Below are 115343 nucleotides of genomic sequence, written 5' to 3'. Positions count from 1 at the left end.
TGGCGGCCAATGCAGGTAGGATAATTATGGCACCGAGCATATTTACCACAAACATGAATGTTAACAATATTCCCATGTCCATTTGGAATTTAAGCGCCGAGAAGAACCAAGTACTGACACCAATCGCTAAAGTCAGGCCCGTAAAGATCACCGCACTGCCCCGTTCGACCAACGCCTCATAGTAAGCCTGTTGCACTGGCATACCGTTCGAGAGCTTAGACGACATGGTCGAAAGGATATAAATACCGTAATCCACACCGATACCGACACCCAGCGCAATAACAGGTAAGGTACTGACTGCTAAGCCAATATCGAGCTGAGTCATCAAAGCTTGCGCCAATGTTGACACCACATATAGCGGGATAATGACCGCCACAGTCGCTTTCAAGGATTTAAAGCTGATTAAGCACAGTACAAACACGGCACCATAGACATATATCATCATAGGTAATTGCGCTTCGGCTACCGCTTCGTTAGTCGCTGCCATTACACCCACAGGACCCGACGCCAGTTTAAACTGCAACTTCTCGTTGTCCATTTTCGCGGCGACGGCTTTGACCTTAGCGACCACAGTTTCTATGGTTTCGGCCTTGTGATCTTTCATAAACAGATACACAGGCATGACAGAACAATCGCCATTTAATAAACCTGAAGTCGTGGGAATTTGGCCAATGGCCTGTACTAAGCTCGCCGTTGTACGCGGTAACACTTCCCATCTTGGATTACCTTCGTTGAAGCCAGCATTCACTTTTTTAGCGACCGACGCCAGACTCACAGTCGACTCCACCCCTGGGGTATTGCGTACTAACCACTCAAACTGATCAATTTGAGTGAGCACATCGTGGTAAGTACAGGCTTCAGGTGCTGCCTCAACAATCACAGTCATCACATCTGTGGTGATAGAGAAATGATCTGTGATGAAGAAGGTATCGAGGTTATAACGCGAATCTTGATGTAACGCTGGCGCGCCGCCCTGTAGATCACCAATCTTCATCTGATTGGCTTGTTGCAGACCCACAAAATACAACACCACAGTGGCAATAATGACTACCACAGCATATTTAGGCGTCGCAAAACGCGCCATGAAGCGCCAAATAGCCTCAGTTCGCACTTCTTCAGCGGTCGGTTCTGCGTGTTTATTGACTTTGATTTCAGTAAAAGAAATCACCAAAGGCAACAGGATAAGGTTAGTGAAAATGATCACGCCAACACCGAGCGAGGCAGAAATCGCCAGCTCGCGAATAATCCCAATATCGATAAATAACAGGGTAATAAAACCAACAGTATCGGACAGTAATGCCACACCACCCGGCACTAATAAACTACGAAATGCCGACGCCGAAGCCGCTTTTGTCGTTTGCCCGTCGAGCACTCGACGCCGTACAGCATTGATGATCTGCACCCCGTGGCTCACACCGATGGCGAAGACTAAAAACGGTACCAGAATCGACATAGGATCGAGACCGAAACCTATCACAGTCAATAAACCAAGCTGCCAGACCACAGCCGTTAAACTGCAGACCAGTGGCAGCATGGTCAAGATGATGGATTTAGAAAAGAGGTAAACCATGATGGCGGTGACCAAAATCGCGATCACGAAGAACAGCAATACACCCTTAGCACCATCAGCCACATCCCCCGCCATTTTGGCGAAACCTATGATGTGAATTTTAACCTTATCGGTTTCGAACTTGCCCCTAAGCTCTTTTTCTAATTGTGCAGCAAAAGCAATGGTATCAAGCGGTTTACCCGTCTGTGGATCAAAATCCATTAATTGAGCCGACACCATAGCAGCACTGTAATCGTTGGCAATTAATCGGCCGACAATCCCTGCTTTTTCAATATTATCGCGAACCGTTTCTAACCCAGACACTGAAGTTGAAAAATCCGCTGGAATAACTGGCCCGCCAGCAAAACCATCCTCAACGACTTCAGTAAAACGAGTGGAAGGCGAAAAAATTGATTTCACCTGCGCACGATCAACCCCTGGAATAAAAAACAGCTGATCATGCACGTTTTTTAAGGTATCAAAATAGTTAGCATTAAAAATATTACCGCTGGTATCCTCAACCGCCACCATGATGCTGTTGGCACCACCAAAATCTTTTTGGTGTTTCAGGTAGGTCTGCATATAACTGTGCTGCAGTGGAATATTTTTGATAAAAGCCGCATCCATTTTGAGTTGACTGGCCTGATAGCCAAAAAACAACGTCAAAAACACAAAAATGCCGACGACCCATGCGCGATTGCGAAACAAAAATGACTCAAATCCGTTGACCAGTTTTTCTAACATCTTCTCGGCCCTGTTATTTATTGTAGTTTTAAAATTTTATGGCTTAAGAATAAACAGCCCTTGGCTGCCGGATAACCACATATTCCCTTGATTATCCTTCGCAATAGACACTAAGTTTTCCCCTTGGCGACGAGTCACGATACTGCTAGTGTCGTCCTCATTTAGCTTGATCACTATCCCCGCATTACCCACTAAATATAGCGCGTCGTCAGAAACAACCATGGCACCGTTGATTGAGGATTGCACAGGCAGTTCTATTTGATTCCATTGGCTTAAACTCACATCAGCTTTGAATATATGACCGCGAAGGCCCATCACATACACAGCATTTTTCGTTTCTACGGCGTTAAACATAGAACCATCGTAATCAAAATTGGTACGCGTAAATGTTTTACCTTGATCGCCAGAAACAGCGACTAAGCCCAGCTCGCCAACCAATAATAAACGTCCATCGGTTAAGGTTAAAATACGATTAAAGTGCGGCAATAATGAAGCGCGCGCACTCAAATAGGCCGATTGATCGCTGCCTTTTAACTCCGCCAAATAAGCCACATCTTCTTCAGCTAAAAGCTCCTCATGGAACTCCTCGCGCCACTGGGCACCGCCATCATTAGTACGATAAAACAAACCGTAAGCGCCAATGGCAATACCATTGTTTTCGTCTAAAAACACCACATCGAGGAATGGCTTTTCAATCTCGGGCGAATGCATCTGCTGCTGCCAAGTTTGACCGCCATCCTGAGTATGTAAAATAGTTGCATCATGACCTACAGCCCAACCGCGTTTTTCATTGAGAAAAAAGACTTTGGTCAGCTGTGAACTCACGGGCGTTGCCACTTGATGCCAACTGCCGTCATACACCAGAGCATGGCCACGTTCACCCACAGCCACTAAACCTGCGCCTACGTTGGCAATATCTAAAATCAAAGATGAAGCAGCAAGAGGTTGAACTTGAGAAAAAATCGGATCAGAGGGCGTTGCAGATAACGTAGAAGGAAAAAAAGCGCCACCGAAACTTAATACAGCGACACACTGAAGGATGCGAAACGACATACAAACTTCCTTAACTAATGAGGGGCGCTAAGCGCCCCTTTGTACGTGGCCTATTAACGGATACCTTCACGACGCAATGCATCGGGGGTAAAGTTAGCTTCAGTCAGTTTGGCATCGAAGTTATACATGCCACTTTGGTTGTCTAAGCCCATGGCGAGATAACGACGGGATTGCAAATCATGGAAGACTTCTAAAGTATCCCACTGTGCAGGTACTTCGTAATAATTCAAGCCATGTGCAACGGCCACACGATACAACTGATCACGGTTGTCGTAGAGATCGGCGATTGACACTTGCCATGAATCTTCATCAAGGTACATATCGCGCACTTTATAAATGTGGCGCATACCGTCTTTCAGCGTCGCCCTCACTTGCCATACGCGGTGTTTTTCCCAACGAACGTACTCAGGATTCACATGACCAGGTTTCAATATTTGGTCATATTTAAGCTTATCTGAATGCAGTTTGTAATCGTTGTACGGGATATAAATTTCTTTTTTGCCAACCAGTTCCCAGTTGTAACGCACTGGAGAGCCGTTAAACATATCGAAATCATCTGTCGTACGCAGACCATCAGACACTGTACCCGGTGTATCAAAAGCCACGTTCGGCGCTTTACGTACTCGACGTTGACCTGTGTTATAGGTCCAAGCTTGGCGGGGAAGCGCCTCTTGATCCATGGTTTCTTTAACCAATAAGGCTGTACCAGCTAAACGTGCAGGCTGAGTCACCACTTGCTTAAAGTAGAACAGCGTATTGCTGGCTTTAAGCTGATCTAAGGTAATTTCTGGACGAGAATATTCGAAGCGAATTTCCTCAGCCGTTTCGACTAAGCTATAGCTACCATCGGCTGTCGGTGCAGCTTGGCTACGGGAAGTTTCGATATCGATACCACGAAAACGCAAAATGTGGTTCCAAATTGCTTCTAAACCATTTGCAGGGATCGGGAATGGAATACCAATAGCCGCGCCAGAAATACCATTGCCCTGTGCAATCAGTTCAGCACGAGTCGCGTTAACTTTAGTCGCATCGTAAACGAACTGTGGTACAGAGGCGCTACGGCGAGTCTTGTACACATTCATCTTGTAGGTATCAGGATAAAGTTCGAACAACTTCATCTGACCCGGCGTTAAAAAATCTTTATATTGCGCTTTGTTAGCATTGGTAATAGTAAATTCAATCTTATCCTCAGGGAAAGGATCTGGGTGATGCATCCCTTTGGTATAACCCGCCACAGGCTGAGTGATACCACCATCCCACGCAGGAATAGAACCATCAGCATTACCTGCTTTTTCAGCACCTAAAGGGGTAAGTTCATTGCCAAGTTTTGCCGCATCAGCTTCTGATATCTTAGCCATAGCGACTGGCGCTGCGAACGCCAGCATGACTGCACTCGCCAATATCGTCAGTTTCTTCATTGTTTGAGTCCTTTTAGATCGAATACTTGATATTGAATGAAACATAATCACGATCTGCCATCGCATTCGTCGTACCGACACCGCCAAAGAAATTGTTATAGGAGATATCTGCACCCCAACGGTTTTGATAGTCGAAGTTAACGCCTAGCGCGACAGACTTACGTCCTTCCGTGAACAGGAACATAGGATCAGGTGTAATACCATCAACGTCATGGGAGAAAATCACCCGTGGAGACATATTGACCCCAGCAAACACGTTGTTGAAATCCGCCTTTCCAACTAAACGGTATCCCCAAGCAAAGTCGGTTGGGAACGGGTTAGTTTCAGGACCATTGTGCAAGGCTTGAATGATGCCGGGCATATCTGGGTTGCCGCCAGAACGTGACGTACCTGGGCCATTGAGACGTAGCTCATCAAAACCTGGCATATCATGGATCCACACGCCACCCACTTCGGCCAACATAGTCAAGTTATCTAAACCTAACGTTGGACCAAATAAATGGGTGAAAGTCATCTGCGCCTGAGTGGTATCAAGACGGATAAAGCCATCCACGGTTTCACCCGGTTTAACATCTTTAATCTGCGAAATACCATCGAGATCTGGACGAAGACCAGCGTTAGCTAACTGCTGTGGCATACCGGCAAACAATAATTCTACGTCATCGATTTGCAGTGGTTCATCCTGACGATGGGCAATTTCAGCCGCGACAGAGGTATCACCAACCAAGGTATTGAAACTGAAACCGTAAAGCTTGATATCCTCTGGATAAACGATTTGCGCCTTGGAGAAACTCTTCAAATTGAGCAGCAATTCACGATCAATGTTGCCCGAATTTTGACCTATGGTCGCCAGATCAGACAAAAGTGCACCCGTGCTAAAATCGGCGGCAGTACCACTGATAAGAGGACGACGGCTATGGTAATTCATGAAATAAAAACCAAATTCGGTTTCACCCAGTGAAGGCGCGTAATAACCCAGCTTAATACCATATTGGCCATCATTGCTTGGCTCTGCCTCATCCTGCACTAGCGTCACTTTTGTTGGGTAGGCTAAGGCCATAGAAACCAATTGCTGTGTCGGAATAGATTGGCCGCTGGCAATCATGCCCGCTAAACGCTCGTATTCTTGCATCACAAAGTCTAAATTGATGTCAGGGTTAGCATTAAACCCAAGCTGAGCGTTTTGAGCGTAACCACCGAAACCCGCAAAATCGTTAGTCGCAAAAATAGAACCCGGCGTTGGTACCCAAATAGGTTGCCAATCATATTGATAGAATGCTTCTACCGTTAATGAATCCGTCAAACCAAGGGAAGCCCACACCATACCTTGAGGTCTGAACGCTTCTTTGAGTTCAGCACCTGGCGCATTAAGTATGTTCAAGTCAACGGCGTTGATTTCACTGATCCCATGGGCAATCAGTGTACTTTCACCCCATGACACCACTTGATTACCTACACGAATAGATAATGGATTAGCGCCATCGTTAAGATCAAAGTTGCCATACACAAACGCATCGAGTAAGCGAATATCTTTACATTGAACTTCTGAAGCACGGTTATCTTCGCAAGGGTCAAACTCTTTGCCCGTTATCGGATCATTAAAATCATAATTACCGTCATTGAGTTTGCGATCATAGAAATACATACCACGAGCGAATAAACCGTAGTTTTTGTATTTCAATGACAATTCATGCAAACCTTTAACGATTTCGGATGTGGTATCGCCTTGAGAATAAAGTAAATTACTTAAGTCATTGTTACTGGAATACGATCCGGGCTGGGCCCAAATCTCAGCAGAAGTATATTTAGTATTGCCAAATGCGCTGTAATTAGACCAATCGAATTGGGGTTGATTAACCTTACCAATTTGACCTTCCCAATCGCGCTCCCCTACACGCCAGCTCGCACCAGCAGTCCAAGTTGAGTCAAATGTGCCCTCAACCTCTCCCCAATTAAAAGATACTGCATTAACGCTTGGGATCATTAACAAACTCAATGCCGACGCCACCCCCAAAGCAAGCGCCGATTTGTTAAAACTATTTTTAACAATTTTCATTTTAGCTCTCCGTACCCTGCTGGATTCTTTGTTTTAGGAATTACAACCAACATCTTGTTAGCTCACAGGTAACATCATTGTTACAGCAATTAATCCCCTTGAGCAAGGCGCAGTTAGAGAAAATTTTCTAAAGAATTAAGCATGTAGGTACATTTGTACCGTTAACTAAAAAGGAGAGATTTAAATTAGCGAAAAGCGGAATAGGAATGAAACATAAAAACACATTAAAAAATCATATAATTCATTAACATATTTAAAAATAAAATATCACAAAGCGAGCTTAGTAATCAGCCGACCGTTTAAAGTAATTGCTCTAAGTAAAGATAAACAAATTAAGACTAAACTCGATTTAATGAAACAAATTGTCCCTTGTCATCTAAAACCAATTTGAAATAGCCTTGAATGCCATTTTCGGTTAAAAAACGCCTAAAATGACGGCCATTAATCCACAAAATCCGCCCTTGAGTTTCACGAACCTCGACTTTATCGGCAAGCCCTTGATAATAAGGTAAGAAATCTCGATAGCTGATCGATAGTTTGAAATACAGTTCCATAATATCAGGGCAGCACAGACTGCTGCCCTCCTCCTACAAACTGCTATTTTGCCAATGCTTTAGAGACTTTTTCGTACATATCCTTAGATAAGTCAGGCAAAGCCAAAAGTTGCCCTAAACAGGCTTTTATCAAGGTTTGGCGGCCTAAGTCGAATTTATGATACTGGATCAATGGCGTCACCATACGGGCCGCAACCTGCGGATTGAGCTTATTAAGGGTCATTAAGCATTCGGTTAAGAAAGCATAACCCTTACCGTCTCTACGGTGGAATTGATAAATATTACCGGCAGCAAAACTGCCCACTAAAGCACGCACTCGGTTTGGATTGCTCATACTAAAGCACTTGTGTTGCTGCAACTGACGCAAACACTCAATCACATCATCTGCATCACGGGTCGCTTGCAACATAAACCATTTATCCATCACTAATGGCGTATCCTGCCAACGTAGCTCAAATGTCGTCATCAGTTCATCACGACAAGGTAAATTCCCAACATTGGCTGCCGTCAACGCACCAAGAGAATCCGTCATATTACTGGCGTTATCGAACTGAGAAATCACTAACCCCTCGGCCTCATCCGACACCCGAGCTAACCAAGTTAAACACTGATTTTTAAGGGCTCTTGCCTGCGTACTCTCTACTGCGACTAAAGAACGATATAGCGCAATCAATTCATCTTCACTATGTGAAGCGAGCTCTATTAGTACAAATTCGCGTGCTAAAGCTAACGCATCTAGATCAACATTCTCTGTTTGCTCAATCAAAGCCGAAGCCGTAGGTATGGCTAAGATTTCGGCGATCAATGCCGGATCAAGCTCAGTGTCTAACAACACACCTTTAAAACTATCGCGCACACGGGGATCGAGAGCCATAGCTTGTTGCTGTTGTAAACTCGCCACATTTTGCCAAATAGCTTGGCTCACTAAGGTCACAGAAGCTTCCCAACGCGCCACTTCGCTGCTAGCAAAACGCATCAAGTGAACGAGTTGATCCACATTGAATCGATATTGTAATTTGACGGGAGCGGAAAAGTTTTGCAGTAACGAAGCGACGGGTTTATGAGTGAGTCCATCAAAGCTAAATACTTGTTCAGTTTGAGTAAAATCGAGAATCTCATTCACTAAAGAATGGCCCTTCGCATCTAAGAGCTCTAAGCTAAACGGAATATGCAGCGGTGATGCACAGTTCGCTAGACTTTGTTTAAGGGTCAATTGATAAACGCCCGTTTGCGCATCAAAGCTGTCAATCGCAGTCACAATCGGCGTACCAGCTTGGCTATACCATAAACGGAACTGGGTTAAATCCACTCCGCTGGCATCTTCCATTGCCGCCACAAAATCATCACAGGTGACAGCTTGGCCGTCGTGGCGTTTAAAATACAGTTTCATTCCCGCCTGAAACTTTTCTTCGCCGAGCAAAGTGTGCATCATGCGGATGACTTCAGCGCCCTTGTTATACACAGTCACAGTGTAGAAATTATTCATCTCAATGACAGATTCTGGACGAATAGGATGGGACATAGGGCCAGAATCTTCTGCAAATTGCTGATTCTTGATCACTTTAATTGCATGAATTCGATTCACAGCACGAGAGCCTAAATCTGAGCTAAATTCTTGATCGCGAAAAACCGTTAAGCCTTCTTTTAAACTTAATTGGAACCAATCGCGGCACGTTACGCGGTTTCCTGTCCAATTATGAAAATACTCATGGCCTACAACCGATTCAATGCCGTGATAATCCTCGTCGGTGGCCGTTAAGGTATCTGCAAGCACATATTTAGTGTTAAAGATATTTAAGCCTTTGTTTTCCATCGCCCCCATATTGAAAAAGTCGACGGCCACTATCATGTAAATATCTAAATCATACTCAAGATCAAAACGGCTCTCATCCCATGCCATGGATTTCTTAAGTGATGCCATCGCATGGTGTGCTTTATGTAAATTACCTTTATCAACGAACACTTGCAGGATCACTTTACGGCGACTGCGAGTAATGAACTCATCTTGCAATAGATCAAAATCGCCAGCGACTAAGGCAAATAAATACGCTGGTTTTGGAAATGGATCTTGCCAGCAAACATAATGGCGTCCGCCATCTAACTCACCTTGATCAATCAAATTACCGTTACTCAGTAAAAACGGGAATGCGGCTCTATCGGCTTCGATACGAACAGTGTATTTAGCTAATACATCAGGGCGATCAAGGAAATAAGTGATACGTCGAAAGCCCTCTGCCTCGCATTGCGTGCAGTAGGCACCATCGGACATATAGAGCCCTTCAAGACTCGAATTAGCTTCAGGATCGAGCTTAGTGATAATGTTCAGCTCAAACTCATCAAGCTCAGTTTCTAGAACTAATTGACCTGCACTAACATGGTAAGGCACAGCATCACCATTAACAGTCAGCGAAACAACGGTCAAATCTTCGCCATCCAACACTAAGGCTTGTGCATGTTTTGAAGTGCGTTTTATACGACTGATCGCCTGCACTTGGGTTTCATTGCCAGCCAAATTAAACGCTAAATCGATAGTCTCTATCGTAAAAAGTGGCGCTTGATAATCTTTTAAGTATTTTGCTTGAGCTTGTGTCATTTCGATCCCTTTAACGCTGATCTAAATAAGAAAAAACGCGCCATAAGCGCGTTTTGATATCGGATAAATCGACTCGACTAGCGCCTACTTAGCACTAGTTTTAGCCATTTTTTGCACATCAGCCATATCTAAGGTGATATAAGCGGTTTCGTCTAAAAATGCATCTGGCAATTCAGCGTCGTCTTTAATGTCTTCCATTGATTTAACCGGTGCTAAACCATTGGCGACTCGACGCTCGTTTGTTCTGTCGAGGACTTTTTTCTCATCGGCTTCGCGGGAAGCAATACGCTCACTTTCAACCAGAGACACAGTTTTCTCTTTGTGATGCTTTTTAAAGTCGGCAATATCTTGATTGATATAGGCAAACTCTACGCTGTTTTTTATACGGTTAAGGTGCTTAGATTCAAGGCCAGTCACTAACTCAGGCGTAACATCATTAAGCGTGCCATATTGCGCCATAGGCACTTTATCCCAAGGTAAAGCATTTTTCTCTTCAGCTTCACCGTACTCGCCCGGCTCCAACGCACTTGGGTAAGCAATGTTGGGGGTCACACCTTTAATCTGTGTACTACCACCATTAATACGGTAGAACTTTTGAATCGTATACTGCACATGGCCAATTGGCTTCTCATACATGTCGTAGATACGGCCTAGGCTCTTATGCTGCTGTACTGTGCCTTTCCCAAAACTCGACTCACCGACGATCAGTGCACGGTCATAATCTTGCAATGCGGCAGCAAAAATTTCAGAGGCTGAAGCACTGTAACGGTCAACCATCACAGTCAATGGTCCTGCATAACTGGTTTTACCGTCGTTATCACGATGCGCAGACACTCGTCCATCGGCATCACGAATTTGCACTACAGGGCCCATATCGATAAAGAGTCCCGTCAGTAGCACGGCTTCCGTTAATGCACCTCCACCGTTACCTCTAAGGTCGATGACTATGCCTTCTACTTTGGCGTCGTTTAACTTCACGAGCTCTTTTTCAACGTCCTGCGACAAATTCATATAAAAACCAGGAATTTGGATCACGCCGACTTTGCGATTAGCATACTCACCGTCTTTAGGTTCAATCACCTTAGAGGTTGCAGCTCTGTCTTCAAGACGAATTTTGTCGCGAACTAAGGTAACGTCGAATGGCTTCGCATTCGAACCGCCTTTCTTCGGTAAAATTTGCAGAACAACTTTACTGCCCTTAGGCCCTTTGATCAGGTCGACCACGTCGTCTAAACGCCAGCCGATTACATCAACAATTTCACCGCCTTCTTGACCGACGCCGACAATCTTGTCTTCCGGCGACAGTTTTTCACTGCCCGCAGCAGGGCCGCCAGTAATTAAACTTTTAATGACAGTGTAATCGTCTTCAAGTTGCAGTTGAGCACCAATGCCTTCAAGGCTCAAGTTCATTTCCATTTGGAAACGTTCAGCATTGCGTGGTGAAAGGTAACTTGTATGTGGCTCAATGCTACGAGAGAAGGCATTCATCACGCCTTGGAACACGTCTTCACTGTTAGTTTGAATCAACCGTTTAATAGCGTTGTTGTAACGCTTTTGGAGGATATCAACAATCTCAGGCCATTGCTTACCTGTGAGTTTAAGATTTAGTGCATCGTATTTAACACGTTGACGCCATAACTCATTAATTTCTGTCTGGTCTTTTGGCCATGCGGCCTCATCGCGGTCGTACTCATAGGCATCACCGGGCGCAGAAAAATCCATCTCTTTATCTAATAGAGATAAAGCATAGACAAAGCCTTCATAGCGGCGCTTTTGGACGATATCAAACATTTTATAGGCAGGCTCAAGTTCACCAGAACTAAGCATGTCATCGAATTGGGTAGCATAAGGTTTAAAACTATCGACATCCGCTTGGGTTAACACATTGCGGCGATAATCCAACTGCTGCAGATAACGATCAAAAATTTGCGCAGAAAAGGCGTCATCGAGATTGAATCTATGATAGTGCGAACGAGTGTATAAGTCCGTTACCCTTTTGCTCGCAACCTTATGTTGCGCTTCCTGCTTGAGAGTGGGTAACTCGCTGATTTGAATCGTGGGTGGTACGGCCCAAGCCGAGAATCCGACAAAAACAGTGGCGATCGAGGTAGCCAAAGTGAGTTTTCGCATCAACAAGTTACTCCGTTTTAATAAATGATTACAGCAGGATATGTTCTGCTCTAACTTTAATCGTTAGGCCACTATCAAGCTGAACATGAATATCTTCCTTGTTAATGTCAGTAATCACACCGGCTACGGGTGTCATACCTAATTTAACATTGACGCGTTGTTTTTTCGTTAAATCAGTCAATTGTGCTTGAACATAATTGACGACTGGCGCTGCAGCTTTTGGCGCAGGCTTAGCAGGACGCTCAGTTTTAGCACGCTGAGGAACGGCCACCTTTTTAGGTGTTTTCTTCGCCGCAGGCTTAGGTGCAAGTGCTGCACGTTTCGCTTTGGCCTTATCCTGACTCTCTTTCAACATGGCTTGAGCATGATCAATGTGCTCTTGCTCTAACTCGCCGCAAGGTTCGCCATCCAGGTTTACGCGTTGTGCGCCTGCTTTAACGCACTTTAAATAGCGCCAGCTGCTGGTGTAACGTCTCAAGGCAACTCTGAGCTGAGTTTTACTGACTTTAGAATCATCAGCCAACCTTTCAGCCAAATCTTGAAACAATCCGATTTTTAATGGCTTAGTTTCACCTTCAGCAATAAAGCACAAAGGAAATGTTTCATACAAATACGCCAAAATTGCATTGGTGTCGGTCAACTTTTCTGTTGATTCCATCATTACTTCCACAGTCAAAAAGGGACATCGATTCGAGGTGATATATATCAGCTTCTTACATGTCGTTTATCTTCGTTAAACTCAATATTGAGTCAACGTACAAATTAGCATCCTAGCCGCGTTTACTAAAGTTAAAAAATATACCTTAACAAATTTTGTCAGCTCAAAACACTAAGCTTATTCATTGCATGCCAATCAAACCAGCTTAATGCGTGCAGGCGCATATTATAAGGCGCACGCCACCGATTGCGACTATGAATTATGCGTTATTGTACGCAAATTAATCAAATAGGCAGTTTTCAAAACTTTTAACCAGTAATTCCAGCCCCTTTTGGTCTTCTTCATCGAAACGATCGAAGATAGGACTGTCAATATCGAGCACGGCAACCACGTTACCTTGCGCACGAACTGGCACAACGATTTCAGAATTACTGGCAGAATCACAGGCAATATGACCATCAAATTGATGGACATCGGCCACTCGCTGAGTTTGATTAGTGAATGCTGCAGTACCACACACACCTTTTCCTAACGGAATGCGTGTACAAGCCACTTTACCTTGAAACGGGCCTAATACTAGTTGTTCGCCACGCATGACGTAGAATCCCACCCAGTTCAGCTCAGTTAAATTATCATTGAGCAAGGCTGAAAAATTCGCCATCGCCGCAACAAGGTCATCTTCCCCTTCCAACAAGGCCAAGGCTTGACGGTTAAGTGACTCATAAAATTTCGATTTCATTACATTTCCTAACAATTTTATTCTGCTGCTTCGGTCTTTTTAGCCGCTTTTTTCGCTGCAGGCGGATTCGTTGGCGTACTATTAACCTGAACTGCGCCTTTAAGCAAGTTCGTCAGCTCATCTTTATTGTTAGCAAAATAGAATGCGAGCTTTTCGCCCACACTTTCATCTATACCCAAATCAGCTTTTTGAATGAAGGGGATAAGGTTATCGGCGATATCGAGCATCTTATCGTAGGCATCAGCCTCCTTCTTAGATGTGAATGTCATCTTTTCAACCCCTTCTCTGACCACGACAAACTGTGTTATTACTGCCATGACTGCCCTCGCACTGTTTTTATATACAGTAACTAGAGTGACATAGATTGAACTTGTGATGCAAGTGTTCTGATTAATCTGATATTATTAGCGTACTTTCGTTGCCAAGATTATAAAAGCGCTAGACGTGGCTGAACAGCTAACTAGCACGACACTTTGCACCGATCTCGCTGTTATTACTCCTATTAGGCTAATATATATTTTTATATGCATGAAAACGCAGCAGAAAATTCAGTAACCCTATGCCGCTCCTGCGATTTAGCAGTCCGCAAACGTGCCTTGCCTAGCGGCGTTAGAGCAATCTGTCCTCGTTGCAGCACTGCACTTTATGACACGCCATACTGCTCTGTGAATGGTATGTTAGCCCTATGTATTTCGGCATTAGTGTTTTATTTCCCTGCTAATTTTTTACCCGTACTCGAGATCCACTTTTTCGGCAGTATTCGTACTACCACGGTTTTCCAAGGGGCATTTGCAGTATTTGACCAAGGCTATTGGGTTGTAGGTGTCGCCGTACTTGCCGCAGCTGTGATAGGTCCAGGCTTATTACTGTTATCGATATTGACACAGATTTTAATTGTAAAATGGGGGTTGAGTAGCCTTTTTTGGCGTAACTCATTGAAGCAGTTATTAAAATTTCATGGTATCTTATCGCAGCTCACTATGCTGGAAATTTATGTGATCAGCTTCTTAGTTTCATCATTTCAGCTATCTGATTTTTCGGACATTTATTTTGGTATGGGCACATTTTGCTTCACTATGCTGTTTCTCGTGACCTTGTTTCTACAAAGAGAATACGATTTAGAACATATGTGGACGTTATTGGAAGGTCATAGCTGATATGAAACAACAAGGTAAAGATATCGGCCTATGTCTCTGTAAAGTGTGTCGCCAACTCAACAGCAGTGAACTCACGCACTGTCAGCGCTGTGAAACTGAGTTGCACGTCAGAGACTATTCCAGCCTACAAAAAAGTTGGGCTTTGTTGATTACCGCTGCCATCTTGCTGGTGCCTGCCAACATTTACCCTATCACTATGCTGACCAATCAAGGGCAAGTGCGGCACGACACGATTTTTTCGGGCATTTTGCATCTAGTGCATTCAGATATGTTGCCCATTGCCGTGATAGTTTTTACTGCCAGTATTTTAGTGCCATGGATTAAAATCATCGGCTTATCCATTTATCTGTGTGCGATCAGCTTTGATATTCCGATTTCAAAAAAGAAATTGATGGTGGGTTTTCACATCATCGAATGGATTGGTCGTTGGTCAATGCTCGATTTATTTGTCATCTCAATCACAGTGGCATTAGTGAATATGGGACAACTACTCGATGCTAAACCCGCGCCTGCAGCGACTGCATTTGCCTTGGTTATTCTGTTAACTCAGTTAGCCGCAAAAGTGTTAGACACTCGTTTACTCTGGGATCGATTGGAACCTCAAGATGACACAAATTGAATCGCCGAAAGTTGTAAAGAAAAAACTCTTTTCGCCCATTTGGCTACTGCCTATTGTCGCGTTGGCATTGGGTGCGTGGCTGGGCATTAAGAGCATTAAAGAATCGGGGGTTGAAATTCAAATTCACTTTCCGAGCGCCACTGGGATTGACGTAGGTAAAACTTTAGTCAAATACCAAGGCTTGACTGTCGGTAAAGTAAAAGACATTGGCATCGATGAAGATCTCAAGGGCGTAAACGTTAAGGTCATGATGGACTACCGTGCTAAGCCTTTCTTAAATAAAGAGACCCTCTTCTGGCTTGTCACCCCTAAGGCCAGCATCACAGGTGTTGAAGGCTTAGATGCACTGTTTTCGGGTAACTACATTGCGATTCAACCGGGTAAAGGTAATGCGTCAACATTTTTTGAAGCAGAACGCCAACCACCGCCGATGCAAATCGGCTCAGAAGGTGTGATGGTCGAATTGACCTCCGATAAACTCGGTTCGCTCGATGTTGGCTCGCCAATATTTTTCCGCCAAATCCCAGTGGGTAGCGTGGTCAGCTATCGTTTAGATGGCAATCAAAGAGTCATTATCAGCGCTTTCATTCAAGAGCAATATGCGCGGTTAGTGAAGAAAAATTCTCACTTTTGGAATGTTTCTGGCGTCAAAATTGATGCTTCACTAACTGGGGTTAAAGTCAGTTCAGAGAGTTTGGCGTCCATTCTGGCTGGCGGCGTGAGTTTCAGCTCTGACGATAAAGCAGACATAGCTAAAAACGGTGACGTTTTTTCGCTTTATGATTCAGAAACCACTGCCCTTGGCGGCATAGAAATAAACCTAACCATGGCTGACGCTAACGGTATCGACAAAGGTACCCGCATCGTTTATCGCGGCATGAACATTGGCAGTATTTTAAGTAAACAACTCACGTCCAATGGTGTTACAGCCGTGGCTAAGTTTGAACCTCAATACGGTTCACTGTTAACTAACGACGGCGTGTTTTGGCTTGAAGGTGCTGATATTTCCCTCTCAGGCATTAAGAATCCAGAACGCTTACTGACAGGTAGCGTGATCAACTTCCTGCCAGGCATCAACACCAAAAGCGCGGTACCAAGCAGCTTTGCCTTACAAGCCAAAGCGCCTGATTTACTGCAATCGAAGAAGCGTTTCTTGACCTTAACCTCAGCCGAAAACATGGGTATTTCAGCGGGCGCTCAAGTTCGCTTCAAGCAAATCCCCATTGGTTCAGTGCTTGCGGTTAAGTTAACCAAAGATTTATCGGCAGTGGAATACCAACTCGAGCTACAACCTGAGTTTGCCAGTCTAATACGCAGCGACAGCTATTTTGTGCCTGAGTCGGCATTAACGGTAAACGCATCGTTAGACGGTGTCTCAGTCAAAGCAAGGGATTTTACAACGCTCACTCAAGGTGCAGTTAGCTTGATCCAAGGTCACAGCGACACACCTTTAGCTGCTAACAGCGCTCTGACCCTCTTTAGCTCTGTGGATGCCGCGACAGCTTTTTATGATCGTCAGCAGCAAGTGCATTTAACGTTAATCAGTCAAGATGGCGCCGATGTCAGCCAAGGCTCACCGATTTACTATAAAAAAATGCAAATTGGCACAGTTGACTCAGTGAACTGGCAAAGCAAAACCGAAGACTTCGCTATCAAGCTCGCCATAGACAAACAGTTTCAACCCTTGCTGAAAAAGCCAAAAGTATTCTGGCGTAACAGCGCCGTGGATATCAGTGCCAGTCTTGCGGGCATTGATGTTGCGGTCGCGCCGCTTCAAGGAGCATTAAAGGGCAGCATCAGTCTGGGACTGCTTGATAGCAATGACAAAGTGAGCAATACAACCCCGTTAAAACTCTATGAGAGCAAGCAGTTGGCATTAACTCAGGCGCAGGCAATTCGCCTCACATTACCCGCCTCCAGCAAACTGACGGCCAAGGCCGCGATTCGCTATCAAGGTCATCAAGTGGGTGAAGTGTCGCAGGTGAAGCTCAATGCGGATCTTAATACACTCACAGCTAGCGCATATCTCTACGGGGAATATGCCGAACATTTCAGCCGCAGTGACTGTGAATATCATTTAGTGGATGCACAAATTTCTCTGGCGGGGATCAAAGCGCCAGAAACGCTGATCACAGGTCCTTACATAGGAGTCTTACCGGGTAAGAGTAGTCAAAAAGCGACCCAGTTTGTTGCCAACCTCGCTGCCAGCAGCTATGCCAATGTTGCCGAAGATGCGCTGAAATTCATTCTAGAAGATACTAGCCTAGGCTCAATGAAAGTCGGCACACCTATCTTCTTCCGAGGGATTAAAGTCGGTCAAATCGACGGTTATAGCCTATCGACACAGGGGAATAGTGTATTGATGCAGGCCCATATCGAGGCACAGTACAGTCACTTAGTGAATCAAAGCAGTCAGTTCTGGGATGCCTCAGGGATTAAAGTCGATGTAGGCCTCTTCTCTGGTGCCCAAATCGAAGCGGGCTCGCTGGAAACCTTACTCGCTGGCGGCATCAATGTGGCGACTAAGGACACGACTCAAGAGGGTAATCATTTAGCGACTGGCACAGTATTAAGATTACAACACAAAGCCGAAAACGAATGGCAGCAATGGGCACCAGCCCAGTAATTTTTTTCATCAAAATACTTACACCAACGCACTAATATTAAAGCTCTTATAAATAAATCAGGCGCATAATGCGCCTGATTTATTTTTAGCTTCTCTCGCAATGTTATTGAGACATTCTAGATCGCTCAATACTCTAGCCCCCTTATCCATAAAACCAATAACAAACAGCAATCGCGGCGCTGATCCCTGCAAAGTCCGCAGTTAAACCGCAAGCCAAGGCGTGGCGTCCATGGCGAATACCCACAGAACCAAAATACACAGCGAGAACATAGAAAGTGGTTTCAGTACTACCCTGAAAAATCGCCGCTAATCGACCCGCAAAGGAATCTACTCCGTGGTGATCCATTGTCTCAAGCATCATGGCTCTGGCGCCTGAGCCACTAAAAGGTTTCATCAGCGCGGTCGGCATAGCATCGACAAAACGCGTATCAAAACCTAATATCCGCACACCAGTGGCAATCAAGTGCAACAGATAATCCAAGGCGCCGGATGCACGCAGTAAACCAATCGCTAATAGCATGGCGAGCAAATAAGGGATCAATTGGATGGATTGGGCAAAACCCGCCTTCGCCCCATCAATAAACTCATCATAAACCGCCACCTTACGGATGCCCGCAACAATCACGAAGGTAAATACCAATAACAGCAAAATACCATTGCCCATTGCCGTCGACACTGTGCCAATGGCCTCAGCACTTAAAGTCATCAGATAAAAACCACTCGCCACTAATCCTGAGAGCATCAAGGCGCCATAACCGAGCACCACTGAGTTTAATAATGAAATTCGCTGCACTAACGCCACAACCAGCAAGCCCGCCAATGTCGATGCCGAAGTAGCCAGTAAAATCGGCAAGAAAATATCCGCAGGCGCAGCGGCACCTTGCTGGGCACGATAAAGGAATACCGTCACAGGCACTAAGGTCACAGAGGAAGTATTGAGTACTAAAAATAAGATTTGCGCATTGGTCGCCACGGTTTTTAGCGGATTTAAACTCTGTAAATCATGCATAGCCTTTAAACCAAGTGGCGTGGCGGCATTATCTAACCCAAAGATATTCGCTGTTAAATTCATCGTGATACTGCCAAAGGCGGGATGCCCCTTGGGCACTTCAGGCATCAAACGGCGCAGTAATGGCTCAAACACAAAGGCAATAGCGCCGACAACGCCAGCCTTTTCTCCTACCTGCATCAATCCCATCCACAGAGAAAGCACGCCAATCAGCCCAAGGGAAATTTCAGCAGCAAGCTTAGCACTCGCAAATAATGCGGCGACCGAAGCCGATAGGACTTCTATGTGCCCATTGAACAGTTGCACCGCTATTGCAAGCAATGCTGTGATAAAAAAAGCCAACCACACGCGATTCAGCACGCTAATCCCCTTATTTTTATTTGTTTTTATTCTATTAGCTCATGGCTACTGAGTGCTAGCTTTATGGCGACTCATTCCAATATCGCTCAAATCGTCAGAGCATAAACATTAAATAACAATAGCAGCCTTGGCTGCTCGGGAGAAAATCTCAGACCCAATAAGGGATTATGATATACTCGCGCCAGTTGATACACAGTCTATTTTCCTATGGTTCAATGAAATCAATGGTCCAATTAAATCAAAATTTTATCGATACAATCACCCAAGAACTCCCCGCCCATTTATCCATGGACGAGTTTATTGCCGCCTGCGACAGGCCGCTTAGACGTTCAATTCGGGTCAATACCTTAAAAATCAGCAGTGACAACTTTAAGACCTTGATGCAACCTAAGGGCTGGACGTTCGATCCTATTCCTTGGTGTGAAGACGGATTTTGGATCAGTTACGACGAAGAAGAACAACTCGGCAATGCCTTAGAGCACATCCAAGGCTTATTCTACATTCAAGAAGCCAGCTCTATGTTGCCGCCGACCGCACTTTTTACACCGAATGCACATTGGCAGTGCGTACTCGATCTCGCCTCCGCACCGGGTTCAAAAACCACGCAAATGGCCGCATTAATGCAAAACCAAGGCTTATTGGTGGCGAATGAGTATTCGGCGAGCCGCGTAAAAGTATTGCACGCCAATGTGCTGCGCATGGGCGCGAGCCACTGCGCCCTCACCCATTTCGATGGCCGTGTATTTGGCGAATACCTGTACGAAAGTTTTGATGCCGTGCTTATCGATGCGCCCTGTGGCGGTGAAGGCACAGTGCGTAAAGACGCCGATGCGCTAAAACACTGGAACCTAGACGATGTGCTGGCGATTAGCGAAACCCAAAAAGCCTTAATCAAATCGGCGTTTCTCGCCCTGAAACCCGGTGGCAGTTTGGTCTACTCAACCTGCACCTTAAACCGCCTCGAAAACCAAGGCGTGTGCGAGTATTTAAAGCAAGTCTACGGCGATGCGGTGCAATTTGAATCCTTAAGCGATTTATTTGATGGTGCAAATCGAGCTACAACGCCCGAAGGCTTCTTACATGTCTGGCCACAGATTTACGACAGTGAAGGTTTCTTTGTCGCTAAATTAACAAAAACGGCCTCAGTGCCGCGTTTACAACCAGAGCCTAAACTACAGAAAAACTTTCCCTTCACGCCCGCATCAGCGAAACAAGCCCAAGGGATCAAAGACTATTTTCAGCAGGATTTAGGCATCAGCTTACCGGACGAACTCATCATGGTTCGCGATGATGAATTCTGGCTATTTCCGCATGAATTCAACGCTTTTGTCGGCCGTATGCGCTTTCAGCGCATTGGTATTAAACTCGCCGATAACAGTAAACACGGCTTTAAAGTCCGCCATGAAGCGATTATTGCATTAGCAGGAAAACAGCTCAGCCCAACCGCAAAAACGGTCGATGTGAGCGATGTTGAAGCGAAAGAATATTTGATGGGGCGAGATATTGCCCTAAACACCGCAGTGAAAGCTCAAGGTGAAGTGATCGTCTGTTATGGCGGAGCACCATTAGGCATGGCGAAACATTTAGGCAATAAGTTAAAAAACAATCTACCCAGAGACTTAGTGAAAGATAAAGTGTTACTGCTACCAGAACAGACAAAATCGTTATAATTTCGCTGTTTTTTAGCGATAAATAACCTAAAAAAGAAGAAAGTGAGCGCGACTATAAGACAAAAGCTCGACTACACTGAGTCTATTGTAAAGCGCACTGCATGGCGCTTTCACCTGTAGCGCACGGCTCTTCAATGAGCCATTCCCCTAGGCCCAAACAGCTTTAATCGTTTTGGGCCTTTTTTTATGCCAATATCTTTGAGCCAGTGCCTTTATGCCTGAGTCTTTTGGCCACAGTATTGACAATCACGCAATAGCATACTCAGGGTCAAAACACTTGCAGCTAACGGCCAACTAAACGCGCTGCATCTTTGAATAAATTAAAAAAGTTATTGCTGGTGTACTCCGCAAGATCTTCGTAGCGCTCACCTCTAAGCTCTGCCACAAACTCAGCCACATCGCGCACATAGGCAGGCTGATTCTCTTGTCCACGGTGTGGGATCGGCGCCAAATAAGGCGAATCAGTTTCAACTAGCAGACGATCCTGAGGCACTTTGCGAATAACGGTTCGCAGATCACCCGCATTTTTAAAAGTGACTATGCCAGAAACCGAAATATAAAAGCCGAGGTCAATCGCCGCTTTCGCCATCTCCCAGTTTTCGGTAAAGCAATGCAGCACGCCGCCAACGTTATCCGCGTTGCCCTGCTTAAGCATATTGATCGTATCTTCACGTGCATCACGGGTATGGACAATTAAAGGTTTATTCACTTCTACCGCAAGGGCAATCTGCTGCTCAAAACATTGCTGTTGCAACAGCTTAGTGTCGTCTGCATAAAAATAATCTAACCCCGTTTCACCAATCGCGACCACTTTAGGATCGGTGGCAAAGCGGCGGATTTGCTCAACATCGAGGCCTTCTTTAACGTCTAATGGATGCACACCCGATGACAAAAATACCTGTTCGAAGGCTGCAACTTTATCTCGCATCGATTCAAATCCTTGCTGGCGTACATTCACGCACAACATATAGTCCACGCCACGGGCTTTAGCATTAGCAAGAATCTGTTCTAAGGTTTGTTGATCAGGCGCCGCTTTGAGGCGATCGAGATGGCAGTGTGAATCAATAAGCACAAGGATTTCCAAGCAGAGTAACAAAGGACGACAAGGATACCCAGCCAAGAGATCGAGGTCAAATTCAACAGAAGTAAATAGCCAGTTTAGGCAGTGAACAAACGTTTAAACCAGATCAATAATGCAGGCTAAGCTACATAGTGCAGGTTAGATCGCCGGAGGCGAGTTCGCGGGACAGTAACTTTTCGATATGGTGTTTATGGCTATCTGGCTCAGAAATAATTTTAATGCCAATCCCCACAGGGCGGCCACCCGACGCTCCTAAGGGATTAATCCACACCACAACACCACGAAATTCATTAGTGAGGGTTGCGCCGGGTAAACGATACGCAATCGTCAGCGGTTGGCCAAGATAATGACTTTCACTGGTCGCAATAAATAATCCTGCCGGCTTAATAAAAGGCATATAGGCACGATATAACTGATGTAAGGTATCAAAATTAACGACGAGATCTACCATGGCATATTACTTATTTGTTATCTCTCTATATTCTAAGACATAACTTTGACACAGGGCCAGATAATTGACGCTCGGCATTGTGCTTAAGCTATGACACATTCCCATGATCTTAGCCGCCAAATTCCCGAGCTGCGCATGAACAAACGCATCTTGATGGCTATTTTTCAGTAAAACCTGTCGTATAAGTAGGTACAAAACCTTAAGAACATCAATTATTTGTTGTTCACTTATTATTAACAAACTAGCACACAGATGACCAGACGACAAACTTTGTGCCCAATCTTTGCGAAATTGTAGCAAGGATTGATACCGACTCTGTTGACTACTCTCAGACAGCAAGCTCTCAGCCAACTTTAACGGCCCACCCACGACACTCAAACACCAAGTTACATCCTCTTGAATACCACATCGCTGGGCAAGCCAGTTTTTGATGACCTCTCGACTCGGAACGACAAAAGGAATGCGTTGACAACGACTGCTAACCGTCGCCATCAAACGTGCAGGCGTATCCGACTGCAAAATCAGTAAGGTGTCTTTACCAGGCTCCTCAAGGGTTTTAAGGAGTGCGTTCGCAGCAGCGGAGTTAAGACGCTCGCTGTGGTGGATAATCGCTACACGCCTGCCACTTTGCTGTGCGGTGGCTGTCAGACGCGTACACAGCTCACGAATTTGATCGACTTTAATTTGATTGCCATCGGCGGCGATATGATAAAAATCAGGATGATTGCCCGCATCATAGAGCTGACAAGACTTACAAAAACCGCACGCTCCCACAGGCGTTGGCTGCACACACATAGCCGCGCGCGCCATAAACACACTCAGCAACTCACCGCCATAGGCTGAATCAATGCCAACGAGTTGTGCGTGAGGTATTTTTTGACGCGCTAATTGAGCTAAAAATGCCTGTCTTGGCCCTTCGAGCCAAGGTAATTGCTCAGCCGTAAATCCGGACTCGGCTACCATACCATCGCCTGAAGCACGGCTAAGATATCTTTGTGCACTTCGGCCATAGTTTGGCTCGCGTCTATAACCACGATACTGTCATCTTCGCTGGCAAGTTTGAGATATGTAGCGCGTGCGCGCTCAAAGAAATCAATCGCTTGTTGCTCAATTCTATCAAGCTCACCACGTTTAGCTGCGCGGGTAAGTCCAAGCTTAGGATCTAAATCTAAGTACAAAGTAAGATCGGGTTTAAATCCCTTTAGTGTTGCAGTGCTCACCGCTTCCACTAACGGCATTAACCCTCTGCCACCACCTTGATAAGCTAATGACGATAGATTATGTCTATCACCCAATACCCATTGCCCTTGCGCAAGCGCGGGCTTTATGACATTAGCAACCAACTGAGCTCTGGCAGCATAAATGAGTAAACACTCGGCCTCATCACACAGGGGATCGTTCGCATCGGCAATCTTAACTAAATCACGGATACGTTCAGCCAATGGTGTACCGCCCGGTTCGCGGGTGCAAATCGGTGCTTTACCCGTATGCTTTTCAATAAAGTCGCGAATAAGGTTAATCGCACTCGACTTACCTGCGCCTTCTAAGCCTTCAATAACGATAAATTTTGCAAAAACTGACATTGGATTTTCTTTCTCTGCATTTTTACTTTGGTGATTTTTCTGGCGTCGCTGGTTTTGTCTTACGCTGATAGACGTCTACAGCATGATTGTGTTCTTCAAGCGTGGTTGAAAACACATGGGTGCCATCGTTGCGCGATACAAAATAAAGGTAACTCACACTGGCGGGCTTAGACACGGCCATCAATGAGGCTTTACTCGGTGCAGCTATCGGCGTTGGCGGCAATCCAAAGATACGATAAGTATTAAAAGGCGTCTCTTCGACTAAATCTTTGCGGGTGATATTACCCTTATAGCGATCACCCATGCCGTAAATAACGGTCGGATCGGTTTGCAGACGCATACCTAGGTTAAGACGATTAACAAATACACCGGCGATTTGCTCACGCTCATGGGCTTGGCCGGTTTCCTTTTCAACTATCGATGCCAAAATCAGCATTTCATAGGGCGATTTTAACGGCAAATTTGGCGCCCGTTCTGCCCACGCTTTGGCAAGCTCCTGCTCCATCATTTTATAGCTTTGAGTCAGCATGACTTTAGCATCCGCCTCGGCGGTATAATGATAAGTGTCGGGGAAGAATTTTCCTTCAGGCAAACCAGAATCATCGCCTTGTGCCATCAATACCGCTGCAAATGCTTCTGGTGACATTTGTAAATGCGGAGCACTGGTAAGCTGTTGTTCCCATTCCACAATAGTTTTACCTTCAACTAAGGTCAAACTGAAGGTTTTTACTTTCCCAGCGATCAAATCATTGAGTAAATCAGTAATCGTTTGTGAAGGTGATATTTCATAAAGTCCCGTGCGAATTTTGGCAAGCTCAGGACGAAACTTAAGTAGCCACTTGAGTTTCCACGTATCTTGAATAACGCCGTCATCGGCAAGTTGCTGCGCCAGTTGATTTACACTGGTGCCGCGTTCAACCTTCAACTCTTTAGGCTCGCTGAGACTCAGCGGCGTTTGACTGTATTCGACAACCGTTTGATAGCCCCAAAAGGCACCCAAACAGACTAAGGTTAGCAAGGTCAACAGGGTTGAACTGGCGATAATAATGATTTTTTTCATAGAGTGAGTGAAAGTGTCTGTCTAAGTTGCGCGGTAATCGGAGCACGGGTGAACTTGAGCGAGTCTATCGCCAGTACATCCACAATCCCTAAAACGCTGTTAGTGATAAACGCTGAGTCAAATTCGATTAAACGCTCGGCGCCAACGGGCAAACATTCGATATTCATGTTCTGTTCAAGCAAGGCCAATATGATCTGTTCGCGCATCACACCCGCCACGCCACACAGGGCTAATGAAGGCGTGATAATGCGATTATCTTTGATAAAAAACACATTCGCCATCGAAGATTCAATCACATTCTCCTCGATATCTTTGACTAACCAGTCATCAAATCCCTGCGGTAAAGAGTGTGATTTAATCAAAACTTGTTCGAGTCGATTTAAATGCTTCATCCCTGCCAACAGAGGCTGCAAACCCAATCGTACCGACGAAGTTTTAAGGCTAATACCCTGTTGCTGCCACTGAGCATAATGGCCGGGGATAGTATGAACTGAGACGATTTCGGTAGGATTAACCGTTTCTGGCGGTGTATAGCCACGGCCACCAGCACCACGGGAAACGATTAACTTAATGCAATGATGAGGATATTCAATGGCTAAGGTATTCAGTTGCTGTTGCAATGCTTCACTCATTTGCCATTGAAATCCAAGCCTTGCGGCGCCTGCGGTTAAACGGGCTTGATGGGCTTCAAAAAACATAATCCCCTCAGCGTCCGTTCGCATCGTTGCAAACAGACCATCACCGTAGGCAAGCCCTCGATCAGAAGGGTCGACACTTGCCTGCGATGCGCCATTCACCCAGAACACGCGTATTAGTCCTGACTGATACGGCTAGCCACCGCTTCTTGCTGATCTTTGTACTTGGCACTCTTACGAGTGTTATAAGGACGTGCAACCGCATGATTTAAGCGTTCAAAGTTAAGCGCACCTATAGTCATGCGTGGACGCAAAGCTAAAGGCAACTTGCCGCTGTTATAAAACTCGAGCACAATTTTACCTTGCCAACCCGGATCGATACGGTGCGCCGTTACGTGTACCATCAGGCCTAAACGCGCTAGAGACGAACGGCCATCAAGCCAACCGACGATATCAGCAGGTAAAGTTACGCTCTCGTAAGTCACAGCCAAAGCCAATTCGCCAGGATGCAAGAAAAATGCTTCGCCATCGGGGATTTCGATAATCTCACTCATCACCCGATCGAGCGCCGCTTGCATCTCAGCACTTGGACCACTCAAGTCGATAAAAGGCGCGGTATGATCTTTAAAGACGCGAAACTGTCCACCTAAGCGCACATCAACACTGACGCCTGAAATAGCTTCTATGCCTGGGCGAGGTTCTATTACGATAGTGCCGTTATCAAGGGCCTGTTCAATTTCGATATCGGTTAAGCGCATCTTGCCTATTACTCCTTGAGTTTTTATGTCGTTATTTTGCCAGTAAATGTTGGATACGAGTCTTTAAAATATCGGTCGCAATACGATTTTTGCCGCCACGGGGAACGATAATATCGGCGTATTGTTTCGAGGGTTCGATAAACTGTAAGAACATAGGACGCACGGTTTTCTTGTACTGTGAAATCACAGACTCCATAGTACGGCCCCGCTCGGCCACATCACGAGTTAAGCGACGTAGGAAACAAATGTCCAGCGGCGTGTCCATAAACACACTCGCGTCCATCAGGGCACGTAACTTAGGATCGGTCAGCAATAAGATACCTTCTAAAATGATCACCTTTTTCGGTGTCATCTTTAAAGTTTCTGCAGTGCGTGTATGTTCTGTATAGCTATAACAAGGGATATCAACAGCTTCGCCAGACTTGAGCAACTGTAAATGCGTGCACAACAATTGATGGTCCAGCGCTTTTGGATGATCGTAATTCGTTAATACCCGTTCATCCATGGATAAATGACTCTGATCGCGATAGTACGCGTCTTCATTAATTACCCCAATTTGATCTGTGCCTAAATCGCGGCGCAATTCGTCAAAAATCGTTTTGGCAATTAAACTTTTGCCCGATGCTGACGCGCCAGCAATTGCAATAATGACACACTGCTGAGAATTCATACCCTTAAACCTTACTCGTCATCTGAAACACTAATAGAAACTGTTTTCTGGCTTTGCTTTAAAGCCAATTCTGCGCCCACTTTACGGGCAATTTCCCGATAAAGAGCTGCGACTTCACTGTCAGGATCGGCAACGACGGTCGGCGCACCATTATCCATGGCTTCACGGATATTGATGTGCAGCGGCAAAGCGCCTAACAGTGGAACTTGATAGCGTTCAGCAATTTTACTGCCGCCGTGTGTTCCAAATGGATGTTCTTTATGACCACACTCAGGACATAAATGGAAACTCATGTTCTCGACAATACCCAGCACAGGAATGTTCACTTTCTGGAACATATTGATGCCCTTCTTGGCATCGGCCAGCGCGATATCCTGCGGTGTAGTCACGATAACAGCGCCGCTCACAGGGACTTTTTGCGATAACGTGAGCTGAATATCCCCTGTGCCTGGTGGCATATCAACGACTAAATAATCCAGTTCTGGCCATTGGGTTTCATTCAGTAACTGGGCCAACGCGCCCGCGGCCATTGGGCCACGCCACACGGCAGCTTCATCACCACTGAGCATAAAACCAATCGACTGCGCGGCAATACCATGGGCACTGGCGGCTGTCATATGTTTGCCATCGGGGGAAAGCGGTCTGAAATTAGGAATACCTAACATCATAGGCACTGACGGGCCGTAAATATCCGCATCGAGAATACCCACCTGCGCACCTTCGGCCGCTAATGCCAAAGCTAAGTTCACCGCTGTGGTTGACTTACCCACGCCGCCCTTACCTGAGGCTACGGCAATCACTTGCTTCACATTGGCAATCGGCGCAATAGAAGATAACGCTGAGTAGGCTTTAGGTTGAAAATCGATTTCACACTCGACTTCATCAATAGCATCGAGCACCGCTAACTTATTCGTCAGCGCCATAACAGTGTCGCGATACTGAGTCATACAAGGGTATGGATAGACTAAGCCAAGCTGCAAACGCTTACCTTCCAATGCCAGCTTATTTACGCATCCTGCGCTCACTAACCCTTTCGCGAGATACGGGTCAACAAATGAATCGAGAATAGCCAGAACTGGCCCGAGAAGATCGTCATTCAGACGATAATCAGTTTGAGTTGAAGACAAAAGAATTACCCCCACCAATAAATTTGCCCAAGTGTACCAGATAATGCAGAAAACATTAGCGCAGATTTAGCTCAATTGGCTCAGGTTTTGATGAAAATCATCCTGTAATCGGTTAGTATCTCTACCAATATTTTTGGCCCACCACGATATTTGAGACAAGATGGCAACTTCACAACGTAAAATTCTCGTGACCAGCGCACTTCCCTATGCAAACGGACCGATACATTTAGGTCACATGCTGGAATACATACAGACAGATATCTGGTCGCGTTATCAAAAGCTTCGTGGACATGAGTGCCACTATATTTGTGCCGATGACGCCCATGGCACGCCAATCATGCTTAAAGCACAGCAATTAGGCATAGCGCCAGAAGACATGATTGCCCAAGTGAACAAAGAACATCAGCATGATTTTGCCGATTTCAATATCGCCTTCGATAACTATCACAGCACCCACAGCGATGAAAACCGCGTACTGGCGAGTGATATTTATCTCAAGCTACGTGCGAATGGCTATATCAAGAGCAAGAGTATTTCTCAGCTGTTCGATCCTGAGAAATCCATGTTCCTGCCAGACCGATTCGTAAAAGGCACTTGTCCTAAGTGTAAGTCACCGGACCAATACGGCGATAACTGTGATGCCTGCGGCGCGACTTACAGCCCAACTGAGCTCATCAATCCAAAATCAGCGGTATCGGGTGCGACACCAGTGATGAAAGACACTGAGCACTTTTTCTTCGACCTGCCCGCCTTCGAAGGCATGCTAAAAGAGTGGACTCGCTCTGGCGCACTGCAAGTCGAGATGGCCAATAAACTCGACGAGTGGTTCGAGCAAGGTCTGCAGCAATGGGATATCACCCGTGATGCACCGTATTTTGGTTTCGAAATTCCCGATGCGCCAGGTAAGTATTTCTACGTTTGGCTCGATGCGCCTATCGGTTATATGGGTTCGTTCAAAAACCTCTGTGACAAACGCCCTGAGCTGAGCTTTGAGGAATTCTGGGGCAAAGATTCAACCGCCGAGGTTTATCACTTCATCGGTAAAGACATAGTCTACTTCCACAGTCTGTTTTGGCCAGCCATGTTACACGGCTCAGGTTACCGCCAGCCAAACAGCGTCTATGCCCACGGCTATGTGACGGTCAACGGCGCTAAGATGTCAAAATCCAAAGGCACTTTCATCAAGGCGCGAACTTATTTAGATCATTTAGATCCTGAATATTTACGTTACTACTACGCCGCCAAACTCAGCAGCCGTATCGACGATTTAGATTTAAATCTCGAAGATTTCGCCCAGCGCGTGAATTCAGACTTAGTCGGTAAGCTAGTGAACTTAGCCTCGCGCACCGCAGGTTTTATCACTAAACGTTTCGATGGCAAGCTAGCGAAAATTCACGACACCACCCTGACTGAAGCGTTTCTAGCCAAGCAAGATGTGATTGCCGAATTTTACGAAGGCCGCGAATACGGCAAAGCAATGCGCGAAATCATGGCACTGGCGGATATTGCTAACGGTTTTGTAGCCGATGCAGCACCTTGGCAAATGGTGAAACACGATGATCAACAGGAAGCGGCCCATCAAGTGTGTTCAAATGCCTTGAATCTGTTCCGTATTCTAGTGACGTATCTCAAACCTGTATTGCCACGTTTAGCCCAAGATGTGGAAGCCTTTTTCCAACTACCGCTCACTTGGAGTGCATTGAACCAAGATTTAGCGGGTCATGAAATCGCGCCATTCAAAGCCATGATGCAACGTGTTGAGCTGGATAAAGTCAATGCTATGGTTGCCGACTCTAAGGATAACCTGCAAGTCACGGCCGATGCACCAAAGACGGCTGCGCCTGAAAAAACGGTTGAATCATCTAATGTCAGCAGTGAGCCTCTGGTTAACGATCCTATCAGTGAAACCATCAACTTTGATGATTTTGCGAAAATCGACCTGCGTATCGCTCGTATCGTGAAAGCCGAGCATGTTGCTGACGCAGACAAGTTACTGAAGTTGCAGCTCGACATCGGTGGCGAAACACGCCAAGTGTTTGCAGGGATCAAATCGGCCTATTCGCCAGAAGATCTCGAAGGCAAACTAACTGTGATGGTCGCCAACTTAGCGCCACGTAAGATGCGTTTTGGTATGTCAGAAGGCATGGTTTTGGCCGCTGGCCCTGGTGGCAGCGACCTGTGGATTTTAGAACCCCATGAAGGCGCACAGCCTGGCATGCGGGTTAAGTAATCTGCGCTAGATAACGCTCGAAAAATCAATAAGGCCGCATTTTATGTGGCCTTATTTGTTGATATCGATTGTTTGAGCCGATTCGTGGTCGCAAGTGTCACTCAGTCTTTTAAAAGACTGAGTTTAAGCCATTTAATTTTAACTGAGTGGTTTAAGAGACCGAGTTAAAACTCGTATTTCTATCGACAAGAGATTCACGGCAATATGACATTCATATCAGTGACAAGTCTAAAATCGACACAGTGCTAAATGAATAATTCGAGGAGTAGTTATGGGAAATATCGTTGAGCAGTTGCTGTTTTCTGCCTCGATTACGGGCCCAATCTGTTTGATGTTAGCGCTCGGTGTGATCCTAAAACGCATCCAAGTCATCAATGAAAACTTTATTGATGTTGCATCAAGATTAGTCTTTAACGTGACGCTGCCTGCCTTGCTGTTCCTTAGCATCATTAGTTCCAATCATGATCTCGCCTCCAGTGCGCCCTTGATTGGCTATGGTTTAGCGGCCAATTTCCTGTTTTTTATACTTTCCACCTATGCAACTGGGCGGCTATTTCCCAAGCACAAAGACCAAGGTGTGATCATTCAAGGGGGTTTTAGGGCCAATACCGCCATTATCGGCTTAGCTTACGTTTCCAACGCCTATGGGAGTTCTGGTGTTGCCTTAGCAGCGGTCTATGTTGCCTCGATGACGCTGCTGTATAACATTCAAGCGGTTATTTGCCTAAGCCCTAAAGGCGAAGAATCCAGCCAACGTGCATTTGGCGTGATCATCAAGACCATCACCAAAAACCCGTTGATCATTGCCATTATGGCAGGCATGTTGTTCTATTTGCTTGCTATTCCAGTACCGAAAATGGTGCTCGATGCGGGACAATACTTTGCCAATATGACCCTGCCATTAGCGCTACTGTGTACCGGCGGCTCGCTCGATATTGGTTCACTCAAACATGAAAAGCATACAACTTGGTTCTCGACCGCATTGAAACTGATCTTTGCCCCGCTTTTTATCACTATTGGGGCCTTGCTGTTGGGTTATCGAGGGATTGAGTTAGCACTGGTTTTTTTAATGAGTTCTGCACCCACCGCAGCCGCAAGCTATGTGATGGCGCGCGCCATGGGTGGCAATGCGCCCCTTGCGGCCAATATTATTGCGCTAACCACAGTCTGCTCGCTGATCACGTGCACCTTAGGCATCTTTATATTGTCCACTTTGGAGCTAATCTAGCAGCAGCTAAGAGCTGATTGCACAAACGCTAGAGGAACGGATTTGAGTGACGATAAGTAACAATAAAACCACAATAAAAAAGGCGAACCATGCTCGCCTTTCGTTTAGGAATAAAACAGTTAGATGGTCATCACGAGCCGCTTTATGAATGGATTAGACCGGATTGGTGATATCCACAAAATGGTGCACGAGATCAAACTCGCGGGCGAGGTGACGGCCTAAGGCTTGAATGCCAAAACGTTCTGTCGCATGGTGCCCCGCCGCAAAATAATGTATGCCCTGCTCTACCGCACTATGGAACGTTCGCTCGGACACTTCGCCACTGATAAACGCATCCACACCTAAATTCGCCGCAACATCGATATAATCCTGTGCGCCACCAGTACACCAAGCTAAATGTTGGATCTTTGCATCGCCATCACCAATATGCAGTGGGGCTCTGCCTAACGCATTCTCAAGGGTGTGAGAAAATTCGCTAGCACTGACTGCAAGATCAAGTTTTCCACGCCACAGTAGCCCCTGAGCCACCTCTTCGATGGCTTCTGCGTCGACGATCCCAAGCTGTCTCCCCAAAGTCGCGTTATTACCGAGCATTGGGTGGGCATCTAAGGGTAAATGATACCCAAACAAGCTAATATCATGCTTGAGCAACGCCTTAATTCGGCGTTGTTTCATGCCTGTGATCACTTCAGGTTCATTCTTCCAAAAAAAGCCGTGATGAACCAATATCGCATCGGCGTTTAATCGAATCGCTTCATCGATCAAGGCCTGACACGCTGTCACGCCCGTTACTAAGGTGTGGATCTCATCCTTGCCTTCTACCTGCAGCCCATTGGGTGCGTAATCCTTAAAGGCCGACACATGTAAAAAATCGGCTAAATATTGGCTTAGTTCTGTCCGTGTCATTGCATTACCGTCCGTTACTCAAGATGACCATTTACTGAAGATGAGCACTTATTCAAGATGAGACAATCGCTTACATCGCGATATCAACACGCACGCCACCTTGCAGGTACACCACTCGAACTCTGTCACCCGCGTTAAACGTCATGCCAGCATCGTAATCTTGGATCACCATGACCTGAGTACCATCTTCTTGATTGATCATCAGTTCCACTAGCTTAAACGATTGCACGCTAGTACCGCTGCCATAACGGTTACCGATACCCCCACCAATCAAGGCACCTAAAATCGTCGCCACATCTCGACCCGAACCGCCACCAAACTGATTACCAATCACCCCACCCGCTAAGGCGCCGCCGAAGGTTTTCCAACCTTGATTACGGTCTTCAATTAACTGGGTTTCGGTGATATTACGTACCGAAGTGATATCGCCATAGAGTACTTTCTCAACTGGCACGGCTTGATTGCGATCATAGCCAGCATTAGCGGGACTGATGATAAAAGCAAAAATAAACATAAAGCTTGCTAGAGTAGGTTTCCACATATCTGAATTTCCGCTAACTTAATAATAAGGTCTATAACTAAATCATACTCAATTGTGAAGTCACTGTCTTTCCTGAATCACGAATTTGACGCTTTTCCTTCGCCCGAGCTCGCCTTAACCGATCCTAATGGTTTATTGGCTATCGGCGGCGACTTACGTCCTGAACGTTTACTCTCTGCTTACTACAACGGTATTTTTCCTTGGTTTAATTCTGACGATCCCATCCTGTGGTGGTCGCCGGATCCCCGCGCCGTGTTTATTCCAGGTGAAATTCACATCAGCACCAGCCTGCGTAAGTACTTAAAAAAGCAACCTTGGCGGATCACTATCAATCACGCTTTCACCGATGTGATGGCGGGATGCGCGCAGCCAAGAGAAAAACAGAGCGGCACTTGGATCACCCAAGAAATTCAAATGGCCTATCGCGAATTGCATCACACAGGTCATGCCCACTCCATTGAAGTGTGGGAAGGTGAACGTTTAATCGGTGGGCTTTACGGCTTAGCGATCGGCCAAGTATTTTGTGGCGAATCCATGTTTCACCGTAAAACCAATGCGTCCAAGGCCGCCGTTGCAGCACTGCAACAACATTTACTCAAGATGGGATTCAAACTCATCGACGCACAAGTGATGAATCCCCACCTAGAAAGTTTGGGAGCTAAAGCTATTAAACGCATTGATTTTATAACGTTACTGAGCGAACTGAGAAACAATCCCGTGGACCCAAATACTTGGGCCACTAAAGAGGTCATCCTTGAACTCGAGTAAAGCATCGATCGCTATCGGTATCAGTCAAATATTTCCCTGCAGCTACCTTGATGGCCAGCAGGAGCAGCTACTCGTCATCCAAGAAGATACGCTCGATCCCATTTTATTTGAGCGTTTGCTCGCAGTGGGTTTTCGCCGCAGTGGCAGCTCTATCTACAAACCACGTTGCCCTAGATGCAGTGCATGCCAACCAATCCGTGTACCAACGCATGAATTTGTCCCATCGAAACGCCAAAAACGCACTTTAGCAAAAAACCAAGATCTGACTTGGCGTATAACATCGGAGCAAACCGCCGAGCAATATACGCTATATGAACATTACATTCGTGGACGACATTTTGACGGCCCCATGTTTCCCCCAAGTGAAGATCAATATAATCACTTTCTTTTTTGCCATTGGTTACCGCCAACGTTTATCGAAGTCTATGATGGAAATAAATTATTGGCAGTTGCGGTCACTGATAGTTTGCCCAATAGTCTTTCGGCAATTTACAGCTATTTTGACCCCGACGAAGAACATCGCTCCCTCGGCGCACTGTTAATTTTAATTCAGTGTCGACTGGCGAAACTCATGAATAAAGAATTTGTTTATCTCGGATATCAAATAGATGAAAACCGTAAGATGTCTTACAAGCGTTTGTATCGCCCATATCAAATTCTCACACCGACGGGCTGGGAGTATTCCCAAGTTTGCTAAGTACTTCCCCTTTACAGCGGGGGGAATTTGGGGCATGATACGCCCGTTTTTTATATTCGAAGGCTAATGGGATAATTAATTAATGGCGAAAGAAGACAACATTGAAATGCAAGGCACTATCCTTGAAACCTTGCCAAACACAATGTTTCGTGTAGAGCTTGAAAATGGTCATGTGGTGATAGCCCACATTTCAGGCAAAATGCGTAAAAACTACATCCGGATCCTCACTGGCGATAAAGTTACCGTCCAGCTGACTCCTTATGATCTGACCAAAGGTCGCATTGTCTTCCGCGCACGCTGATATAGCCTCTTAGATTTAAAAACCCGGCAAGGCCGGGTTTTTTTGTTTGCGAAAGATGAAAAAAATGGCTGCAATTGCAGCCATTTTTATGTCTAAAACTAATGGATAATCAAGCGTTAAGCTTTTGTTGTCGCTTTTTCGTGACGTTCGGTACGAATGACAATCTCGCCCTCCTTCACATCCACATGCGCCACTCCGCCGGACTCTAAGACACCAAATAAGATCTCGTCTGCCAATGGACGTTTGATCAATTCGGTCACGACCCGAGCCATTGGACGTGCGCCCATGTTCTTATCGTAGCCTTTCTCGGCCAACAAGGTTCTGGCTTCGTCGCTGACTTCCAAAGTAACGTGTTTTGCATCCAACTGAGCCTGCAATTCCACCAAGAATTTATCGACCACTTTGGCGATAATCGTCATATCCAAATGATTGAACCAAATGATGGAATCGAGACGATTTCGAAATTCTGGCGAAAATACTCGATTAATTTCAGATAATGCATCTTGGGTGTGATCTTGCTGGGTAAAGCCAATCGACTTACGAATAGTCTCCTGTACACCCGCGTTAGTGGTCATCACCAAAGTCACATGTCTGAAGTCAGCCTTACGACCATTGTTATCGGTCAAAGTACCGTGATCCATCACCTGCAACAGCAGGTTATAGACATCACGGTGGGCCTTCTCAATTTCATCCAATAGCACGACACAGTGCGGATTTTTAATCACAGCATCCGTGAGCAAGCCACCTTGGTCATAACCCACATAACCAGGAGGCGCACCAATCAGGCGTGACACTGTATGACTTTCCATGTACTCAGACATGTCAAAGCGCACCAGTTTCATCCCCAAGCAGTTGGCCAGTTGGTTAGTGACTTCGGTTTTACCCACACCGGTGGGACCGGCGAATAAGAAGCTCCCCACAGGTTTTCTGTCAGCACCTAAGCCACTGCGCGATAAGCGAATGGCCGAACTCAGACTCTCAATGGCCTTATCTTGGCCAAAGACCACCATCTTAAGGTTACGCTCAAGGTTACGCAGTAAGTCTTTATCAGTGGCGGATACCGACTTCTCAGGGATACGCGCCATTTTCGCCACTATCGACTCAATCTCGGCTTGGCCTATGGTCTTTTTACGTTTGCTCATAGGCAACATCACCATACGCGCCCCCGCTTCATCAATCACATCGATGGCTTTATCGGGTAAATGTCTGTCATTGATGTGCTTGGCCGACAATACCGCAGCGCTGCTGATCGCAGCCTGTGTATAACGAACCCCATGATATTCTTCGTATTTAGACTTAAGCCCCATCAAAATTTTAGTGGTTTCTTCCACTGAAGGTTCATTGATATCCACCTTTTGGAAACGACGTGCAAGTGCGCGGTCTTTCTCAAAAATACTTTGATATTCTTGGAAAGTTGTCGACCCCATGCAGCGTAAGTTGCCGCTAGATAGTAAAGGTTTCAGCAGATTAGAGGCATCCATTACGCCGCCAGAGGCCGCGCCCGCACCGATAATGGTGTGGATCTCATCGATGAATAGGATGGCATGCTTATCAGCCGCCAGTTCTTTTAACAGGTTCTTAAAGCGCTTTTCAAAGTCGCCGCGATACTTAGTTCCCGCCAGCAGTGAACCTAAATCCAAAGAATACACTGTGGCTTCAAGCATCACATCGGGCACTTGTTTATTGACGATGCGATACGCCAGCCCTTCGGCAATCGCCGTTTTACCTACGCCCGCCTCACCCACTAACAGCGGATTATTTTTACGGCGACGGCATAGGGTTTGAATCGCGCGCTCAATTTCTTGATCACGACCAATCAGTGGGTCGATGATCCCTTGCTTAGCAAGTTGATTTAAGTTGGACGCAAATTGCGACAACATGCTGCGCTCTTCGCTGCTTTCGCCCTGATCTTCAACCCGTTCTTGATCTTGATGTGACTCAGCATCATCATTTTTGGCGAAACCATGGGAAATAAAATTCACAACGTCTAGGCGACTAATATCGCAGCGGCGCAGTAAATACACGGCTTGGGATTCTTGCTCACTGAAAATGGCGACTAACACGTTAGCGCCGTTCACTTCATTGCGACCCGATGACTGCACATGGAATACTGCACGTTGCAGCACTCGTTGGAACCCCAGCGTCGGCTGAGTTTCTTTGTCATCATCAATATCGGCAATGATTGGGGTTGTTTGTTGGATAAAGCTTGCCACTTCATCTCTGAGTTTATCTAGATTCGCTCCACAGGCGATTAACGCTTCTTGAGCCGCAGGATTGTCGATCAGAGCTAATAACAGATGTTCCACTGTCATATACTCGTGACGCGCGTCTCTGGCTTGCTGAAACGCCAGATTTAAGGTGACTTCCAGGTCTTTGTTCAGCATAAGCACCCCCAAAATTAACAACAGACTACAGAGTAAAGCGGTTTTATGCTTTCTCTAACGAACACAGTAACGGATGTTGGTTTTGTCTTGCAAATTGATTTACTTGTATCACCTTGGTTTCTGCAATCCCAAACGGGAAAATACCGCAAATACCTTTTCCTTGGTGATGGATCGTCAACATGATATCGGTCGCTTCCTGCTCGTTCTTGCGAAAGAAAACCTGCAAAACTTCAATCACAAAATCCATTGGGGTGTAATCATCATTATTGAGTACCACCTTATACATCGAAGGCGGCATTAACTCTAATTCGACACGTTCTTCAACGTGTTCAATATTTCCTATCTTTGCCATTTTTTAATACTAGCCTCTCGTGTTGGCCTCTTCCAATTGATCCGTTCAAATTAATCAGTTGTTACCCCTTTGTTAATTTTAGCTTGACTTCCGCATTTACTCCTTACATTCTGTTGTGCAGACGGTGAACGAATACCCGTCTATACAGGTTTTACTATCTTACTGGTAAGTAGACAACAGAAGGAAGTGGAAGTATGGCAAGCGGAACTGTTAAATGGTTCAACAACGCCAAAGGATTCGGGTTTATTTGCCCTGATCAAGGTGGTGAGGACGTTTTTGCACACTATTCTACCATTGAAATGGAAGGCTATCGAACTCTAAAAGCAGGCCAACCCGTTCAATTTGAAGTAGAAGCCGGTCCAAAAGGGATGCACGCTTCAGCCATTTCACCAACAAAATAACGTTTGGTGAGGCCAATGATCTAAAAGGCAGGGACTTGTCCCTGCCTTTTTATTGCTGCGTGTTTTATCAATCCTCACCACTTAATGCTGCATCGCTCATCATCATTTCGCATGAATTTAATTCAAGATCAATCTCTGCACATCACCCATTGCATCCCCACAAAAAGATTTCATCACCAGTCTCGACAGTAAATTTAGGGCATAAAAAAGGGATCTGCTATGCAGATCCCTTTTTAAAATCAGTCTAATGACTTACAACCTTACATCAACTTTGATAGCCCACACTGACGCGCATGCCATCCAAAAGCTAAAACGAACGAGATTAAGCAATCAACAGCTTGTTCAACGTCTCGCTTGGACGCATAGCTTTTTCAGCCTTAGCCGCATCTAAACGGTAGTAACCACCTAAATCGACTGGTGCACCTTGTGCATTGTTTAACTCAGCGACAATGACTTGCTCATTCGTCGCCAGTGCATGCGCTAACGGAATAAAGTGAGCTTGTAACTGCTCATCGCTCGTTTGCGCGGCTAAGGCTTGTGCCCAGTACATGGCTAAGTAGAAATGGCTGCCACGGTTATCCAGTTCACCAACTCTTCTTGATGGCGATTTATTGCTATCTAAGAATTGGCCAATGGCTTGATCTAAGGTATCAGCTAACACTTGGGCTTTTGAATTACCGACAGTTTGACTTAAATGCTCAAGAGATGCCGCCAGAGCTAAGAATTCACCGAGTGAATCCCAACGTAAGTGACCTTCTTTCTCAAGCTGTTGCACGTGCTTAGGTGCACTACCGCCCGCGCCAGTTTCAAATAGACCACCGCCGTTCATTAACGGAACGATTGATAGCATTTTGGCACTGGTGCCTAGCTCTAGGATGGGGAACAAGTCAGTCAGGTAGTCACGTAAAACGTTACCCGTAACTGAAATCGTATCTTTGCCTTCTTTGATGCGAGCCAAAGACAAACGCGTCGCGTCTTCTGGAGACATAATGCTGATGTCTAAGCCATCAGTATCATGCTCTGGCAGATACTGCTGCACTTTTGCAATGATTTGCGCATCGTGGGCACGTTTGCTATCTAACCAGAATACCGCTGGAGTATTGCTTAAACGGGCACGGCGCACGGCCAGTTTAACCCAATCACGGATTGGTGCGTCTTTAACTTGACACATTCTCCAGATATCGCCCGCTTCGACGTTATGGCTCATCAATACCTTACCGCTGGCATCAACAACGTTGACCACACCGTCAGCAGGAATTTCAAAGGTCTTATCGTGGCTGCCGTACTCTTCGGCTTTTTGCGCCATCAAGCCCACGTTTGGCACGCTGCCCATGGTTTTAGGATCAAAAGCGCCGTGCTCTTTACAGAAAGCAATCGTTTCTTGGTAGATACCGGCATAACAACGATCTGGGATCATGGCTTTAGTGTCATGCAGTTGACCGTCTGGTCCCCACATTTGGCCAGATGAACGAATCGCAGCAGGCATAGACGCATCGATAATGATGTCGCTTGGTACGTGTAAGTTGGTGATACCTTTGTCAGAATCAACCATAGCCAATGCAGGACGTGCAGCGTAAACGGCGGCGATATCGGCTTCGACTTCGGCGCGGCTATCAGCAGGTAATGTCGCGATCTTGGCATAAACATCACCAAAGCCGTTGTTAACATCTACACCTAATTCAGCGAAAAGCGCCGCATGTTTGTCAAATACTGGCTTGAAGAATACCTTCACAGCGTGACCAAACATAATAGGATCAGACACTTTCATCATAGTGGCTTTCAGATGCAGCGATAACAGCACATCTTCTGCTTTGGCGTTTTCGATTTCACGCTCATAGAAGCTCACTAAGGCTTTTTTACTCAACACCGCAGCATCGATAATTTCGCCAGCCAGCAGCTTAAGACCCGATTTGAGCACCACTTCTTGACCATCATTTTGGGTCAGTACGATATTCACGCTGCCCGCATCAGATAAAGTCACAGACTGCTCGCTACCGTAGAAATCACCGTCAGTCATGTGGGCAACGTGTGACTTGGAATCTTTGGCCCATTTCCCCATGGAATGCGGGTTTTTCTTGGCGAAGTTTTTCACCGATAATGGGGCACGGCGATCTGAGTTACCTTCACGCAGTACTGGGTTTACCGCACTGCCTTTAATCTTGTCGTAACGTGTTTTAATTGACTTTTCAGCGTCGGTTTTTGGCTCATCCGGATAATTAGGGATGTCGTAACCTTTTTGCTGCAGTTCAAGGATACAGGCTTTTAATTGTGGGATCGAAGCACTGATATTTGGTAACTTGATGATATTCGCTTCTGGCTGATTCGCTAACTCGCCAAGCTCTGTCAGATGGTCGCCAATCTTTTGTGCTTCAGTCAGTTGCTCAGGGAAACTGGCAATAATACGGCCCGATAACGAGATATCACGGGTTTCAACCGCAACGCCCGCGGCGTCGGTAAACGTTCTGATAATAGGTAAGAGTGAGAGGGTGGCCAGTGCTGGCGCTTCGTCTGTTTCAGTGTAAATAATTGTTGATGAGTTATCTTTCATGTTACATCCTACATTATTGTAAAATTTAATATTTTTTATAATAATTTTATAGCATGGCGAACAAATCTGAGCACAGGGAAAATATCAATCAAGGCAATCGACCACGCCCTCACCTTTCAAATTCTCAATGCCCTTCTGTCTTTGCGCGCAAGCTAAAATTTGTTACAACGACTCATTAAAACCTAATAAACATTTAGGCACAGATCACATTTTCTGGCCGACATCATAGAGCATTCGCAATAATATTCAAATTCCACTAACGGCGAATGCCAAGTACACTATGACCACATTAACGACTCAATCAAGTCAGGTAAGCGTGTCTCAACCTCCTGTTAGCAAAAGTATGAACAAAAACAAGTTTCAACCTAAAGGTGCCAATGCCAGTACCAGTTCCCCAGCCAAGAGCCCGATTAAACCCGCTAAGCCCGCCAGCAGAGGCCCTGCCAACCGCGCTACCGCCGTAGATAGCAAAGTGGCGCCAGCACGAAATGCCAATGGCAGTTTAAAGAAAGAACCCTTTAAAAATCCTAATCGACGCGCAATTGCGGCGGCAAAACCGGTGCAGAGCCAAACAATTGCGCCGATTATTGTGCTGTTTAATAAGCCTTTTGATGTACTTTGCCAGTTTACCGATGAACAAGGTCGCAAGACCCTAAAAGACTATATCCCGATTGCTGACGTGTATGCCGCAGGCCGCTTAGACAGAGACAGTGAGGGCTTATTGTTGCTGACCAATGACGGTCAATTACAGGCAAGACTGACAGAGCCGAAAAAGAAAACCTTTAAAACCTATTGGGTGCAAGTAGAAGGCGTTCCGACGGAAGATGCACTCACTAAACTGCGCCAAGGTGTTGAATTAAATGATGGTATAACGCTGCCAGCTAAAGTCAAAATTATGGATTCACCCGACGTTTGGCCACGTAATCCACCGGTGAGAGAGCGCAAAAATATCCCAACAACTTGGCTAGAAATCCAAATTCATGAAGGCCGCAACCGCCAAGTCAGACGCATGACAGCGCATATCGGTTTTCCGACCTTAAGATTAATCCGTTATAAAATAGGCCAATGGAGTCTAGATAATTTGCCATCGGGTGAGCACAAATGCATCCGTCTCGGTGATGAAGTCTAAATTTCAGCCTAATTTCTGCATTCAAATCCACTCAAAGGAGGCTCAATGAGTCAAAGATATAAACCCAATGTGACCGTCGCTTGTATTGTTCATGCAACTTCACAGGACAAATATCTGATGGTAGAAGAGTGGATTGAAGGCGAGCAACGCTTTAATCAACCCGCGGGTCACTTAGAAGCGAATGAAAGCTTGATCCAAGCCTGTGAGCGCGAAGTGTTTGAAGAAACGGGGTTATCACTCAAAGCCCAAGGACTCGTCGGCATTTATCAACTTAGCGCCAGTGAAGACTTAGCCTTTGTGCGCTTTACTTTTTTCGTGCAGTTAGATGATATGCCCTCACCTGCGCCGCAGGATAAAGCGATCCATAGTGCGCATTGGTTAAGTCTTGCGCAGATAGAAGCCAAGCCATCTTTACTGCGCAGTCCCTTAGTACTCGATTGCTTAAAAGACTATCTCAATCAGGCACAAAATGGCCAAACTTATCCCCTTAGCTTGCTCAATAGTGACCGCCTCACGATAGCCCAAGCGAGCAAGGCGTGATAGAATACCGCCCCGCATAAACGGCTGGCTAAGCTTAATGCGTGTGCTACTGCTGAGGCCTTGTACAGCAAATAAAGAGTTGGCCGTAAATGCGAGGTTTACTGACAGTTTGCGGACTCATTTTATTTGATAGCGCTGGCAAAGTTTGATGTAACAATCAGCAGCACAGCACCTAGATGTAAAGTTAGCTTGGATTGAAAGTGAGCTTGGATTTTTAGTTAGCCCATATTTTAGTTAGGTTAGGTATTTTTGTTACGCGCTCAATGTCGCGGCTTAAATTCATCCACCTAGCCAACACACATACTCAATGGTTTTTAGGATTTATGACATCAATCGAACCCACTCATACAGGAAAAAAAGTCATTGTCGGCATGTCCGGCGGTGTAGATTCATCTGTTTCAGCCTATTTGCTTATGCAGCAAGGCTATCAGGTTGAAGGCCTTTTCATGAAGAACTGGGAAGAAGATGACAATAACGAGTACTGCGCGGCCGCAGAAGATATAAAAGACGCCCAAGCCGTGTGCGACAAGCTTGGGATCAAGCTACATACAGTCAACTTTGCTGCCGAATATTGGGACAATGTATTTGAGTATTTCCTCGCCGAATACAAAGCCGGCCGCACGCCAAATCCCGATATCATGTGCAACAAAGAAATCAAATTTAAGGCATTTTTAGAATTTGCCGACGAAATCCTCGACGCCAATTACATCGCAATGGGCCACTATGTGCGCCGTCGCGATAACAGCGACGGCAGTACGCAAATGCTCCGTGGCGTTGATGGCAATAAAGATCAAAGTTATTTCCTCTACACCCTTAGCCATGAACAAGTAGCCCGAAGCCTGTTCCCTGTCGGTGAGCTCGAAAAACATCAAGTTCGTGAAATTGCGAAAGAAATGGGCTTAATCACCCATGACAAAAAAGACAGTACTGGCATCTGCTTTATCGGTGAGCGCAAGTTCACTGAATTTCTAGGGACTTATTTACCGGCGCAGCCTGGCAATATTGAAACCCCAGAAGGTGAAGTCATAGGCACGCACCAAGGACTCATGTACCACACCTTAGGCCAACGTAAAGGCTTAGGCATTGGCGGCATGAAAAACAGCAATGACGATCCTTGGTATGTGGTCGATAAAGATCTTGAGCGTAACGTATTGATCGTGGGTCAAGGCGGACATCATCCCCGTTTGATGTCGACCGGCATGACAGTTAACCAACTGCATTGGGTAGATAGAACTGGGCCTGTCGATGGTTGTCATATCGCAGTGAAAACCCGTTATCGCCAACAAGATGTGCCTTGTACATTAACCTACACAGATGAACACACCTTGCGCGTGGTCTTCGATGAACCTGTTGCGGCGGTGACGCCTGGACAGTCTGCGGTATTTTATGATGGTGAGGTCTGCCTAGGTGGCGGCATCATAGATCAATTAATCCGAGGGTAACGCGTGAACGAGCAACTCATTAATCGGACTATGGCGTTTGCAGGCATACTGCAAGCCATTGCCCAAGTTCAACATTTAGCGCGCCATGGCGAATTGGATAATGCAGAGCTCGCAGCGAGCTTAAACACCATTCTCGTCACCAATCCTGACAATACGGCCGATGTCTATCAAGATAAAATCGTATTGCAAAAAGGCTATAAGCTGATCCTGAACCAGCTCGGTGACAGCAGCCAAAAAGATGTTGAAATCACCCGCTATTTAGTGGGCGTGCTTGCCCTAGAGCGTAAACTCGTGCGCTCTAACAGTGGCTTAGGCATGTTGGCTGAACGTATTAATCAAGTGAATCGCCAGCTACATCATTTTGCCATCACAGATGAGCAAGTTGTTGCCAATCTTGCCAGCATTTACAGTGACATCATCAGTAATTTAGGGCCAAAAATCCAAATATCGGGTAATCCTGTGTGTTTGCAGCGCCCTATTGTACAACATAAAATTCGTGCTCTGCTGCTTGCCGCTATACGCAGCGCAGTACTGTGGCGTCAGTTGGGCGGTAAACGTCGACACTTAGTCTTCGCCCGCAAAGCCATAGTCGATACAGCCAAGAAAAGTCTTACCCTATAATAAAATTAGCGTTCATCAAGGAGCTACACATGGATCTTTCCGCACTAACTGCTATCTCTCCGGTAGACGGTCGTTATGGTAGTAAAACCGCGTCATTGAGAGGGATTTTCAGCGAGTTCGGTCTTACCAAGTACCGTGTTCAGGTTGAAATCAATTGGCTAAAACTGTTAGCCGACTGTCCAGACATTAGCGAAGTGCCAACATTGAGCGCGTCAGCTATCGCCGTGCTCGATGGCATTAAAGACAATTTCAACGAACAAGATGCGCTGCGTGTTAAGGCTATCGAAAGCACCACTAACCACGATGTAAAAGCGGTTGAATACTTCATTAAAGAAAAAATCGCGGGCAATAGCGAATTAGCCGCTGTGGGTGAGTTTGTTCACTTTGCTTGTACTTCTGAAGATATCAACAACTTAAGCCACGGTCTAATGCTGACTGAAGCCCGTGAGCATGTTTTACTGCCCTACTGCAATGAGTTGCTGACGGCAATTAAAAAGCTGGCGATTGAATATCGCTCTGTGCCATTAATGTCACGTACCCATGGCCAACCCGCGTCACCTTCGACACTCGGTAAAGAAATGGCGAACGTCGCAGTGCGCCTTGAACGTCAAATCAAACAAATCGCCAATGTTGAAATCATGGGTAAACTGAACGGTGCCGTAGGTAACTACAATGCTCACCTGTCAGCCTACCCTGAAGTTAACTGGCATGAGCTGTCTGAGCTTTTTGTGACTAGCCTTGGCTTGCACTGGAATGCCTACACGACGCAAATCGAGCCACACGATTACATTGCCGAATTGTTTGATGCGGTTGCCCGTTTCAACACTGTGCTGATTGACTTTGACCGTGATATTTGGGGGTACATCGCCCTAGGTCACTTCAAACAACGCACTATCGCCGGTGAAATCGGTTCATCGACTATGCCGCACAAAGTTAACCCCATCGATTTTGAAAACTCTGAAGGTAACTTAGGTATCGCTAACGCCCTGATGCAACATTTAGCGTCTAAGCTGCCGTTATCAAGATGGCAACGTGACTTAACTGACTCGACTGTACTGCGTAACTTAGGTGTAGGTATTGCCCATGCGTTGATCGCGTATCAAGCGACCTTAAAAGGCATCAGCAAGTTAGAAGTTAACGAAGCGCATCTGCGTGATGAGTTAGATCACAACTGGGAAGTGTTAGCAGAACCCGTACAAACGGTAATGCGTCGTTATGGTATTGAAAAGCCATACGAAAAATTAAAAGAACTGACGCGCGGTAAACGTATCGACGCGCAGCAACTGTCAGTGTTTATTGACGGACTTGAATTACCAGACTCAGTGAAGGCTGAACTGAAGAAAATGACGCCAGCCAATTACATTGGTCGTGCCGAAACGTTTGTCGACGAACTGAAGTAAGTTATTAATTAAAATTGGCGATTAACTAATATTAAGCTATTGACTGAAATTAGTTATTAACTGAAATTGGCGACGGACAATACTCTTTCTTAAACAGAAATAAGGATTAAGGCGACCCACATCACCGCGATGTGGTCGCCTTTTTTAACACTATGTATACACTCAATCTCGATATCGCCCAGTTTCTTAGTGAATACTGGCAAAAGAAACCCCTGTTGATCAAAAAAGCATTTCCGCAATTTGAAGATCCTATCAGCGCCGACGAACTAGCAGGCCTTGCCTGTGAAGAAGAAATCTCTTCACGCATTGTTGTCACCAAAGACAATGATTGGGAAGTAGTGCAAGGTCCGTTTGAAGATTACGACAGCTATGGCGAAACCCATTGGCAGTTATTAGTGCAAGCAGTCAACCATTGGTATCCTGATTCGCAGCCATTAGTTGAAGCGCTGCGCTTTTTACCTGACTGGCGCTTCGATGACTTGATGGCCTCATTTGCAACCCCAAGTGGCGGTGTCGGCCCGCACGTCGATAACTACGATGTATTTATCATTCAAGGCGAAGGTGAGCGTCGCTGGACCGTGGGTGACAATACCCCGCAACAACGCCGCGGTGGCAATCCCAACTCGCCGCTGGTTGAGGACTTTACGCCCATTATCGATGTAGTGTTAGAAAAAGGCGACATGCTTTATATTCCACCCGGTTTCCCGCATTGCGGCGAAACCCTAACTGTGGCAATGAGTTACTCGATTGGTTTCCGTGCTCCTAGCCAGCAAGAATTGGTCAGTGAAGTCGCCGATTATTTGCTCGACAATAACTTAGGTCAGCAGCGTTTCACGTCGCAAACTGAACCGAGTTCAGCCGGTATCGTCAGCCAAGATCATCAAGTGGGCATAATGTCACTCTTGAGTCAGCTGAGCCAAGATCCCAATAGCTACCAAATCGTGTTAGGTAAGCTACTCAGTCAAAACCGTTTCGAACTTGATTTGTGTGAAGGCGAAGAAGCTTACAGCATTGAAGATTTGCAAGATGCCTTCGCCCAAGGTGCTGGCGTCAGCCGTATCGGCGGTTTGAAAGTATTGCGCCTTGAAAATGACTCCACGCCGCGATTATTCATCAATGGTGATGTACACGAACTGCTAAATACACCGGCAGATGTGATCGCACAGTTGAGCGATAACGTCAGCTTAAACGCCGATGAAGCGACTGAAATATGTCAACATGAAGAAGTCCAAGCCTTACTGTTGAAACTCATCAATCAAGGTTTCTACTACTTGAGCGACTGTGAAGAATAAGCCCTATCGACTTTGTTCGATGACCTTGTTCTTAATATAAAGTGTAAATAAAACATCAATATAAAAAAGGCACTCAATTGAGTGCCTTTTTATTATTTATGCCGTTATTTTGAGCAATCAACACAAGTGACTGTATTAACTCAATACTATCTAAATACAATCCTCAACTCATTTGAGTTTAAGCATTCCACAGTTTATCGTCGTTGTGCATACGATATAAACTCTCGGCACGCGATACTAATAGTTGAGCAAATTTAGCCTGAGTGGCATCACGGGTTGCACCCGAACGCACTAAGTTTTCCGCCTGCATTTGCCACATCATAGAGAAATGACGCACGGCATCACGGGCCGTCGCCGCCACTTTCACATCGACAAAATCCGACGGTAAATCACCTGACATCACCCAATAGGTTTTGTTGCTTGGACGCTTTGATTCCATCTTCCAAATCGCCATATAAGGCGCAAGATAACGGCTTTCATCGGCTAGGACTTTGCTTGGGATCACGCCTTTTTCAGCGAGAAAACGATTGGCTTTTTGAAATTGAGTTCTGACCCACTCTTGACGCAGCTTTTCTATTTCTTCAGCTGATAAATTTTGTTGAGTTTGGTCGACAGCTTGTTCAGTCATACTTCCGTCCTATCTTATTGTTATAACGCGAGCCTAATTCTTGGGATCAGTACGCGATTCATTCTATTCGTTACGTTAAATTCAGTACAATCCATTCTTAATCGCAAAGCTTACGTTTACGTAAAGTGGAAAGCTAAATTGCCACAAATAATGTATTTATTCGGTCATTATGCATGGTTGAGAGTATCGCTAAATGCTATGGTTCTGCAATAAATATAACAAGCAGTCGATAGAGGCTCACCTCGTCGGCTTTTTCATTGTGTATAGCGGAGAAATTCACGTGGCTGTATTTAATCATGTATCCTTTGACGAACATGAACAGGTTGTATTCTGTCATGATAAAGAAAGTGGCTTAAAGGCCATTGTCGCCATCCATAACACTAACCTTGGTCCTGCCGTGGGTGGATGTAGGATGTGGAACTACCAATCGGATGATGAAGCCCTGACTGACGTATTACGCCTCTCTCGTGGCATGACTTATAAAAATGCCCTAGCAGGTTTAACCATGGGCGGTGGCAAATCCGTGATCATTGCCGATCCGAAAAGACAAGATCGCGAAGCCCTATTCCGCGCCTTTGGCCGTTTGATTAACAGCCTAGGTGGCCGCTACTATTCAGCGGAAGATGTTGGCACTACTACGGCTGATATTATGATCGCCCATGAAGAAACCCCTTATATGGCGGGTCTTGAAGGCAAAAGTGGCGATCCATCACCGTTCACAGCCCTTGGCACTTATTTAGGCATCAAAGCTGCGGTTAAACATAGACTTGGTTTAGACAGCCTAAGAGGCCTTAAAATCGCCGTTCAAGGCGTCGGTCACGTTGGCTATTACCTGTGCAAACACTTGCATAACGAAGGCGCTGAACTGATTGTTACCGACATTCATCAAGCCTCGTTAGATAAAGTCGCTACCGACTTTGGTGCCATTGTTGTCGCGCCTCAAGAAATCTACGCGCAAGATGTGGATGTGTATGCCCCTTGTGCCCTTGGCGCAACCTTAAACGATGCAACCTTACCGCAACTGAAAGCCAAAATTGTTGCTGGCTGTGCCAACAACCAATTAGCCGAAGTACGCCACGGTGAACAACTGAAAGAAATGGGCATACTGTACGCGCCAGACTATGTGATTAACGCAGGCGGCATTATCAACGTGTCGTTCGAAAAAGATTACGACGCAGCAAAATCGACGGCTAAAGTAGAAGAAATTTACAACACGCTGCTGAAAATATTCAGCCAAGCCGATGCGCAGAACCGTACAACCGGTGCCGTGGCTGATGAAATGGCGAAAGCCATTATCGAAGCCGCTAAGCAGTAATTTTTCTACGCGTTTATTATTTTTTATGCCCGTCAAATATTGAAAAAAGCGACCTCTGGTCGCTTTTTTGTTATCTAAAATTTAATCTATCACTAAGCTCATGGTTTAGCCGCGCTTTTAATTTCGACACAGAATATTCATTTAATCACGCTGGAAAACGTCATATTTGTCTGCTTGAATTAGTCTATCAGGTCCCAGCACAGGATAGCGCTATGATCCGTTTCAAATATGATCTCAACCAAGATGTGGTAGAACTGCAAGCCAGCAATTGGAGTGGTTTAGAGCGGGTCTTCGTTAATGGCCAGATGGTGTCGCACAAGCTTAACTTTAAACCTCAAAGCGAGCATACCATTCAGCTTAAAGATGGCGCACCTTGCAAGTTTGAACTGCTTATCGATCCCCAAACCGATGAGTTAATGTGCCGAATTTATAAGCAACATAGACTCGTCGCTAGCCTAAAACAAGGCAAAGAGAATTTATTAGCCAGCCGGCGTTATTTACAGCACTCAGTGATAGCCGTAAGTCTGCTTTGCGTCTTTGCACTTTACTTAAATTAATCAAACCAGTTTAATCCCGCAGAGTGAGGCATAGTGGATGGGATTAAACTGGGAAAATGAATTGAGATAACCACATACAGATAGAAGTAAAAACGGCTAAACCACAGTTTTCCGCCATACCCATTAGATTCAAAATTTCAAGCCAAGCGGTTGATTTTATTTAATAGTAAAATGAATGTCTGCTGTTCATCTTCACTAAGATTTGACAGGAATTTTTCATTGACCCGCTCAGCTTCGCAAATAAGATCTTGCTCTAATGCTTTGGCTTCATCGGTCAAAAAGATTTGGAAGGCACGCCGATTATCGACTTCTTGATGGCGAGTAATAAGACCTTGCACCTGCAACTGATCGAGTAAGCGCGTCATAGTGTAATTTGCCACATCGCAACGCTTAGACAATTCAGTTTGGCTTATGCCCTCTTCTTGCCACAAAGCAAACAGCACAGGCCACAGTTTTATATCGAGTTGATATCGCTTAAGATGCAGATCAAGCTCATTTTGCAGCTCGATATTTAAGTGGGATACAAGATAGCCTAAGCTTTCATGACGATTCAAACAGCACCTCCTACAGCAAAGGTTTAACGCGTTTTCACTTACTCTGCACGCCATCATAGGAACCCAGAGTTAGTTTTAATACTACCACTTAACCCATAATAAACTAGCTTAGACCACAGCAAATTATGTGATTAACCTACGAGCTCATTCCTCATCTAGATCAGATAAATTGAATTCATTCACAAAATTATAGTAACAGGCCCGACCTAATTTGCCCCATAAACCGCGCTCAAGCGGCAAATAAACACTGTCATCGGTGAGCTTCATCTGTTTTATATCGACTTTATGGTGCTGTGTTTCAATACTGGTTCTTACATTGAGCAGCGAATGGGGTTGCGCTCGCTCGAAATCGACAATCAGTAAGGGAGCATCTTCAACCCGCACTCGCACCTTCTCCACTGGGGTAATTAAGAAATACTCATCATCAATGCAATGTAAAATACTGGCGAACAACTTAGCAAACTTTGCTGGCAGCGATGTGCCTAGATAGGTCCAATCACCCAAGGCGTTAATGTCAAACAATGGGGCTTCACTGCACAATGGCGCAACCGAGGTTAGCTTACTATCGGCGGCGAATTGTTTGAGTGTGTGCTGAATACTGTCAGTCATCTTTTCCATCTAGGCCTCCATCATCCATAAAAAAACCAACCTTGCGGCTGGCTTTAGTGTGACATTCAACACTGGGATATACCAGTGAGGATAATTACGATCTGACTAGCGCAATCAAAACGGCATAAACACTATTAAATATTTGCTAACTCGAGTAAGGCCTCAAGTGGATGCTTTGGCTTGTATCCGGCAAAACGTTTTACCTGACTACGGCACGAATAGCCAGACACTAACACTTGCGGCTGCTCAATTTTCGCTAGCGTTTGCTGCCAAGACATATCAAACAAGGCCTTAGAGCGCTCGAGGTTTTCTGCCTCATGACCATAGGTTCCCGCCATACCACAACAACCTAAATTGACTGCGGTTAACTTAGCGCCAAAATGGGCAAAGATTTTAGTCCACTCATTGGCGGTATTTGGCTTGGCCGTCGATTCGGTACAATGACTAAACCAAGTATATTGCTTACCTTGCGCAGCTTTTGCAGGTAAATCTTTGATGACATTCAGTAGCCATTCGTTGGCTAACTTGACCTCAAAATTACCGCGATTAGCCCCTAAGACTTCACGGTATTCATCGCGATAACACAAGACTAAGGCAGGATCGATACCGACCATGGGCATGCCCAGTTTATGGACTTGGTTCAGAAAGTCCGCACTCGACTGCGCCGTTTTAGCAAACTTATCTAAAAATCCCTTGATATGTGTTGGCTTACCATTGGGTTTGTAGGGCAATAACACCGGCTTTAAGCCGAGTTTTTCTATCAATTGGATAAAGCGCAGCACAAGACCTGAGTCATAGAAACTGTTAAAAGGATCTTGTACCACCAACACAAACTGCGAGCGCTTCTCTTCAGGAATCGCTTGCAACGCAGCTAAGTCGTAACCACGGCTTGCATGACCATCGAGTCTTTGCTTCAAAGTCGGCACAGATAACGCAGGCGCATCCACATAACCAATCGCCTGTTTAATCACCCATTGGCTCAATGGATTTTGTGCGACAAAATTAGTGAGACGCGGTGCCGCAGCCATCAATGGTAAGCTATCTTCAATCCCTGCAACGAGATAGTCTTTCGCGGGTCTTAAATAGCGTTGATAGTAAATATTGAAGAACTGCGCCCTAAACTTAGGCACATCCACTTTGACCGGACATTGTCCAGAGCAGGCTTTACAGGCTAAACAGCCCTTAAGCGATTCCATCACTTCGTGGGAGTAATCATAATCACGTTTGGCATTAATGGTATTTTGTATGCGCTGCAATATACCAAAAGGTTTCGCTTTTGCGAGGGCATTAACATCAACCCCTTCAGCCTCAAGTAGCCTTAGCCACTCTCTCATGAGCCCAGCACGCCCCTTAGGTGACTGCACTCTGTCACCCGTCACCTTAAACGATGGGCACATGGGCGAATAGCTACTGTAATTAAAACACAGGCCATTACCGTTACAATTCATCACATCGGGGAACGCATCACGCACATCAACGGGGATTTGTCGATCAAACTTACCGCGCTTAGCACTGTCGACATCGTAATAGAGGGCACCTGTATCTTTAGGCGCCACCAGCTTGCCGGGATTGAATCGGTTATCGGGGTCAAACAAACCTTTAATATCTTGCAACACACCATAAAGTTCATCACCAAAGACAGCTGGACCGTATTCACCGCGCACGCCTTTACCGTGCTCGCCCCACATTAAGCCGCCGTATTTAAGCGTCAGTGCCGCGACTTGATCAGAAATGACTCGTAGTAATTTTTCATCTTCAACATCGCACATATCGAGCGCGGGACGAACATGCAACACGCCCGCATCCACATGGCCGAACATACCGTATTGCAGATTATGCCCGTCGAGTAACGCGCGAAACTCCATAATGTAATCGGCGAGTTTTTCGGGCGGTACCGCAGTATCTTCAGCAAAGGCGATAGGCTTACGGCGACCTTTAGTGGCGCCGAGTAAGCCAACGGCTTTTTTACGCATGCCGTAAATTTTTTCGATACTCGGCTTATCTTGCGTCACTTGGTAACCCAATACACCGCACTCGCCTTTGCTGATCTGCTCAGTTAACACAGCTTCCAAACTCGCGAGCTTTTGCTCAACTTCGACCGTGTCACCTGCAAATTCGACCATATTGAGGCCATCAATAACTTTACCTGGCACTTCTTGGATAAGATCAGCCACCGAATGCCAGACAATATCTTCACGGGCTAAGTTAAGCACTTTTGAATCGACGGTTTCGACCACAGTCGCCCGCGCGGCAACTAAGGATGGCGCATGACGCAATGCCGATTGGAACGAATCGTACTTAATGTTCACCATAGCGCGCTCAGTCGGCAGCGGGGTGAGATTAAGTTTGGCTTCGGTTATCACCGCAAGCGTGCCCTCTGAGCCTGTCAGAATTCGTGATAAATCGAATTGCGTCAGCTTGTCGTTCCACACGTGTTTTAAGTCATAGCCAGTGAGGAAACGATTGAGCTTAGGAAATTGGTTTTCAATCTGAGTGCGCTTTTCGCGGCATACCGCCGCAACAGCAGAAATCAGTTTCTGCCCCAGCGGATTATCACTGACGTTATCGGGATTACACAGTCGTCCCGCATCTAGGGGATGCGTATCCAGCACACTGCCATCGATCAGCACACTGCGCAGCGCCAGCACGTGATCTGACGTCTTACCATAGACCAGTGAGCCCGCACCCGAGGCATCGGTATTTATCATGCCACCAATAGTGGCGCGGTTTGAAGTGGATAAATCGGGACTAAAGAAGAATCCATGGGAACGCAATGCATCGTTGAGCGCATCTTTAATCACGCCAGCTTCAACTCGAACCCAACCTTGCTCAGCATTCACTTCGAGCACACGGTTCATGTAACGCGACACATCCAAAATCAAACCATGGGTCAGAGATTGTCCGTTGGTGCCCGTACCACCGCCCCGCGCACTGAAGGTCACGCTGCGAAATGCGTCAGTAGCAGCCAGCGTCAATGCAATTTGAATATCCTGCTGATTTTTAGGATAAAGCACGGCTTGAGGCAAAAATTGATATACAGAGTTGTCGGTGGCTTGCACTAAACGTGCGCTGTAACGTTTGTCTATATCACCGGAATACTCACTTTGCTCCAGTGCATCAAGGTATGCCAAATACACTGGCTCTAATGTTTGTTGATGTGATAGCAGGGGTAGCATAGATGGCTTCTGTCAATTATCGTTATGGCGCCATTATAAACAAAAAAAGCCGCTAAAAAGCGGCTTTTTTAACAAGTTTATAAAATTACTATCTAGATCAACCGTGCGCTTCGGCTAAATACAACCAAGTATCAATCACAGTATCAGGGTTTAATGACACTGTATCTATGCCTTGTTCTACCAACCAAGCTGCAAAATCAGCGTGATCTGAAGGACCTTGACCACAAATACCTATGTAAGCGCCCTTCGCTTTAGCCGCTTTAATGGCTAATGAAAGTAGCATTTTAACGGCTTCATCACGCTCATCGAATAAATGGCTAATGATACCTGAGTCACGGTCAAGCCCGAGTGTCAGCTGAGTTAAATCGTTTGAGCCGATAGAGAAGCCATCGAAATGCTCAAGGAATTGGTCTGCTAACAGGGCGTTTGAAGGCACTTCACACATCATGATGACACGTAAACCGTCTTTACCACGCTCTAAACCTTGCTCTTTGAGCAAGCCGACCACTTGCTCAGCTTCTTTCACTGTGCGAACGAATGGGATCATGACCTCAACGTTTTTCAGACCCATGTCATTACGAACGCGTTTAATCGCTTCACACTCAAGGGCAAAACAGTCACGGAAAGATTCAGAGATATAACGGCTCGCACCGCGGAAGCCCAGCATTGGGTTCTCTTCTTCTGGCTCGTATCTGTCACCACCAACCAAGTTTGCATATTCGTTAGACTTAAAGTCTGACATACGTACGATCACTTTCTTCGGATAGAAAGCTGAACCGATAGTCGCAATACCTTCAACTAGACGAGCAATGTAGAACTCAACGGGTGATTCGTAACCAGCAATCATTTCGTTGATTTCAGTTTGCAGCGCTGCATCCTGTTGATTGAATTCGAGCAGTGCCTTTGGATGGATGCCGATCATACGGTTGATGATGAATTCTAAACGCGCTAGACCCACACCTTCGTTTGGCAAACGAGCAAAATCAAATGCACGATCAGGGTTACCCACGTTCATCATGATTTTCATTGGCAATGCAGGCAGAGAGTCAACACGGTTTGAAATCACTTCAAACTCTTGTTTACCTTCGTAGATAAAGCCAGTGTCACCTTCGGCGCAAGAAACAGTCACGATTTGACCATTCTTGATACGGTCAGTCACGTCACCACACCCCACCACCGCTGGCACACCTAATTCGCGGGCGATAATTGCCGCATGACAGGTACGACCGCCACGGTTTGTGACGATAGCACTTGCGCGCTTCATGATAGGTTCCCAATCAGGATCTGTCATGTCTGTCACTAACACATCACCAGGTTGGATTTGATCCATATCGGCGATTGAGGTTAATACTTTGGCTACACCAGTACCCACTTTATGGCCAATAGCGCGACCTTCACAGATCACAGCGCCACGGCTCTTTAAGTGATAACGTTCAATCAATTGCACATCTTCACGGCTACGAACCGTTTCTGGACGCGCTTGAACGATATACAATTTGCCATCGTTGCCGTCTTTTGCCCATTCGATGTCCATTGGACGACCGTAATGTTTTTCGATCACCATGGCTTGTTTGGCTAATTCTTCGACTTCAGCGTCATTGATAGAGAATTGACGACGTTTGTCAGCAGTCACGTCTTCAATTTTGACTTGTTTGCCGTGAGCAGCATCATCTGAATACACCATTTGGATGAGCTTGCTACCGATATTACGGCGCACAACAGCCTTGTGACCTAAGGCTAAAATAGGTTTATGAACATAAAATTCATCTGGGTTTACCGCGCCTTGAACAACCATTTCACCCAGACCAAAAGATGAAGTGATAAACACCACATCGTTATTGCCAGATTCAGTGTCCATAGTGAACATCACACCTGAAGCCGCTTTATCTGAACGAACCATGCGTTGTACGCCAGCAGACAAGGCAACACCGTGGTGCTCATAACCTTGATGCACACGGTAGGAAATAGCGCGATCGTTAAAGAGTGAAGCGTACACATGCTTGATCGCTGTCAGTACGGATTCAAATCCTTTCACGTTTAAGAAGGTTTCTTGCTGACCTGCAAAAGAGGCATCTGGCATATCTTCAGCTGTTGCAGAAGAACGTACCGCGAATGACGCTTCGCTAGTTTCAGCGGCAAGTTTATCGTAAGCTTCACGAATCGCTTGCTCTAATGCTGGTTGAAATGGAGTGTCGATAACCCACTGTCTGATCTGTGCACCTACTTTAGCCAGCGCATTGACATCATCTACATCCAGTGTGGCTAGAATGTCATAAATCTTCTGGTTAACTCCGCTTTGTTCAAGGAACTCGTTGAACGCATGGGAAGTTGTCGCAAATCCGCCAGGTACTTGAACACCGGCATTGGCCAGATTGCTGATCATCTCGCCTAGAGAAGCATTTTTACCGCCAACCAAGTTGACGTCACCCATGCCTAATTCTTGATACCAGAGTACGTATTGCTGCACAGTTCTATCTCCGCAAGTTTATTTCAGTGGCCCCTTCACACGAGGGCAGCGGCATTTTACACTCCTGTCGAACACGCGTAAATCTATAATTTTATTTGTAATTTTATTACTACAAGAGGTCAGTATGGCACCAAAAGTATTCTATATCTCCGATGGGACAGCGATCACAGCTGAAGTTTTTGGTCATGCGGTTCTCTCGCAATTTCCATTAGAATTTGAGTCACTTACGATTCCATTTGTCGAAACATTGACGAAAGCGGAGCAAGTTAAGCGACAAATTAATGATTGTTTTATTACAACAGGTGAGCGGCCGTTAGTATTCCATTCCATCGTAAAAGCCGAGATCCGCGACATCATCTACTCGAGTGAAGGGGTTGATTATGATTTTTTGAATACTTTTGTGGCCCCACTCGAACAACATTTAGGTGTTTCTGCCTCTCCAGTTGTACATAGAACCCATGGAAAAGCGAATCACGGCTATGAAGCGCGTATTGATGCCATTAATTTCGCCATGGATAACGATGATGGCCAGACCATGAAACATATGGATCAAGCCGATCTGGTTTTACTTGGGGTCTCTCGCTGTGGCAAAACGCCATCGAGCCTGTATTTATCAATGCAGTTTGGTATAAAAGCGGCAAACTACCCTTTCACCGAAGATGATATGGATAACCTTAAGTTACCTGAAGCACTGAAACGCAATAAGAAAAAACTGTTTGGTTTAACGATTGATCCCGTGCGTTTACATGAAATCCGTCAGAGTCGAATGGAGAATAGCCGCTATTCATCGCTCAAACAGTGCCGCTTAGAAGTCAAAGAAGTTGAAATGCTGTTTAAACGCGAACGCATTCCTTACATAGACACCACTAATCATTCCGTGGAAGAAATTGCCACTAAAATATTAGATGTCACAGGCCTAGAACGGCATATGTTCTAAGCCTAATAAGCCAAAATCAGCAAAAGAAACCGAGTGAGTTTAGTCTAAAAGAAACTAACTTAAATCAAATTCATTGCACAGTTGCCGACAATTAACGCAATTGGCACTGTGCAACTCGGTTCGATTCGTTATAATCCGAGGCAATCTGGCGAAAAGCGCCGCACGCAAGCTCGGTATTTTGAATGACCATAAAAACAGACGAACTACGCACTTCCTTATTAGCAAAAGTCATCTCACCTGCGCAACTGGCATCTGAGTTCCCATTAACTCAAGATGCAGCCGATTATCTGGTTCAGCAACGTCGTGAAGTCGAAGCCATCATTATGGGTGAAGACCAACGTCTATTGGTGATCATAGGCCCATGTTCAATCCACGATACTAAAGCGGCATTAGACTATGCTCAACGCTTAGCCGCGTTACACCAAGAATTGAAAGATGACTTGTGTATCTTAATGCGCGTCTATTTTGAAAAACCCCGCACAATTGTCGGTTGGAAAGGATTAATTTCAGATCCCGATCTCGATGGCAGTTTCGAACCAAACAAAGGTTTACGCATTGCCCGCGAATTGCTGCAACAAATCACTGAATTAAAATTACCTATCGCCACCGAATTTTTAGATATGGTGAACGGTCAGTACATAGCGGATCTCATCACTTGGGGCGCTATTGGTGCGCGCACCACGGAAAGCCAAGTCCACCGTGAAATGGCTTCAGCACTGTCTTGCCCGGTTGGCTTTAAAAATGGTACTGATGGGAACATCAATATTGCCGTTGATGCAGTGCGTGCCGCACAAGTGCCACATGTTTTCTATTCACCGGATAAAGATGGCGCTATGGCGGTCTATCGCACCCACGGCAACCCGTTTGGCCATATCATCCTACGTGGTGGCAAAAAACCTAATTATCACGCACAAGATATCGAAGAAGCGCGTCAACAGCTTGCATCTGTTGGGGTAACTCAACGTATGGTTATCGATTTCAGCCACGGAAACAGTGAGAAGAACCATCTCAAACAGCTGATGGTCGCCGATGAAATTATGACTCAAATGCGTGCTGGCAGCACTGCCATCGCAGGTATTATGGCTGAAAGCTTCTTACAAGAAGGTAATCAAAAAGTCGTTGAAGGCCAGCCACTCTGTTATGGCCAAAGTATCACCGACGCCTGTTTACATTGGGACGACTCTGAAATTCTGCTACGTAAGCTCGCAGCGGCTTCCCGCGAAAGAAAAGCACTGTTAACCAAATAAATCTGAAGTAAAATAAATCGTCCAATAAAAAACCGATCTCATTTCGGTTTTTTTATTGGAAGCATGACATTATCCTCAGTCATATGCCTACTGCAGGTTAAAGCCTGTAGTTTTCTATCTTTAACCACCATAAATCTTTATAATTCGAGCTTATTTTGCTGCATTACCTTAGGTTGCTGTATGTCGCTTACCCCCATGTCCACAAACACCGAAAATACCTCACGAATCGAAGCCGCTGAAACACCTTTTCCTGACGCGATTCAAACTCGAATTGATTCCTCAGAAGCGCGTGTGATTAAAGCAGTATTTCCCTCAATCACCAACCATCACAATACGTTATTTGGTGGTGAAGCTTTAGCGTGGATGGATGAAACAGCCTTTATTGCGGCAACTCGTTTCTGCCGTAAAACCTTAGTCACAGTGAGTTCCGATAGAATTGATTTTAAAAAGCCTATCCCAGCTGGCACACTAGCAGAACTCATCGCTCGTGTGATCCATGTAGGTAATACGTCATTAAAAGTTGAAGTCAACATCTATGTCGAAGACATGTATCAAGACCATCGAGAGCATGCCATACGTGGTGTGTTCACCTTTGTTGCGGTTGACGAACAACGAAATCCCACAAAAGTGTGGACATATGGGTAGTTTTTAGACGATTTTAAAGTATAGGTAAGCCCGTACTTTCGGGCTTTCAATTGAAACGATACGGTCCATCTTTTTCCTTGTAAAACACCGACCAAAGTCTAACAACCAGAAACATATCAAAATTTTGTCCTTATTCCTGAATAAAGCAATAGGATCCTTGATTACTTTTCTGTTACATTGAGTTCAATCTTCACGCGCACCGAACATAATCATAAAAGCCATGAAGCTAGAAAACTTAAATATTATTATCGCAGACGATCATCCATTGTTCAGAAATGCACTACGTCAAGCGCTGACCAGCGCTTTCGAGCATGCACAGTGGTTTGAAGCCGACAGTGCTGACGCACTGCAATCTGTATTGGATGTTCGAAGCGTCGATTACGATCTTGTACTGTTAGATCTGCAGATGCCGGGGTCCCACGGCTACTCCACACTTATCCACCTACGCTCACATTATCCTGAGTTACCCGTTGTGGTGATTTCAGCCCACGAGGATATCAATACCATTAGCCGTGCGATTCATTATGGCAGCAGTGGTTTTATCCCTAAATCAGCTTCAATGGAAACCCTAAAAGAGGCGCTAAGTGCGGTGTTATTCGGTGATATTTGGTTGCCTAAAGGCACTGAGATTATTGCTATCAATGACGATGCCATTGATAAAATGGCCAACAAGTTATCCGATCTCACGCCGCAACAATATAAAGTGTTGCAGATGTTTGCCGAAGGTTTATTAAATAAACAAATAGCCTACGATCTTGGCGTATCTGAGGCGACCATCAAGGCGCACGCTACCGCCATATTTAGAAAACTTGGTGTTCGTAACCGCACTCAAGCAGTTATTGCCCTTGCGCAACTCGAGATGGATAAAGTCGATTTATCTTAATCGCTAAACCCATAAAAATGCCGCTTTTATTAGCGACATTTTTATGTTTGTAAATCATCCAAGTTAACGCATTGGCAGATTTTTATCGGCAAACATTTCATCTATGAGCTGTTGATCCCGTAATGCTACGGCTTTCTCCACCACATCACGGGTTAAATGCGGCGCAAAGTGCTGAATAAAATCATACATATAACTGCGCAAGAAACTGCCCTTCCTAAAACCAATTTTAGTTGTACTGTGGGCAAACAAATGGCCAGCATCAATAGCGACTAAATCTTTATCAACATTTGGATCAATGGCCATAGACGCGATGACGCCCACGCCTAATCCTAAACGAACATAGGTTTTAAGCACGTCGGCACTGGTCGCACTAAAGACAACACGCGGCTCTAAATTGGCCCGATTGAACGCTTTCTCAATTTCAGAAGCACGGTCAAAACCAAAGACATAGGTCACTAAGGGGAAACGGGCTAAATCTTCGATACTAATCAAGCTGCCTTGATTGCGGGTCGCAAGAGGATGGTCTTTTGGCACAACGATAGAGCGGTTCCAGTGGTAACAAGGCAACATGATCAGATCTGAATATAAATGCATTGCTTCGGTCGCAATAGCAAAATCTGCATCACCGCGAGCTGCCTGTTCGCTGATCTGCGACGGTGTCCCTTGGTGCATATGCAAGTTCACTTTAGGATAGCGATCAATAAACTGACGAATTATCGTCGGTAATGCATAGCGTGCCTGAGTATCTGTTGTGGAAATATTTAACTCACCTTGATCTGGCTTAGTATATTCTTCAGACACTTTTTTGATACTTTCAACTTTACCTAAAATATCATTGGCAATGCTGATCACTTGCAAACCCGCAGGTGTGACATGGGTTAAATGCTTACCGCTACGGCCAAATATTTGGATCCCCAACTCATCTTCAAGCATACGAACTTGTTTACTGATCCCGGGTTGAGAGGTATACAAGTTTTCAGCTGTCGCCGATACATTGAGGTTATGTTTTACGACCTCAGCAATATACCTGAGTTGTTGCAGTTTCATCTTATTTCCTTGTCTCAAACACGCAAAATGCCATTAACAACTGAGCCCTCAAAGCACTCTCAGCTATAATCAATCGTTATAGTATATAGTAAAAATTAAAGCAAATAGGAATATAGAGCACAAGTCTACAGATTCATACGACAGAAATGATAACCTAGGCTAAGATAACTATGCTAGTTTATTGATTTATTGTAGCATTAGCTCAATTGGATAAATAATGGAACATCTATGTCATTCACCTTGGTTCTGATCCTCATCGGTGCGCTTTTACTGCTTGTTATCGGAATTAACGTATTACAGCAACAAAAAGAACGTGTAGAGGCTGAGCGTCGCATTGAATTTGCCCGTCAAAGAGCAATTATCGATGAAACTGAAACTGTGTTATCAAACACAGGAATGATGCCTTGTAGCACGAATATAGTGTTGGTTTTGTACCGGCGTGTACAAGATGCCTTGCAGTCTGCAACAGCGATCAGTAATGGCCAACAACAGTCAGACTACCAACGCCGCTTAGCCGATATCAATAATCAAATAACAAGCTTACAGTCTGGCCAACCTCAAACTCCTCCAATTGAGAATTTCAGACTACCCGATAATGACAAGCAAATTTTAGCGCTTGTTCAAACCTTAAAAAAATTAAAGGCGATACTCAGAGCAGAGCATAATAAAGGTAAAGTTGATCCGAGCATTTTTGCTCAAGAAGAAAGCCGCATCGACAGTTTACAGCTCAGAATTAATGTCGATTCTATGCTTTCTCGTGCCCGCGCGGCCAGCTTTATGAAGCAATATGGCTCATCAAAACAAATGGTAACCAAAGCCCTATCAACATTACACGCCATTAAGGCACAAACGCCTAATGATCCCTTCATTGGGCGTAAAGTCGATGAGGCTAAACAATTACTTGATGAAATTATGGGTGCACAGAAACAATCTGAGCCCAGTGCACCTAGATCTAAAAATGAAGAAGATGATATCGATATGCTGTTTCAACCTAAAAAGAAATGGTGATCAGTCTCTATTTGCTTACCGTTAAGTTGAATTAGCGACACATTTGCCACTCATGCTACCGCGTCATTGCGTGTAAAGTACTCAACATGTTTGAATTATTATCTATAGCAACAAATTAATATCGAAAAAATGCAAACAAAAAGCCAAGTCAAATATGACTTGGCTTTTTGTTGTTCTCTTAGCGTTAAGCTAGCTTAATCCGTCGCTATGCGCCTTTCTTGGCCTTCTTGGTAGATTCACTCACCCACTTACCATTGACGTAATGCGCAGACCAACCCGTGGCTTTACCATCGACTTCAGTCGCAACGTATTGCTCTTTCGTCTTACGGCTAAACTTCACCGCAGCCTTATTGCCTTCATCATCAGTGACTGGCGCATCCGCTAAATACTGATACTTAGGCCATAGCAGCTCACGGTATTGAACCAGTTCCTCAACCAGAGGCGCACGGGTTTCACGTGATTTAGGGAAAGTACTGGCCGCTAAGAAGATACCCGCAGCACCATCACGTAATACGAAATGGGCATCCGATTTACTGCATTTCAGTTCGGGTAAATAAATTGGATCTTCTTTTGGCGGCGCCGCCTCACCATTTTTCAACAGTTTACGAGTATTTTTACATTCCTCATTGGTACAGCCAAAGTACTTACCAAAACGACCATTTTTCAGTTCCATATCGTGACCACAGCGATCACACTCAATCAGTGGACCTTCATAGCCTTTGATCTTGAATTGACCTTCTTCGACTTCATAGCCTTCACAGATTGGATTGTTACCGCAGACGTGTAACTTACGCTTCTCATCGATCAGGTAACTGTCCATTGCCGTGCCGCAAATACTACAACGGTGCTTCGCACGCAGTGCATCTGTTTCGGCATCTTCACTGTTTTCGCTAATCGCCTCAACGCCGGGCGTGAGGTTCATCGTCGTTTTACAGCGTTCTTTAGGGGGTAATTCATAACCAGAGCAACCAAGGAAAACACCTGTCGTTCCAGTGCGGATCCCCATAGGACGACCACAAGTTGGGCACTTGATATCCGTCATCACCATTTGGTTAAGACGCATACCACCTTCTTCAGGATCCAGCTCTGCTTTTTCTAATTGCTTAGTAAAGTCAGCATAGAAACCATCAAGTACTTTTTTCCAGTCTAACTCGCCCCGAGCCACATCATCTAATGTTTGCTCCATGCTGGCGGTAAAGTCATAGCTCATCAAATCAGCAAAACTGCTCACCAATCGTTCGCTGACAATTTCACCCATTTTTTCGGCATAGAAACGACGATTTTCGACTTTTACATAACCACGATCTTGAATCGTTGAAATGATGGTTGCGTAGGTTGATGGGCGGCCAATGCCGCGTTTTTCTAATTCTTTTACTAAAGAAGCTTCGCTGTATCGTGCTGGCGGCTTAGTAAAATGTTGTTTAGGCTGCAATTCTTTTAATGCTAATACATCGCCTTGTGCCACAAATGGCAACGTATTGTCTTCTTCGTTTTTCTTCTTGAGTGCTGTTTGCACGCGAGTCCAACCATCAAAACGTAAAGTACGTCCAGTAGCCTTGAGCTCATAGTCACCCGCTTTCACGGTCAACTTAGTGGCATCATATTGTGCAGGTGTCATTTGACATGAGACAAACTGGCGCCAAATAAGCTCATATAAGCGCTGAGCGTCACGTTCCATGTCAGATAAGGTCGCTGCTTGCACTTGAACGTTCGATGGACGAATCGCTTCGTGAGCTTCTTGTGCGCCTTCTTTTGATCCGTATCGAATCGGTTCGGCGGGTAGATACTTATCACCAAATTCTTTGGCAATCATATCGCGCAAGTTTTCAACGGCTTCTTGACTCAAATTGGTCGAGTCGGTACGCATATAAGTGATATGACCAGCTTCGTAAAGTCGCTGCGCCATCATCATGGTCTTCTTTACACCAAAACCTAAACGTGTACTCGCGGCCTGTTGCAGTGTCGACGTAATAAAAGGAGCCGATGGTTTACTTTGAGTCGCTTTATCTTCGCGGGCCAGCACAGTAAAACTTGCCGCAGATAATGCTTGAACCGCAGCCATCGCTTGCTGTTCATTGATAGGATTAAAGGCAGCATCTAGATGCTTAACCACTTCCATCCGCAAAGCTTCTTGAGCGGGCGTATTGAGCTCTGCGTGTACATCCCAAAATTCTTCAGGCACAAAGGCTTTGATTTCGCTTTCGCGTTCGACCACTAAACGCACGGCAACCGACTGCACTCGCCCAGCGGATAAACCACGAGCGACTTTTTTCCACAGCAGAGGCGACACCATAAAACCGACAACTCTGTCTAAGAAGCGGCGCGCTTGTTGGGCATTAACCATGTTAGTGTCGAGTGTCGACGGTTTACTAAAAGCATCTTGAATCGCAGACTTAGTAATTTCGTTGAAAACAACACGTTGATACCGTGAAGGATCACCACCAATCACCTCTTGCAAATGCCAGGCGATAGCTTCTCCCTCACGGTCTAAGTCGGTTGCGAGATAGATTTGGTCAGCAGAATCGGCAAGTGCCTGTAACTCTTTAACGACTTTTTCTTTACCCGGCAAAATTTGGTACTTAGCCGCCCAGCCCTTTTCAGGGTTTACGCCCATACGAGACACTAGCGCTTGCTGATCTTTCACCTTTTTATATTGAGCTTTTTCTTCTGGCGACATCTTCTTAACTTCGGCAGCGGATTTAACCTTTTCATTGCCTTCTGAAGTCGATGATGTCGGCAGATCACGGATGTGACCTACGCTCGATTTAACGATGAATTCTTTGCCAAGATATTTATTAATAGTCTTAGCTTTGGCCGGTGATTCGACAATAACTAGCGATTTACCCATAGTTTAATTTGCGCCAAAAAATCTCAAGAAGGTGGAAATTGGCACCATATATAGAGGGTTGTACTGATAGTTTCAAGTTAATCCCTCTTTTATATGTACCAGCGAGTCACTTTTTAATCAAAGTTGAAAAAATGTAAAAATATAATATGCGTAATTAAAAACTAATATTTCATTATTTGCCAGCAAGCAAGAAATAGTTATGCATTTATCGTGAAAAAGTCGCTTTGAGCACAAAACCGTCCGCTTGTGCACTCGAAAAGCTTCAGTATACTGGGTTCCCTCAGGGACCATATGAACAAATAATAACTTTCCCTATCACAAGGATAAGCAATGAAGCACTTTGAAGCGAATTTTGATGGACTCGTTGGACCAACACACAATTACGCAGGGTTGTCTTTTGGCAATGTCGCCTCTCTCAGCAATGCCGCCTTAGTTTCCAACCCCAAAGCTGCTGCAAAACAAGGACTCCAAAAAGCCAAAGCACTAGCCGATATGGGCATGGTTCAAGGAATATTAGCTCCTCAAGAGCGCCCAGACCTCTATACATTGCGCCGAATTGGATTTTCTGGCTCTGATGCTAATGTATTAAAACAAGCGGCAAAAGAAGCGCCCATATTACTTAATGCCTGTTGCAGTGCTTCCAGTATGTGGACAGCCAATGCCGCTACAGTCTCACCAAGTGCAGATACACGTGACGGCAAACTGCATTTCACCCCAGCAAATTTAGTCGATAAACTACATCGCAGCATCGAGCCTTTGACAACGGGGCGCATATTAACAGCAACTTTCAGTGATCCCCACTATTTTCATCACCATAGTCACTTACCTGAGCATAATAGCTTCGGTGATGAAGGTGCCGCAAACCACACTCGTCTCTGCAATGAATACGGCCATGCTGGTGTTGAGCTGTTTGTTTATGGACAAGAAGCCACTAATCCCAATGCCCCTAAACCGCAAAAATATCCTGCAAGACAAACCTTAGAAGCGTCGATGGCAGTCGCACGCTTACATCAGCTGGAAGACGATAATTGCGTCTTCATCCAACAGAATCCTGATGTAATTGATCAAGGTGTATTCCATAACGATGTTATCGCAGTAGGTAATCAAAATGTCCTGTTCTACCACGAACAAGCCTTCTTAAATACCCAGAATAAGATCGATGAAATTAAACGTAAACTCGACACTGAGCTGTATTTCATTGAAGTGCCCACTGCGAAAGTAGCAATTAACGACGCAGTCAAAAGTTATTTATTCAATACTCAAATTATTACGTTGCCATCCGGTGAAATGGCGATTATTGCCCCAACAGATTGCCAAGAAAATCCCGCGGTATTTGCCTATTTGAACGAATTACTCACGTTAAACACGCCGATTAAGCAAGTGCTTTATTTCGACGTAAAACAAAGCATGCAAAACGGTGGCGGCCCTGCCTGTCTTCGTTTACGTGTCGCCATGAATGAAGTGGAAGTCGAAGCGGTAAATCAACACACTCTGATGAATGATGCTTTATTTACTCGTTTAAACCTTTGGGTAGACAAACATTATCGAGACAGATTAACCACCCAAGATCTTGCAGACCCTCAGCTAATCATCGAATCTCGAACAGCTCTGGATGAACTGACACAGATTATGAAACTAGGTAGCGTGTATCAGTTCCAGCGTTAATTAGGCAGATATTTAGCTTTTATATAAAACAAGGTGCCGTTGGCACCTTGTTTTACAAACTAACGAAAGACTAATTCACGACAATTGGAATATTTAAAACTTCGGTTGTCGTTCCAGCGATATCCCCATTATCACCTTTTATACCTGGTGTAGTAACGGTGACAATTAAATTCCCAGAATCAGGTTCATCACCACCTTTTAAACTAACGTCAACTTCACGACCACCATTATAATTTGTACTTGGCCAAATAATACTTGTTGAGCTAGTTACTGTAGCCCCTGACGCTTTAACATTAATAACGGAGCCTGCTGGCATTTGCTGATTATTGATATCTGAAATAGTAAAAGCTACAAAAGCTGTCCCTTTAATTCCTATATCAATCTGTTGATTGCCGGCGGCTTTATCTTGTATCAGAACATTTTCTATACGGGTTGCTATCGCAACACTCCCCGACATTACTAACACTAATGAACGGCGAACAGAAATTGATGCTTGAGGACTACATTTGACTAATGAGGCAGCTGAGTCATCACATAGAACACCACTGTACTCACCATCCGCTACATTAAAGACTCCTTGTCCAGTTGGACTTACCGGATCAATGAAATCAATGAAAGTTTCTCGATCACCTGATGCATCTGTTGAACCATTCTTTGGATAAGCAGGCGTGTATAAACCATCTTCATTGTGATCAACAAATGCCTCAGTAAGATCATAACAATCACCACTATTATCACGACCACAGTTCGTAGCTGTTCCAGCGAATAAACTAAACTCACTATCAGTGTCAAGAATATTATTACTATTTAAGTCAGCAAAGGATTCTTCGCCGATTGCAGTTGCAGTAATCGTTACTCGGCCACCATAAGGCTGACCGAAATAGTTACCATTATATAATGCACCAGCAAGATTAGTTTCAGATTTCAAATGCGCATTGGGGTCCTGAGTCTGATTACCATTTATATCAAAAAATGGTCCATTGCCATTCACACCCACAGGGCGGGGTTGCTGACTTGTCCAAATAACGGAACAAACCCCTTTTTGAGTTTGACAAGAACTTTCTATCGAACCGCCTTCAGCCGTAAATACCACTGCTGTTCCATTAGGTACAGGGTTATTAAAGGCATCGGCTAAGCGAGCCGTAATAGTGACCTTGGCACCATCATAATTCCAACCTTCAACGTTGAACACTGACGCAGATAGAGAAAAACTGTCTTGATCCGGTTTACCCGTTGAAACAACTAACACATTCGATTGGCTTGAAATTATTGGGTTAGTTCCATTTATCGTTGCAGTGACTCTGACAGTTGCAGCCACAGTACCAGAATTAACGACCGTCTGTACGTAACCTAAATTATTTGAAGTAGCAATATCAGGTGTTAATGTTAAACCTGCTGAGTCATTATTTAATTTAAAACTAACACTTTTATTTGCGACAGGATTACCATTGGTATCTAACACTCTGAAACGTAATGTGGAGGCTTCATCACTTCCGGTTCCTTTAATACCAATATTTTCAGGTATTGCATCAACAAATACGACACTCCCTGCACTCGCCGACATCACTGTGATGCTACCTGTAGCTGACAGATTTTTACCACCCACATCCGCGGTCACCGTAATATTGTCAACACCAGCACACCCTTTGGCAAGATAAGTACTCGTTGCTTGTCCGCCAACGGCAGTAACGGGGCTGCTAATTATCGCTTCTGGTGTAGCTTTATTCGAACAAGTTGAAGCAAAACGAACATCTACAGGTTCAGTGAAAGGATTACCTTTATCATCTTGCAATAAAATTGAAATTGTCGCAGTACCACCAGCGGAAAGCGTTAATGCACTCACATCAGCCTTACCCGAGATGAAAGGAGAACCGCTGCCCATTAACACGTTGGTAGCGCCAACAACAAAAACCTGTTCGCCGTTTTCACCAGTATTTAATGATGCTTTTGCAGTACCAGCACCAGGCGTACTTCCCGCATATAAGTTAACGCTTGCTTTACCATTGGCATCTGTGATGGCCGTCTTGACGGGTAAATCTCCAATAGTGGTATCGAAGGTAACAATCGCAGCTTTAGTCAAACCTATAACGGTTGCCGTTAATACACCAGGTGTTGTCGACGTGATGCTATCAATTGAATTTCCAGCAATATCTGTCAATTTCAGGCTCACTTGAGGACCATCACCTGCATCACCACCATCGCCTTGGGTATTGAAAGAAATATCGGCAGTAACTGTGCTTCCACTTGCAGATGTGTAAGTGGCGGTAATTTTACCTGAACCTAATTTGTTTCCAGGTAAGACATTAATAAACACTTTACCATCTGCATTAGTGACACCACTATCTGGAGTTAGAGCTCCTTGTCCATCTATACTGAAGACTATTCGCGCACCAGCAAGAGCACTCGCATTCTTAGTTAAAGTCGCATTCAACTTTCCAGGGATAGCATTCGAAATATCTGTTATTGCCTGTCCATCTGAATTAACTAATTCTAATTTAACAACAAATTTATCAGATGGCGGAGTACCGGAACCATCATCAGAGATACTGCCTCCACCACCACATGCTAATAATAAAAGCGAACACAATCCTGCGAGAAAAACCTTATACGCTGACTTCATTGTCAGGCTCCCTGTTACTCTGATGATAATACCTAAGCGAGACGCTTATTACTTATAGGCTAACATTACACAATTTTCACGCAACTTTCCCATAACTATCTTATTTTATTTCGCAAATCTGATAAATACTTTAACATTAATTGTCATTTCATCTTCACGATTTTCTTGCTAGTCTTGTGAGCGCCAAAAAATAGAATGTATAAAAAACACACAGGACTCTCTATGGCAATTTCTATAAAAAATAAACTAGGCCTTACAAGTAAAATTCTGATCGGTATGGGAACAGGTATTGCTTTAGGCCTCATTCTCCGCAATGCCTTTCCAGAAAGTGATATAGTAAAAGATTATATTACTGAAGGTTTCTTGCATGTTATCGGTACTATCTTCATCTCCAGCTTAAAAATGTTAGTCGTTCCTTTAGTCTTTATTTCATTAGTTTGCGGAACTTGCTCACTGAGTGAACCTTCAAAATTAGGCCGCTTAGGGGGGAAAACCCTCGCCTTCTATTTATTCACAACCGCCATTGCCTTAGTGATTGCGATTGTCAGCGCAGTCCTTATACATCCTGGAAACGCCTCACTGGCGTCAGAAAAAATGGAGTACGTCGCAAAAGAAGCCCCAAGTCTTGCTGATGTGCTGATAAACATAGTGCCCACTAATCCGATGCAGGCATTGAGCGAAGGTAATATGCTGCAAATTATTATTTTTGCGGTGATTTTTGGCTTTGCTATTGCTCATATTGGTGAGCGCGGCAAACGTATTGCGGCGTTGTTTGAAGATTTAAATGAAGTCATCATGCGTGTCGTGACACTGATCATGCAACTCGCGCCCTATGGTGTATTTGCGCTGATGGCAAAACTTGCATTAACACTCGGTTTAGAGACCTTTGGTAGTGTGGTGAAATATTTCTTCGTGGTCTTAGGTGTATTACTGGTCCATGCGTTTATCGTTTATCCAATCCTTTTAAAACTTTTCTCAGGCCTCAACCCCTTAATATTCATTCGTAAAATGCGTGATGTGCAGTTGTTTGCTTTTTCAACCGCCAGTTCAAATGCCACTTTACCCATTACCATAGAAGCGTCTGAACATAGATTAGGTGTCGATAATAAAATCGCCGCTTTTACGCTACCGTTAGGCGCTACCATTAACATGGATGGCACAGCAATCATGCAAGGTGTTGCCACTGTGTTTATTGCGCAGGTTTTTGGCATTGAGCTCTCACTAACCGATTATGCCGTTGTCGTTGTGACTGCCACGTTAGCATCAATTGGTACCGCGGGCGTTCCAGGTGTCGGACTTATCATGCTGGCCATGGTGTTAAATCAAGTTGGCTTGCCAGTGGAAGGGATTGCCCTGATTATCGGTGTCGATCGCTTACTCGACATGGTACGTACTGCTGTAAACGTCACTGGTGATTGCGTAGCAACTGTAATTATTGCTAAATCAGAGGGCGAATTTAACGAGCAAGTGTTTAACAACACTCAAGCGGGTAAGGTTGCTAGAAGTTTTGATGAACAAGTTCATCATTTAGATAAATCAAACTAAACCTCAGGAAGACCAAAATGACGCCCAGCTTAAGTGTTGGGCGTTTTTGTTTGAACGCAATACAGTTAACATGTCTATTGTTAGCAAAATGTGAACATGCCAATAGTACGGAAGTTTGTTTTTAGATACATTATGTTTACTATTTTAATACGTTTAATGGGAGGGGTATAAATGTGGTGGAGAAGTCTTTGGATCCTGATTGCATGCTGGTTATTGAGTGCCCACTTCGTACGTTACGAACAAATTAACTTTGCTATTCCTTTTGCACTTGCGCCTTTGGTCTTATTTTTTAACTCAGTTTACTTACTTCGTTTATTACAAATTTTATTATTTATAAGTGTCTTTGCCGTATGGGGCGTCACAACCATTGAAGCGGTACATCTGCGATTAGCGCAAGAAATGCCTTGGTTGAGATTGTCTTTTATCATGATGGCGGTGATGTTATTTACCTTAGGCGCGATTATGTGTGGCAACGGCATTTTGCGGATCAGAAAACAAAAATCGCCTTGGGGAAATTCCCCGATACGTTAACACTTTAACGGCAAAACCGTCTTATTCAACAATTAATTAGTACTTATTTTGACCACAAGTTCAACTCGGTCAGCAAAGGTTAAGTTCAACTAAGATATGCTGATCCTCTATTTGGTTATCAGTGTGATTTTGCGTAGACTAGTTTGCTAAAGCTTTAGCTCATACACTTTAAGGCATTATATTATGAGAATTTTGGTTGTTGAAGACGATCCTATTTTATCCCACCACTTAAAAGTGCAATTAAGCGATCTCGGCAATCAAGTTCAAGTGGCACTGACTGCCAAAGAAGGTTTTTATCAAGCCACTAATTATCCCATCGATGTCGCCATTGTCGATTTAGGGCTACCCGATCAAGATGGTATTAGCTTAATTCAACAACTCCGTGAAGCGGGTCTTAAAGCACCGATATTAATTCTCACGGCACGAGTTAATTGGCAGGATAAAGTTGAAGGCCTAAACGCCGGAGCCGATGACTATTTAGTGAAACCCTTTCAAAAAGAAGAGCTTGTCGCAAGGCTTGATGCCTTAGTGCGCCGTAGCGCAGGTTTTGTTAAACCCGTGATTTGCAGTGGAGAATTGAAACTCGATCTCGCCGCCAAACAAGTCACTCTGGGTGACGAAGTCATGGAGGTCACTGCCTTTGAATATTTAATCCTCGAATATTTGATGCGCCATTGTCATGAGGTTGTCGCCAAGCAACGTTTACTCGATGTGATTTATGGTGATAAGGAAGGCGATCCCAATACGATTGAAGTCATGGTCAGCCGCCTGCGTAAAAAACTGACCCGCGATGGTATAGATAACCCCATAGTGACCATCCGCGGCCAAGGATATAAATTTAACCTGCCATGCAATTAAGATTAAAATTCAAGAAACGTCTGCTGACACGGATGTTTCTCACCTCGCTATCAATTATTACCTTAGTGGGTTTTGGTCTCGCATGGATGGTTAATATTCTGCATGCGCAAAATAGTTATAACGAAGAAACGGCCCAACTCATTGCCGAAATTCCCCAAGTCGCCGCCGAATTACGGGAGCACGATCTTATCCCCGATACCAGTGCTTGGCTGGAAGAAAATAATAAACAAGAGCGTTATGTGATAGCGAGCTGCGATGACAAATTTAAGCAGGTTTGGACCTCATCCCTCGCAGTAGATCGTGGCTTATTTGATACCTGTGAGCGTTTTAACGAAATCCGTAACGACTCCCCGCCCTACTACCTCACCATGGCTGACGACAGAGGATATTTCGTCTATTTGCTCGCGGTAGAAATTGCCAGTGTGCATTACAACCTCCTCGTCATGAAAGATGCCGCCAAACTGGAGCAGGAATACAGTAAATTCAGTAAACGTACTTATATTCGTTTAGCCATGGTATTGGCCTTAGCCTTAATTCTATTGGTCAGCGCCGCCTATTGGGGCATGCGTCCCTTGGTACGGATGCAAAATGAACTGCAATCAATTAACCAAGGTAAGAGTAAATCACTTTCTGAGGGCTATCCTGTTGAACTTGAAGGCGTAACGCAAGCACTCAACCAGATGTTGCAACAATCGAGTGCCCAACAACAGCGCTATCAAAATGCTATGAATGACTTGGCACACAGTCTTAAAACCCGCTTAGCCGCCGTGCATGCCATTACAGATGACGCCAGTTTGAGTAAACAATCGGCGAGCGAAAAGATCATGGAACAAGTCAGCCAGATGGATCAGCTGGTCAAATACCAATTAAAACGGGCTATGTTGGGTCGCCAAGGCCTGAAGCAAGAACAAACTGTTATTGCGCCCTTAGTCGATCAATTAGCACAAATGTTGTTTAAAATTTATCGAGAAAAACAAGTTCAGTTCTCGGCCAACATATCCCCCTCTTTGATGTTCCCCGGCAACAAGGGTGACTTAATGGAGCTGTGTGGCAACCTTATGGAAAATGCTTTCCGCCTGTGTATCAGCCAAGTGCATGTATCGGCTAAAATTAACTCACAAGGTGAGTTTGAACTCATTGTTGAAGATGATGGCCCAGGTGTTGAAGAAAGCTTAAGACAGAAGATTATCCAACGTGGCGTGCGAGCCGATACCCAGTCCCCAGGGCAAGGGATCGGATTAGCTGTCTGTGATGAAATCGTTCACAGCTACGGTGGCAGCTTAAAAATTGAAGAAAGTCGCTTAGAAGGGGCGCTCTTTAGGATCCGTATCCCAGTGTAAGAAACTGGGATACTATCAGGCAATCACCGCATATAGCTGTTCGGCTCGATTAAACATGATCCAAGAAGTGGCAATATATTTGTCACCACTCACAGGTTTATTTCCCCGATGTGAATGAGTAAATCCCGCAGGCGCTATCACCATAGTGCCTTTTTTGGGGGAGATTTTACGCTGTTGATAATAAAATTCGGTTTCGCCGCCCTCTTCCACATCATTTAAATAAAACATATAGAGCACGACGCGATGCAGAGCTTCATTGTGGCCATTCTGCGGGAATTGCTCCGAATGCCAATGGGGATAACCGCCTTTATTTTGCTGATACTTTTGAATATTAATACTGCCACTGCGATACAAATACTTCACTAAGCCATCGGCCCTAGGCGCACCCAGCGTCGCAAAATTAGTCGGAGTTAGCGTTACAGGTTGGCCCTGCTCATCACTCACTGACACTGACACCGCCCCCATTAATGCCATTGAATACTTTGTGAAATAATCTACCGCGCCCTTTAAGGTATAACCTAAGAGTTCGTTTCTGATGGGTTGCAGGTCGACGAAACTATCTAAGGTCAAATCGCGGCTGATCTTCTTCTCCAAATCGACGCCATTGCCCGTATGTCCATCAACAACGCCAGCATGTTGCTCAAATGCCAGAATGAGACGGTCACACAAGTCATTCGGCAACGCATTAGGGTATACTTCAATAAAGTCCATACTTCCTCAATGGAGTGGCTACTTTCTAGGCTTACTATGCTGACATGTTAGTTAAGTAATTGTAAAGCAGCATCATTGAGATAAAATAACCCACATTACGCTTCACGATAACAAGAATATGAAAAAAAGCTGTAAAGTTTCAGTCCATCAACTTCAAGTCGGCAACTTTGTGCGTTTGCCCGTGGCTTGGAAAGATCATCCCTTTTTATTCAGTAGCTTTCATATTAAACAAGCTGCGCAAATCGAGTTGATTAAAAATCTGGGCATCGAACATGTCATCGTCGATTTAGAACGCAGCGACGTCGCCCCGATACATGCTGATGCGGTCAACCCTATCAAATTGCCGCCAAGTGCTGAAATCAATGTGCTTAAAAACGACATGGATCAATACAAGGCTGAGCAAATCGAAGTACAAAAAAAATTACGCCGTGACATTAATAAAACTGAGCAAAATTTTACCCGCTCAGTAGCCATGATGCGCAGCCTCATCTCTAAGCTACGTAATCGCCCCTTAAATGCGGTCGATGACGCCAAAGATTTGGTGCACACAATAGTCGAACAGCTGCTCAACTCAGATAACTTAGTGCTGCATTTGATGAGTGATGCTAAGCAGGATGAAAGCATTTACTACCACTCCTTGAATGTTGCGATCCTCTCTATGCTGATCGCCAAAGAAATGGAATGGGATAGAAGTGAAATCGAAACGGTCGGTCTCAGTGCCCTGTTCCACGACGTGGGTAAATTAAAAATCCCACCACAAATTCTAAAAAAATCGACACCTTGGTCAGCACCTGAGCTTAATTTTATCAAACAGCATCCATTACTTGGGATTGAACTGCTCAAATTAGCCGATAATTTTCCCCAAGCAGCCTTACCTGCAATCACCAATCACCACGAGTTTCTCGATGGCAGTGGTTATCCCAAAGGCCTAAAGGAAGAGGCTCTCGATAAGGTATCGCAACTGATTGCGGTAGTGAACGAATATGACTCCTTGTGTTACCCAAGCCAACAGGGCAAAGCCAGAATGCCCTACGCCGCACTGGGGCATTTGTATAAGCAATACAAAACTAAGCTAAATCAAGAGTATATTGGCAAGATGATCAAGATGCTGGGCATTTATCCCCCCGGCAGTGTGGTGGAATTATCCAGCGGTCAATATGCCATGGTGATGTCGGTTAACTTAACTAAACTGCTATGTCCAAAAATATTGGTTTACGATGCCTTAGTTCCTAAAGACCAAGCGCCTATCGTTGATTTAGAGATTGAAGGGATCAGCATAGTGCGTTGCTTACCACCTGCGGCGCTTCCTGAAAAAGTCCACGAATATTTGAATCCACGCGAGCGAGTGAGTTACTACTTTGGCGGCGATAGTCGTAAGTAGTTGATTAAGAAACTGGTTTAACGATTATGTCTAACGAGCTTCACTCATTTAAGCAAAGTCATCGAGTCTCACTCATTGAATGAACGTAGTTAAATGGCAGTGATAACAATAAGGGGCGAATATTGCATTCGCCCCTTATTTTTAATTCGAGAAAACCAACACAGCTAGCGGCTGACTTATAACCAATGCTTACGTTTAAAGAAGAAGTAAGTACCTGCGGCACTGGCTAACATCATCACAATCGCCATAGGGTAACCGTATTGCCACTCAAGCTCAGGCATGCTGGCAAAGTTCATCCCATAACTACTGGCAATCAAGGTCGGTGGTAGAAACACCACAGCGGCAACCGAGAAGATTTTGATGATTTTGTTCTGCTGCAGACCACTGAAACCCATGGCCGCATCGAGCAGAAAGTTTAACTTATCGAAAATAAACTGACTGTGGGGCATCAGCGACTCGATATCCGACAACATTTCCCGCAAGTCCTTTAAATGTTCATCGGATAACTGGCCACGATAATAACGCTGCATATAACGCAGTGAACGCTGAGTATCGAGCAAACTTAATCGGATTTTACCATTAGAGTCTTCTTGCAGAGTGATGAGTTTAAATACATCGTCAAGTTCGTCGTTATCAAATACTTGCTCACCGACATTTTCAAGTACAGTGTAAACGTCTTCAATTAAGTCAGATAGATAATCCACTTTCAGATTGAATAATTCGAGAAACAATTCCTGCGGTGTCGATACTTCTAACCGTCCCAAACGCAAGTAGTTACGCAGTAAACGGATAAGACCTACGTCTTCTTCACGAATTGTCAGTAAAAAATTGCTACGAAGGTTGAAGGAAACGTTAACGCCGCGCACATCTTGGCCGACACGCTGTGGGAATAACGAATTAATATGCAAGCCGTCACTGTTTTGATAAAAACGTGCCGAGGCCTCAATTTCATTGATATCTTCTTCGTCAGGCACTTCTTCAACAGAAAAATGACTTAACCACTCTCGCTCCTCATCATCGGGTTTATACAGATCTAACCAAATGGTCGACGCGGGAATACTGTCCAGTATGCCGAGCTCTGTCACAGTAAGGTGACGATTATCATAGACATAAGCAGTAATCATTTGTCCTCCTGAAAAAAAACTTAAGTTAACGATTCCACTTAAGTGCAGGCTAAAAAATTGTCGCTAGTTTACCGCATAAGTTGGCAATGAAAAGGCGTGCAAGGTAATTTAGTAAAATAAATATGCCTTAATCGGTTTCGATAATTGCCAACCGTTCTTGGGTCGAAAAGCGAATATGGATGCCATCGATAGTGACCATTTTCGAGTCTGATATATCCCCTTTTCGCACACGATACTCGCCGTTATTGTCGGCATTCGGTGACACAATTCTCACAGTGACAATTCTATGCTGATCGCGCCAATACCAAACACTGTAACTCAGTAGGCTAAATCCAATCACCACAAACACACCCGTCAACAGGTATCGGCGCCACAGCGGTTCACTAAAACGCTTTGAACTGAGATTAACTGCCAGAGGTTCAATCTGACGCTTGCGTTTCACCAGTAAAAACCAAGCGCCAGCAATGACTAAGACTGTTAGTAAAATTTTAATGAGCATGGCTCTTTCCTCTGATAAACGTCCGCTTGTGCTCAATGGTCTCGATCAAGCCAGCAGCAATCTTGCATTGACCCTTCAATGCCACACAAGTTAGCGCATTATACGCAGACTTATGTGGATAAACTGTCTTTGGGATCAAGCTTAAAGTGCACAGTCAAATAAACAAGGCGAATGTACGAGCCATACACATAGACAAAGCAGAACGTTGAAACAGAGTACAACAGACTTATGACAGGACGAAAACACTGCGGGACCCATACTTAAAATTGATTGCTACAGACCACAACACTCAACATAAGTAAGTACCTGAAATTAAAAATCTTCAAATACCTTCGCCATCCGCTGAATTTGTGCCAAAGGAACGCCGTGGCGATTGCGTTTCGCGCATTCCTGCTGATGAGCCAGACTGCTTGGTTCACCCACAAGCACAATTCTAACTTGATAACCTAAGGCTTTTGCCGCCGCTTCATAGGCCATGTATTCCCAGTGGCACAGATTGGTATTATCACAAATCACCACAGGCTCGCTTGAAGAAAGTGCCTGAATAAACCCCGTCAAATTACATTGATGAAACTCAGGTAATTTCTTGGCATCGAAACGGTATTCATCTTCATGGTAGAAAAAACTATCAGTCGAAAATACGCCACGTTGCCGCACGCCAATGGCTTTTTCTAAAGGAAGGGAAAGAATGTAAGCTTCAACCCAATGTGACTTACCACTGCCCGGTAAGCCACGCATTATAATCGCAACTTTTTCGCTCATGTGTTCGACTCACTGCCAATCACTCGACCCGCTAAAATGGTATCAACCAACTGAGGCACTAACTCCCCCGCTTTTCCTGTGAGGTGATATTGAAACTGACTGTGTCTATCGGGTGCCATCATATTCACTTCTACTGTTTGAGCACCATGATGGTTAGCTGTATCCACAAAGCCAGCGGCAGGATACACAGTGCCAGAGGTGCCAATGGCAATAAACAAGTCGCAGTTATCGAGCGCATCGTGAATTCGATCCATCCCTAAGGGCATTTCACCAAACCACACCACATGGGGGCGTAATCGCTGAGCCGGAATACAACAAGTACAGCAATTATCGGCACCAAAGGGCTCACGTAAAATAAAGGTCTGACGTGAGCGCGGACAACGGCCTTTGGATAATTCACCGTGCATATGCAATAAGCGGCGCGAGCCCGCACGCTCATGCAGATCATCAATATTTTGTGTGATGATAAGTAATTGACCTTTAAAGTCCGCTTCCAACTTTGCCAAGGCCACATGCGCTGCATTGGGTTCAACCGTGCCACTGTGCAGTTGCAACCAACGACTATTGTAAAATCGCTCTACCAATTCAGCATCACGCTCATAACCTTCTGGTGTAGCAACGTCTTCAATATGATGCTCTTCCCACAGACCATCTTGATCGCGAAAGGTGCGTAAACCCGACTCAGCAGAGATCCCTGCGCCGGTTAACACCACAATTTGCTGGTACATGCCGATTCCTTATTATTTTATTTATTTGAATTATTCTCACTGACTTTGGCAGCCGTGAATATTATTCCTTGGTATAACCATACAAAAACTATGCTTGAATTGCCGCAAAATATTGTGATTTAACGCCTATTGACACAATTTATCTGCATATCGCCCTAGAAAGCCAGAACAAAGGTTTAAGTTTTCAACCTGAGCACCTATAATGGCAAACACTATCCACGGATGAACCTATTGGTTCTGCAATCAAGAGATTAGCAATGACAGATGGAAATCAAGCGCTAAAAAAAGCGGGTTTGAAAATTACCCTGCCACGAGTCAAGATCCTAGAACTGATGCAAGGACCTGAAAACCAACATATCAGTGCAGAAGATTTGTACAAGAAGCTGCTCGATATCGGTGAAGAAATTGGTCTAGCCACCGTCTACCGTGTGTTAAACCAATTTGATGATGCAGGTATTGTCAGTCGCCATCATTTTGAGAGCGGTAAAGCCGTTTTCGAACTATCGACTCAGCATCATCATGATCACTTAGTTTGCCTATCGTGTGGCAAAGTGATTGAGTTTTCAGATGAAGTCATCGAACGTCGTCAAGATGAAATTGCCATGAAACACAATATTAAGCTGACTAATCACAGCTTATATTTGTACGGCACTTGCACCAACGATACCTGTGAGCATAACGACGCCTAAGTCGGTCATTGTGTTTATAAAGAATTAAGCAAAAAACCAGCCTAAGGCTGGTTTTTTTATTGGATGATGTTTACGGGCAAACCGCTATAACACCTTGGCGTAGATATTCACTTTATGGCCCATAAACTCATTTTGCTCACGCCAATGCATGCCCACACGCTTAGCCACGCCTTCAGAACCGAGATTCCCTGCTAAGATAAGTGCAATCGTCTGATCAATGCCAAAACGTTTAAATTCGGCTAATGCAGCAAATGCGGCCTCAGTACCAATTCCTGTTCCCCAATACTCAGGGAAATAACGATAACCCAGTTCGACTTCACTGAATTCTGGAATAAATTTCGGACCACAAAAACCAATCACCCGCTTATCGGCTTTATGCTCTACCGCCCAACGACCAAAACCATGTTGCTGATAATCGACTTGGATCACTTTGTGAAACAACTCAACCGCCTGCTCGCGAGCTGTAAATGCCGCGGTGGGAATGTATTTCAGCATCGCAGAATTACTGTTCATCAAATAAAGCGCTTCACAATCTTGCTCAGTAAATGGTCGAATAATTAACCGTTCAGTTTGGGTTATCATCTTTGCTCCTTCAAAAATGGCACTTAAAAATCAACCAATGGTTCGCTTAAAGTGCACTGGCGTAACGTCAACGACACTACGCCAATACCTCAAGCTTAACGGTGGAAATCACCACTGCGTTCAGGCTGATACAGGATTTCTTCAATACGCACTTTTACCATAGAACCACCCGGACCTGGCCATTCAATTTCATCACCTTGAGAGAGCCCTAATAATGCGCTGCCCACTGGCGCCAAAATAGAAATCGTGCCCGCGCCGTTCACGTCTTTTGGATACACTAAACGTAAACAGAAAGTCTCATTACTGGATGAAACGCTAAACTTCACTTCTGAATTCATGGTCACCACATTCGCGGGCACCTGTGATGCAGGCACAATATCGGCTCTGTCTAATTCAGCCTCCAATGCCGCTTTGCCCGGAAACGCATTTGCCGGCAGTGACTCCAATAATCGCTCTAGTCTTTCTAAGTCAATTTCCGAAATAATGATTTTAGGTGTTTTCACAGTTTTTCCCTCGTAAAAAAATGTGATGTTTAAGCCGTTACTGTGGCTAACATCGACTCTGTTGCTTACCCTCCCCCAATGCGATAAGCCCCATAAAACAAATACGCTCGCAACGATAGACTGCAACCGTGTTAAATAAATTTGAGTTCAAGATTTTTTGCAGAACAGCACTGAAGCCATAAGCACTTAGCTCATGGTTAATGGCTCTACTCACATTATCCTCGCCAATGACACAGACGAGCGCGTAGTAGAGAAGCATCAATCTAACCCGTAGAAGCAAAAATATCTAGTCTTCATGGTGTTAGCTCAATCCCATTCCTATGATTTACTGCGCTTAGCGGCGTAAATTACCGCCAATAAAAAAGGCGCCTTAGGCGCCTTTTATATTCGAAAGGTTAGCTTACCAACCTGTACGAGTACGCAGCGCTTTGCCGATATCAGCAAGCGAGCGGACAGTTGTCACGCCCGCTGCTTCTAATGCAGCAAATTTGTCTTCTGCAGTACCTTTACCGCCAGCGATAATCGCGCCAGCATGGCCCATACGCTTACCAGCAGGTGCAGTTACACCCGCAATATAAGACACAACAGGCTTAGTCACGTGTGCTTTAATGAAAGCCGCCGCATCTTCCTCAGCGTTACCACCAATTTCACCGATCATAACGATCGCTTCAGTCTGTGGATCGTTTTGGAACATTTCCAGTACATCAATGAAGCTAGTACCTGGAATTGGGTCACCACCAATACCTACGCAAGTAGATTGGCCGAAACCTTCATCCGTTGTTTGCTTAACCGCTTCATAAGTCAGAGTACCTGAACGAGAAACGATGCCCACTTTGCCTTTTAAGTGGATGTGACCTGGCATAATGCCGATCTTACATTCACCTGGGGTAATAACACCTGGGCAGTTAGGGCCGATCATGCGAACGCCAGTTTCTTCAAGCTTCACTTTAACTTGCAGCATGTCCAGTGTAGGAATGCCTTCAGTGATACAAACGATAAGCTCGATGCCACCGTCGATAGCTTCAAGAATGGCATCTTTACAGAAAGGAGCCGGTACATAGATCACAGAAGCAGTTGCGCCAGTCGCAGCCACAGCGTCTTTCACAGTGTTGAACACTGGAAGACCTAAGTGAGTTTGACCACCTTTACCAGGAGACACACCGCCCACCATTTGCGTACCGTAATCGATAGCTTGTTGTGAGTGGAATGTACCTTGACCGCCAGTGAAACCTTGGCAAATTACCTTGGTATCTTTATTGATTAAGACAGACATTATTTGCCCTCCGCAGCTTTAACTACTTGCTCAGCCGCGTCAGTTAGACTGGTAGCTGCAATGATATCTAGACCTGATTTAGCTAATACTTCACGGCCAAGTTCAGCGTTAGTACCTTCTAAACGAACCACAACAGGTACTTTAACGCCCACTTCTTTAACAGCGCCGATAATACCTTCTGCGATCATGTCACAACGTACGATACCGCCGAAAATGTTAACCAGAACCGCTTTCACATTGCTGTCAGACAGAATGATTTTGAATGCTTCTGCTACACGTTCTTTCGTCGCGCCGCCGCCTACGTCTAGGAAGTTCGCTGGCTTGCCACCGTGCAAGTTAACGATATCCATAGTGCCCATCGCCAGACCTGCACCGTTCACCATACAGCCAACGTTACCGTCTAATGCAACGTAGTTCAGCTCGAACTTAGCAGCGTGAGCTTCGCGAGCATCATCCTGTGATGGATCGTGCATGCCTTTGATTTTTGGTTGACGGTAAAGTGCGTTACCGTCGATACCGATTTTACCGTCTAGGCAGTGTAGGTTGCCTTCAGTGGTAATAACCAGTGGGTTGATTTCAAGCAATGCGAAATCATGATCAACGAACATAGTCGCCAGACCCATGAAAATCTTAGTGAACTGCTTCATTTGAGTTGGGTTTAAACCTAACTTGAAGCCAAGATCACGTGCTTGATAACCTTGTGGTCCAGTCAAAGGATCTATGATTGCAGTATGGATGAGTTCTGGCGTTTCTTCTGCCACTTTCTCAATTTCAACGCCACCTTCAGTCGACGCCATGAACACAACGCGACGAGTCGCGCGGTCAACAACGGCACCTAAGTACAGTTCGTTAGCGATGTCGGTGCAGCTTTCTACTAAAATTTTAGCAACTGGCTGGCCTTTCTCATCAGTTTGATAAGTCACCAGATTTTTGCCTAACCAGTGTTCGGCAAAGGCTCTGATTTCTTCTTTATCGCCAGTAACTTTAACGCCACCTGCTTTACCGCGGCCGCCTGCGTGTACTTGACACTTAACAACCCATAAATTTCCGCCAATATGGCCTGCCGCTTCTACAGCTTCTTGGGCTGTATCACATGCAAAACCTTCTGACACTGGTAAACCATATTCGGCAAATAAGGATTTTGCCTGATACTCATGCAAATTCATGATGATCTATCCGTATACTTCTAATCAAATCCAACTGGCCCGTTTGGGCCAGTCACGAGGGTATGTCTGGCTATTTCTTTAAGCGCAATCTCTTATCGAGTTGTGTTACAGATCAAGCAGCAGACGAGTTGGGTCTTCTAGGAAGTCTTTAATCGCAACCAAGAAACCAACAGACTCACGGCCATCAACAATACGATGGTCATATGAGAGTGCTAGGTACATCATGGGCAGGATTTCAACCTGACCATTGACTGCCATTGGGCGATCTTTAATGGCATGCATGCCTAAAATCGCACTTTGTGGCAGGTTAAGGATCGGTGTAGACATCAGTGAACCGAAAACACCACCGTTAGTCACAGTGAAGTTACCGCCAGTCATGTCAGCCACAGTCAGCTTACCGTCACGGCCTTTAAGGGCTAAGTCACGAACTGCTTTTTCGATTTCAGCTAAGTTCATGGTATCTGTGTCACGTAACACTGGTGTTACCAGACCACGTGGTGTTGATACTGCAATGCTGATGTCGAAGTAGTTGTGATAGACGATATCATCGCCATCAATAGACGCGTTGACTTCTGGGAAACGTTTCAGCGCTTCAGTCACGGCTTTGATGTAGAAAGACATAAAGCCTAAACGGATACCGTGGCGCTTTTCAAAGATATCTTGGTATTGCTTACGGATATCCATGATGGGCTTCATGTTCACTTCGTTAAACGTCGTGAGCATAGCGGTAGAGTTTTTCGCTTCTAACAAGCGGTTTGCGATTGTCTTACGCAGACGTGTCATTGGCACGCGCTTCTCGCTACGGCCAGCCGCTAACGGAGCTACAGCAGGTGCTGCTGGCGCCGCAGCTTTAGGGGTAGACTTAACGAAGGCTTCAACGTCTTCTTTAGTAATACGACCACCCACACCAGTGCCTTTTACTTTGTTGGCATCAACATTGTGCTCAGCCAGTAAACGGCGTACAGATGGGCTTAACGCATCACTGCTTTCATCGCTGGTTTCAGCTGCTGGCGTTGCCGCTTCAGCTTGCGCTTTAGTGACTTCTTTGCCCGATACAGCACCGGCGATGAATTTAGCGATCACTTGTTCACCCAGAACAGTGGCGCCTTCTTCAAACAAAAACTCGCCAATATGGCCATCTTCTGGCGCAACCACTTCAAGAACCACTTTATCGGTTTCAATATCAACCAGGTTTTGATCACGAGAAACTTGCTCGCCCACTTTCACATGCCAAGTGGCAATCGTGGCATCGGCAACAGATTCTGGTAGTACGGGTACCTTGATTTCGATACTCATGAAAAACTATCCTTTTATAAAATGTCTATTACTACAGTGTGATTGTAAGTTTCAGGGCACTGTTCACTAAAGATTCTTGCTGATGTGTGTGCAACTCAGGGTAACCACACGCTGGTGCAGCTGACGCTTCACGACCAGCATAAGTTAACTGTGCACCTGCAGGAACCGCGGCCCAGAAATGGTGTTGACTAGAGTACCAAGCACCTTGGTTCTGTGGCTCTTCCTGACACCAAACAAAATCTTTCACATGTTGGTAATCAGCCAAAGCAACGATCATTTCATCATGTGGGAACGGATATAACTGTTCGACACGGATTAACGCTACGTTAGTGATATTTTCTTTACGACGTTTTTCCAGCAGTTCGAAGTAAACCTTACCACTGCAGAAGACAACTCGGTCAACCTTGCTTGCTTCCAACGTATCGATTTCACCGATCACATTTTGGAAACTGCCATTGGCTAATTCTTCCAAGCTTGAAACCGCTAATGGATGACGTAGTAATGACTTAGGCGACATGACGATAAGTGGACGACGCATAGGACGCACCACTTGGCGGCGCAACATATGGTAGACCTGTGCAGGTGTTGAAGGCACACACACTTGCATATTGTGGTTAGCACACATCTGCAAGAAACGCTCTAAACGGGCGCTTGAATGCTCAGGGCCTTGACCTTCATAGCCATGGGGTAACAGCATAGTCAGACCACATAAACGGCCCCACTTCTGCTCACCCGATGACAAGAACTGATCGATTACCACTTGGGCACAGTTAGCAAAGTCACCAAACTGCGCTTCCCAAATAGTCAATCCGCCGGGTTCTGCTGTGGCATAACCATACTCAAACGCCAGTACTGAGGCTTCAGATAATACTGAGTCAGTAATATCAATTGGGCCTTGTTCATCAGCAATATTGCGCAGTGGCATGTAAGTCGTGCCATCGTTTTGATTGTGCAATACAGCATGACGATGGAAGAAAGTACCGCGGCCAGAATCCTGACCCGTAATACGTACACGTTTGTTGTCTTCCAGAATTGAGGCATAAGCCAGCGTTTCTGCAAAACCCCAATCGAGTGGCTTCTCGCCTTTTGCCATCGCTAAACGGTCGCTATAAATCTTAGCAACCCGTGATTGCAATGGATGACTTTCAGGTACATAGCTCAGTTTGTCAGCCAGACTTTGTAAACGCTCAGCCGACATAGAGGCTTGATACGCTTCGTCCCACTCACGACCGATATACGGAGTCCAGTCAACAGAATGCAGCGTCATTGGGCGCCATTCTTTAACTACACAATCACCTTGATCTAATGCATCACGGTAATTATTGATAAGACCAGTCACATCATCAGCAGCGATCACGTTTTCAGCGATTAGCTTGTCTGCATAAATCTTACGTGGCGTTGGGTGTTTCTTGATCTTGGCATACATCAGCGGCTGAGTTGCACTTGGCTCATCGGCTTCGTTATGGCCATGACGGCGATAACACACCAATTCAACCACCACATCACGTTTGAACTCGTTACGATAATCAACGGCTAACTGCGACACAAAAGCAACGGCTTCGGGATCATCAGAGTTAACGTGGAAAATCGGTGCCTGAACCATCTTAGCGATGTCAGTACAGTATTCAGTCGAACGAGTGTCCGCATGGTTAGACGTCGTGAAACCCACTTGGTTGTTCACTACGATGCGAATACTGCCGCCGACTTTAAAGCCACGGGTTTGAGACATGTTGAATGTCTCTTGTACTATCCCTTGACCCGCAATTGCAGAGTCACCGTGAATAGTAATAGGCATGACTTGTAAGCCATCCTTACAACCGCGACGGTCTTGACGGGCACGTACAGAACCAATGACCACAGGGTTAACGATTTCAAGGTGCGATGGGTTGAAGGCCAGTGCTAAATGCACATTGCCGCCCGGCGTTTCAAAATCAGAGGAGAAACCTTGGTGGTACTTAACATCACCAGAACCGTGGGTATCAGCATGCTTACCCGCGAACTCGTCAAACAGTTCAGCTGGACGCTTACCTAATACGTTCACCAACACGTTCAGACGACCACGGTGAGCCATACCGACGACGATTTCTTTAGTACCGGCTTCACCTGCACGATAAATAATTTCGCGCATCATAGGCACTAACGCATCACCGCCTTCTAACGAGAAACGTTTCGCACCAGGGAATTTAGCACCTAAGTATTTTTCAATACCTTCTGCGGCGTTAAGGCCTTCAAGAATGCGTGTCTTAACACTTTTATCGTAGTTAGCTTTACCTAAGGAAGGTTCGAGACGTTGTTGGATCCAGCGTTTCTCATCGGTATCGGTAATGTGCATATATTCAGCACCGATAGAACCACAGTAGGTGGCTTTCAGCGCTTTTACCAAATCCGCGAGCTTCATGGTTTCGCCACCATGAGCAAAAGAACCTGTATTAAACTCACGTTCCATGTCTTCTTTAGTCAAGCCGTGGAAAGCAGGATCTAAATCAGCTACGGGTTCACGTTTCCACAGTTCGAGGGGATCAAGATTAGCACCTTGGTGACCACGGAAACGATGGGCGTTAATTAATTGCAGGACTTTAACTTGCTTAGCATCCATTTCAGGATCCGTCACACGAGCTGAGCTCTTATGGCGACCTTCTAACGCTAAACTGCGAAAATAATCACGTACTTTTGAGTGAGCAGCTTCAGGCGCATCAACAGAGGCACCGTTCACAGGAGGGAGATTATCAAATACCGCACGCCAATCATCAGCGACTGACTGTGGGTCTTCTTGATAGGCTTCATACATCTCTTCTACGTAGGTCGAATTTGCACCACTTAAGTGAGATGATTCGAGCCAGGCTTTCATGATGCCTTGGTGCATTTCTATTCCTTTCAAACTTTATACACGTGCTTAGCCATAGTATTAAATATGCAGTCTGTAGAGATTACCTTCGACGCATAATTTCTGCCGCCCCTAGATGTCCAGATATACGGCGCGTTGTCTTCCATTACATACGCAAAAGAGTCACCTTCTGCTACCAGAAAGTGACTCTTCAAGAGCTATATTATTATTGGTTTCAGCTCGGGTTCTCGCATTACACTGCTCGCTTCAACAGCATGGACTTAATATGACCAATTGCTTTAGTCGGATTAAGACCTTTTGGACAAACGTCAACGCAGTTCATGATGCCATGGCAACGGAACACGCTATAGGCGTCGTCCAGCTCAGATAAACGTTCTTCTGTAGCTGTATCGCGACTGTCGATCAAGAAACGATATGCATGAAGCAGACCGCTTGGACCGATAAACTTATCAGGATTCCACCAGAATGATGGGCAAGCCGTAGAACAACAGGCACACATGATACATTCGTACAAACCATCTAAATGAGCACGCTCTTCAGGGGATTGTAAGTGTTCACGAGCAGGTTGTTTCTCATCATTGATGAGGTAAGGCTTGATCTTCTCATACTGCTTATAGAACTGAGTTAAATCAACAACTAAGTCACGAACAACTGGCATACCTGGTAATGGACGTATTTCTAATTTCTTACCTTTAAAGGTTGAAATTGGGGTAATACACGCCAGACCATTCTTACCATTCATGTTCACGCCGTCTGAACCACACACGCCTTCACGGCATGAACGACGGAATGACAAAGTCGGATCTTGCTCTTTCAACTTGATCAGTGCATCGAGCACCATCATGTCAGAGCCTTCTGCCACTTCTAAGCTGTAATCCTGCATATACGGTTTAGTATCTACGTCAGGATTGTAGCGATAAACTGCAAATGTCAATTTCATCTTTGCAACTCCTAGTAGGTACGTTTCTTCGGCGGGAATGCTTCACGTAACTTAGGTGCCATGTTCACTGCACGACGATCCATCGTTTCAGTGATTGGGTCAAATAAGCTGTGGCATAACCAGTTCTCATCATCACGCTCTAAATAATCTTCACGTGAGTGAGCACCGCGACTTTCGGTACGGAAGTTAGCCGCATAAGCCGTGGCGATTGCCGTTGCCATCAAGTTATCTAACTCTAAACATTCAATACGTTGAGTATTGAATTCACGAGAGTTATCAGACAATTTAGCATTTGCAAGACGTTCACGAATCACTTTCAACTGCTCTAACCCTTCAGCCATAGCATCGCCACGACGGAATACAGAGAAGTTTAATTGCATACACAGTTGCAAATCCTTACGGATTTGCGCTGGATCTTCGCCATCTTTGTTGCTTTCCCAACGATTCAGACGCGCCAGAGAGGCAGCAATATCCGCATCGCTAGCGTCTTTTGGATCGTCAGTCTCATCCAAAGCTTTACCTAAATGCTGACCCGCTGCGCGGCCAAAGACCACTAAATCAAGCAGTGAGTTACCACCTAAACGGTTTGCACCATGTACAGATACACAGGCAATCTCACCCACAGCGAACAGACCAATAACATCTTGTTCAGTGCCGTCTTCATTCTTACGAATAACTTGACCACTGACCTTAGTTGGTAGACCGCCCATCATATAGTGACAGGTTGGTAGTACTGGAATTGGACCATCGGCTGGATCGATATGGGCAAAAGTACGAGACAATTCACACACGCCTGGTAAACGTGCTTCTAATGTTTCTTTACCTAAGTGATCAAGCTTGAGCAAACAGTGTGGGCCTAATGGACCGTCTAAACCACGACCTTCGCGGATTTCAGTCATCATAGAACGTGCTACCACGTCGCGTGATGCCAAATCTTTCGCGTTAGGGGCATAACGCTCCATGAAACGCTCGCCGTCTTTGTTCAGCAGATAACCGCCTTCACCACGACAACCTTCAGTCACAAGTACACCCGCGCCGGCGATGCCAGTTGGGTGGAATTGCCACATTTCCATGTCTTGCATTTGCACGCCAGCACGCATTGCCATACCAACGCCGTCACCGGTGTTGATATGCGCGTTAGTCGTCGAAGCGTAAATGCGCCCTGCACCACCGGTCGCAAGAATCGTTGCTTTAGCTTTGAAATAAACGATATCGCCCGTTTCAATTTCAATCGCAGTACAACCCACAACGGCGCCATCATCGTTTTTAACGAGATCTAATGCATACCATTCTGAGAAGACTTGCGTCTTATGCTTAACGTTTTGTTGGTATAAACAGTGAAGCAAAGCATGACCAGTACGGTCGGCAGCTGCCGCAGTACGCGCAGCCTGCTCGCCACCAAAGTTCTTAGATTGACCACCAAATGGACGTTGGTAAATCGTACCATTTTCGAAACGAGAGAAAGGCAAACCCATTTGCTCAAGTTCAATCACGGCTTCAGGACCGGTTTTACACATGAACTCGATCGCTTCTTGGTCACCGATAAAATCGGAACCTTTCACGGTATCGTACATGTGTTGTTCCCAATGATCTTCATGGGCGTTACCTAACGCTACAGTGATACCACCCTGCGCAGATACGGTATGAGAACGGGTTGGGAATACTTTTGATAAAAGCGCACAGCTTTTACCTTCTTTGGAAATCTGCAGCGCTGCACGCATACCAGCGCCACCGGCACCGATCACTACAGCATCAAATTCGCGTACTGGAATACTCACTTAGACACCCCACACAATAACAATGCCGGCCGCTAAATAACAAAATACGGTAACGACAAAGGTGAACTGTAAAACACCACGTAACGACGTGCACTTAACGTAATCTGTCAGCACTTGCCATACACCAATCCAAGCATGTACTAATAAGGCTACCAGCGTCAGAAGTGTAAACACTTTCATTGGCAGAGCACTAAATAGGCCATGCCAGACGTCATAGGTGAGAGGGGAACTACATGCAATAAAGCCAACCAAGAAAATGGTGTAACAGGCGAGGATCACTGCACTAGCGCGTAGTAGAATATAGTCATGAACACCACTGCGTCCAAAACTTGCTGCATTGGTTACCATACCCAGATCCCCGCTATGATTGAAAAGGCTACCGTTAAGGCAAATACAGCTTTCGCTGATGCGGCACCCGATGACAATTCTTCCCAACGACCGGTATCCATTACTAAGTGGCGCAGGCCACCAAACAAGTGATACACCAGTGCAGTCATAATGCCCCACAGGATAAACTTCATCACGAAGTTATCGAATAGAGACTGTACGCCAGCGAAACTTTCAGCTGATGCTAAAGATGAATTTAGCAACCAAATGAGAATGCCAACTGCGAACAGCATGATGACACCGGAAACACGGTGAAGAATTGACACAATCGCTGTTGCAGGAAAGCGAATGGTCTGCAGATCTAAATGGACAGGTCTTTGCTTTTTCACGTTCTGCTCACTCAGCTCCATTGAGCATTTTTTTTGTTATGTGAACCGCTTTTGTACAAACTTTAAACAGGAGGTTGATCACTGCAAAAGTAAACACAAAAGCAAAGTTTAAACAAACAGTTAACTATCTGAGCACGCACTCATTTAACATGTAAACAAAGGGTGCTTTATAATCGTTGTTTGCGGCCCTTATTGGGCGAGGCAAGTATACTCGCGGCAAATGTCAAATACAAACATCACAGAATGCAAATTATGTTTTTTTGACTATTTTTTACTGTAAGTGCCAGTTACAAATAGAAAAGTAAAGGCTTTTATACCATGGTCTAACAAATTTAAACGCTTATTTAAATTGAAATGTGATCTAGAATGGCTGTAAAGTAATGGCGGTTTGACATGCCGCACTCACAGATAAGAACTAAGTAAGGAGAACGGGGTATGGCTGATTTAAAAGCCAAATTAGAATTACCAGGGAACGACTCGATAGAATTGCCAGTAAAGCAGGGAACCGCTGGTTTTGACGTAATCGATATCAGTAAACTTGGCAGCAAAGGTTACTTTACTTTTGATCCAGGTTTTCTTGCGACTGCCTCCTGTGAATCTGCAATTACCTATATTGATGGTGATCTGGGTATATTGTTACACCGTGGCTATCCAATCGATCAACTTGCCGTTGACTCCGATTACCTAGACCTGTGTTATTTGCTGCTTTACGGTGAACTGCCGACCAAAGCGCAATATACTGAGTTTGTACATACAGTTAAAACCCACACTATGGTTCACGAGCAGCTAGCCTTCTTCTTTAGAGGTTTCCGTCGTGATGCTCATCCTATGGCCATGTTATGTGGTGTGACGGGTGCATTATCTGCATTTTACCAAGACTCTCTGGATGTTAACGATCCACGTCACCGCGAAATCGCCGCTTATCGCTTAGTCTCAAAAATGCCTACGATAGCAGCCATGTGCTACAAGTATTCTTCAGGCCAGCCATTCGTGTACCCACGTAATGACTTAAGCTATGCGGGCAACTTCTTAAGCATGATGTTTGCTGTACCGTGCGAAGAATACGTCGTGAACCCTATTGTTGAACGTGCAATGGACAGGATCTTCATTTTACATGCAGATCATGAACAAAACGCATCGACTTCAACAGTACGTTTAGCCGGTTCTTCAGGTGCAAACCCATTTGCGTGTATCGCAGCGGGTATCGCATCTCTTTGGGGCCCTGCACACGGCGGCGCTAACGAAGCCTGTTTGCAAATGTTAGAAGAAATCGGTTCAGTAGACCGTATTCCTGAATTCATTGAACGCGCTAAAGATAAAAATGATCCTTTCCGTCTGATGGGCTTTGGACACCGTGTTTACAAAAACTTTGACCCACGAGCCAAAGTGATGCGTGAAACCTGTCATGAAGTGCTGAAAGAACTGAAAGTACAAGATCCACTCTTGGATGTGGCAATGGAGCTTGAGCGCATTGCACTTGAAGACGAATACTTCATTTCTAAAAAGCTGTATCCAAACGTCGACTTCTACTCTGGCATCATTATGAAAGCCATTGGTATTCCAACCAGTATGTTCACTGTGCTGTTCGCACTGGCACGTACTGTAGGCTGGATTGCTCACTGGAAAGAAATGTTAGATCAACCAGGCCACAAAATCAGCCGTCCACGTCAGTTATATACTGGTGAAACTGCGCGTGATTTCGTCGCACAAGACAAACGCTAAGTCCCACGACTTACGCATTAAAAAGCGCCTAAGGGCGCTTTTTTCATTTCAAATAATCCTCTTTTAAACTTATACCAATCACATTAAATATCTAATCAGTTCAGAGCCTCACAGGCATTTCAATCCAAGGCGCATTGACGCAGAAATGGTTATTCCCTTTTAAGTCAATGCAACACCGGAGTGGGATGTCTGTGAGGCTCCCGAAGGGCGGCTGATGTTCACTACATGGCAAAGCGCTTTATACTGCGTTCAAGGCTTTCAACAGAGCACCACTATGCCTTCAAGCCTTCGCCTTGTCTAAAGCGCGTTGAACTCCCGCTGAATGAACAGATATTTAATACGATTGGTATTACTTCTCCTGACAAAATACATTGTTGCAATTGCGCACTTGTGTAATCTTAATTAACCGCGTTTAGTTATTCTCATCACTTTTTAAACCTTTTAGCTACATTTAGTAAGAATCACAAATTACACTTAGCCAAAAATACGACTAATAGACTGAAATTAAACAAATTTAAACATTGGCATGGTTTCTGCTGACAACTGACATCACAATAAAGACAACAGGTAACATTCTTATGGAAAAGTCAAAAATTGCTCAATTCACCCTGCCACTGCTAATGATTTCGATGCTAGCAGCCTGTGGTGAGGAAGAAGTGGTCAAAAAAGAAGAAAAATATGCCATTCCCGTCGAAACCACTACAGTGATGCAAGGAAACGTTTCATCTTTTTACAGTACAACTGCCACCTTAGAAGCGCCACAGGAAGCCAATGTAGTGAGCCGTATATCAGGGCTCATTGAATCTCTCGCTGTTGAAGAAGGTGACCGCGTTCAAAAGGGACAAGTGCTGGCTGTTATTGATGCCAAGAGGCAGCAATATGATTTAGACCGCTCAGAAGCCGAAGTCAAAATCATCGAGCAAGAATTAAATCGTCTGAAGAAAATGAGCAACAGAGAATTTATCAGCGCGGATTCAATGGCCAAACTTGAATATAACTTGCAAGCCGCTATCGCTAAAAAAGATCTCGCCGAACTGCAAGTAAAAGAAAGCCGCGTACTGTCCCCTATTAGCGGCGTCGTAGCTAAACGTTATGTGAAAGCTGGCAATATGGCGAAGGAATTTGGCGACTTGTTCTACATCGTCAATCAAGATGAACTCCACGGTATTGTTCATCTCCCAGAGCAACAGCTTGCCAGCTTAAAACTCGGCCAAGAAGCACAAGTGTTTAGTAATCAACATAGCAAGAATGCTATCCATGCCAAAGTGTTGCGCATAAGCCCGATTGTGGACCCACAAAGTGGCACCTTTAAGGTGACACTTGCTGTGCCGAATCAAGAGGCGCGCCTTAAAGCTGGCATGTTTACCCGGGTTGAGCTCAAATACGATACCCACGAGAACGTGATTACTGTTCCCTACAGCGCCTTGATTAACCAAGACAACAAACAAGCGCTTTATGTTATTGATGGTACCAATGCGAACCGTCGTGAAGTCGAAATTGGCTACCGTGAAGGTGATTCGGTAGAAGTGATTACAGGTATTAACCCCGGTGAGCAAGTCGTTACCCGTGGCCAGCAAAACTTGAAAGACCAATCCTTAGTCGAAGTGATCACCCCACTCGATCTTGCTTCCGCTAAGAACTGATAGGAGCCTTTCATGTCAATTATCAGCACTTCTGTTAAACGGCCTGTCACGGTATGGATGTTCATGCTGGCGGTGATTTTATTCGGTATGGTGGGATTTTCCCGCCTAGCGGTGAAGTTACTGCCAGACTTAAGCTATCCCACATTAACCATTCGCACTATGTATGACGGCGCGGCGCCAGTTGAAGTCGAACAGCTCGTCTCTAAACCGATTGAAGAAGCCGTTGGGGTGGTCAAAGGCTTACGTAAAATCAGTTCTATTTCGCGCTCAGGCATGTCAGATGTGGTGCTCGAGTTTGAATGGGGCACAACAATGGATATGGCGAGTTTAGATGTACGTGAAAAACTCGACACTATCGCTCTGCCGCTCGATGTTAAAAAGCCCTTATTACTGCGTTTTAACCCCAACCTTGACCCTATTATGCGTCTCGCGCTGTCTGTGCCTAATGCATCTGAAGCCGATCTCAAACAAATGCGCACCTATGCAGAGGAAGAACTTAAGCGTCGTTTAGAGGCGCTATCTGGGGTCGCCGCCGTGCGTTTATCTGGCGGCCTAGAGCAAGAAGTGCATATTCAGCTCAATCAAGAAAAACTGTCGCAGCTCAATCTCAATGCCGATGATATTAAACGTCGTATTAATGAGGAAAACATCAACCTCTCTGCGGGTAAAGTGATCCAAGGTGATCGCGAATACTTAGTACGAACGCTAAACCAATTCAACTCATTAGATGAACTCGGCCAAGTGATCGTCTATCGCGACGAGCAAGCTTTAGTCCGTTTATTCGAAGTTGCTACCATCACAGATGCCTACAAAGAGCGTAGTGATATCACCCGCATCGGCAGTCAAGAATCGATTGAACTGGCCATTTATAAAGAAGGTGATGCAAATACTGTCGCTGTCGCCAAAAAACTGCGCGATGAACTCGTCAAAATCAATCAAGACCCTAAGCAAAATAAGCTCGAAGTGATTTACGATCAGTCTGAGTTTATCGAAAGTGCGGTCAGCGAAGTCACCTCTTCTGCGCTGATGGGCAGCTTGTTATCTATGCTAGTGATTTACCTGTTCTTGCGTAATATCATCCCGACACTGATTATTTCTATCTCGATTCCCTTCTCAGTGATCGCCACCTTTAACATGATGTATTTTGCCGATATCAGCTTAAACATCATGTCATTAGGTGGTATTGCCCTTGCCATCGGTCTCTTGGTCGATAACGCCATTGTGGTATTAGAGAACATAGACCGCTGCCGTAGCGAAGGCATGAGTAAATTAGAAGCTGCAGTGACGGGGACTAAAGAAGTGGCAGGCGCAATTTTTGCCTCAACACTCACCACTCTTGCGGTGTTTGTACCGCTAGTATTTGTGGATGGGATTGCTGGCGCACTCTTCTCAGACCAAGCGCTAACGGTCACTTTTGCGCTGTTAGCATCGCTATTAGTCGCGTTAACGTCCATTCCAATGCTGGCATCACGTGAAGGCTTTAAAACCTTACCCGCGCTGATAAAAACGACACCTAAGGATAAACCCACCACTAAAATGGGCAAGCTTAAACACTATAGCGCGACTGTGTTTTCCTTTCCTATTCTATTAATTGTTAGTTACTTACCCAGTGCACTACTGACCTTAGTGTTGATTTTAGGCCGCTTCTTCTCATGGCTTATTGGTCTAGTGATGCGCCCGTTAAGCTCAGCATTTAACTTTGTCTACCACAGTATTGAGAAGGTTTATTACAAGCTTCTGGCCTCGGCGCTGCGCCAACAAAAAGCAACACTGTTACTCACGATTGCAATAACAGGCGCTTGTATTAGCTTGTTACCGCGACTTGGTATGGAGCTTATTCCGCCAATGAATCAGGGTGAGTTTTATGTGGAGATCTTGCTACCGCCGGGTACGGCAGTGAGCGAAACCGACAAGATATTACAGCAACTTGCACTGTCCATTAAAGACAGAGCCGAAGTTAAACATGCTTATAGCCAAGCCGGTAGTGGCGGTTTGATGACTTCGGATACTGCCCGCGGGGGTGAAAACTGGGGCCGCTTGCAAGTAGTGCTTAACGACCACAGTGCCTATAACGCAGTCACTCAAGTATTACGTGATACTGCGCGCCGCATTCCTGAACTTGAAGCGAAAATTGAGCAACCTGAGTTATTCAGCTTTAAAACGCCACTGGAAATTGAGCTCACAGGTTACGATTTAAACTTACTCAAACGCAGCGCAGATAGTCTAGTCAAAGCATTATCCGCATCGGAGCGTTTTGCCGACGTGAACACCAGTCTACGTGATGGTCAACCTGAGCTAAGTATCCGTTTCGATCATGCAAGGTTAGCGGCTCTAGGAATGGATGCGCCAACGGTTGCAAACCGTATTGCCCAACGTGTTGGTGGTACTGTTGCCAGTCAATACACAGTGCGTGACCGTAAGATTGATATTCTGGTGCGCAGTGAACTCGCGGAGCGGGATCAAATCAGCGATATCGATGCCTTAATTATCAACCCGAACAGCAACCAACCTATTGCATTAAGCGCAGTTGCAGAAGTTTCATTGCAATTAGGCCCATCTGCGATTAACCGCATCAGCCAACAACGTGTGGCTCTCGTATCAGCTAACCTCGCCTATGGTGATTTAAGCGATGCGGTTGCACAGGCGCAGCAGATACTATCGCAACAAGTGTTACCCGCATCGGTTCAGGCCCGTTTTGGTGGTCAAAATGAGGAAATGGAGCACTCATTCCAATCACTCAAAATTGCCCTTATCTTAGCGATTTTCTTAGTGTATTTAGTCATGGCGAGTCAGTTTGAATCACTATTACATCCCTTGCTTATCCTCTTTGCCGTACCTATGGCATTAGGTGGCAGTGTACTTGGGCTTTATATCACCCAAACTCACTTGAGTGTGGTGGTATTTATTGGCCTTATCATGTTGGCGGGGATCGTCGTGAACAACGCGATTGTGCTTGTGGATCGGATCAATCAACTGCGTAGCGAAGGTGCTCAAAAACTTGATGCCATTCGCGATGCAGCTAAATCGCGCCTACGCCCGATTATGATGACAACCCTCACCACGACCTTAGGCTTATTGCCGATGGCGCTAGGTCTAGGTGATGGCTCAGAGGTACGCGCACCGATGGCGATTACGGTGATCTTTGGTCTGAGTTTGTCAACATTACTGACCTTAATAGTGCTCCCAGTGCTCTATGCCCTGTTCGACCGTAAAGAATACGCAGTAACTGGCTCACATATAAACGTAGAGGAGGCTCGCCCATGAACCTCACCCGTTTAGCCATTAAGCGCCCCGTAACCACCAGCATGTTCTTCTTTGCTATCTTGCTGTTTGGTCTCGCCTCGAGTCGCCTATTACCGCTGGAAATGTTCCCCGGTATCGATATCCCACAGATAGTGGTGGAAGTGCCTTACAAAGGCTCGACCCCTGCTGAAGTGGAACGCGATATTACCAAAGTGCTGGAGGAATCCCTCGCGACTATGGGTGGGATTGATGAGCTTGAATCAGAATCCTCCCAAGAAGGCGCCGAAATCGAAATCAACATGAAGTGGGGGGAAAACGTTGCTACTAAGAGCTTAGAAGCGCGGGAAAAAATCGATGCAGTGCGACATTTACTGCCCAAGGATGTGGAGCGGGTCTTTATCCGCCAATTCTCCACCGCCGACATGCCTGTGCTCACCATACGCATCTCAAGTGATCGTGAGCTTTCAGGTGCATTCGATCTACTCGATAAACAGCTCAAGCGTCCACTTGAACGTGTTGAAGGTGTCTCTAAGGTCAGCCTGTACGGCGTTGAGCAAAAGCAAATTGAGGTACGCATCAATGCCGACCGCCTTGCCGCCAGTGGATTTTCAGCCACAGATTTGCAACAACGTCTCGGCAGAGAGAACTTTGTGCTGAGCGCAGGTACACTCAGGGCCAGTAATATCGTTTACCAAGTTTCACCTAAGGGTGAGTTTAGAAACCTTGAAGATATCAAAGCACTAGTACTTATCCCCGGATTGACCTTAGGCGATATCGCCGATGTGCAATTTGCCCTACCTGAACGTATCGAAGGTCGACATTTAGATAAGCACTATGCCGTGGGTTTGGATGTTTTTAAGGAATCTGGCGCTAACTTAGTCGAAGTGTCAGACCGTGTCATGAAGGTGATTGAGCTTGCGAAACAGGACCAACAGTTCCAAGGTATTCGCCTGTTTATCATGGAAGATCAAGCCTCTGGAGTAAAATCTTCACTAATGGATTTGCTGCTTTCAGGGTTAATCGGTGCACTGCTGTCCTTTATAGTGCTGTACTTATTCCTGCGTAATTTGAAAATGACTTTAGTGGTTGTGTCATCCGTGCCTATTTCAATCGGTATGACGCTCGCCGCTATGTATCTACTCGGTTACAGCTTGAATATTCTGTCTATGATGGGACTCCTGCTCGCCGTCGGTATGTTGATTGATAACGCTGTAGTTGTCACTGAGAGCGTACTGCAGGAAAAACAAGGTAAACACCCTAAAGACAATGAAGAGTCTGTCATGACGGGGGTCGATAAAGTGTCTCTGGCGGTATTGGCAGGCACAATGACAACCGCCATTGTATTTTTACCTAATATTTTTGGCGTAAAAGTCGAGATCACCATTTTTCTAGAGCATGTTGCTATTGCGATTTGTATCTCACTCGCCGCGTCGCTATTGGTCGCAAAAACCTTAATCCCTTTGATGTTGACTAAGTTCCACTTCGACATCGCCCCCGAAAAGGATGCGGGTAAATTACAACGTTTTTACAATAATACCCTAGATTGGGTATTGCTCAGACCTTGGCGTTCAGGCGTGATTGCTGTAGCGATACTCGCATCCACCGCCCTGCCGCTATCTATGGTTAAACAGGATCAAGAAGACAGCGAGAGCAATGAACGAATCTACATTAACTACCAAGTAGAAGGTCGACATAATCTCAATGTCACTGAGGCGATGATCAACCAAATGGAAGAGTATCTTTATAACAATAAAGAGGAATTCCATATTGATTCGGTCTACAGCTATTATGCCTCTGACGATGGCTCATCGGTGATCCTCCTAAAGAAAGATTTGCCTATATCAGTGGATGAGTTAAAAAAGAAAATCCGTAGCGGCTTCCCTAAGTATTCCATCGCCAAACCGCAATTTGGCTGGGGCAATGACAACTCTGGCGTGCGAGTCACACTGACAGGACGTTCAACCTCTGAGCTAATTAATTTGAGCGAGCAAGTTATTCCTTTATTGCAAAATATCAAAGGATTGCAAGATGTTCGCTCCGAGCTTAACGGCGCTCAGCAAGAAGTGATTATCCGCATTGATAGACAAATGGCGGCGCGGTTAGATTTAAAACTCAATGAAATTGCCTCAAGTATCTCCATGGCACTGCGCGGTTCACCGCTGCGATCCTTCCGCCACGATCCTAATGGCGAGCTGCGCATCGAAATGGCCTACGAGAAAGAATGGCAAAAGTCACTTGAGAAACTCAAGCAGTTACCCATAGTACGCCTCGACCAAAGAGTGTACACCTTAGATAATCTGGCGAAGATTGAGATCCAACCCCGCTTCGATACTATCAAACACTTCAATCGCCAAACTTCGCTGTCGATTGGGGCTAACTTAGAAAACCTCACCACAGAAGAGGCGCAAACTAAGATTAAGCAAGTGATGGAAAATATCCGTTTCCCCGATGGTTACGACTATTCACTCCGTGGTGGCTTCGAGCGCCAAGATGAAGATCAGAACGTGATGGTGACTAATATGCTCTTGGCTGTCGCGATGATTTATATTGTTATGGCGGCGTTGTTTGAATCTCTACTGTTACCGACGGCGATTATTACCTCGATCCTATTTTCCATCACAGGTGTATTCTGGGCGCTGTTTATCACAGGCACCCCTATTTCTGTGATGGCAATGATAGGTATCTTGATTTTAATGGGGATTGTGGTAAACAACGGTATCGTTCTGGTAGATCAGATCAATCAGATGACACCGGATCTCGACAAATTGTCTGACACCATTCGGGAGGTGTGTATCACCCGTTTGCGGCCAGTGTTAATGACAGTAGGTACAACAGTACTGGGATTAGTCCCACTGGCGATGGGTGATACCCAAATCGGTGGTGGCGGCCCGCCATATTACCCCATGGCAATCGCCATTATCGGTGGCTTATCGTTCTCGACAGTGACTAGTTTGTACTTAGTCCCCCTGTGCTATCAAGCATTTTATCGGATGCGTCACCGCGCAGCGATTCGCTTAGGCCAAGCCGATCACTTTGCCAAAAAACTGTTACCTTGGACGGTTTAGTTGTCTTGGATAGCTGATGTTCTTGAACAGTTCAGCAATCTTCGACAACTTAATATGCCATTGAATTTGTAATAAAAAGGCTGCTGTGCGGCCTTTTTTCTTTTACGAATTACGCTCTATACTTTTACTGCGGTAAAACCCTAAACTGGATCATAAACAATTGCTCAAGACCGGGATAAATTTCTGCAATCACATCACGTAGCTGCGGCAACGTCATATTCTCTTGCTTAGCATGAATGTCTGAGAGCTCAGTTAAGGTCACTGGCACGACATCAATAATATAGATATCACAAAACCAGCGGTCGGTTTCGAAGGTTGAAACGGGAAGTGTTTGACCTGCAATCACATGGGATTCCGTTTCATCACGCAATGTAATGGTTTTAGTGCCACTTAATATATCGTGCTCAAAGCGCTCAAAAAAAGTGATTTTAGTTAATAACACACATCTTCCTCAACTCAGGATATGAGCAATAAAATAACAGTAGAGTCAATTATTCAAACTCATAATGCTAGGCAATATAATGGCTTTTGATCCACACTGACAGTCTACACCGCAGAATTTGCAGCATTTGTCGTGTGAAATACTAACAGCGCCGTTTAAGTCAAATTGTTATGCTAACGCCATTTAGCAAAACTAGTTCTCAAAGAGTAGCCGTTGTTTTCGACAAAATTCAGCAAAACATGGTCAGTTCGCTCAGATTGAGTTAGAATCCCGCCTCAATTGAGCCCTTGGCCTCATATTCCTGCGCGTAGCGGGTGCGAAACGAAATTAGAGACGTCATGAACAAGAAACAAAAGATCATCAAGAAAATAGCTAAACGCGCTAAGGCCAGACTGAATAAAGTCGACCCAGTGACTATCGGCTCACCTGCAAAATCAGGTTACATCTCTAAGGCTGATCGCGCAAAAATGGCGGCATCAGAAGCTGCGACTGAACAAGTCGAAGGCCAACAAGACACGCCAAGTATTGAAGAATAAGAAGCTCAGCAGAATAGTCTTTTAGCGGCGTATTTTGGCATTGTTAACTTAACTAAATGAAGTGCAAACGCCGTTTCAAACAAAATGCCACAAGCAATCTTGTGGCATTTTGTTTTTCAGCATTCCTATCATTAGCAGCTTTCTGACTGCTCCTCATTATTAAGAGCTCATTTTTATCTGCGTTCTTGCCCACTGCTTCTACACGGCACAGCTAAGCCACATAACGTCAATTAGGCTTTTTCCCCTCGTCTAAATAGGGTAATACGGGCTCATTCTCTTGCTCCTCCGTTAATTGCGCCATCTGCACGCAAGAGGATGAAAGCGGATTGGTCGCACTCGGTAAGTTCTGTGCAACACAATTAGCGATTTCCTCTTCCTCACTCAGTACGACATTGCGGGGGATAGCATTCGCAGCATCAAGATTAGGCGCAGCTGAAAACTGTGCCTGCGCCGCCACTTTATCCACTAAACGATAGGCAACCCATACACCTAATGTGCCAAACAAAATAGACCCTAAAATTTGCCCAATCAATACACCGTAAACCCCGCCCCAAAGTGCACCAAAATACACAAAGGGCACTGTGCCTAAAGTGGCTTTACCTACGTTAAATAGCGTGGAATATTTGGCCTTGCCAAGGTTATTAAAGGACGCATTCGCCACGAATAAAATCCCCGAAAAGATAAAGAATACCGCGATATAACTGCAGAAAAAGTGAATAAGATCAGCACTATCGCCCTTCATATCAAACACACTGACCAAATGTGACTTAAGCATAAACAGCAGCAAAGACATTACCAGCACATACACAGTACAAAACTGAATCGCTCGCGTTAAACTCTCACGTACTCGGTCAAACTGACCTGCGCCAAAGTTTTGCCCAACAATAGGTCCAATCGCGCCAGAGAGTGCAAAGATCATCCCAAAAGCCACAGGGATTAAACGCCCCAATACTGCCCAGCCTGCCACATAAGCATCACCGAAATCGGCGATCGCTCGGGTCACAAAGGCATTTCCGATGGGAGTTGCCACATTGGTTAACATCGCAGGGCCTGCAATGGCAAAGATGGGCTTAAGATCGGCGATAAAATGTGCCTTATCGAAATGGCCTAACAATTTATGCTTAACCACCACACCGCGAGCGGCAATCACAAATACCGCCACCCGCGCTAAAACGGATGCCAATGCAGCGCCTTCAATCCCCATGGCGAACATGAAGATAAAAATCGGATCGAGTACCGCATTAACGCCGCCCCCCGCTAAGGTCGACATCATAGATAACTTTGCATCACCCACAGCGCGCAAAGCCCCGCCGAGCGCCATCGCAAGACAAATAAAGGGCAAGGAAGGCACTAAGATATACAAGTAGCTGGCCGCAAGCTCAGCCGTATGGCCACTCGCGCCTACTAAGGCAACTAGCTCAGGAATGAAGGTGGTGACCACAGCCGCCACCAGCACACTAATCAGTGTCGTCACAACCGCGCTATTGAGTAATAAGCGCTTTGCCAACACCACCTCTTTTGCGCCAATCGAGCGAGACACTAAAGCGCCTAAAGCAATTGATAAGCCTATCCCAATGGACGTAGTGAAAAAGGAGATACTGCCCGCATAACCTACAGCAGCAGCAAGCTCATGCTCCCCCAATAGGCTCAGGAAAAAGATATCCAGTAAATCCACGACAAATAAGGCAGAAATCCCTACCGCGGCGGTCGAACTCATCACTAAGATATGGCGTAATATGGGGCCTTCAACAAACTTGGCTTGCGTCATACGTGTCTTTTACCTACAAAAAATAAAAAGTGTTCGCCGAAGTCATCATGAAACGCCTTTATCGACGGGCACATCTAGGCTATCTAACTCACATCCACAACGACTACAATACATGGCATCAATATCATGACCTGTCTTATGGCATTGATTGCACGAGCGTAAATCTCGATGGCGCCCTACTTCTTGGGATATCTCGGCGGTTAAAATCCCCGTTGGGATTGCAATAATCGAGTAACCAATCAGCATAGTAAAAGCCGCAATCGCCTGACCTAATCCGGTTTTCGGGGTAATGTCGCCGTAACCGACTGTAGTAATAGTCACAATTGTCCAGTACACAGATTTAGGGATTGAACTGAAACCATTATCAGGCCCTTCAACCACATACATTACTGAACTCAGTACCATAACGATCAAACTGACCGAGAAGAAAAACAAAAAAACCTTACGACTCGACTGCATCATCGCCCTAAGTAGAACATTTCCTTCACTCAAATAACGCAGTAATTTGAGTACACGGAAAATCCTAAACAGCCTAAGTATCCGGATAACTAAGGTAAAGTTAGCACCAGGGATCAGCAACGCTAGATAACTTGGCAATACCGATAACAAATCCACTAAACCATAAAAGCTGCGAGCATATAACACAGGATGAGTCGCGCAGTACAAACGTAGGCCATATTCAATCGTAAAAATAATGGTAAATACCCATTCCAACACAGAAATAAGCTGGCCGTATTCGCGATGGAATATCTCTACTGTGTCGAGGAACACTAAGCCGACACTCAACACAATACACACCATGAGGGCGATATCAAAATAGCGGCCAGCGGGAGTATCAGTGCCAAAAATAATGGTACGTAATTGACGTTTTAACGGACTTTCGGATTCGATATTCTCAGACATAAAAGCTTTTCTTCCTTGCAACAAACTGACTAACACAGGGATTACAGCATAAATATGCCACGAGTCTGCCATGCAATTGCACCTAGCTCAAAATTATCTACTCACAGTAGGATAAAATTGCGGTATGATGCCGAAAAAAGCCAACAACCTGTGTTTATTTTCGAGGACTCCATGCGCGCCACCCTACTTTCCACATTGACATCTCTCACTGTGACTATCGCGGCTCTCGTTTCACCCGAATTACATGCCTCTGGCATGGGTAAAGTGGATCTGGTGGTGATCACTAAATCCGAATCCAGTATGGCTTTATTACGCGATGGCAAAGTGCTCAAACAATATCGCATCGCCATGGGTGACCTACCCGCTGGACACAAATTAAAGGAAGGCGATCAACGCACACCACAGGGGCGTTATACCCTAGATTATAAAAAGCCTGATAGTGCTTATTATAAATCGATCCATATTTCCTATCCTAATGAAGAGGATAAACTCAGAGCCAAAGCCTTAGGCATTAGACCCGGAGGCATGATCATGATCCACGGCCAAAACCCTAAGTCGTCACTGCCGCCAGAACAAGCCCAGCAATACAACTGGACTGACGGCTGTATCGCGATTACCAACGCCGAAATGGATGAAGTGTGGAAAGTGGTCGATGAAGGAACACCAATTGAGATTTGGCCGTAACCTTAGCCAATATCCAGATGGCAAAATGCCAAATAGATAATTGAACGATATCAAACACGCCCAGCTTAATGGGCGTTTTTATTTAACCATTAAAAGCATTATGTTAGTTGTAATAGTCTCAGTCAGTTACTTAAGGGATAAAACTAACGCCAATAGAAATGCCTTGGAGTATTTATGCCTAAATTCAACGAGCCTGTTGCGCCGCACAGTGCAAACCTCAGCTATGAGCAATTAATCCAAGGCTGGCCAGCCTTCGAAGCACAAATTTTAGCCTTGCTTGAAACCTTAGACTTAGCAGATAAAGCACTGGTTTGCGACCATGTCGCGCTGCGCGTCAATTCCATCGCCAGTGCCGATGCCCTGCGCGACGCCTTTAGCCGCATAGGAAAAATCATTTCAGACAACATCATCAATGGCCGTACGATTCTGATCATCGAGCTAGACACGCCACTCACACTCGGTCAATTTAGCATTGCCTGCGTCGAGCTTCCCTACCCCAGCGACAAAGTCTATCCACAGGAAGGCTGGGAGCACATAGAATTAGTTATTGATTCTAAAGCCAAAGATTGCGATACCTTAAGCCAAGATTTACTGGTCTTATGTCCAACACTCCACCCTTTACTCAACCTAGGACTGAGTCCATTGCCGCAATCTGAGCAGACAGCTGAATCAGAGCAGTCAAGATTACCAGACTTGCCATCCCTTGCTGAGATTAAAGTCAAAATGAGCTCGCCCAAAGGCGATAAAGAACGTTTAGCCAATCCAACTATCGCCTTTAAACGCGGCAATGTGTGCATTAAAGTGCATCCCCATGGCATAAAAGCGGTCATCGCGAGCGAACAAGTATCTGAATGTTAAGTCAGACTTAAACTCAGGCAGATAAAACTGAGCTTAGATTTTCATCGGCACTTGCCTTAGCTAAAACCTACGACAGTAACTGAGTTAACATCTGAGTTGATGACAATTTAATCAGATTCAATATTCTCGTTATTTTTAGGTCAGTTTTTTGGTGGTTTTGTCAAAAATCGCCAAAATTAAATCTAAAAAACAGCATATTTAGCGTAACTTAGGACATATAACTCGCAGATGCCATCAGGCACAAATTATCGTGTCCAGTAGATGGATGCTATGTGCAAACAGAGGATCGCCAATGAAGCCACACAAGAACGAAGCACAAATATTGAAGTTCGCCATGGAAATCGGCGTGGGCTATGCCAAAAAACGCGGATATGCAGACTTTGACAAAGGCATCTCACCCAAAGACAAAGTGGAATGTATTTACCGTTTATTGGTCACTGACAACTTGATTCAGCCACTGGCCAAAGATAAAGAAGATGGGCCAAACATGAAACATAAACTGATTTTATGGATCACCCGCCAACTGCCTGCTGATCATCCACTATTGAAGTAATCTTTTTAGGCGACTCGGTTAAAAATGATTATTGGCAAGCGGACATTTGAAGCTAGCCTAGAAAGAAGCCAACTCACTATGTGTTCACGATAAGGATCACCATTAAATGGCGCATTATTGCGCCATTTAAGTGAGCCAGAGTTGAATATCGAACCTAGCCCTTTTTGGCCGCTTTGTTGGCTTTCTCATTCGCTAGCACTGTTGCCATTGGCGGCACTATGGTTGTAGGGTCGAGGCGCATTTGATACCAGTTCACTCGCCAATCTAAGTGTGGGCCATTTGCACGGCCTGTTGCGCCCACCTCTGCAACAGCTTGGCCTTGCTTAACCGCTTCACCCGCGTTGACGTACAGCTTACTCAAGTGCAAAAAACTCGAACTCACGCCATAACCATGATCGATCACCATAGTCCCGCCCGAATAAAACATGTCAGGCACAGAAAGACTAATAACACCATCGGCGGGTGCGACCACTACAGTGCCGGTTTTCGCCGCCACATCCACCCCAAAGTGTGGATTACCGGGTACATCATTATAAATACGTTGGCTGCCATAAACCCCGGAAATACGCCCCGTCAGCGGCCAAATAAACTCCTGTAAAAAGGCCGTTTGCTCGCTAAATGTTGCCCGCGCCGCTTTCACCTGCGCCGTGTCTTTCGCCGCTCTTTCCTGCGCGACAGGATCAGGCTTCATAATCTTCGAGCTAATGCCCTTTACACTTTGAATATCGTACTCTCGCTTGGTTAAGGTTAAAGGCTTAACCTCAGTCAAACCATCGGGATAAACCAAGGTTAGCTGCTGGCTCAGTTCACCGTCGCGATCAAAACCAAAGGCAAAATGGCCGTCTGGCGTGACCTTGATGGCTTCACCATTTAAGCTAATCTGAGTGCCCGCTGGCGCTTGACCCCGCATTAATGCGCCTTGCTCTAACTTACCCTGTAAACTCACCTCAGCTTGTACCTGAGGCGCAATGAGCACTAGGCCCAAAGTGAATAATGCCGATAAGCAGCGCACTGGATTTGAACTTAGGGGGGCTCCACCGTGAGATAAAAATTGCGATACTTTATTTCCCAACATCTTATTATTTTCCAGCATCTTAGTTTCCAATATCCTAGTTTCCAACATCTTCAAAAAATCCTTATCGAGGGGCAATAGGGATCAAGACCCACTCAATACATTCATCGCGACACAAAACGCAGCCGAATTCAATCAATGCCACGTTAACCTAACGCACCATAAAAATCGATTCTGCAAACCCACATCCCTGTCGTAATCTCAGTTCAGCCTATGCTAAAAACAAACAAAAAAGCCCCGATAATCTACCGAGGCCTATTAAATCCGTGATTAAAAGGTGAATAGTTTAAGTCCATTCACTTATATCAGCTCGTAGTGCCTATCCCTTAACGACAATCGCGCCCTTGCCAACACCTTCAAACGCCACCACTTTAAACTGACTTCCTGGCACTTTAGCGACTAATGTCGTGGCAATATAATCGGCTAACAACTCAACCGTCGTGTCGTGGGGAATTAAATCACAGCATTCCTTTGGCATTGCCAATTGGAAATCCCCTTGAGGGGCTTGGTAATGAAAGCCATAGTGGCTGTCATCGGTTATCCGCGTTTGCGGCGAAAGATTAAGGGTCTTAACTGAAACCAAGTCCTCTTCACTGCCTAAATAAATATCGTGCCAACGTTTGGCCCAATACTCATCCCACTTAGGTACTGGACTGCCATTTTCATAAACGTGAATAGGACTACGATGCCCATGGGCGATACGCTGACAATTACCATCGTGTTTACGTAAACCATGGCTGTAATGGTAATAAGGCGTATCGAGAATTTCGTGTCTCAAGGTGAGCGTGATCCCTTCGACATTCTTAGGTAAAGCTTCGCGCAATGCTTTCTGTAAAAAGGCATTCACACTGGGAATATCAATCTCTTCGGTCGGCACTAAGGCAAAGGCTTGTGAAGGACAGGCCAAATGAATTTCACCTAACTGACTATCAAAATCCATCCATACTCTATCACCCTGCTGTTGCCATCGCACACTGCTGCAGGCCGTAGGCACTAATAAACGATGATCGGCCACCGCATCTATGGTTTGCTTGATCGTGCGTTTGACTTTAGCAAAATCGAGTACCATGTTTTGCTCGTCTAATCCGCCCTCTAGCAGAACATCAACAATCCAACTCTCCCCCACCATGCCGCGCTTTGGGCACAAATAGGAAAAATCGATCACAGTTAAATCTTTGACAAACAATTGCATTAACGCTCCTCGGCAGAAAAACAGTCCACCTATATAATTTTATAGCACCGCTTGGCGATGGCCGAGCATGCTAACTTGAGGCACTCAACACGAGTTAACTCAACATGAATGGAGATTCTAATCAATTCCGTCTGTTGTCGCGACAAATGAATCCACTCGGCCCAATATTTTGTATCAGATGTTTGTATCAGGTAGTCGAAAATCCAGCAATGCAACTCATTGCAACCATCAGGTACCGATAGGCAGAAAGCAACAATGCATCGACCTTGTCGATTAACAGATAAAGCCTTAACAGAAATACCACTCAACCTAGCAAAATAACAACGTAAAAACAGCGAATTAGATCGCAAAAGCTTAATCCGCAACAGCGATAGACCCAATCGAAACAAAGCATTATCACTCAGCATCATTAACCGCTAGCATCCCTGTTAAACCATACAAAAACCAAGGTTATACAGGGAGAAATAAGATGACCAAACTTACATCTATCGCCATTTTCATCGCAGGTATATTAGCCAGTACCCATGCTATCAGTGCAGAACCCATCGAAGTCATTACAGCAGCCAAGATCACTGAGCCTGAAAAAGTTGAATTAGGTAAAATGCTGTTCTTCGAACCCAGACTGTCTAAATCTGGCTTTATCTCTTGTAACTCTTGCCATAATTTATCCACTGGTGGTGTCGATGCTCTGCCAACGTCCATTGGTCATCATTGGCAGGAAGGCCCAATTAACTCACCCACAGTGCTTAATGCCGACTTTATGCTGGCTCAATTTTGGGATGGTCGCGCCAGTGATTTGAAAGAACAAGCCGCGGGCCCTATCGCCAACCCGAAAGAGATGGGCTTTACCCATGAACTCGCAACTGAAACTATCGCCTCTATGCCCGCCTACCGAGCGCACTTCGCCAAGGTCTATGGCGATGAAAAAGTCACAATTGACCGTTTAACCGATGCGATTGCCACCTTTGAAAAAACCTTAGTTACCCCTAATAGCCCCTTCGATCAATTTCTTCTGGGCAAGCAAGAGGCCATAAGCGCGAATGCCAAAGCGGGTTACCAACTCTTCAAGGATAAAGGTTGCGTGAGTTGCCATAACGGCCCCGCTGTCGGTGGAACTATGTATATGAAAATGGGACTCATCAAACCGTTCCACACCAATAACCCAGCAGAAGGTCGTAAGGGCGTCACTGGTAAAGAAGCTGATAAATATGTGTTTAAAGTGCCGACACTACGCAATATTGAACTCACCTATCCCTACTTCCATGATGGCAGCGTCTGGACCTTGGAAGAAGCGGTGAATACCATGGCAGACATTCAATTAGGGCAAAAACTCTCTGACCAAGAAGTGAAAGAAATGGTCGCCTTCCTTGAGTCCTTAACGGGCGATCAGCCGCAAATCACGCTACCTATTTTGCCACCATCGAATAAAGATACGCCACGTCCAGTGCCATTTAGCTCCAATAATTAACATAGGCGACGAGTCACTGACTAAGAAGTACTCACTTAGAAGCTGAGTCAGCGCGACTTAGTTAGCAAAAAGGCCGAGAGTAAAAACTTTCGGCCTTTAGTTATTCGTTCGCTTAAAAAACGATGGATGAATTAAGTACTATTCGCCTTTAAGGCGACGATCAAGCTGATCTTTTAAGTTTGCTGGCACACCTTTGATTAAAATCGTGTCCGAGATGGGATCGTAAATCACCCGTTGACCTAAGTGGCCGCCATCAAAACTTAACGTTACGCCGCCACCCGTACCAGAAAACTTCTTCAATTGGCGCAGGGTTGATTTGTCGGCCGGAAACTCTTCATCAAGATCATAACTGCCGCCACGGGCAAAATCATAGAAGGAGTCCATACCTTGATCGGCTAACTCATCGGCCAAGTCTTTGATCTCAATGTCAGCGCCTTCATCGAAACGCTCACTACAGTATTCAAACACTTTATTGCGGCACTGCTGACGCTCGTCTTTCGTCAACTCACTGCTGGCAACAAAATCTTCAACCGCATTCATTAAGGTTTTGTTTTGCGCCTTAGTGTTGACGCCTTCTACGCAGCCCATAAAGTCGAGGAAAAAGTCGGCGACTTTACGTCCCGCACGGCCACGGATAAAAGAGATGTACTTACGAGAATCCTTATCGGCTTGCCACTCAGTTAAATCAATACGCGCCGCGAGTTGGATGTTATTTAAATCCAAATGGTTATTTTGCGACAGTTCCATATCGTCTAATACTGTCATTGACGACTTCGCACTTAATAAAGCCACAAACAAATAATCGCTAGTGATGCTGGTATAGCAAGACATCAACAGGAAACCGCCTTGACTGAAGTCGTACTTTGACAATTCTTCTTGCAGTAATTTACTGGCTTGACCGGAAAACTCCACAAACCCTAAATCGCCGCCACGGTATTGAGTTAGCGCATTGGCAAAAGCAGGATTCGCCTCACCGTCGTCACCATGGATACCAAAATAGCCAAAACCTTTACCGGCCTTTCCCGTATATGTCTGATGCAACTCGTCGAGCATCACCTCGACCGCCTGACCGTTCAGCAGAGGTTGAGGACGTAAACGGCAGCGTAATTGCCCCTGACTGTCCTGAGAAATCTCGTGAATAATTGCGTGTTCGATGTTAATACTCATAAGCCCTGATAGTGATACTGGGATAAATCCGCTATTATATGCCGCTAATCCATTCCAAAGTGAAACATTTTTTGATTATGGCAATCCAATCGAAATACTCAAACACCCAAGTTGAATCATTAATCGCCGAAATATTGGCTGTGTTAGAAAAGCATAAAGCACCGACTGACCTGAGCCTGATGGCATTGGGTAACTGCGTGACTAACCTGCTAGAACGTAAAGTGCCCAGCGAATCGCGCCAAGCCGTGGCCGAACAATTTGCAAAAGCACTCGCACAATCGGTTAAATCCCAGTAAGTTAACTGGGTAATAATCATCAAAAGAATATAAGATACAAGGCCTTTTAGGAATAAGCGGATCACTATGGTCGAGCGAAAAAAGCAAATGAGCCGCGATCGGGTTTCCCGGCTCATCAACTGGGGGCATTGGTTCGCCTTCTTCAATGGCTTATTAGCCATGATAGTCGGAAGCCGATACCTTGGCAGCGTGGGTTATCCAGAAACTTGGTATGGCTGGTTTTATCTGAGCGTCAGCACTATTGGTCAGTTTAGCTTTCTCGCCTTTATCGCCTATTTGATCTGCCTATTTCCACTAACCTTGATATTGCCCTATTCAAAGATATTAAGAGGTGTCGCGGCGGTGATCGCGACCCTAAGTCTTTGTATCTTACTGTACGATACCATTGTTTACGCCGATTACGGCATGCACTTGAGCCCCTTTGCCTTCGATTTAGCTTGGGCGGATCTCAATGCCCTGCTCCGTGGTACTTCTTATATCGTCACCCCGTTGGCCATCATCGCCATTGAACTGACCATGGCCAATTTTTTGTGGAAACGCATAGAGAAAATTCAAAAACTCAATTTAGGGAATAAAGTTATCACCTTAGTGTGTATCTGTTTTATCAGCAGCCACTTGATCCACATTTGGGCCGATGCCGCCGATATCACCGAAATTACCCGTTTCGACGATACTTATCCTTTATCTTATCCCGCGACAGCTCGCTCCTTTATGGAAAGTCACGGTATCGATGGTTCATACCAAGGCGATGACGTCAATCACAACACTAGTGTACTCAGTTATCCAGAGCAGCCACTCACCTGCCAAGCCGACACGAAAATCAACGTGTTGATGATTACCATCGACAGTTTACGGGCGGATATGGTCGATGGCAAAAGCATGCCATTCCTACACCAATACACTGAAAATAATCAATCTTTTACCCAGCATTTCAGCGGCGGCAACCAATTTAGAACGGGCATGTTTTCGCTACTCTATGGCCTGCAAGGCAGTTATGGCGATGCGCGAATTTTTAATAGCACCAGTCCTTTACTGACCAGAAGCTTTCAACAAGCAGGCTATGAATTGGGGCTTTTCCTCCCTGAAACCAATCTCAATTTGCGTTCATCACAAGCGATGTTTAATGACTTTAATCCTGTCGTAGCCAAAGAAACCAATGGCAGTGCCGATGCCGATTTGCACACAGTGGCCAGTTTTAACGAGTGGCACAGCATCCAACATAAACCTTGGTTGGCGCTCGTTAACTTAAAAGCGCCAGAAAATTTTGATACTCCCGTGGGTTTTCTGGGTATCGAAACAGTGAAAGCCAATACCGACCTGATGCCAGCACAAAAAGTACTGTTTAATCAATATCGCCAATCTCTGTATTTTGTCGATCAACAACTCAAGGCGATGCTGGCCAATGTGTCCAACGACACCTTAGTGATTATCACTGGGGTCAATGGCAAAATGTTCACCAGCAATAGTGATGAAGCGAATCGCAACCTGTCACCACAGAGTGTCAAAGTGCCATTAGTGATCCACTGGCCGAATACGGGTGCTTCTAAGGTCAAATACCGCACCAGCCATTACGGCATTGCGCCGACTTTAATGACCCACGTGCTAGGTTGCACCAATAACACGACAGATTACAGCGCTGGCCGCAGCCTATTACAACCTGACAAAGAAACGTGGATCTATATAGGTGATAGCCGTATTTTTGCTATCTATCAAGAAGCAGAAGTGACAGTGATTGACCGCCACGGTAAATATCGTATTTACGATGAAAACTATGAACATAGGCTCAATAAAAAAATGAGCGCGCCTGAATTGATTGAAGTGATGCGTGAAGGTCGACGTTTCTATAACCACTGAGCTTCATCATCTTAGTTAAAAAAGCCCCATTCCCGCAGGATTGGGGCTTTTTTATTCCCTCGCGACTGGATGAATACGAAATGCACGAAGCTTGGATTTAACTGTGTGGGTTGAAGAGCTGCGTGGCCAGTATCTTGAAGCTAGTCTCTTGTAGCTAGTCTCTTGTAGCTAGCCTCTTAATGATGGATCTTACCTGCCACTAAAGCCAAAAGCCGCTATCTTTAGATAACGGCTTTTTAAGGCTTAGGTTTAAATCAACTCAAGTCACTCTACAATCAATCGGCTTTAACCGTAGAGTAGCGTGCTAACCAATGGGCGTAGGAAGCGGGTAATACCCAAGATGGGCGCGCAATTTTCAAGGTTTGCGCCGCTTGATACGGCCAATGTGGATTCGCTAAAAACGCTTTACCTATCATCACTAAATCCATTTGTTCATCTTCAATGGCCGCATTAGCTTGATGTGGATCATCCATACCCCAAGACGTCGCAACAGGGAACCCCACTTCTTGACGAACCCGCGCTGCAATAGGCGCCAAAAATGCCGGACTCCATGGAATATTTGCCGTTGGGGTCGAGAAGCAAATGCTGACGTTCAGCATATCGAGCCCCGCTTGCTTAAATTGCTTCACCAAGGCTATCGATTCCGTCAGTGTTTCTTCATCTTTATGGTCGAATTCAATCACACCAAATCGCGCCGTTAAGGGTAAATGCGATGGCCAAACGTCTCTTACCGCGGCAATGGTTTCTAACAAAAAGCGCCCCCGCCCTTCGGCACTGCCACCGTATTGGTCGGTGCGTTGATTGGCATAGGTTGAAAAGAAACTTTGGGCTAAATAACCGTGGGCGAAATGCAGTTCTAACCATTCAAATCCTGCCGCTAAAGCACGCTTTGCTGCCGCCACAAAGTCGGCTTTAACCCGCTCAATGTCCTCAATCGTCATAGCGGTAGGCACTTTAGGTAAGTTTGCGCCAAATGCGACAGCTGATGGTGCAATCGGTTGCCAACCTCGCGCGTCATCATCGGCAATATGGTCATCCCCTTCCCACGGGATATTCGCACTCGCTTTACGGCCTGCATGACCAATCTGAATGCCTGCAACAGCACCCGCATTTTTAATCGCGCTGGCGACCTTAGCTAGGCCTTGGGCTTGTTCGTCATTCCATAACCCAAGGCATTTGGGGGTAATACGTCCTTCGGGAGAAACCGCAGTGGCTTCAACCACAACAAGACCGGCACCGCCACGGGCAAGGCTAGTGTAATGCACCTGATGCCAGTCGTTGATGAGTCCGTCCGTGGCTTGATATTGGCACATGGGCGCAACGGCAATACGGTTTTTGAGGGTGATGTCTTTAAGTTTGAAGGATGAAAATAGATCGGCCATGGTGTTTCCTGTGTCTATTAAGATCAAAAGGTATTTGAATACTGAATGACGACAGACTAGTCTTATCGTGCCATAATTAAAAGCACATACAGATTATAGATTTGATAAATTTTACTTATGATAAATCCACAGTGGTTACACACCTTTAGCGTGCTAGTCGAGAAAGGCAATTTCACCCGCACCGCCGAAGCTATAGGTATCACCCAAGCGGCCGTGAGTCAGCATATCAGTCGCTTAGAAGAAACCTACGGCACACTGTTTTTACGCCGCACCCGCCAGCTTGAAATCACTCCCATTGGGGAAAACCTGCTGACCTACGTCAAAGAAGTTGAATGCGCGCAAAAGCGCTTACAGCAGAAACTGATCCATGATGATACCAATGTCGGTGATATTAACCTTATCACTCCAGGTAGCATTGGTTTAACGCTCTTTCCGCTATTAATCGAATTACAACAAGCCTTTCCGGCGTTAAGCATTCGCCACCGTTTTGCCCCTGACAGTGAGATAGTGGCCTCAGTGTTGGCCAATGAACATGAAATCGGCATGGTAACCTTAAAACCTTCCGATCCTCGTATTCACAGCACACATTTTACCGAAGAGCCGCTTGAACTTGTGGTACCTGCGAGCCATAAACAACATGCATGGACTGATTTACAACGGCTAGGGTTTATCTCCCATCCCGATGGTGAGGCTATGGCGACTCGGCTGCTTAGCCGTAAATATCCAACTCACCCCGGCATTCAAGAGATCCCCTGCAAGGGATTTACCAACCAAATCAGCCTCATTCTCGAACCTGTCGCAAAAGGGCTAGGATTTACGGTTATACCGCAATACGCCCGAAAAGCCTTTGAACGACAAGAAGATATTTATGTTGTGGAATGTGGCAGCCAAGTTGTAGACACCATTTGGCTTATCCACCGTGCGGAATGGCCCTTATCACGC

97 protein-coding genes (1 of these 97 running past the window's edge) are annotated in these 115343 nt (G+C 45.3%); 42 read left to right on the top strand and 55 right to left on the bottom strand.

What is annotated here, in order from left to right:
- From L5M28_RS08025 to L5M28_RS07980, 10 genes are all read right to left on the bottom strand, one after another.
- Window positions 1-2293 carry the 5' portion of an efflux RND transporter permease subunit gene (locus tag L5M28_RS08025; protein WP_263195997.1) on the bottom strand. 23 nt of this gene lie to the left of the window's left edge, so 2293 of the gene's 2316 nt are visible here — the first part of the coding sequence; the start codon lies at window positions 2291-2293; the stop codon falls past the left edge of the window.
- Window positions 2294-2329: 36 nt separating this feature from the next.
- Window positions 2330-3346 (bottom strand): WD40/YVTN/BNR-like repeat-containing protein, encoded by a 1017-nt coding sequence (locus tag L5M28_RS08020; protein ID WP_263202991.1) that lies wholly within the window; start codon window positions 3344-3346, stop codon window positions 2330-2332.
- Between the two features lie 53 nt (window positions 3347-3399).
- The gene (locus L5M28_RS08015; RefSeq protein ID WP_105252650.1) at window positions 3400-4764 is read right to left on the bottom strand and encodes a DUF1329 domain-containing protein; all 1365 of its coding nucleotides are present in this window, start codon (window positions 4762-4764) and stop codon (window positions 3400-3402) included.
- A gap of 13 nt (window positions 4765-4777) precedes the next feature.
- Window positions 4778-6820 carry a DUF1302 domain-containing protein gene (locus L5M28_RS08010; protein WP_105252651.1) on the bottom strand — a complete coding sequence of 681 codons (2043 nt, stop codon included), beginning with the start codon at window positions 6818-6820 and terminating at the stop codon, window positions 4778-4780.
- 338 nt (window positions 6821-7158) lie between these two features.
- Entirely contained in the window at window positions 7159-7374 is a 216-nt protein-coding gene (locus L5M28_RS08005; protein WP_028759764.1) for a DUF2835 domain-containing protein, read from the bottom strand.
- A gap of 43 nt (window positions 7375-7417) precedes the next feature.
- Window positions 7418-9967, bottom strand: a complete 2550-nt coding sequence (gene pepN / locus L5M28_RS08000; RefSeq protein WP_263202989.1) for an aminopeptidase N — start codon at window positions 9965-9967, stop codon at window positions 7418-7420.
- Window positions 9968-10051: 84 nt separating this feature from the next.
- Window positions 10052-12097: a carboxy terminal-processing peptidase gene (gene prc / locus L5M28_RS07995; protein WP_263148419.1), complete on the bottom strand. Its 2046-nt coding sequence runs from the start codon at window positions 12095-12097 to the stop codon at window positions 10052-10054.
- 28 nt (window positions 12098-12125) lie between these two features.
- Window positions 12126-12755, bottom strand: coding sequence for an RNA chaperone ProQ (gene proQ / locus L5M28_RS07990; RefSeq protein WP_263176758.1), 630 nt, complete (start codon window positions 12753-12755; stop codon window positions 12126-12128).
- A 280-nt stretch (window positions 12756-13035) separates the two neighbouring features.
- Window positions 13036-13494: a GAF domain-containing protein gene (locus tag L5M28_RS07985; RefSeq protein WP_028759760.1), complete on the bottom strand. Its 459-nt coding sequence runs from the start codon at window positions 13492-13494 to the stop codon at window positions 13036-13038.
- 17 nt (window positions 13495-13511) lie between these two features.
- Window positions 13512-13811, bottom strand: coding sequence for a YebG family protein (locus tag L5M28_RS07980; protein WP_105252655.1), 300 nt, complete (start codon window positions 13809-13811; stop codon window positions 13512-13514).
- Between the two features lie 207 nt (window positions 13812-14018).
- On the opposite strand from L5M28_RS07980, the gene L5M28_RS07975 reads away from it, so the two are divergent.
- Genes L5M28_RS07975 through L5M28_RS07965 form a run of 3 tightly spaced genes read left to right on the top strand, consistent with a single transcriptional unit; the run spans window position 14019 to window position 17896 of the window.
- Complete coding sequence (locus L5M28_RS07975; RefSeq protein ID WP_173244555.1) at window positions 14019-14651, top strand: paraquat-inducible protein A; 633 nt, start codon at window positions 14019-14021, stop codon at window positions 14649-14651.
- Between the two features lies 1 nt (window position 14652).
- A complete protein-coding gene (locus L5M28_RS07970) occupies window positions 14653-15270 on the top strand; it encodes a paraquat-inducible protein A (protein WP_263202987.1) in 618 nt (205 codons plus the stop codon).
- On the top strand, window positions 15257-17896 hold the full coding sequence (locus tag L5M28_RS07965; RefSeq protein ID WP_263202986.1) for a PqiB family protein: 2640 nt from the start codon (window positions 15257-15259) through the stop codon (window positions 17894-17896). Before L5M28_RS07970 ends, L5M28_RS07965 begins: the two co-directional genes overlap by 14 nt.
- Window positions 17897-18038: 142 nt before the next feature.
- Here L5M28_RS07965 and L5M28_RS07960 read toward each other — a convergent pair whose 3' ends face one another.
- Entirely contained in the window at window positions 18039-19265 is a 1227-nt protein-coding gene (locus L5M28_RS07960; protein WP_212600209.1) for a nucleoside recognition domain-containing protein, read from the bottom strand.
- 224 nt (window positions 19266-19489) lie between these two features.
- On the opposite strand from L5M28_RS07960, the gene rsmF reads away from it, so the two are divergent.
- Entirely contained in the window at window positions 19490-20935 is a 1446-nt protein-coding gene (gene rsmF / locus L5M28_RS07955) for a 16S rRNA (cytosine(1407)-C(5))-methyltransferase RsmF (protein ID WP_263202985.1), read from the top strand.
- 283 nt (window positions 20936-21218) lie between these two features.
- On the opposite strand, the gene L5M28_RS07950 is transcribed toward rsmF, so the two are convergent.
- The 9 genes from L5M28_RS07950 to apbC all read right to left on the bottom strand — a co-directional run bounded on the left by L5M28_RS07950 (window position 21219) and on the right by apbC (window position 28300).
- On the bottom strand, window positions 21219-22007 hold the full coding sequence (locus L5M28_RS07950) for a TatD family hydrolase (RefSeq protein WP_131523337.1): 789 nt from the start codon (window positions 22005-22007) through the stop codon (window positions 21219-21221).
- Window positions 22008-22140: 133 nt separating this feature from the next.
- Window positions 22141-22467 carry a PilZ domain-containing protein gene (locus L5M28_RS07945; RefSeq protein ID WP_028759752.1) on the bottom strand — a complete coding sequence of 109 codons (327 nt, stop codon included), beginning with the start codon at window positions 22465-22467 and terminating at the stop codon, window positions 22141-22143.
- Window positions 22468-22473: 6 nt separating this feature from the next.
- Window positions 22474-23430, bottom strand: coding sequence for a DNA polymerase III subunit delta' (gene holB, locus L5M28_RS07940; RefSeq protein ID WP_113940548.1), 957 nt, complete (start codon window positions 23428-23430; stop codon window positions 22474-22476).
- Window positions 23424-24050 carry a dTMP kinase gene (gene tmk, locus L5M28_RS07935; RefSeq protein ID WP_028759750.1) on the bottom strand — a complete coding sequence of 209 codons (627 nt, stop codon included), beginning with the start codon at window positions 24048-24050 and terminating at the stop codon, window positions 23424-23426. The genes holB and tmk overlap by 7 nt, the downstream gene beginning before the upstream one ends.
- A 22-nt stretch (window positions 24051-24072) precedes the next feature.
- Entirely contained in the window at window positions 24073-25110 is a 1038-nt protein-coding gene (gene mltG, locus L5M28_RS07930; protein ID WP_105252663.1) for an endolytic transglycosylase MltG, read from the bottom strand.
- A complete protein-coding gene (gene pabC, locus L5M28_RS07925) occupies window positions 25107-25916 on the bottom strand; it encodes an aminodeoxychorismate lyase (RefSeq protein ID WP_263195987.1) in 810 nt (269 codons plus the stop codon). The genes mltG and pabC overlap by 4 nt, the downstream gene beginning before the upstream one ends.
- Window positions 25917-25921: 5 nt before the next feature.
- Window positions 25922-26503, bottom strand: a complete 582-nt coding sequence (gene dcd / locus L5M28_RS07920; RefSeq protein ID WP_028759747.1) for a dCTP deaminase — start codon at window positions 26501-26503, stop codon at window positions 25922-25924.
- A 31-nt stretch (window positions 26504-26534) separates the two neighbouring features.
- Window positions 26535-27173 (bottom strand): uridine kinase, encoded by a 639-nt coding sequence (gene udk, locus L5M28_RS07915; protein WP_028759746.1) that lies wholly within the window; start codon window positions 27171-27173, stop codon window positions 26535-26537.
- 11 nt (window positions 27174-27184) lie between these two features.
- On the bottom strand, window positions 27185-28300 hold the full coding sequence (apbC, locus tag L5M28_RS07910; protein ID WP_006086266.1) for an iron-sulfur cluster carrier protein ApbC: 1116 nt from the start codon (window positions 28298-28300) through the stop codon (window positions 27185-27187).
- Window positions 28301-28460: 160 nt separating this feature from the next.
- Here apbC and metG point away from each other — a divergent pair, with 160 nt between their 5' ends.
- Together metG and L5M28_RS07900 are read left to right on the top strand one after the other, a co-directional pair.
- Complete coding sequence (metG, locus tag L5M28_RS07905) at window positions 28461-30530, top strand: methionine--tRNA ligase (RefSeq protein ID WP_263202984.1); 2070 nt, start codon at window positions 28461-28463, stop codon at window positions 30528-30530.
- Window positions 30531-30801: 271 nt separating this feature from the next.
- The gene (locus L5M28_RS07900; RefSeq protein WP_263202983.1) at window positions 30802-31758 is read left to right on the top strand and encodes an AEC family transporter; all 957 of its coding nucleotides are present in this window, start codon (window positions 30802-30804) and stop codon (window positions 31756-31758) included.
- Between the two features lie 153 nt (window positions 31759-31911).
- Here L5M28_RS07900 and L5M28_RS07895 read toward each other — a convergent pair whose 3' ends face one another.
- Both L5M28_RS07895 and L5M28_RS07890 read right to left on the bottom strand, forming a co-directional pair.
- Window positions 31912-32664 (bottom strand): Nif3-like dinuclear metal center hexameric protein, encoded by a 753-nt coding sequence (locus L5M28_RS07895; RefSeq protein WP_263202982.1) that lies wholly within the window; start codon window positions 32662-32664, stop codon window positions 31912-31914.
- Window positions 32665-32734: 70 nt separating this feature from the next.
- Complete coding sequence (locus tag L5M28_RS07890; protein ID WP_028759742.1) at window positions 32735-33205, bottom strand: glycine zipper 2TM domain-containing protein; 471 nt, start codon at window positions 33203-33205, stop codon at window positions 32735-32737.
- Window positions 33206-33259: 54 nt separating this feature from the next.
- On the opposite strand from L5M28_RS07890, the gene aat reads away from it, so the two are divergent.
- The 3 genes from aat to infA all read left to right on the top strand — a co-directional run bounded on the left by aat (window position 33260) and on the right by infA (window position 34971).
- Window positions 33260-33973 (top strand): leucyl/phenylalanyl-tRNA--protein transferase, encoded by a 714-nt coding sequence (gene aat, locus L5M28_RS07885; RefSeq protein ID WP_131523329.1) that lies wholly within the window; start codon window positions 33260-33262, stop codon window positions 33971-33973.
- Complete coding sequence (locus L5M28_RS07880) at window positions 33960-34670, top strand: arginyltransferase (RefSeq protein ID WP_028759740.1); 711 nt, start codon at window positions 33960-33962, stop codon at window positions 34668-34670. Before aat ends, L5M28_RS07880 begins: the two co-directional genes overlap by 14 nt.
- Before the next feature lie 82 nt (window positions 34671-34752).
- Complete coding sequence (gene infA, locus L5M28_RS07875; protein WP_006081934.1) at window positions 34753-34971, top strand: translation initiation factor IF-1; 219 nt, start codon at window positions 34753-34755, stop codon at window positions 34969-34971.
- A gap of 116 nt (window positions 34972-35087) precedes the next feature.
- On the opposite strand, the gene clpA is transcribed toward infA, so the two are convergent.
- Window positions 35088-37355: an ATP-dependent Clp protease ATP-binding subunit ClpA gene (gene clpA / locus L5M28_RS07870; protein WP_263202981.1), complete on the bottom strand. Its 2268-nt coding sequence runs from the start codon at window positions 37353-37355 to the stop codon at window positions 35088-35090.
- A gap of 43 nt (window positions 37356-37398) precedes the next feature.
- The gene (clpS, locus tag L5M28_RS07865) at window positions 37399-37707 is read right to left on the bottom strand and encodes an ATP-dependent Clp protease adapter ClpS (RefSeq protein WP_219251603.1); all 309 of its coding nucleotides are present in this window, start codon (window positions 37705-37707) and stop codon (window positions 37399-37401) included.
- 194 nt (window positions 37708-37901) lie between these two features.
- Between clpS and cspD the strand changes: the two genes are divergently transcribed.
- Window positions 37902-38108 carry a cold shock domain-containing protein CspD gene (gene cspD, locus L5M28_RS07860; protein ID WP_006081937.1) on the top strand — a complete coding sequence of 69 codons (207 nt, stop codon included), beginning with the start codon at window positions 37902-37904 and terminating at the stop codon, window positions 38106-38108.
- A gap of 322 nt (window positions 38109-38430) precedes the next feature.
- Here the strand turns inward: cspD and L5M28_RS07855 are convergent, their stop codons facing one another.
- On the bottom strand, window positions 38431-40656 hold the full coding sequence (locus L5M28_RS07855) for an NADP-dependent isocitrate dehydrogenase (RefSeq protein WP_263202978.1): 2226 nt from the start codon (window positions 40654-40656) through the stop codon (window positions 38431-38433).
- A 343-nt stretch (window positions 40657-40999) separates the two neighbouring features.
- Between L5M28_RS07855 and rluE the strand changes: the two genes are divergently transcribed.
- From rluE to L5M28_RS07825, 6 genes are all read left to right on the top strand, one after another.
- Complete coding sequence (rluE, locus tag L5M28_RS07850; RefSeq protein ID WP_263195979.1) at window positions 41000-41785, top strand: 23S rRNA pseudouridine(2457) synthase RluE; 786 nt, start codon at window positions 41000-41002, stop codon at window positions 41783-41785.
- A gap of 45 nt (window positions 41786-41830) precedes the next feature.
- The gene (locus L5M28_RS07845; RefSeq protein WP_263195978.1) at window positions 41831-42325 is read left to right on the top strand and encodes an NUDIX hydrolase; all 495 of its coding nucleotides are present in this window, start codon (window positions 41831-41833) and stop codon (window positions 42323-42325) included.
- Between the two features lie 323 nt (window positions 42326-42648).
- Window positions 42649-43767 carry a tRNA 2-thiouridine(34) synthase MnmA gene (gene mnmA, locus L5M28_RS07840; protein WP_263202976.1) on the top strand — a complete coding sequence of 373 codons (1119 nt, stop codon included), beginning with the start codon at window positions 42649-42651 and terminating at the stop codon, window positions 43765-43767.
- Window positions 43768-43770: 3 nt separating this feature from the next.
- Window positions 43771-44388, top strand: coding sequence for a high frequency lysogenization protein HflD (hflD, locus tag L5M28_RS07835; RefSeq protein WP_131523325.1), 618 nt, complete (start codon window positions 43771-43773; stop codon window positions 44386-44388).
- 29 nt (window positions 44389-44417) lie between these two features.
- Complete coding sequence (purB, locus tag L5M28_RS07830; RefSeq protein ID WP_263195976.1) at window positions 44418-45788, top strand: adenylosuccinate lyase; 1371 nt, start codon at window positions 44418-44420, stop codon at window positions 45786-45788.
- 152 nt (window positions 45789-45940) lie between these two features.
- The gene (locus L5M28_RS07825; protein ID WP_263195975.1) at window positions 45941-47080 is read left to right on the top strand and encodes a cupin domain-containing protein; all 1140 of its coding nucleotides are present in this window, start codon (window positions 45941-45943) and stop codon (window positions 47078-47080) included.
- Between the two features lie 178 nt (window positions 47081-47258).
- Here L5M28_RS07825 and L5M28_RS07820 read toward each other — a convergent pair whose 3' ends face one another.
- Window positions 47259-47708, bottom strand: coding sequence for a DUF4826 family protein (locus L5M28_RS07820; RefSeq protein ID WP_011789106.1), 450 nt, complete (start codon window positions 47706-47708; stop codon window positions 47259-47261).
- A gap of 280 nt (window positions 47709-47988) precedes the next feature.
- Between L5M28_RS07820 and L5M28_RS07815 the strand changes: the two genes are divergently transcribed.
- Both L5M28_RS07815 and L5M28_RS07810 read left to right on the top strand, forming a co-directional pair.
- Window positions 47989-49023 carry a Glu/Leu/Phe/Val dehydrogenase gene (locus tag L5M28_RS07815; RefSeq protein WP_173244498.1) on the top strand — a complete coding sequence of 345 codons (1035 nt, stop codon included), beginning with the start codon at window positions 47989-47991 and terminating at the stop codon, window positions 49021-49023.
- A gap of 212 nt (window positions 49024-49235) precedes the next feature.
- Entirely contained in the window at window positions 49236-49580 is a 345-nt protein-coding gene (locus L5M28_RS07810) for a hypothetical protein (RefSeq protein WP_011789104.1), read from the top strand.
- 137 nt (window positions 49581-49717) lie between these two features.
- Here L5M28_RS07810 and L5M28_RS07805 read toward each other — a convergent pair whose 3' ends face one another.
- The 4 genes from L5M28_RS07805 to ppsA all read right to left on the bottom strand — a co-directional run bounded on the left by L5M28_RS07805 (window position 49718) and on the right by ppsA (window position 56386).
- Window positions 49718-50134 carry a MarR family winged helix-turn-helix transcriptional regulator gene (locus L5M28_RS07805; RefSeq protein ID WP_028759729.1) on the bottom strand — a complete coding sequence of 139 codons (417 nt, stop codon included), beginning with the start codon at window positions 50132-50134 and terminating at the stop codon, window positions 49718-49720.
- A 144-nt stretch (window positions 50135-50278) separates the two neighbouring features.
- Window positions 50279-50752: a DUF1285 domain-containing protein gene (locus L5M28_RS07800; protein ID WP_105252680.1), complete on the bottom strand. Its 474-nt coding sequence runs from the start codon at window positions 50750-50752 to the stop codon at window positions 50279-50281.
- 125 nt (window positions 50753-50877) lie between these two features.
- A complete protein-coding gene (locus L5M28_RS07795; RefSeq protein WP_263202974.1) occupies window positions 50878-53919 on the bottom strand; it encodes an FAD-binding and (Fe-S)-binding domain-containing protein in 3042 nt (1013 codons plus the stop codon).
- 97 nt (window positions 53920-54016) lie between these two features.
- Window positions 54017-56386 (bottom strand): phosphoenolpyruvate synthase, encoded by a 2370-nt coding sequence (gene ppsA, locus L5M28_RS07790; RefSeq protein ID WP_028759726.1) that lies wholly within the window; start codon window positions 56384-56386, stop codon window positions 54017-54019.
- Between the two features lie 124 nt (window positions 56387-56510).
- On the opposite strand from ppsA, the gene L5M28_RS07785 reads away from it, so the two are divergent.
- From L5M28_RS07785 to L5M28_RS07770, 4 genes are all read left to right on the top strand, one after another.
- A complete protein-coding gene (locus L5M28_RS07785) occupies window positions 56511-57323 on the top strand; it encodes a pyruvate, water dikinase regulatory protein (protein ID WP_028759725.1) in 813 nt (270 codons plus the stop codon).
- A 182-nt stretch (window positions 57324-57505) separates the two neighbouring features.
- Window positions 57506-58570, top strand: a complete 1065-nt coding sequence (locus L5M28_RS07780; protein ID WP_028759724.1) for a 3-deoxy-7-phosphoheptulonate synthase — start codon at window positions 57506-57508, stop codon at window positions 58568-58570.
- Window positions 58571-58750: 180 nt separating this feature from the next.
- Window positions 58751-59215, top strand: coding sequence for an acyl-CoA thioesterase (locus L5M28_RS07775; RefSeq protein ID WP_168825401.1), 465 nt, complete (start codon window positions 58751-58753; stop codon window positions 59213-59215).
- Between the two features lie 220 nt (window positions 59216-59435).
- Window positions 59436-60098, top strand: coding sequence for a response regulator transcription factor (locus L5M28_RS07770; protein WP_263195972.1), 663 nt, complete (start codon window positions 59436-59438; stop codon window positions 60096-60098).
- A 63-nt stretch (window positions 60099-60161) separates the two neighbouring features.
- Here the strand turns inward: L5M28_RS07770 and cysB are convergent, their stop codons facing one another.
- On the bottom strand, window positions 60162-61145 hold the full coding sequence (gene cysB / locus L5M28_RS07765) for an HTH-type transcriptional regulator CysB (RefSeq protein WP_028759721.1): 984 nt from the start codon (window positions 61143-61145) through the stop codon (window positions 60162-60164).
- 228 nt (window positions 61146-61373) lie between these two features.
- Here cysB and zomB point away from each other — a divergent pair, with 228 nt between their 5' ends.
- The gene (gene zomB, locus L5M28_RS07760) at window positions 61374-62153 is read left to right on the top strand and encodes a flagellar motor control protein ZomB (RefSeq protein WP_263202972.1); all 780 of its coding nucleotides are present in this window, start codon (window positions 61374-61376) and stop codon (window positions 62151-62153) included.
- Window positions 62154-62358: 205 nt separating this feature from the next.
- On the opposite strand, the gene topA is transcribed toward zomB, so the two are convergent.
- On the bottom strand, window positions 62359-65001 hold the full coding sequence (topA, locus tag L5M28_RS07755) for a type I DNA topoisomerase (RefSeq protein ID WP_105252683.1): 2643 nt from the start codon (window positions 64999-65001) through the stop codon (window positions 62359-62361).
- Window positions 65002-65331: 330 nt separating this feature from the next.
- On the opposite strand from topA, the gene astB reads away from it, so the two are divergent.
- Complete coding sequence (astB, locus tag L5M28_RS07750; protein ID WP_263202970.1) at window positions 65332-66666, top strand: N-succinylarginine dihydrolase; 1335 nt, start codon at window positions 65332-65334, stop codon at window positions 66664-66666.
- Between the two features lie 70 nt (window positions 66667-66736).
- On the opposite strand, the gene L5M28_RS07745 is transcribed toward astB, so the two are convergent.
- Entirely contained in the window at window positions 66737-69286 is a 2550-nt protein-coding gene (locus L5M28_RS07745; RefSeq protein ID WP_263202968.1) for an Ig-like domain-containing protein, read from the bottom strand.
- A gap of 222 nt (window positions 69287-69508) precedes the next feature.
- Here L5M28_RS07745 and L5M28_RS07740 point away from each other — a divergent pair, with 222 nt between their 5' ends.
- The 4 genes from L5M28_RS07740 to L5M28_RS07725 all read left to right on the top strand — a co-directional run bounded on the left by L5M28_RS07740 (window position 69509) and on the right by L5M28_RS07725 (window position 73560).
- A complete protein-coding gene (locus tag L5M28_RS07740) occupies window positions 69509-70831 on the top strand; it encodes a dicarboxylate/amino acid:cation symporter (RefSeq protein ID WP_219252122.1) in 1323 nt (440 codons plus the stop codon).
- Window positions 70832-71002: 171 nt separating this feature from the next.
- A complete protein-coding gene (locus L5M28_RS07735; protein WP_028759715.1) occupies window positions 71003-71362 on the top strand; it encodes a hypothetical protein in 360 nt (119 codons plus the stop codon).
- A 183-nt stretch (window positions 71363-71545) separates the two neighbouring features.
- Complete coding sequence (locus L5M28_RS07730) at window positions 71546-72220, top strand: response regulator (RefSeq protein WP_028759714.1); 675 nt, start codon at window positions 71546-71548, stop codon at window positions 72218-72220.
- Complete coding sequence (locus L5M28_RS07725) at window positions 72211-73560, top strand: sensor histidine kinase (protein ID WP_028759713.1); 1350 nt, start codon at window positions 72211-72213, stop codon at window positions 73558-73560. Before L5M28_RS07730 ends, L5M28_RS07725 begins: the two co-directional genes overlap by 10 nt.
- 15 nt (window positions 73561-73575) lie before the next feature.
- On the opposite strand, the gene L5M28_RS07720 is transcribed toward L5M28_RS07725, so the two are convergent.
- Window positions 73576-74271 (bottom strand): 2OG-Fe(II) oxygenase, encoded by a 696-nt coding sequence (locus L5M28_RS07720; protein WP_168825391.1) that lies wholly within the window; start codon window positions 74269-74271, stop codon window positions 73576-73578.
- A 118-nt stretch (window positions 74272-74389) separates the two neighbouring features.
- On the opposite strand from L5M28_RS07720, the gene L5M28_RS07715 reads away from it, so the two are divergent.
- Complete coding sequence (locus L5M28_RS07715; RefSeq protein WP_028759711.1) at window positions 74390-75652, top strand: HD-GYP domain-containing protein; 1263 nt, start codon at window positions 74390-74392, stop codon at window positions 75650-75652.
- Between the two features lie 176 nt (window positions 75653-75828).
- On the opposite strand, the gene corA is transcribed toward L5M28_RS07715, so the two are convergent.
- The 4 genes from corA to cobB all read right to left on the bottom strand — a co-directional run bounded on the left by corA (window position 75829) and on the right by cobB (window position 78765).
- Window positions 75829-76776: a magnesium/cobalt transporter CorA gene (gene corA / locus L5M28_RS07710; protein WP_105252689.1), complete on the bottom strand. Its 948-nt coding sequence runs from the start codon at window positions 76774-76776 to the stop codon at window positions 75829-75831.
- 127 nt (window positions 76777-76903) lie between these two features.
- Entirely contained in the window at window positions 76904-77275 is a 372-nt protein-coding gene (locus L5M28_RS07705; RefSeq protein WP_168825387.1) for a hypothetical protein, read from the bottom strand.
- A gap of 312 nt (window positions 77276-77587) precedes the next feature.
- Window positions 77588-78037 (bottom strand): ATP-binding protein, encoded by a 450-nt coding sequence (locus tag L5M28_RS07700; protein WP_263195970.1) that lies wholly within the window; start codon window positions 78035-78037, stop codon window positions 77588-77590.
- Window positions 78034-78765: a Sir2 family NAD+-dependent deacetylase gene (cobB, locus tag L5M28_RS07695; RefSeq protein ID WP_028759707.1), complete on the bottom strand. Its 732-nt coding sequence runs from the start codon at window positions 78763-78765 to the stop codon at window positions 78034-78036. The genes L5M28_RS07700 and cobB overlap by 4 nt, the downstream gene beginning before the upstream one ends.
- Before the next feature lie 257 nt (window positions 78766-79022).
- Here cobB and fur point away from each other — a divergent pair, with 257 nt between their 5' ends.
- Entirely contained in the window at window positions 79023-79454 is a 432-nt protein-coding gene (gene fur, locus L5M28_RS07690; RefSeq protein WP_028759706.1) for a ferric iron uptake transcriptional regulator, read from the top strand.
- An 84-nt stretch (window positions 79455-79538) separates the two neighbouring features.
- On the opposite strand, the gene L5M28_RS07685 is transcribed toward fur, so the two are convergent.
- From L5M28_RS07685 to sdhC, 10 genes are all read right to left on the bottom strand, one after another.
- Window positions 79539-80036, bottom strand: a complete 498-nt coding sequence (locus L5M28_RS07685) for a GNAT family N-acetyltransferase (RefSeq protein ID WP_263195969.1) — start codon at window positions 80034-80036, stop codon at window positions 79539-79541.
- Window positions 80037-80131: 95 nt separating this feature from the next.
- Complete coding sequence (gene rnk, locus L5M28_RS07680; RefSeq protein WP_028759704.1) at window positions 80132-80539, bottom strand: nucleoside diphosphate kinase regulator; 408 nt, start codon at window positions 80537-80539, stop codon at window positions 80132-80134.
- 400 nt (window positions 80540-80939) lie between these two features.
- Complete coding sequence (gene sucD / locus L5M28_RS07675) at window positions 80940-81812, bottom strand: succinate--CoA ligase subunit alpha (protein WP_263195968.1); 873 nt, start codon at window positions 81810-81812, stop codon at window positions 80940-80942.
- Window positions 81812-82978 carry an ADP-forming succinate--CoA ligase subunit beta gene (sucC, locus tag L5M28_RS07670; RefSeq protein ID WP_006081976.1) on the bottom strand — a complete coding sequence of 389 codons (1167 nt, stop codon included), beginning with the start codon at window positions 82976-82978 and terminating at the stop codon, window positions 81812-81814. Before sucC ends, sucD begins: the two co-directional genes overlap by 1 nt.
- Before the next feature lie 105 nt (window positions 82979-83083).
- Window positions 83084-84274, bottom strand: coding sequence for a 2-oxoglutarate dehydrogenase complex dihydrolipoyllysine-residue succinyltransferase (gene odhB, locus L5M28_RS07665; RefSeq protein WP_263195967.1), 1191 nt, complete (start codon window positions 84272-84274; stop codon window positions 83084-83086).
- Window positions 84275-84305: 31 nt separating this feature from the next.
- On the bottom strand, window positions 84306-87137 hold the full coding sequence (gene sucA / locus L5M28_RS07660; RefSeq protein WP_263171970.1) for a 2-oxoglutarate dehydrogenase E1 component: 2832 nt from the start codon (window positions 87135-87137) through the stop codon (window positions 84306-84308).
- 214 nt (window positions 87138-87351) lie between these two features.
- Window positions 87352-88059, bottom strand: a complete 708-nt coding sequence (locus L5M28_RS07655; RefSeq protein WP_028759701.1) for a succinate dehydrogenase iron-sulfur subunit — start codon at window positions 88057-88059, stop codon at window positions 87352-87354.
- Between the two features lie 11 nt (window positions 88060-88070).
- Complete coding sequence (sdhA, locus tag L5M28_RS07650) at window positions 88071-89837, bottom strand: succinate dehydrogenase flavoprotein subunit (RefSeq protein WP_105252695.1); 1767 nt, start codon at window positions 89835-89837, stop codon at window positions 88071-88073.
- A complete protein-coding gene (sdhD, locus tag L5M28_RS07645; protein ID WP_028759700.1) occupies window positions 89838-90185 on the bottom strand; it encodes a succinate dehydrogenase, hydrophobic membrane anchor protein in 348 nt (115 codons plus the stop codon). It abuts the gene before it with no gap.
- Window positions 90179-90574 carry a succinate dehydrogenase, cytochrome b556 subunit gene (sdhC, locus tag L5M28_RS07640; protein WP_263191605.1) on the bottom strand — a complete coding sequence of 132 codons (396 nt, stop codon included), beginning with the start codon at window positions 90572-90574 and terminating at the stop codon, window positions 90179-90181. The genes sdhD and sdhC overlap by 7 nt, the downstream gene beginning before the upstream one ends.
- Window positions 90575-90988: 414 nt before the next feature.
- Between sdhC and L5M28_RS07635 the strand changes: the two genes are divergently transcribed.
- From L5M28_RS07635 to L5M28_RS07620, 4 genes are all read left to right on the top strand, one after another.
- Window positions 90989-92275: a citrate synthase gene (locus L5M28_RS07635; protein WP_105252697.1), complete on the top strand. Its 1287-nt coding sequence runs from the start codon at window positions 90989-90991 to the stop codon at window positions 92273-92275.
- Between the two features lie 578 nt (window positions 92276-92853).
- On the top strand, window positions 92854-93918 hold the full coding sequence (locus L5M28_RS07630) for an efflux RND transporter periplasmic adaptor subunit (protein WP_105252698.1): 1065 nt from the start codon (window positions 92854-92856) through the stop codon (window positions 93916-93918).
- Window positions 93919-93930: 12 nt separating this feature from the next.
- Window positions 93931-97182: an efflux RND transporter permease subunit gene (locus tag L5M28_RS07625; protein WP_263195966.1), complete on the top strand. Its 3252-nt coding sequence runs from the start codon at window positions 93931-93933 to the stop codon at window positions 97180-97182.
- Window positions 97179-100226, top strand: a complete 3048-nt coding sequence (locus tag L5M28_RS07620; protein ID WP_263195965.1) for an efflux RND transporter permease subunit — start codon at window positions 97179-97181, stop codon at window positions 100224-100226. The genes L5M28_RS07625 and L5M28_RS07620 overlap by 4 nt, the downstream gene beginning before the upstream one ends.
- 124 nt (window positions 100227-100350) lie before the next feature.
- Here L5M28_RS07620 and yqfB read toward each other — a convergent pair whose 3' ends face one another.
- A complete protein-coding gene (gene yqfB, locus L5M28_RS07615) occupies window positions 100351-100668 on the bottom strand; it encodes a N(4)-acetylcytidine aminohydrolase (RefSeq protein ID WP_173496818.1) in 318 nt (105 codons plus the stop codon).
- A gap of 338 nt (window positions 100669-101006) precedes the next feature.
- On the opposite strand from yqfB, the gene L5M28_RS07610 reads away from it, so the two are divergent.
- Window positions 101007-101204 (top strand): DUF2986 domain-containing protein, encoded by a 198-nt coding sequence (locus tag L5M28_RS07610; RefSeq protein ID WP_028759693.1) that lies wholly within the window; start codon window positions 101007-101009, stop codon window positions 101202-101204.
- A gap of 226 nt (window positions 101205-101430) precedes the next feature.
- On the opposite strand, the gene L5M28_RS07605 is transcribed toward L5M28_RS07610, so the two are convergent.
- Both L5M28_RS07605 and L5M28_RS07600 read right to left on the bottom strand, forming a co-directional pair.
- Window positions 101431-102972 carry an MATE family efflux transporter gene (locus L5M28_RS07605; protein ID WP_173496817.1) on the bottom strand — a complete coding sequence of 514 codons (1542 nt, stop codon included), beginning with the start codon at window positions 102970-102972 and terminating at the stop codon, window positions 101431-101433.
- A 45-nt stretch (window positions 102973-103017) separates the two neighbouring features.
- Window positions 103018-103875, bottom strand: a complete 858-nt coding sequence (locus tag L5M28_RS07600; protein WP_028759691.1) for an ion transporter — start codon at window positions 103873-103875, stop codon at window positions 103018-103020.
- Between the two features lie 171 nt (window positions 103876-104046).
- On the opposite strand from L5M28_RS07600, the gene L5M28_RS07595 reads away from it, so the two are divergent.
- The 3 genes from L5M28_RS07595 (at window position 104047) to L5M28_RS07585 (ending at window position 105970) form a co-directional block, all read left to right on the top strand.
- Window positions 104047-104559, top strand: coding sequence for a murein L,D-transpeptidase family protein (locus tag L5M28_RS07595; protein ID WP_028759690.1), 513 nt, complete (start codon window positions 104047-104049; stop codon window positions 104557-104559).
- A gap of 174 nt (window positions 104560-104733) precedes the next feature.
- Entirely contained in the window at window positions 104734-105417 is a 684-nt protein-coding gene (locus L5M28_RS07590; RefSeq protein WP_263195963.1) for a VOC family protein, read from the top strand.
- A 292-nt stretch (window positions 105418-105709) separates the two neighbouring features.
- Complete coding sequence (locus L5M28_RS07585; protein WP_006081993.1) at window positions 105710-105970, top strand: DUF5062 family protein; 261 nt, start codon at window positions 105710-105712, stop codon at window positions 105968-105970.
- A 154-nt stretch (window positions 105971-106124) separates the two neighbouring features.
- Here L5M28_RS07585 and L5M28_RS07580 read toward each other — a convergent pair whose 3' ends face one another.
- Entirely contained in the window at window positions 106125-107063 is a 939-nt protein-coding gene (locus tag L5M28_RS07580; protein ID WP_411569169.1) for a M23 family metallopeptidase, read from the bottom strand.
- Between the two features lie 298 nt (window positions 107064-107361).
- Window positions 107362-108234 carry a 6-carboxytetrahydropterin synthase gene (locus L5M28_RS07575; RefSeq protein WP_263195962.1) on the bottom strand — a complete coding sequence of 291 codons (873 nt, stop codon included), beginning with the start codon at window positions 108232-108234 and terminating at the stop codon, window positions 107362-107364.
- Window positions 108235-108703: 469 nt separating this feature from the next.
- Here L5M28_RS07575 and L5M28_RS07570 point away from each other — a divergent pair, with 469 nt between their 5' ends.
- Window positions 108704-109702: a cytochrome-c peroxidase gene (locus tag L5M28_RS07570; RefSeq protein ID WP_173244445.1), complete on the top strand. Its 999-nt coding sequence runs from the start codon at window positions 108704-108706 to the stop codon at window positions 109700-109702.
- Window positions 109703-109840: 138 nt separating this feature from the next.
- Here L5M28_RS07570 and yejK read toward each other — a convergent pair whose 3' ends face one another.
- Window positions 109841-110869, bottom strand: a complete 1029-nt coding sequence (gene yejK / locus L5M28_RS07565) for a nucleoid-associated protein YejK (RefSeq protein WP_006081997.1) — start codon at window positions 110867-110869, stop codon at window positions 109841-109843.
- 77 nt (window positions 110870-110946) lie between these two features.
- On the opposite strand from yejK, the gene L5M28_RS07560 reads away from it, so the two are divergent.
- A complete protein-coding gene (locus tag L5M28_RS07560; protein WP_011847036.1) occupies window positions 110947-111165 on the top strand; it encodes a YejL family protein in 219 nt (72 codons plus the stop codon).
- Between the two features lie 66 nt (window positions 111166-111231).
- Window positions 111232-113019, top strand: coding sequence for a DUF3413 domain-containing protein (locus L5M28_RS07555; RefSeq protein WP_263195961.1), 1788 nt, complete (start codon window positions 111232-111234; stop codon window positions 113017-113019).
- Window positions 113020-113294: 275 nt separating this feature from the next.
- Here L5M28_RS07555 and L5M28_RS07550 read toward each other — a convergent pair whose 3' ends face one another.
- A complete protein-coding gene (locus tag L5M28_RS07550) occupies window positions 113295-114401 on the bottom strand; it encodes an NADH:flavin oxidoreductase/NADH oxidase (RefSeq protein WP_263148935.1) in 1107 nt (368 codons plus the stop codon).
- Between the two features lie 117 nt (window positions 114402-114518).
- Between L5M28_RS07550 and L5M28_RS07545 the strand changes: the two genes are divergently transcribed.
- Window positions 114519-115343, top strand: an 825-nt coding sequence (locus tag L5M28_RS07545) for a LysR family transcriptional regulator (protein WP_263202967.1), incomplete at its 3' end; no start/stop codon positions are given.

Origin of the sequence: Shewanella sp. SW32 (assembly GCF_025653365.1) — a bacterium.
In the GTDB taxonomy this organism is placed as follows: domain Bacteria; phylum Pseudomonadota; class Gammaproteobacteria; order Enterobacterales; family Shewanellaceae; genus Shewanella; species Shewanella oncorhynchi.
This window is presented reverse-complemented; position numbering and strand designations above follow the sequence as displayed.

Excerpts from the sequence above, each read along its gene's own strand:
- L5M28_RS07730 (WP_028759714.1), top strand. The coding sequence starts at position 71,546 with ATGAGAATTTTGGTTGTTGAAGACGATCCTATTTTATCCCACCACTTA.
- L5M28_RS07800 (WP_105252680.1), bottom strand. The coding sequence starts at position 50,752 with ATGGAAAAGATGACTGACAGTATTCAGCACACACTCAAACAATTCGCC.
- L5M28_RS07605 (WP_173496817.1), bottom strand. The coding sequence starts at position 102,972 with ATGACGCAAGCCAAGTTTGTTGAAGGCCCCATATTACGCCATATCTTA.
- tmk (WP_028759750.1), bottom strand. The coding sequence starts at position 24,050 with ATGTCAGTTTTTGCAAAATTTATCGTTATTGAAGGCTTAGAAGGCGCA.
- L5M28_RS07965 (WP_263202986.1), top strand. The coding sequence starts at position 15,257 with ATGACACAAATTGAATCGCCGAAAGTTGTAAAGAAAAAACTCTTTTCG.
- clpA (WP_263202981.1), bottom strand. The coding sequence starts at position 37,355 with ATGCTGAACAAAGACCTGGAAGTCACCTTAAATCTGGCGTTTCAGCAA.
- L5M28_RS07625 (WP_263195966.1), top strand. The coding sequence starts at position 93,931 with ATGTCAATTATCAGCACTTCTGTTAAACGGCCTGTCACGGTATGGATG.
- yejK (WP_006081997.1), bottom strand. The coding sequence starts at position 110,869 with ATGAGTATTAACATCGAACACGCAATTATTCACGAGATTTCTCAGGAC.
- udk (WP_028759746.1), bottom strand. The coding sequence starts at position 27,173 with ATGAATTCTCAGCAGTGTGTCATTATTGCAATTGCTGGCGCGTCAGCA.
- L5M28_RS07740 (WP_219252122.1), top strand. The coding sequence starts at position 69,509 with ATGGCAATTTCTATAAAAAATAAACTAGGCCTTACAAGTAAAATTCTG.
- L5M28_RS07555 (WP_263195961.1), top strand. The coding sequence starts at position 111,232 with ATGGTCGAGCGAAAAAAGCAAATGAGCCGCGATCGGGTTTCCCGGCTC.
- L5M28_RS07610 (WP_028759693.1), top strand. The coding sequence starts at position 101,007 with ATGAACAAGAAACAAAAGATCATCAAGAAAATAGCTAAACGCGCTAAG.
- L5M28_RS07825 (WP_263195975.1), top strand. The coding sequence starts at position 45,941 with ATGTATACACTCAATCTCGATATCGCCCAGTTTCTTAGTGAATACTGG.
- prc (WP_263148419.1), bottom strand. The coding sequence starts at position 12,097 with ATGCGAAAACTCACTTTGGCTACCTCGATCGCCACTGTTTTTGTCGGA.
- L5M28_RS07810 (WP_011789104.1), top strand. The coding sequence starts at position 49,236 with ATGATCCGTTTCAAATATGATCTCAACCAAGATGTGGTAGAACTGCAA.
- rsmF (WP_263202985.1), top strand. The coding sequence starts at position 19,490 with ATGGTCCAATTAAATCAAAATTTTATCGATACAATCACCCAAGAACTC.
- rluE (WP_263195979.1), top strand. The coding sequence starts at position 41,000 with ATGAACAAAAACAAGTTTCAACCTAAAGGTGCCAATGCCAGTACCAGT.
- L5M28_RS07550 (WP_263148935.1), bottom strand. The coding sequence starts at position 114,401 with ATGGCCGATCTATTTTCATCCTTCAAACTTAAAGACATCACCCTCAAA.
- purB (WP_263195976.1), top strand. The coding sequence starts at position 44,418 with ATGGATCTTTCCGCACTAACTGCTATCTCTCCGGTAGACGGTCGTTAT.
- L5M28_RS07570 (WP_173244445.1), top strand. The coding sequence starts at position 108,704 with ATGACCAAACTTACATCTATCGCCATTTTCATCGCAGGTATATTAGCC.
- L5M28_RS07580 (WP_411569169.1), bottom strand. The coding sequence starts at position 107,063 with ATGCTGGAAAATAATAAGATGTTGGGAAATAAAGTATCGCAATTTTTA.
- mltG (WP_105252663.1), bottom strand. The coding sequence starts at position 25,110 with ATGAAAAAAATCATTATTATCGCCAGTTCAACCCTGTTGACCTTGCTA.
- L5M28_RS07560 (WP_011847036.1), top strand. The coding sequence starts at position 110,947 with ATGGCAATCCAATCGAAATACTCAAACACCCAAGTTGAATCATTAATC.
- L5M28_RS07705 (WP_168825387.1), bottom strand. The coding sequence starts at position 77,275 with ATGCTCATTAAAATTTTACTAACAGTCTTAGTCATTGCTGGCGCTTGG.
- L5M28_RS07575 (WP_263195962.1), bottom strand. The coding sequence starts at position 108,234 with ATGCAATTGTTTGTCAAAGATTTAACTGTGATCGATTTTTCCTATTTG.
- L5M28_RS07700 (WP_263195970.1), bottom strand. The coding sequence starts at position 78,037 with ATGAGCGAAAAAGTTGCGATTATAATGCGTGGCTTACCGGGCAGTGGT.
- cysB (WP_028759721.1), bottom strand. The coding sequence starts at position 61,145 with ATGAAACTGCAACAACTCAGGTATATTGCTGAGGTCGTAAAACATAAC.
- clpS (WP_219251603.1), bottom strand. The coding sequence starts at position 37,707 with ATGGCAAAGATAGGAAATATTGAACACGTTGAAGAACGTGTCGAATTA.
- sdhD (WP_028759700.1), bottom strand. The coding sequence starts at position 90,185 with ATGGTAACCAATGCAGCAAGTTTTGGACGCAGTGGTGTTCATGACTAT.
- proQ (WP_263176758.1), bottom strand. The coding sequence starts at position 12,755 with ATGGAATCAACAGAAAAGTTGACCGACACCAATGCAATTTTGGCGTAT.
- holB (WP_113940548.1), bottom strand. The coding sequence starts at position 23,430 with ATGGTAGCCGAGTCCGGATTTACGGCTGAGCAATTACCTTGGCTCGAA.
- L5M28_RS07735 (WP_028759715.1), top strand. The coding sequence starts at position 71,003 with ATGTGGTGGAGAAGTCTTTGGATCCTGATTGCATGCTGGTTATTGAGT.
- L5M28_RS07980 (WP_105252655.1), bottom strand. The coding sequence starts at position 13,811 with ATGGCAGTAATAACACAGTTTGTCGTGGTCAGAGAAGGGGTTGAAAAG.
- L5M28_RS07685 (WP_263195969.1), bottom strand. The coding sequence starts at position 80,036 with ATGATAACCCAAACTGAACGGTTAATTATTCGACCATTTACTGAGCAA.
- corA (WP_105252689.1), bottom strand. The coding sequence starts at position 76,776 with ATGATTACTGCTTATGTCTATGATAATCGTCACCTTACTGTGACAGAG.
- sucA (WP_263171970.1), bottom strand. The coding sequence starts at position 87,137 with ATGCACCAAGGCATCATGAAAGCCTGGCTCGAATCATCTCACTTAAGT.
- sucC (WP_006081976.1), bottom strand. The coding sequence starts at position 82,978 with ATGAATTTGCATGAGTATCAGGCAAAATCCTTATTTGCCGAATATGGT.
- L5M28_RS07585 (WP_006081993.1), top strand. The coding sequence starts at position 105,710 with ATGAAGCCACACAAGAACGAAGCACAAATATTGAAGTTCGCCATGGAA.
- dcd (WP_028759747.1), bottom strand. The coding sequence starts at position 26,503 with ATGCGCTTAACCGATATCGAAATTGAACAGGCCCTTGATAACGGCACT.
- L5M28_RS07720 (WP_168825391.1), bottom strand. The coding sequence starts at position 74,271 with ATGGACTTTATTGAAGTATACCCTAATGCGTTGCCGAATGACTTGTGT.
- fur (WP_028759706.1), top strand. The coding sequence starts at position 79,023 with ATGACAGATGGAAATCAAGCGCTAAAAAAAGCGGGTTTGAAAATTACC.
- L5M28_RS07630 (WP_105252698.1), top strand. The coding sequence starts at position 92,854 with ATGGAAAAGTCAAAAATTGCTCAATTCACCCTGCCACTGCTAATGATT.
- L5M28_RS07780 (WP_028759724.1), top strand. The coding sequence starts at position 57,506 with ATGACCATAAAAACAGACGAACTACGCACTTCCTTATTAGCAAAAGTC.
- L5M28_RS07975 (WP_173244555.1), top strand. The coding sequence starts at position 14,019 with ATGCATGAAAACGCAGCAGAAAATTCAGTAACCCTATGCCGCTCCTGC.
- L5M28_RS07900 (WP_263202983.1), top strand. The coding sequence starts at position 30,802 with ATGGGAAATATCGTTGAGCAGTTGCTGTTTTCTGCCTCGATTACGGGC.
- infA (WP_006081934.1), top strand. The coding sequence starts at position 34,753 with ATGGCGAAAGAAGACAACATTGAAATGCAAGGCACTATCCTTGAAACC.
- L5M28_RS08020 (WP_263202991.1), bottom strand. The coding sequence starts at position 3,346 with ATGTCGTTTCGCATCCTTCAGTGTGTCGCTGTATTAAGTTTCGGTGGC.
- topA (WP_105252683.1), bottom strand. The coding sequence starts at position 65,001 with ATGGGTAAATCGCTAGTTATTGTCGAATCACCGGCCAAAGCTAAGACT.
- astB (WP_263202970.1), top strand. The coding sequence starts at position 65,332 with ATGAAGCACTTTGAAGCGAATTTTGATGGACTCGTTGGACCAACACAC.
- L5M28_RS08015 (WP_105252650.1), bottom strand. The coding sequence starts at position 4,764 with ATGAAGAAACTGACGATATTGGCGAGTGCAGTCATGCTGGCGTTCGCA.
- L5M28_RS07890 (WP_028759742.1), bottom strand. The coding sequence starts at position 33,205 with ATGTGGAAACCTACTCTAGCAAGCTTTATGTTTATTTTTGCTTTTATC.
- odhB (WP_263195967.1), bottom strand. The coding sequence starts at position 84,274 with ATGAGTATCGAAATCAAGGTACCCGTACTACCAGAATCTGTTGCCGAT.
- L5M28_RS07595 (WP_028759690.1), top strand. The coding sequence starts at position 104,047 with ATGCGCGCCACCCTACTTTCCACATTGACATCTCTCACTGTGACTATC.
- L5M28_RS07795 (WP_263202974.1), bottom strand. The coding sequence starts at position 53,919 with ATGCTACCCCTGCTATCACATCAACAAACATTAGAGCCAGTGTATTTG.
- L5M28_RS07655 (WP_028759701.1), bottom strand. The coding sequence starts at position 88,059 with ATGAAATTGACATTTGCAGTTTATCGCTACAATCCTGACGTAGATACT.
- L5M28_RS07600 (WP_028759691.1), bottom strand. The coding sequence starts at position 103,875 with ATGTCTGAGAATATCGAATCCGAAAGTCCGTTAAAACGTCAATTACGT.
- cspD (WP_006081937.1), top strand. The coding sequence starts at position 37,902 with ATGGCAAGCGGAACTGTTAAATGGTTCAACAACGCCAAAGGATTCGGG.
- L5M28_RS07745 (WP_263202968.1), bottom strand. The coding sequence starts at position 69,286 with ATGAAGTCAGCGTATAAGGTTTTTCTCGCAGGATTGTGTTCGCTTTTA.
- pepN (WP_263202989.1), bottom strand. The coding sequence starts at position 9,967 with ATGACACAAGCTCAAGCAAAATACTTAAAAGATTATCAAGCGCCACTT.
- L5M28_RS07715 (WP_028759711.1), top strand. The coding sequence starts at position 74,390 with ATGAAAAAAAGCTGTAAAGTTTCAGTCCATCAACTTCAAGTCGGCAAC.
- L5M28_RS07775 (WP_168825401.1), top strand. The coding sequence starts at position 58,751 with ATGTCGCTTACCCCCATGTCCACAAACACCGAAAATACCTCACGAATC.
- L5M28_RS07845 (WP_263195978.1), top strand. The coding sequence starts at position 41,831 with ATGAGTCAAAGATATAAACCCAATGTGACCGTCGCTTGTATTGTTCAT.
- L5M28_RS07855 (WP_263202978.1), bottom strand. The coding sequence starts at position 40,656 with ATGAAAGATAACTCATCAACAATTATTTACACTGAAACAGACGAAGCG.
- L5M28_RS07820 (WP_011789106.1), bottom strand. The coding sequence starts at position 47,708 with ATGACTGAACAAGCTGTCGACCAAACTCAACAAAATTTATCAGCTGAA.
- L5M28_RS07590 (WP_263195963.1), top strand. The coding sequence starts at position 104,734 with ATGCCTAAATTCAACGAGCCTGTTGCGCCGCACAGTGCAAACCTCAGC.
- L5M28_RS07620 (WP_263195965.1), top strand. The coding sequence starts at position 97,179 with ATGAACCTCACCCGTTTAGCCATTAAGCGCCCCGTAACCACCAGCATG.
- sdhC (WP_263191605.1), bottom strand. The coding sequence starts at position 90,574 with ATGGAGCTGAGTGAGCAGAACGTGAAAAAGCAAAGACCTGTCCATTTA.
- L5M28_RS07770 (WP_263195972.1), top strand. The coding sequence starts at position 59,436 with ATGAAGCTAGAAAACTTAAATATTATTATCGCAGACGATCATCCATTG.
- sucD (WP_263195968.1), bottom strand. The coding sequence starts at position 81,812 with ATGTCTGTCTTAATCAATAAAGATACCAAGGTAATTTGCCAAGGTTTC.
- mnmA (WP_263202976.1), top strand. The coding sequence starts at position 42,649 with ATGACATCAATCGAACCCACTCATACAGGAAAAAAAGTCATTGTCGGC.
- L5M28_RS07970 (WP_263202987.1), top strand. The coding sequence starts at position 14,653 with ATGAAACAACAAGGTAAAGATATCGGCCTATGTCTCTGTAAAGTGTGT.
- metG (WP_263202984.1), top strand. The coding sequence starts at position 28,461 with ATGGCAACTTCACAACGTAAAATTCTCGTGACCAGCGCACTTCCCTAT.
- L5M28_RS07895 (WP_263202982.1), bottom strand. The coding sequence starts at position 32,664 with ATGACACGGACAGAACTAAGCCAATATTTAGCCGATTTTTTACATGTG.
- L5M28_RS07945 (WP_028759752.1), bottom strand. The coding sequence starts at position 22,467 with ATGGTAGATCTCGTCGTTAATTTTGATACCTTACATCAGTTATATCGT.
- L5M28_RS07985 (WP_028759760.1), bottom strand. The coding sequence starts at position 13,494 with ATGAAATCGAAATTTTATGAGTCACTTAACCGTCAAGCCTTGGCCTTG.
- L5M28_RS07635 (WP_105252697.1), top strand. The coding sequence starts at position 90,989 with ATGGCTGATTTAAAAGCCAAATTAGAATTACCAGGGAACGACTCGATA.
- L5M28_RS07725 (WP_028759713.1), top strand. The coding sequence starts at position 72,211 with ATGCAATTAAGATTAAAATTCAAGAAACGTCTGCTGACACGGATGTTT.
- zomB (WP_263202972.1), top strand. The coding sequence starts at position 61,374 with ATGTCATTCACCTTGGTTCTGATCCTCATCGGTGCGCTTTTACTGCTT.
- L5M28_RS07785 (WP_028759725.1), top strand. The coding sequence starts at position 56,511 with ATGGCACCAAAAGTATTCTATATCTCCGATGGGACAGCGATCACAGCT.
- L5M28_RS08005 (WP_028759764.1), bottom strand. The coding sequence starts at position 7,374 with ATGGAACTGTATTTCAAACTATCGATCAGCTATCGAGATTTCTTACCT.
- cobB (WP_028759707.1), bottom strand. The coding sequence starts at position 78,765 with ATGTACCAGCAAATTGTGGTGTTAACCGGCGCAGGGATCTCTGCTGAG.
- L5M28_RS08010 (WP_105252651.1), bottom strand. The coding sequence starts at position 6,820 with ATGAAAATTGTTAAAAATAGTTTTAACAAATCGGCGCTTGCTTTGGGG.